The following is a 115,343-nucleotide window of genomic DNA, read 5'->3' as shown; positions in this document are numbered from 1 at the left end:
TTGAATATCCGCAATTTCGTCTTCAACTTCCTGCTTATTTTGTCTAAGTTTTGACAATATTTCTTTCGCCCGGTCCGCCTGTCCTTGGACAAACAGCCAGCGAGGACTTTCTGGCATAAACAAAATACCACATAACAAGAGAGCAGAAGGAACAACGGCAATTCCAAGCATCAGACGCCATGCCTCTGCATCTGCTAAAACGTAGTTCACAATATAGGCAAGAAGAATACCAAATGTGATCATGAGTTGGTTTAATGAGGAAAGTGCCCCTCTTGAATCCTTTGGCGCAAGTTCAGATAAATATAATGGAACAATCGTCGTCGAGCATCCGACAGCAAGTCCTAGCACGATTCGGAATAAAACCATGACCTCCGTATTCGGTGCAAGGGCTGTTCCAAATCCGCCGATAATAAATAAAATGGCTGCGGCGATTATCGCTTTTTTCCGTCCGAATTGATCTGTCAGTTTTCCAGAAAGAGAAGACCCGAGCATCGCCCCAATTAAAATCGAGCTGACCACAAGTCCCTCTGTAAATGCATTTAAACCTAAATCCTCTTTCATAAATAAGATAGCGCCAGAAATGACACCTGTATCGTAACCATATAAGGCGCCGCCAAGTGCGCCGAAGAAATAAAGCCACCCATTCCGATTTTTCATGATCATAACCCCTCTTTTATCTATGTAATGACTAGATGTTTCTCTATGAAAAATCATTTTCCTCACTTCCTGTCATTTCAAACATTTCGATGTTTTATGACAAATATATTTCATTTGCGTATCATTGAAACTTTTTTAGATAAGGAAACGTCAATTAAGCGTTAGTGAAAAAAATGTCGCACTATATCCCGTTTTAAGGTATATTTGTTTTAGTTTGTAAGCAGGAAGAAGGACATCTTTACTATAAAATCATAGCGAGGGTTTAAATATATGGATCAAACAAGAAGTAAACGCAAAGGCAAAAAGCGTTTAAAACCATGGGTGAAAGTCACTCTTTTTATTTTTGGTATTCTTTTACTGACAACCGCTTCTGTCACCGGCTATGCCTACTATAAAGTGACATCGGCTGCCAAAAAAGCACAAGTCTCTCTAGACCGCGGTGCACAATCTGTCAAACGGATTGAAGCATTTGATCCTGGGAAAGATAGCTTTTCTGTCTTGCTGCTTGGCATTGACAGCAGACCAGGCGAAACCGTCAAACAAGCACGAAGCGATGCAATGGTATTAGCGACAGTAAATCGTACGAATAAAACCGTGAAATTATTAAGTATTCCAAGGGACTCATATGTTAATATTCCAGGTCATGGTTATGACAAAATTACACATGCACACGCATTTGGTGATGCAGACCTCACGGTGAGTACAGTTGAGAATTTACTAGATATCCCTGTCGACTTTGTGATTGAAAGTAATTTCAAAGCATTTAAGGAAATTGTGAACGAATTGAATGGTGTTTCCGTTAACATTAAAGATGAATATGTTGTGAAACAGATTCTTAAAGATACAAAGGGCAAAGTTCAGCTGCAAACGGGTACTCACACACTAGATGGTAATCAAGCTCTCGCTTATGTGAGAACAAGAAAAGCAGACAGTGATCTCATGCGTGGACAGCGTCAAATGGAAGTTTTAAAAGCCATTTTCGATAAATCAAAATCAGTAACGTCTATTCCGTCTTATGACAATATCATAGATACTCTAGGTGATAACGTCTCAACTAACCTGTCAATGAAAGAACTAGTCGGTCTTTTCCCACTACTCACTTCATTGAAATCTGTTGATACGATTCAACTAAAAGGATCTGATTACCAGCCAAATGGCGTTTATTATTACCAATTGGATCAAAACCAACTGAACGAAGTCAAAACGGAATTGAAGAAACAGCTTGAATTATCATAAAAACAGAAAGCGTCCTTTTGGGCGCTTTTTATGTGTTGAAAAAGGTGTTTGCCCTTTTTCTTCTTTTCAGCGTGATAGAAAACCTTTGCAGTCTAGGAAGGACGAGCACCGGAGCGCAGGACTGACAAAGAATGCGAGGGTTTGTCTACACGCTAAAGGCGTCCTTTTGGGCGCTTTTTCTTATATCCTTGATCAATTGACCATTTTTGTTTAGCCTTAAAGAGAGGAATCCACGATCCGACTCTTTCATGAGAATGAAGGAAATCGTACATACTTTGAAGAGGCTATTGCATGAATGAAGGAGGATATAACAGCAATGAAAAAAATGATTGCGATTGATTTAGACGGTACACTCTTAAATACGAAAAGTGAAATATCCACTCAAAACCGGCAAGCATTGATTCGTGCGAAGGAAGCTGGATATATTGTGACCATTTGTACAGGGCGCGCGACTTTTGATGTAAAAGAGCTTCTTGGGGATTTGGATATTCCCATTATTGCGGCAAACGGAGGAACTGTCCATACAGAAGGGTACAAGCTCTTCAGCAGAATCACCCTTGATCAAGAAGCTGGAAGACGTGCTGCAAAGGAATTAGTGGAACGGAACATTTATTTCGAGGTCTATACAGACGATGCCCTCCTTTCCCCATTTGATGGAAAAGAAAAGCTCAAAGCTGAATTTGATATGATCAAAAGCGCCAATCCTCATGAGGATGTAGCTGATTTATGGGAAGGGGCGATGACTCAATTTAAACAGTTTGGTATCAAACCTGTCGATGACATCCGTCAAATTTTTGAGTCGAATGAACCAACCTATAAATTACTATGCTTCTCCTTTGATATGAATAAGCTGCAAGAAGCACGAGATCTTCTTTCTAAGATGCCTGAGCTCTCCTTGACCTCATCTGGAGAACATATCATTGAGGTACTGCCAAAAGAGTCAGGTAAAGGACATGCCCTCAAAAAACTTGCAGCCCATTATGGCGTAGACCCATCCGATATTTATGCGATCGGTGACAGCCCTAATGATCTATCCATGTTCGATGAAGCAGGACACAGGATAGCGATGGGGAATGCGGTGGATGTCATTAAAGAAAAAAGCACCTATATCACAAAAGGCAACCATGAAGATGGCGTCGCCTATTTTATTGATCTGCTTTTGCAGAATCAATTTCAAGAAAAAAAGACGCTTGTCTGATCAGCGCCTAGTGAGAAGTCGAGAAGTCCGATCGGAGCATTGATCGGGCTTTTTCTTTATTTTTTGATTCTAACGGCCGTCTCATATTTATCCTTCCAATACGTACTTGTTTTCATATTGGTAATGACGACGCCATTTGAAACCGTCACATGAATGACTTGATTTGAACCAGCATAAATGGCTGGCATCAACGAAGTCCCTTTAAAAAAGACAAGATCTCCTGGCTTTAGTTCCGATCGTTTTACAGGTGTACCTGCTTTAACTTGTCCAAATGCATAGCGAGGCATCTCAATTCCAAGCACTTCTTGATAGATATACTGCGTGAATCCTGCTGTATCAAAGCCTTGCTTTGGGCTCGCACCACCTTTTACATAAGGTACTTCTCCAATATACGTAGCGGCTTTTGATACGACTGGGGCTTCTTTCGCTAGTTTCAGCTCAGTTAATCGTTTCGCACCTGTCCATTTCTCACGCCAATACGATTCAGACAAATAAGAAATCGTCACACTTTCCGAACGGCTCGCATGAATAAAGCGGTCTCCTCCGATGTACATTCCTACATGTGAAATTCCTTTTTTATACGTGTTGCTAAAAAAAACAAAGTCTCCAGGCCGAATATCGTCTCGTGCTACTTTCTCTCCAACCATCCATTGCTGCTCAGCACTTCTTGGTAAATAAATCCCAAGTGATTTTTCAAATAAATATTGTAAAAAACCTGAACAATCGAATCCTACTTTTGGATCTGATGCCCCGAATACATAAGGGATTCCTAGATATTTCATCGCATCTTTCACCAGTTGATCATCCGACATCTCTTGGGAGACAGGCAGCCGTTTGACCGCATAGAACCGATCGGTCCAATATTTACTTTTGCTGACATCTGTTTTCACCACCCCTTGACTGAGTGTGATGTGGATCACTTGATCATTTCCAGCGTACAAAGCAACGTGTGTCGGGATGTCTTTTGTTTCTTCAAGACTGCGAAAATAGACAAGGTCTCCGGGCTTCGCTTTTCCCCATGATACGTTTTCACCGATTTGGTATTGATCGATCACCTTTCGCGGCAAATCAAATGCACCTGTTGTTTTGTATACATATTGTATAAAGCCAGACGCATCAAAGCCCGTTTTCGGATCGATTCCTCCTTTATGATAAGGCGTACCTATCAGCGTTTCCGCTTGTTTTAAAGGAGATGTTGTTTGAGCAGACACCTCTGTTTGAGACATAAACATGAGTCCTACAATGGCACATCCTCCAAGCAGTATTCCTTTCCATTTCATCCTCTCTTCCTCCTTTCTTTTATAGTTTCGACATGACCTCTTTCATTTTACACCTTTTTCCGTCAAAAAAGAGCACGCCTCGCGTGCTCTTTTCATCATCATTTCTTTATTTACTCGCTTCCGCTTTTGACTGCTTTTGCTGTTCAATTTTCTGCATTTCAACCGAGATCTTTTGTTTCTCATGATCTGTGAGGCTATCACTAAATTTAAAAGCAGACATAAAGACAAAGACTAAAATTAACGCAACAAACGGCCAGCTTGCTTTAAGGAATTTCATTTTTTATCCTTCCCCTCGTTTTCTTTTAATGTTTGAACTTTATCAGAATGATCGACTTCAAAGAAAATATGTCCGTCTTTTTCTTTCCAATCCGCATTCGTGCCATTTGTCAGCATACGGATAATCGATTTTGATTCAAGAGATCCTGCTTTGACTGGAGCAGGTGTCGCTTCTTTGATGTACATTGGAACCACTTCAAATGTCGCTTTTCCATCTTCATTCAGATGATACTGAACAATGGCAGAATCACGTGTTCTTGACCAGCCTTGGTCAAAAATAAAGTTCCCCAAGCTATAGAAAATCGCTGTTCCGTTATAGACTTCCATCGGCTCAAGAACGTGCGGGTGTGCACCGATAATGATATCAGCACCAGCCTTTGACATCGCTCTTGCCAGCTCTCTTTGTCTGTCGTTTACTTCATTGTTATATTCCTGTCCCCAGTGCGCATGAACAACAACGATATCTGCCTTTTCAGCAGCTTGTGAAATCATCGGAATAAAGATAGATGGATCAGCTGGCAGAATACCTGCCTTGCGATTTGTTGCTTTAAAATCTTTTCCATATACATCTGTAAAACCAAGGGTAGCGATTTTAACGCCATTCACTTCTTTGTATGAAATGTTCTGCTTCGCATCTTTGACGTTGCGCCCTGCCCCTGTATAATCCATGTCAGCTTTTTCAAAGGCATCAATCGTGTTATTTAAGCCTTTTTCACCGTAGTCTGCTGCATGGTTATTCGCAAAGTTTAGTACAGAGAAATTCAAATCCTTTAACGCTTGTACAGAATCTTCATCTGTTTTCAAATGAATATTCTTTTGTGCTGCCTGTTCCTTATCTGAAGCCACTGGATGCTCAAAATTCCCAGTTACATAATCTGATACATCAAAATACGGCTTCGCATAGCGGAACAGGTGCTGCTTTCCATAGCGGTCTGTTACTTTCTCTACATTTCTTCCAAACATAATATCTCCGACAAACGAAGCGGTCAGGATGTTTTCTGGATTCTTTTCTACAGTTGGCACTTGTGCTTTCCCGATAAATGTAAATAGAAATGTACAAGCAATGACAATCGGTAAAGCAATCAGTACGTGTTTATTCGTCTTTTTCTTTTGGTTCTTTGTGATTTTCAGCAGCTTTTCCTGAAAGCTCAATTTTTTATTCATCATTGGACACACCTTATCTTAAAATAGATAGTAAACATACATGATGGCAAATGTTGCACCACTTAGAAGTAATGTGCTTCCAAGGGTAATCGTAAGACCTTGCTTTTGAATCGTATTCGCAATCAATCCAGGCACGATGATTCCGATTCCGCGGAATTCTGCTATTTCAAACGGAACCACTGGATAGAAGAAATCAAATATGAGCTTTAGGGCAATTCCTGTAATCAGCATCGCCGCAAACTTTCTGCGTCCGTACAAAATCATAAATTTCGATAGACCAAAACGAACGATCACATATGTCAGCAAGCTGACAGATAAAACAACTAAAATGAAGACTGGCTGGTTAAAGACGAGCGCCAGATAACCTGGAACAACCAACCCAGCTGGTACGATTCCTGTTTTTTCTGCAAAGATTAAACTGAGTAGAACACCTAAAATTAACGAGATATAAAGATCTGATCCGAACATTTTCTATATTTCCTCCTAGCTGACAAGCTGCTTAATTTTGTATTCTTGAATTTTTTCGATTAAAGGTTCAGCGGCGCCGTGAATATTGCCGACTCCATAAACCACTCGATTATGAAGCTTTTTCTCAAGCATGTTCATAATTTGTTCTGTAGATTGATATTCAAGGTTGTGTAAGTGGTCAGCCGGAATTTTTCCATCCTCAAATGCCTTCACAATTGGATCTGTCGTTTCACCAATTAAGACAAGATCACTTGCTTCAATATAAGGAAGTACATCCTCCGCAAACTGGATCGTTCTATCTACGCGATCCGCACGACAGTTCATGATAATAATCGGTTCATCTGTTGGATACCCAATTTCCTTCACACGCTTCCAAATGTTCAATGTAGATGCTGCGTCATTAGCCGCAAATCCATTTACAAAATGTCCAGGTGTTTTTGCGTCCATTAATGGGAGAATTCTCATCGCTCCTGGATCAGGCGGCGCATTTAACATGCCTCTGAATGCCGTATCTTCATCAATTCCCAATGCTTGTGCGACACCAAGTGCAAGTGAAGCATTATCCGGGAACACCATGTACTCGAATTTCCGTAAATACTCATCGGTAATCTTGGAATTATCTGCAACAATCACTTCAGTATTGCGTTTTTTCGCAATCTCTTTAAAGAAATCTGTATATTCACTATCCGTAATAACCAAGTGCCCATTGTAAGGAATTGTCGCTGTAAAGGCTTCAGCTATTTCATCAAGAGTTGGCCCCATCACATCCATATGATCTTCAAGAACGTTTACGATCACGCCAATATTCGCTTGAAGCAGCTCTTCCTGAAAGATAATTTGGTAATCTGGATTCACCGCCATACATTCACTGACGATGGCATTTGCTCCTCTTTCAACGGTTTCTCTCATAACTTCTTTCTGCTCTCCGATATTCGGTCCTTGCGGTTTCCTTTTAATCGGTTTCTCTTCTGGCGTATCCCAATAAATCATTCTTGCATCCGTTCCTGTTGTTTTGCCGACAGTTTTATAACCTGCCTCCATTAAGATACCGGTTGTCAATCTTGTAACGGTAGACTTTCCGCGTATACCATTAATATTGACGCGTACCGGCAGGGCATCGATATTTTTCTGATGACGCTTCTTTTCAATAAAGCCAATCCCTAACATGATGACACAGGCTATAACGATTAACCACATCGCTTATCTACATCTCCTTTTTTTATGAGTGTGATATGTAAATTCAATCAACAGTATATAGGTTCAGCATAAAATCACAATCGGTATTATGTAACATAATCTTTCACTTCCTCGTATGCCAAATTCCTCTAATCAGAAGGCGTATTTGCCTATCTCACGTTCAAATGAAAAGGCCAAAAGACGGACAAAATGACGACTGAATTTCTGCTTCAAACAAGAGAAAGCGTTACCATCAAACAGTGAAAAATCTTTTGTCCTTTTCTCCCTAAATTTTTCGACAATTATTAAGATGTATTTTGAATCAATGTTTTAAAGCCCTTTCATCTCTACGAAATCAGTCATATCAGCGCTTTAAATGAATAGTGCGTGTTTTAGAATATTTTATATTTTTAAATGAACAGGTTAGAAAGTCATCCTCATCGGTCAGAACGCTATGTGTTGACCTATGACAAAGGTCACCTGTCAAAAAATCAAGTCATCTGCTTATTTTCAGGTCACAAAAAATTGGGATAAGATGTCAAAGATTAATCATTTTGTTATAGCCTCTCTTTACGATATTCACTCCTTATGACCTAAACAATGAAACATTATTCATTTCTTTTTATCAAGATTCATCATTTCTTAACATTTTTAATGTGATTTTAGTTGAAAGTTGTCGGTTCGTGTCATGCTTTCCCCAAAGATGACGCATAAAATCATCTTCTCGGCTTACACTATGGTTAAAAAATCTGTGAGAGGAGGCTAAAGATGCCAAATACGAATGAGCAAACACGCTTACACTTTTTATCAGGCGGTTTTGAGGAAAAGATTCGGATTCTGAACAAAGCATTTCAACAAAGCGCTGATTTTGAATACCGGGAATTGATGGTGAATGAAACGAAATCAGTGCTGTTTTTTATTAAAACAAGAGTGGATGAAAGTAAATTAAACAACTTCATTATTGGCAACTTGCTTGGCCCTCCTGGAAAGCAGGACTATGCAAAATCTCTTAGTACACTCGAAACAGGTGACTTGACGCTGATTGTCGACAGCATTATTGCCGGAAGTATTGCCTTCCTTGATGAAAAATCCGCACAGATTAAAATATTTGCTGTTGGGCAGCCGCCGCTGCGTTCCATTTCTGAACCTTCTTCTGAAAGTATTATTGCAGGCGCACATGATGGATTTGTTGAGAGTTTAGATACCAATTTATATTTGCTGCGTTCACACTTAAATGATCGAAAACTTGCAATCCAGTATCATAAGGTCGGTACAAAATCTGAAACAAAGGTTGCGACGGTTTATATTTCTGATATTGCCAATCAAGAAAAGATAGATGAGGTTAACAAACGAATTTCTTCTATTAAAGTAGACACGCTGCTTAGCCCCGGTTCTATTGTAGAGGCGATTGAGGATGATTCGTATTCCATCTTCCCGCAGCTTATTGACACAGAACGACCTGACAAAGTGAGATCTGCCATTCTTGAAGGAAGAATTGTTGTGCTGATGGATGGCAGTCCAATGGCTATCATTCTGCCTATTACGTTCTTTAGTTTCTTTCAATCACCAGATGACTACAATAGTCGCTGGATTCCAGCTACGTTTATTCGTATTCTTCGTTATATTGCCTGTATCATCGCTGTGATTTTGCCTTCTTTTTATATTGCAGTCATCGGCTTTCATTATGAGGTAGTCCCGGATGAATTAGCGATTACGATGAAAAATTCCATTATCGGCATTCCTTTTCCGCCGTTAATTGAAGCAATGCTGATGGAGATTACAATTGAGCTCATACGCGAAGCTGGGGTGCGTCTGCCAAAACCAATTGGACAGACCATTGGGATCGTAGGCGGTTTGGTCATTGGAGATGCGGTAGTAAAAGCTGGGCTCATTTCCAATGTTCTTATCGTTGTGGTCGCCGTGACCGCTGTTGCTTCCTTTGTTCTTCCTTCGTTTGAAATGACGTCTACCATCAGGATGCTGCGTTTTCCGCTCATGTTCATGGCATCGATGTTTGGGTTTATTGGCATTTCATTTGGCCTGTCGATCGTATTGATGAATTTATGCCGCCTCGAATCACTAGGTGTTCCGTACTTATCACCAGTGGCTCCATTTAACTGGCAGGACTTAAAAGACACTGTGATTCGATTACCGATGTGGATGTACAAAAAGCGCCCTGTTTACTTAAATCCAAAAAAGAAAGAGCAAATTGAAAATTTGAGAGGATGGACAAATAAGGATGAAAAATAAAATATCTCCACCTCAAGCTGTTTTTTTTATCATTCAATCTCAAATTGGTGTTGGTATTTTAGCCCTGCCTCATTTGCTCATGAAAGATATGGGGCATGATGGCTGGATGGCTATCATTTTGGCCTGTTTTTTTATCCAAATCATCAATACCATTTTTATATATATCATTCACAAATATCCTGAGACATCATTTTTCGAGGCATTAATTGAGGTTTTTGGAAAATGGGTTGGGCGAATCTTAGTGGCTCTTTATACAATTTATTTCGCCTCAGTCTGTATTGTCGTTCTATCTATTTTCACGAGAATTCTGGGTATATGGGTTTTACCACTTACACCCAATTGGGTCATCAACCTACTACTCATGATATCCATCCTTTACATCGCCAAGGAACAGATTACAGCGATTGTCAGATTCAACTTTATTCTGACTCCTTTTTTACTCTTGTTGTCTCTCATCATGCTGTATTCATTAAAAGGAACCAATATCGACTACCTTATGCCCTTTTTCCAAACGGACTTCTCTCAATTTCAGCTTGGATTGAAGGATGTTGTATTATCTATGAATGGATTTGAGATGATTCTGATCATCTCTCCACTGATGAAAGGCACCATTAAAGCGCGATACAAGGTCATGACCATTGCCAATATATGCACGACTCTTTACTACCTATTTATCACAGTGATTTGTTTTATGTTTTTCAGCCCGATTGAGCTTAAAATCATTCCAAATCCTGTTCTTTATCTGTTAAAAACCATTTCGTTCGGTGTGATTGAGCGGACGGATTTAATTTTTCTTAGTTTCTGGGTATTTGTCATTTTAGCCACACTTAGTAACTATCTCTACTTCTGTGCAAATGGCGTAGCAAGTATTCTCAAGAAAAAAGACCACAAAAAATACGTCTTTTATTTTGCCATTTTGATCTATGCGGCTAGCTGCTATCTTGCAACCGATAATTTTAGAATTCAACGTTTTAATGACTTTACCACCATTGCGCAATATTCATTTATTTACACACTCCCGATCTTTATGGCCATTATCATCTTTTTCAAACATCGTAAAGGGAAGGTGAAATCACATGCGTCATAAGTACATACTGACTTTGCTCATGTGTGTGTCTCTCATATTCATGCCTGGCTGCTGGGATCAAAACTTATTAAAGAATATCTCTCTTGTGTTAACCTCCGCTGTTGATCAAGGAGAGGATGACAATGCCAAGTACTCGATTACTTATCGAAAGGTGCAGCAGTCTCAAAGTATGGAGCAAGGAAATACAGGCAGCTTTTTAACCACTCTTCTCACAACGGAAGCACCTACTTTAAGGAAAGCAAGAACCAACTTCAGCCGGATTGTGGATCAAAAAATAGACATGTCGAAAATGCGGGTGATGCTGATCGGTGATGAATTTGCCCAAAATCGTCTTCTGCCCTACTTAGATATGTTTTATCGTGATCCGAAAAGCCCCCTCCTCGCAAATCTCGCCGTTGTTCAAGGAGGGACCTGTGAAGAAGTGATTAACTCGCTGCTGAAGGAAAAGCTCATTGTGAGTGACTATTTAAATAACTTGATCACAACCGCATCACGCTCATCCCAAGTAGCACCTAAAAACATTCAAAGTATTCGATCTAAAATGCTCCAAACTGGAGAGGACTTCACATTGCCCTTAATCCATTTTGATCAATCGAAGAAATTAATCAGTGTAAAAGGTGTTGCCCTATTTGATAATGAGAAAAAGAAAGGCGAGTTGTACGGTCAAGATGCGATCTTGCTCACCATCATGGACGGAAAAATGGGCAAGTATGCCAACTTCACAAAAAAAGTGCGAAGCGACATGAAGTCAAAAGAAAACAATTACATTACGATTCAAGTCACTGATGTAAAGAGAGACATCGAGATTCTAAATCCTGATCATCGAAACTTAACATACTCACTCAAATTTGAATTTAATACTTCTGTCATTGAGTATCCGAAAGATAACCTTGATACTGACAAAAAAATTGAAATCCTCAACAAAAGACTTTCAACCATCTTGACAAAAGAAGCAGAAAAAATTGTTGCTACATTACAAGAAGCAAATTCTGACGTCTTAAGCCTCGGCAGAAAATACCGGGTCAGACATTATGATGAGTATATGAAAATGAATTGGGTCACCGATTATCCAAAAGTGAAAATCATCCCAAAAATCAAAGTGAACATTACCCAAACAGGCATTATTAGTTAAGAAAAGGAAGACGTCCTCTTTCTTTTCTTTTTTTATTTTTTTAAGATTGTTTTTTCAATGCTTTCATGATAATCTATCTGTGTAAACGGTTACACATCAAAGAAGGGAGGCACTCCATTGGCTACAATTAAAGATGTTGCAAAAGCTGCTCAAGTGTCTGTTGCAACTGTTTCACGCGTGCTCAATGATACTGGATACGTCCATATTGATACGAAAACCCGTGTGACACAAGCGATGCAGGAGCTAAACTACTTCCCCAATGAAGTGGCACGATCCCTTTTTAAAAGAGAATCAAGATTAGTTGGTCTCATCTTACCTGATATCACAAACCCCTTCTTCCCTCAGCTGGCTAGAGGCGTTGAGGATGAGATTCATGCAAACGGATTTCGCTTATTATTCGGAAACAGTGATGAAGATCGGGAGAAGGAAATGGCCTATTTACAAACCTTTAAGCAAAACCAGGTGGTCGGTGTCATCGCTGTCACAAACGAACCTGAATCGGATTTGTACAATGATGATGAACTGCCTGTTGTCTTCTTAGATCGTACCGTTCCAAATGCACCTTCTGTGTTTGCAGATGCTACGGCAGGTGGGAAAATGGCTGCAATGGAATTAATCAAACGCGGCAGTCAGCAAATCACATTGCTAAAAGGGCCCGCTCATCTTCAAACGGCGCGGCAAAGATTCAAAGGCGCACTTGATGTTCTGACTGAAGAAGGTGCTAACTTTCATGTGATGTCTAACGCTTCTTTTTCTTTTCAGGAAGCCCGAAAAAGCGCCAAGGCTCTTTTCAAGCTGTACCCTGAAACAGATGGCATCATTGCCAGCAATGACATCGTCGCAGCAGCCGTCGTACACGAAGCGCTTCGTATTGGAAAAGCCATTCCAGAAGACGTCCAAATCATTGGATTTGATGATATTCCGCAAAGCGAACTGCTCTTCCCTTCTTTATCAACGATCCGGCAGCCTGCCTATGATATGGGGAAAGAAGCCGCAAAGCTGATCATTAAAGCCATTCAAAAACAGCCAATAGATCAAGCAGTTATTCAAATGCCCGTCTCTTTTATTGAACGAGAGACCACAAGAAAGGTGGATTCACAATGAGTCAAATAGTTGTCGTAGGAAGTTGTTCCATGGATCTAGTTGTCACATCGAATAAGCGTCCCAATGCAGGAGAAACCGTCCTAGGCGAATCATTTAAAACGGTTCCTGGGGGAAAAGGAGCCAATCAAGCAGTAGCAAGCGCAAGGCTCGGTGCAGATGTATATATGATCGGCCGAGTTGGTGATGACGCGTATGGTCAGGAGATTATGAGCAATTTGCAAGCACAAGGTGTTCGCACCACCTATATGAAACCGGTTACCGAAATGGAAAGCGGAACAGCTCATATCATTTTAGCTGAAGGGGATAACAGCATTGTTGTCGTCAAAGGAGCAAACAATGAGGTAACACCTCATTATGTAAAAGATGCGCTTTCTTCTATTGAAAATATCGGAATCGTCCTCATTCAGCAGGAAATTCCTGAAGAAACAGTCGAAGCCGTCTGCGCCATTTGCAGCGAAAAAGGGATTCCAGTCATCTTAAATCCCGCACCAGCTCGCAAAGTCTCTCAGCAAATATTAGATCAAGCTGCCTACATCACGCCAAACGAACACGAAGCAGCTCTTATGTTTGATGGACTCACCATAGCAGAGGCTTTGCGCCAATATCCAAACAAATTACTCATTACAGAAGGAAAAAATGGTGTTCGTTACTTTGATGGATCAAAAGAAGTGTTGGTACCGGGCTATCCTGTGAAAGCCGTCGACACTACAGGCGCTGGTGATACTTTTAACGGCGCTCTAGCTGTAGCACTGACAGAAGGAAAATCCCTATACGACGCACTTGCTTTTGCCAACTTAGCTGCGTCTATCTCAGTCACAAAATTTGGTGCCCAAGGCGGCATGCCAGCAAGAGAAGAATTGGAGAATAAGAAATGAAGAAAAATGGTATTTTAAATAGTCATATCGCCAAGGTGCTTGCTGACCTTGGTCATACAGATACGATTGTCATCGCAGACTGTGGCCTGCCCATTCCAGAAGGCCCGGTCAAGATCGACCTTGCATTATCCATCGGCACACCATCCTTTCAGGAGGTTACTTCCCTCCTTCTTGAGGAAATGGCCGTTGAACACATCACAATCGCCAGTGAAATCAAACAAGCCAATGAGAGAGATCATTTATTTCTAAAGAAAGCGTTCTCACATCCGTTAAATGAAGTCGATCACGAGACGTTCAAAGACATGACCAAACAGGCAAAAGCAGTGATTCGCACGGGTGAAGCCACCCCATACGCAAACTGCATTCTTCATGCCGGTGTCATCTTTTAAAAGGAGGAGCCACTTATGAACATTGAAATGCATAACATCCATAAGGCCTTTGGAAAAAACACCGTTCTCGCCGGGGTCTCCTTTGACCTCGTCACAGGTGAAGTCCATGCACTTATGGGTGAAAACGGGGCAGGAAAATCAACGTTAATGAATCTGCTGACAGGACTCTATTCCCTGGATCAAGGAACGATTCAAATCGACGGAAAAGAAACCGCTTTTAAAAATCCGAAAGAAGCCGAGCAGAACGGGATTGCCTTCATTCATCAAGAACTGAATATATGGCCTGATATGACGGTACTAGAGAATTTATTTATCGGGAAAGAAATCTATACAAAACTTGGTCTCCTAGACACCAAGAAAATGAAAGCCCTCGCCCAAGCACAGCTCGACCGATTGTCTGTCAACCTCTCGCTCGATCAAGAGGCAGGAAGCTGTTCTGTCGGACAAAAGCAGATGATTGAGATTGCGAAAGCGTTAATGACCGATGCGAAGGTCATCATTATGGATGAACCAACGGCCGCTCTCACAGACCGTGAGATTGAAAAGCTATTTCAGGTCATTGAATCACTCAAAAAAGAAGGCGTTTCCATCGTCTACATTTCTCACCGGATGGAAGAAATCTTCGCCATCTGTGACCGGATTACGATCATGCGTGACGGAAAAACGGTCGATACGAAAGCGATACCGGACACGAATTTCCATGAAGTCGTCAAAAAAATGGTCGGCCGCGAATTAACCGATCGTTACCCTGAACGCACACCTTCTACTGGTGATACCGTCCTAGAAGTGAAGCAAGCAACGAGGAAAGGCCGCTTTCAAGATGTCAGTTTTTCCGTCAAAGCTGGGGAAATTGTCGGTGTTGCAGGCTTAATGGGCGCTGGCCGAACGGAAATGATGCGGTCGCTCTTTGGACTCGATCCCCTGGATCAAGGAGAAATTTGGGTTCATGGGAAAAAGGCTGTTATTAAAAAACCAAGTGATGCAGTCAAACTTGGCATCGGTTTTATCACGGAGGATCGTAAAGATGAAGGACTGATGCTAGATGCATCCATCCGGGAAAACATCGGCTTGCCTAACTTAGATAGCTTCTCTCCAAAGGGGCTGATTGATAAGAAAAACGAACAGGACTTTGTTGACCTTCTCATCAAACGACTCACGATCAAAACCGCTTCATCTGAAATCTCTGCACGCAGCCTGTCCGGTGGAAATCAGCAAAAGGTCGTCATCGCCAAATGGATCGGCATTCAACCGAAGGTACTCATTCTAGATGAACCGACAAGAGGTGTCGACGTCGGGGCGAAACGAGAAATTTATCAGCTTATGAACGAGCTGACGGATCGAGGCGTTGCGATTTTGATGGTCTCCTCTGAACTCCCAGAAGTTCTTGGGATGAGCGATCGAGTGCTTGTCATCCATGAAGGAACCATCAGCGGCGAATTAAGTAAAACAGAAGCTACACAAGAACGAATTATGACATTAGCTACAGGAGGGAAGTAACATGAAACCACTTACTTCAAATGGACGATTTGATCACATCATGCAAAAGCTTGGGCCATTCTTAGGACTCATCATCCTTGTTGCCATTGTTTCTATTTTAAATCCGGCCTTTTTAGAACCATTAAACATTTTAAACTTACTCAGACAAATCTCCATTAACGCCCTCATTGCCTTTGGCATGACGTTTGTTATTTTAACCGGAGGAATTGATTTGTCTGTCGGTGCCATTCTAGCGCTGTCTAGTGCTCTGACTGCCGGCTTTATTGTATCTGGTTTGGACCCGATTCTTGCCATCATCGTTGGATGTATCATCGGTGCCATCCTTGGAATGATCAACGGTCTTTTAATCACAAAAGGAAAAATGGCTCCTTTTATCGCAACACTTGCGACGATGACGATTTTCAGAGGATTGACGCTTGTTTATACAGACGGAAACCCAATTACAGGGCTTGGCTCTAACTATGCATTTCAGCTATTTGGCCGTGGATATTTCTTAGGCATTCCTGTTCCAGCGATCACCATGCTTCTCACCTTTATCGTACTTTGGGTCTTGCTTCATAAAACACCTTTTGGCAGAAGAACGTATGCCATTGGCGGAAATGAAAAAGCAGCCCTCATCTCAGGCATTAAAGTACCACGCGTCAAAATCATGATTTACTCATTAGCAGGCTTTATGTCTGCTTTAGCAGGTGCGATCTTAACATCTCGTCTCAACTCAGCCCAGCCAACAGCTGGTACGTCGTATGAACTTGATGCAATTGCTGCCGTTGTACTTGGCGGGACAAGCCTATCCGGCGGAAGAGGACGAATTGTCGGCACACTCATCGGGGTACTCATTATCGGGGTCTTGAACAATGGTATGAACTTACTTGGTGTTTCATCATTCTATCAGTCTGTTGTGAAAGGGATTGTCATCTTGATTGCAGTCCTACTCGACAGAAAGAAATCTGCTTAAGGAGGCAGCTGCTATGAAAAAATATGTAATCTTGATCGTGACTCTCTCACTATTCATGCTTTCTGCCTGCTCGCTTGAACCGCCAGAGTGGGCCAAATCAACAAAGGATGGCAAGAAAAAAGACATAAAAATCGGACTATCGATCTCGACTTTAAATAACCCATTCTTCGTTTCTCTTAAAAACGGTGTGACAAAAGAAGCGAAAAAGCTTGGCATTGAAGTTGTCATTGCCGATGCACAAAATGATTCAGCCAAACAAACGAGTGATGTAGAAGATTTAATTCAACAAGGGGTTGATGCATTACTCATTAACCCAGCCGATTCCTCTGCCATATCAACGGCTGTCGAATCTGCGAATGCTTCAGACATACCGGTCATCACATTAGACCGCTCGGCAGAAAGCGGAAAGGTTGAAGCGCTCGTTGCTTCCGATAACATCAAAGGCGGCGAAATGGCCGCTAACTTTATCATCGACAAGGTTGGTAAAGGCGCAAAAGTGGCTGAACTAGAAGGTGTACCAGGTGCTTCTGCGACACGTGAACGAGGAAAAGGTTTCCACCAAATCGCAGACAAAAAGTTAGATGTCACAGCAAAACAAGCCGCTGACTTCGACCGGACAAAAGGGCTCAACGTAATGGAAAACCTTCTTCAAGGAAACCCTGACATCAAAGCCGTTTTTGCCCACAATGATGAAATGGCACTTGGCGCACTAGAGGCCATCCAAAGCTCTGGAAAAGACATTCTTGTCGTCGGTTTCGACGGTAACGAAGATGCACTCAACTCGATCAAAGCAGGAAAACTATCTGCAACAGTCGCGCAGCAGCCAGAGCTGATCGGTCAACTGGCAGTCGGCGCTGCTGACGATGTATTAAAAGGAAAAAAGGTAGAAAAAAATATCGCCGCACCATTGAAACTAGAACAAAAGAAATAAACACTAAACCCCCGATAGCCTCGGGGGTTTAGATTGTAGACAAAGTGCTGAAATGAACTTTATTTTAGCCCTTTGTCTTCTTTTCAGCGTGATAGAAAACCTTTGCAGTCTAGGAAGGACGAGCACCGGAGCAGAGCGAATTGACATTCGTGAGCACCGAAGCGCAGGACTGACAAGGAATGCGAGGGTTTGTCTACACGCTGGACCCCCGATAGCCTCGGGGGTTTAGATGTTATTCCGGCCTCTTCAGTACAAATGGCGTGCCTAAATGGGCATAATCATTCCCCGCTAAACGTGCAACTGGCTTTAATTCATTCGTAAAAATATATCCTTTTTCCGCATCATAGACGGATTCATCTAAATGCGCACACACCACCCGGCCAATGATATGATCGACTGTGATCTCCCCTTCATCATTTTGAAAGGTCAGATGTTTTTCCAGCTGACATTCAAAGCGAATGCGTGCTTCCTTGATTCCTGGCACTGACACCACGCTGCTCTTCACTTGATGAAGACCGGTACGAGTCAGCTCACTCTCTTCCTCTGGCAAAGTAGCAGCTGTTTCATTAATATCTTCAATCATCGCTTCATCACTCACATGGACAACAAATTCTTCCCTGTCGATGATATGTTTTGCTGTATCTTTCATCTCTCCTTGACGACGTCCAATAGAAACAGCGATCAGCGGAGGATGGCCGCTGATGACATTAAAGAAACTAAATGGTGCAGCATTGACGACTTCTTCTTTAGAAAGGCTTGTAATAAATGCAATGGGTCTTGGAACGACGGAACCAGATAATACTTTATATGCTTCTTTTCGTGACAACTGATCCATTTGTAATGTAATCACTTCAGACATGCCTCCTCTTGTATGTAACGACATCATACCATACCCAGTTCTCTCTTCCCTTACTCCGGCTCAGCGCGATGGAGAATATGATGGACAAGATGAAACAATGCCGGATTATGATTTTCTCGCCTATAAGAAATGGTCCATTCCGCGAGTAGCTGCTCACCTTCAATTGACCGATACACCACATCTAAATTAAATAAACGCCGGGCCGATGTTGGAATGATAGCAATTCCGATTCCCGCTGTGACAAGCCCAATGACCATTTGATATTCTGCTGCTTCCTGCACGATATTGGGTGAAAATCCGTACTTTTCACAAAGTAGGACAAAATGCTGATAAAGGGACGGCCATGATTCCTTTGATAAAGAAATAATCGGCTCATCACGAATATCTTCAATCGTGACCGCTTCTTTTTCCGCCAGCGGATGGTTTTTCGGAATCGCAAAAATACATTCACTTTGCTTCATTAAACGACTGACCAATTCTTCTTGCGGTGATGTAGGATGCAAAAAACCAATATCAATCTCACCATTCAAAAGCGCCACAAGCTGCTGCGGGACAGAGAGCTGTTGCAGCTCAATACTGACAGAGGGGTACCGCTCTCTGAATTCACGGACAACTGGCGGCAGAATATCATATGTCGCAGTTCCAACAAAACCTATGATGATTTTGCCCAGCTCTCCTCTTGCTGTATGACGGGCATGATCAACGGCTTTATCAAGCTGATGCAGCACCCCCCGGACCTCATGTAAAAAAACCTTTCCAGCAGCTGTTAACTCCACCACCCTTTTAGACCGGTGAAACAAAGGAAATCCCAATTCTTCCTCAAACTGCTTAATTTGCTGACTAAGTGGAGGCTGTGTCATGTTCAATCGTGCGGCCGCTCTGCCGAAATGCAGCTCCTCCGCGACTGTGACAAAATACTGCAAATGTCTCAGTTCCATCCTTTCACTCCTCAAACACTTATTCGTGAAACATATTAAAACCACGTTAAACATATATTGGAAAATTTATTTTATGAAATGTATAGTAAATCATATCATGAAAATATATTTTCATAAAAAATTTTACTTGCCGAAAGGAGTGCGGGGTAAATGAATTCTCAAACACAACCCCTAACAAAACGAGGAGCAGAGTTGATTGTCGATACGCTCATTGCCCAAGGTGTGACCCATGTTTTTGCGATTCCAGGTGCAAAAATTGATGCAGTATTTGATGTATTAAAAGACAGAGGTCCAGAGCTTGTGCTATGCAGACACGAACAAAATGCGGCATTCATGGCAGCAGCTGTCGGTCGTTTAACTGGCAAACCAGGCGTTTGTCTCGTCACATCAGGTCCTGGCGCATCCAATTTAGCGACAGGTCTATTAACAGCCAATACAGAAGGTGACCCTGTTGTTGCAATCGCTGGAAACGTCATCCGTGCGGATCGGCTCAAACGAACACATCAATCACTCGACAATGCGGCATTATTCAAACCAGTGACAAAATATAGCGTTGAAGTACAAGACGTAAACAATATACCAGAAGCCTTAACAAATGCTTTTCGCGCGGCACAAAGAGGTCAAGCTGGGGCAGCATTTATCAGCTTTCCACAAGATGTCGTGACCGAACACACCACACAAACACCAGTGTCTGCTCACCCTTCTCCAGAACTAGGTCCTGCACCGGATGCTCTCATCAGTTCGGCCATCGCCAAAATTCAAAATGCGCACTTACCTGTTGCAATTGTGGGAATGAAAGCTAGCCGTCCAGCTGCGGCAAATGCGACAAGAACATTATTAAAAACACTTGGTATCCCATTTGTCGAAACGTACCAAGGAGCCGGTGTTCTCTCAAGAGAGCTTGAGGCTCAATATGTGGGCAGAATCGGCTTATTCCGTAATCAGCCAGGCGACCTTCTCATTGAGAAAGCGGATGTGATTTTAACTATTGGCTTTGATCCAATCGAATACGATCCGAAGCATTGGAATTTGAAACCGCAGCAGCGTCAAATCATCCATGTGGATGACATGCAGGCAGATATTGACCATTTCTATGAACCGACGCTTGAGCTTGTGGGCAATATATCTGAAACGGTGCAACATCTAGCCCATGACAGCGTTCCACTTTCATTATGCAAAAAGAACGTAGATCTCGTCACAGAATTACAAGAGCTGTTAAGTGATATCGAAAAAACACCAGAAAGAGAAAGTCATTTATCACACCCGCTGGATGTCATTCATACGTTGAGACGTATCATCCCAGATGACACGAAAGTGACATGTGATATCGGATCGCACGCCATTTGGATGTCTCGCCACTTCCGTGTTTATGAACCGAACACGTTCCTAGTGAGTAACGGAATGCAAACACTTGGCGTGGCATTACCATGGGCGATTGCAGCCTCCATATTGAATCCAGATGAAAAAATCATTTCAGTCTCAGGTGATGGCGGTTTTCTCTTCTCCGCCATGGAATTAGAAACAGCCGTGCGCATGAAAACAAATCTCGTTCATCTCGTTTGGAACGACAGCACATACGATATGGTGGCATTCCAGCAGGAAATGAAGTATGACCGTACGTCTTGTGTTGAGTTCGGTCAGATCGACTTAGTGAAATATGCAGAAAGCTTTGGAGCAACTGGATTACGTGTCAACTCACCTGAAGAGCTTTCAACTGTCCTTCAAAAGGGTATAAACATAGAAGGGCCCGTTATTATTGATATACCGATAGACTATCAAGACAACCCAGACCTCGCCAGTCAAAAATGGCCAGAAGTCTTTCGTGAAAAACACACAACGAACGTCAGATAAGACTTCGATACATTACGTTAAAGGAGTGAGCGGACATGGGTATGATGCACCCAATGAATCAACAAAACAACACAATACCGCAGGACAAAAAGCAAGAGGTCTATCAAGTATCAACCATGACCTCCTTGCTGGAAGCCGTATACGATGGAGATTTCTCCCTATCACATATTCCCGAGCACGGTGATTTTGGCATTGGCACATTCAATCAATTAGATGGGGAACTAATCGGCTTTGACGGCGCTTTTTATCGACTGCGCTCTGATGGAACAGCCACACCAGTAACCGATCAAGATTATTCACCATTCTGTTCTCTAGCATTCTTTGAAACGGACATCGTTCATCGAATTGATGCACCGATGACGTCCAAAGAGCTAGAGGAAGAAATCGACCGAATCTTACCGAGCAAGAATGTCTTTTATGCGATCCGCATCGATGGGTCATTCAAAAAGGTTCAAACCCGTACGGTTGAAAAACAGGAAAAACCTTACGTTCCGATGGTGGAAGCAGTCAAGTCACAGCCTATTTTCGATTTTGAAAATATTCGCGGAACGATTGCAGGCTTCCGTACACCACAGTACGCACATGGCATTGCGGTAAGTGGATATCATCTCCACTTTATTGATGATGATCGAAGCGTAGGCGGGCATGTATTTGATTACACTGTGGATCAAGTGACCATCCGAATTTCCCAAAAACGTCACATGAACTTACACCTTCCAAATACGCAGGAGTTCTTCCAAGCAGACATTGATCGTGCTGACCTTGCACAGCAAATTGCCAGTGCGGAAAGCAGCCCAGAAAAATAAAATGAACACACCCCGGTGATGTCGGGGTGTTTTTTTATGCAAAAAGATATGTTATCTTCTTTTATTATTTCATTTCGTTACTCAATTAAAAATCAAACATTCTATTCGTAATAAAATATGATAGAATATCAACAGAAGAAAGGTGGTTATACGGTGGCACATGAATATCGCATTCCAAACTTAACATTAGATGAAAGAGATAAACAAATTCTTTCCTTATTACACGAGGACGGGCGTATGTCCTACACGGATCTAGGGAAACAAGTCGGCCTTTCCCGTGTTGCTGTACAAGCCCGTATTCAGCAACTCATTGAAGCAGGTGTCATTGAACGATTCACCGCTGTCATTAATCCAGCAAAGATCGGCATTCATGTCTCTGTCTTTTTTAACGTAGAGGTTGAGCCGAAATGTTTAGAAACAGTCGCCCTTCAGCTTGAGCAGGAAACAGCCGTCACAAGCCTTTATCATATGACAGGACCAAGCAAGCTGCATATGCATGGCATTTTTCAAAATGAACAGGAAATGGAGACGTTCCTGACAAAGAAGCTGTACCCGCTTGAAGGCGTCGTCAGTGTTGACTGTCAAATGCTCATTAAACGATACAAAAGCCGAATGGGCATGAAATTGTAGATAGGAGTTGAACCACTTGCAATCATATCTTGAACTCATGATCGCCATGGTGCGAACCGGTATTCTGGGATTTGGCGGAGGACCTTCTGTGATCCCGCTCATTCGCCATGAAGCGGTCGTCAAATACAAATGGATCAATGATGACGAATTTGGAGAAACACTCGCCATCGCCAACGCATTACCCGGACCGATTGCTACGAAAATGTCGGCATACCTCGGCTATCGATTAAAAGGTGTATCTGGCGCCATTGTTGCAACAGCTGCACATATTTTACCGACATGTCTCGCTATGGTGGCACTTGTTACACTTGTCAGCGTCTTAAGCTCTTCAGTCATCATTCAAAATATGATCGGTGCTGTGACACCAGTGATTGCCGTTCTGTTAGGAATCATGGCATATGAATTTGGACAAAAAGCGTTGAAGGGCTTCGGCATGATCTTCGGAATCGTCCTATTCCTTTTGGCATTTGTCGGTCTTCAAGTACTCTCGATTCATCCAGGAATCATTGTCATCATCTTTTTATGTTATGGTGCCTTTCATTTTAAACTGAAAGATCGCTGGACTCGAACAAATAAAGAGAAAGGAGTGTCTTCGTGATGCTGATTCTCTTTTTATTCTGGGCATTCTTCTTATCCAATCTGTTAGGGTATGGCGGAGGACCTGCCTCCATTCCGCTCAATTATGAAGAAATCGTCAATCATTTTCATTGGATGACGAACGAAGGGTTCTCCAATATGCTCGCATTAGCCAACGCACTTCCAGGTCCAATCGCTACGAAAATTGCGGCTTATGTAGGCTATGATGTCATGGGATGGCCAGGCTTTATCGTTGCACTTCTTGCGACGATCCTGCCGTCTGCGATCGGATTGATCTTACTGCTAAAACTCATTGACCGTTTTCGCCAATCTTCTGTCGTCAAAGGCATGACCTTATCTGTGCAGCCTGTCATTGCGATGATGATGCTTTTATTAACATGGGAAATTGGCGGAGATGCCGTGAAAGCCATTGGCTGGACACAATCACTTGCCATTGCCGCCATTTCATTTTTCTTTATGACCAAATTCAAATTGCACCCTGCCTTTCTGATTGTGGCTGCATTTTTATATGGCGGATTCATTCTTCCGCATTAATGCAAAAACCGATAACACATGAAGTTATCGGTTTTTCTCATTACATATAAATAGGAGAGACAGGCCTGCGCCCAATAGAATGATACTCGACACCAGCTACTTCTGCCGCTTCAAGCGTATGACAATTCCGGCCATCAAAAATGATCGGCTGCCTCATGAAATCTTTATAAGCTGAAAGTGGAAATGACTGAATATCGGCCCACTCAGTTAATATACAGACAGCATCAGCATCCTTGATCGCCTCTTCAATCGTTTGAGCAAAAAGGACTTGATCAGGCAGTTCTTGAGCTGCATTGCGAGCGGCAGCAGGATCATAGGCTACGATCTCCGCTCCTAATTGATGGAGCTGATGAGCGATTGGGATTGACGGCGCCTCTCTCATATCATCTGTATTCGGCTTAAAGGAAAGGCCAAGAAGAGCCATTCTCTTCCCTTCCAAGTTTTCTCCCATCCGCTCCTTCACACTTCGAATAAAACTTGCTCGCTGCTCATTGTTGACTTTGATGACAGCCTTCAATAGCTCAAAATCATGGGACACATGCCCTGCAATTTGGACAAGGGCATTAGTATCCTTCGGAAAACAGGAACCTCCGTAACCAATGCCTGCCCTAAGAAACGAAGCACCAATCCGCTGATCGAGTCCCATCCCCTCTGCAACTCTCTCAACATCAGCTCCCGTTTTTCCACAAATCGAAGCAATTTCATTCATGAAGCTGATTTTTGTGGCAAGAAATGCATTTGATGCGTATTTGATCATCTCTGCGCTTTTCCGATCTGTTCTCACGAATGGAATGTGGAATTCCGCATACATAGACTCTAGCTGATCTAATCCGTTCTTCGTTTCGGCTCCAATCACCAGCCGATCCGCTCGCAGCGTATCTGAGATGGCAGACCCTTCTCGTAAAAATTCTGGATTCGATGCAATAGATAATGGCTCCTTACGACCTAACACGTGATGAATCAAATGATCAATTTGATCGCCCGTTCCGACAGGCACTGTACTTTTCACGACAAGCACTGCGCCTGGCTTTGCTTGTAAGCCCATCTCCTTTGCCGCTTGAAAGACATACTGCAAATCTGCTTGACCGTCTGCCTGCTGCGGGGTACCGACAGCAATCATTAACACGTCAGCCTGCGAATAGGCTGACACTCCATTAATATGAAAACGAATGCGTCCTTGCTCCATATTCCGTTTGAGCAGTTCTTTTAATCCCGGCTCGTACATCGGAGGATTCCCTTGCTTCAGCTGCATGACCTTCCGCCGGTCAATATCCATACATGTCACATCATGTCCTGCCTCTGCTAAACACACCCCTGTGACAAGCCCTACATATCCACAGCCTGCAATCGCAACCTTCATGACACATCAGCTCCCCATACTCCTTATGCTTGTAATGTCATCGTATGCCGGGGATTTTCGTTCCATTCATAAAAGCATACAAAAACCCCCTGCTGAGAGAGCAGGGGGCTACTTTTATGAAACAAGGCCATTTCGAATATGAGCAATCAGATTTTCAAGCATTTCTTTTGTTGTGACATCATTGGAATTTTCACCAATATCATGAGCGTACATCAAAATCTTTAAAAACTCTTCTTGATTTAAACCCTTATTATCCATGTCTGTATCCTTTCGATTCCACTAATTTCATTATTATATGCTGTATGGTTGGTTTATGCAATACTCTATTACATCATTCGACAGCTTTTGAAATTTATGACCATTTTCATGAAAAACTTTTTTATAAATCACCATTGAGCTATAATAAAAGAATTGGAATCTTTTACTTGGTTAGGAGCGGATCAAATGCTTCAGCACAACATCAACGAAGAAGAAATCAAACAAACAGCCGAACAGATCAAAGAACTTCTTCCTGCAACAGATGAAAACAAGCAACTCATCAAAAAAGCATTGATTACTTATAGACAGGACAGCGTATATCGGCTCAAGCAAGAGTCTGATACCGAATGGTCAGCTTATGTACATGATGTCGTGGCAGCAAGAGTCCACCTTCATGTGCTGTTTCCAGTGAGAAGCAGCTGCTCATGTCCAGCTGATGGACTATGTAAACATATCCTCGCTGTCTTCTTTTCGCTATACGCTCAAGTAGAGAGTGTGACCGGCTTTACAGAAAATTGGTCAGAGAAGGATGAATTACAGCGCAGCAAAGAACTCATTCGCCAGCACTTCCAAGTGAAGCGCCCAGATGAACAATCACTTCAGAGCTGGCTGAATTTTTTCCAGGAGGAATTTCACCTCTGGCTGAAACGGACACCGAAACACCAGCAAACGCCACAGCATTTGTATTATGGCTATTTATCGATCCTGAAAAAACACGCACCCACTTCACCTGAATTCAAGAGTTTGTATGCGATTCATACGTCCATCGATGTGTGGTTAAGGCTCCATGAGCTAATCGACCTCGGCCGCCTTGATGCCGAAAAAGACTTTTATTCGATGAATCCATATGTAGAACAGCTCATGAACACCATTTTTGATTCAGTGGATCATTTGAGGACATACGCCCTTTCCTTTTCCCTCGATCCGTTTCTTGAAAACACACCAACTGCCGTTCGGACACTTCTTCAAATCAGCGGACCTTTCCAGCATGAACGAGTTGCGGTCTTTATGGAAATGTGGGGAACTATATTAAATAGAGGGAAATGGGTCAAAAAAGAAACAGAATTACTCAAGAGCGCCCAACAGCAGGAGCAAACGGTTGAGCGCACCATTGGGCTGATGCATATGGATTATTTGCTAAAAGAAGACGAAAGACTCTTCCAGCAATTAAAATTGCTCAATGCAGATATGCTGCCAAATGTGCTCAATTGGCTAAAGGATCTCACAAACCGCAAGGACTGGAAGCGTCTCAAACTTTGGTATCGAGAGATCACATATGTATTAGAAGAATATTGCCAGCTTGACCTATCTTATAGAGAACTGCGTGGAGCCGTCAGCGATTTCTTCTTTTATTTAGACGCGTACTTTAAACAGACGAAAGATCATTTCTTGTATGAACGCTATCTCCAAATCTGTATGCCTTATGCCTTTACTGAATATAGTCAGCTCTTATATGCACAAGAACGCTATGCAGAATGGATTGAAATACACAGCCTTGTTGGTTTCTCTATCAGTGAATTGGAGAAAGAACTGATCAAACAGATTGCAAAGGAAGAGCCTGAAGCACTCATTCCTTCATACCACCGGGAAATCTCACTGCTTCTCGATCAAAAGAATCGAAGTGCTTACCGGGAATCTGTGAAAATGCTCAAAAAACTGCGTACGCTTTATCATAAAACGAAAAAAAACGCGGTGTGGGAAAGATATGTACAGCAGCTGCAAGATTCAACAAAACGGCTGCGTGCGTTCCAAGAGGAAATGAAGAAAGGAAAATTAATTGATGACACGCCATAAACAAATTGTCATTCATGCAGAACAAACCGAAGATTTCTCTTTCACCATTTCAGCGCAAGCAGAGGACGGACAGCCTGTACCGCTAAATGAAATGAAGAGGCAGCTTTTCCAATGGCACGAATCATCTTTTTACGGAACATTCTTAGAAGATGTGAGCTTTATTGGCACACCTGCCTTCCTGTTAAGTCCTTGGATGACCGTTGAATTGCTAGGGAAAAATTCATTCAATACTTTCAGCCATGTGACGTTAACGGATGAAACAGAGCCGCTTATGAAAACAGCCTCAACCATTTACGAATTCATCGAGGATGAAGATTTTGTCCCAGATTTCGAGGCATGGACAAAAGGCATGCTTCGCTTTAAAGACAAAGAAGGCCTGTTAGATGGCTACACAGCTGATTGGTTCTCCTTTGCCGTAAAGGATTACATTCAATATGATGATGCCTTGCAGCACAAATGGAACCGAATGACTGTACAATCGCCTGCTCTTTCCTCCTTCCAAGGACATTTTTTAGATGAACAGGATTTCTTGGAAACGATCGGCTGGATTGATGATGAGACGCCTTTCACTGTCGGCTTGCGTTTAAATGAGCCTGATTTCGACGGGGATGATTGGAAAATTGAATTGTTTTTGCGTGATAAGAAAAACAGTGATCTGCATTTCTTTGAAGGCATCCGTTCTTTAAAAAAATCATGGCGTCCGTTTCAAGAAAAAATCACCAGAGAGCTGGAGCGGTTCGGTCAGATTGTCCCTTGGCTCTCATTTACATCTGGTACCACCCTCATGTCAGAAGAAGAAGCGTGGCTCTTCCTATCTGAAGCGAGTGAAACACTTGTGAACATGGGGATTGAGATCCTGCTCCCATCATGGTGGCAGATCGTCAAAGAAAGCACCATGATGCTAAAAGCACGGATTTCCTCCACACCACGAGGCGAATCGCATGTTGGAATGGATGCCCTTATGGACTTTAATTGGCGCTTTGCCACAAACGGGATTGAGCTGACAGAAGATGAGTTCAACGAGCTTGTTCAAAGTAAACGTCGTCTTGTCAACATTCGTGGACAATGGATTAAAATCGATCCGACCTTTATCCAGCAAATGAAGAAATGGATGGAGCGCGCTGAGAACGAAGGACTTCATATGTCGGATATTTTATCACGTGAACTCGCAGACCAAGAGGCCTCCTCTGAGTCGATTCCTGAGCTGCTAGACAGTTCGGCCTTTGCCCATATTCAATTTGAACTTTCGTCTCAACTACGAGGACTTGTTCATCAGTTAAATGATACACAAGAGCTGCCATCCTATGAGATGAGTGAGTCCTTTAAGGGCACACTGCGCCCGTATCAGCAGCACGGTGTCAACTGGCTTCTGTTCTTAAGGTCTCATGGATTCGGGGCTTGTTTAGCAGATGATATGGGACTTGGAAAAACGATTCAAATGATCGCTTATTTCACCTATTTGAAGGAGCATCAACAAGACGCCGCTCCATCTCTCATCATTGCACCGACTTCCGTATTAGGGAACTGGCAAAGAGAGCTTGAAACATTCGCACCACATTTGAATGTCGCTCTGCATTATGGACCGTCACGTCCACAAGGTGAGAACTTTACAAAAGCGTACGAATCAACAGATATCGTCCTCACTTCGTATGGTCTCTCACATTCTGACCGTGATGAATTAACAGCAGCCAAATGGAATACCATTTGCTTAGATGAAGCCCAGAACATTAAAAATGCCCATACGAAACAATCGAGAGCCATTAGGCAATTAAAAGGACAGCACCACATTGCCCTCAGCGGGACACCGATGGAGAACCGCTTGACAGAGCTTTGGTCTATTTTCGACTTCGTGAACAAAGGATATCTCGGCAGCCTGACCAGTTTTCATAAAAAGTTCGTCCTTCCGATTGAAAAAGACCGTGAAGAAAAAAGAATCCAACAGCTACAGCAGCTGATCAAGCCATTCTTATTAAGACGAACAAAACAAGATGAAGAAGTCGCACTCAATCTGCCAGAGAAACTAGAAGAAAAAGAATTCATCCCGTTATCTGCAGAGCAGGCATCTTTATATGAACAGCTGGTCAAAGATACATTCGAACATATGGCCTCATTAACAGGGATGCAGCGGAAAGCCATCATTTTAAGTATGCTTGGCAGACTCAAACAAATTTGCGATCACCCTGCTCTTTATTTAAAAGAGAGCGGAACAGATGTGAAATTGTTGAAGCGTTCATTAAAAATGGATAAATTAGCAGAGCTGTTAAAAGCCATACACGAACAAGGAGAAAGCTGTCTCATTTTTACGCAGTATATTGAAATGGGCAACATGATCAAACAGCTCGCCGAAAAGATGTTTGGAGAACCAGTTCAATTTTTAAATGGGAGCTTATCAAAACATGATCGGGACAAAATGGTGGAACGCTTCCAGAAAAAAGAGTTCAACATCTTAATTCTTTCTTTAAAAGCAGGAGGAACCGGACTAAACTTAACCGCCGCCAATCATGTCATTCACTACGATAGATGGTGGAATCCTGCTGTAGAAAACCAAGCAACAGACCGTGCTTACCGCATCGGGCAAAAGCGGTTTGTGCACGTCCATAAGATGATCACAACCGGCACGATAGAGGAAAAAATTGATCAAATGCTCGAAACAAAACAAACGTTAAATGATCAAATTATCCAAAGTGAAAGCTGGATTACAGAGCTGTCAACGAACGAACTAGAAGATTTATTCACGTTAAGTGCAGCCGCTCAATCATCGTAATGACAGCAAAAAGAGGACTTTTCTCAAACTTGATGAAAAGTCCTCTTTTTTTAATCTCAGCTAAAGGAATGCTTAAATTTGCAGCTTTTTCAATGCAGATTTCACATTCATATACGTATTCAACTCGCGGAAGTCCTCTCTCATTTCTCCCATTTTCATCGCAAGATTTGGTTTAATACCTGTCACGATCAGTTCAGTGCCAGTCATTAAAATCAAATCATTCAGCTTAAAGATCGCATCTGCCACAAATGAATCCACCTCTAATAAACCAGACAGATCCACAATAAAGTAATCGTCTTTGGATTGAGAGATATAAGTGGAGACTGTTGAGATGATTTTATCAAATCTTGGTGCTGTTAACGTACCAATGATCGGCAGGACAGAAATACCATCCTTCACCGGAACAATTGGGACAGAAATATTCAATACTTCATCAATGGATTGCTCAAGAAGCTCTTGCTGTTCCTTCTCTTTCGTAACATCCTTTTGCAGACCAACGAAATAAAGGCGTTTCCCTTCATTTTCATCAATCCATAGAGGCGCCACACTTAACTCGTTCCAAAACATTTGACCAGATTTTTTATAGTTTTTCAACTGAACAGTGACAGCCTCTTTGTTTTCAATGGCTGTCCTAATTTGTTTGAGAGCAATCTGTTCAGTTTCATCTCCTTGAAGGAAACGACAGTTCTTTCCTAATACTTCGGTTTCTTGATAGCCTGTCATATCTAAAAAGCCCTTGTTCACATATATTAAAGGATTATCAGGTAAAGACGGGTCCGTCACCGTCAGGCCAACCTGAGTATAGTCTAAGGCTTCCTTGATTAAATGCAGATTGTCGGACTTATAAGATTCCAGCGCCATTCGTTTACTCTCCTTAACTTCCTTACAAGCGGGTTATATTCATAATTAAATTATATGATGTTCCATAGCAGGTGTAAATAGAAGTAGTTCTGAATTCCTCTTTTGTAGAATGCGCTTCATCCTATGTCATTTATACAAATACATACGATTCAATTATTTCAAAAGATGTTGAATCATATGTGCCACACCATGTTCATCATTTGTTAACGTGACGTGATCAGCTAATTCTTTTATATCCTTTCTCGCATTCCCCATTGCAATTCCAACCCCAGCTGCCCGAATCATTGATTCATCATTTAAACTGTCTCCTACAGCCGCTGTTCGGCTTAATGGAATACCGAGCTTTTCTGCCAGCCTGGTTAACGCCTGCCCTTTCGACGCTTCCTTTGCTCCAATTTCAAAGTTATGATCAGCCGAACTAACCAATGTTAATTCAGAATCATGTCCAAACGCATCCCATCCGGCTTTCAATCTGTCTTGAAAAAATGAGAAACCTAAGATGTTATAAAACGAAAGATTCTGATCCTCACGAAACAATTCTTGATATGTATCAATATAAGCAAAACCAGACTGGCTGTATTGAACTTCAGCCGCTTGCTCAAGAACACGCTGATCCGTTTCTGGATTTGCACTCTTTAAGCGGTCCATTTCTATCGCCAGAAGCTCCCTGCCGCGGTTTGGTGTGTAAATGGCTTCATTCGTAAACACTTCATAGTAATAATCACGCTCCTCAAGCCATGATAAGATGTGTTTTGCTTTTTCTTCTTCTAGAACAGCCGAATGATATACCTGACCTTCTGGATCATGAATCACAGCTCCATTAGCACTGATGACCCACGTATTCATCCCAAGCTGATCAAAAATAGATTTCACATCAAAATACGCTCTTCCTGTTGAAACGACAACCTCAATCCCACTCGCCGCTGCTTCCTTTAACGCCTGCTCGTTTTCCTGACTCACTTTGTGCTCACTGTTCAATAAAGTTCCGTCTAAATCCGTTGCGATTAATTGAATGTTTGTCATCGGTCTCTCCTTTTTTGCCTGCATTTTCAGTTGACCTTCCGTTTATCAAATCCATCATCATTATGAAATGAGTATCCACTATTTGCAAGGGATGATCGGCTTATCAATGAATATAAGAGTACCCGGTCACGCTACATGACCGGATACGCACAAGGGGATTCACAGGGGACACATGACTGATACAAAGAAACCTTGGTTCTACTATTACGCAGTGAATATGTGTACAAGGCAAAGTCTATCAGCTATAGCTAGAGGAGGGCCGCGAGATGCTAGACCTTTGCCTTTTGCCTCCTTTCCTTTCAGCTAACCCTAGTCTACTGAGAAATAGCACAAGAGACAAAAAACGAAAATGATAAAATCGTTCTTCAAATTCTTTATTTCCTCAATCATTTTTACTTTTTACCGCTTGCGTATAAAACATCATCTTATTTTGTTTGACGAAATACTTATTTTTCATAAATTGATAAAAAACATCTGAATGAATCCAATTACTAGAAGGCATGTGAATATAGTCAGACCCGTCCCACGCAAACCAATAAAAACAAAGCCTTCCATCATGAATTGACAATTGAAATTCGAAACAGTCCATTTGATCGTCTGTCACGTATTGAAAAGTGAGGGACTCCCCTTCTTCCATATACACATCACAAAATGAGAGAATGTCTCCCCATGTATAGATCCTCACATTGCTTTCCTTTTCCTCACCAATATGTATGTTTCGAAGTTGATAGGACTCCATAAAACATCTCCTTTCACTTATATGCAGCTAGTTCTGAGTAGGTAGCGGTTTCATTTATACAGATGTTGTATGCTATAATGATACTTACGAATAATGAACGCTTGTGAGGTGATAAATATGAAAACCTTTAGGCTGATTGATTTAAAAATCGAACTTGATCCAAAGCAAGATAAAATGTCCAGCATTCCCCTTCGTGACGGCTTAATCATTAATAAAGAAGATGGCGAAAATCACTGGATGATCGAGGCACTGATCCCAAAGAAGCATAGACAAGTGTTTGAAGTGCTCTTTCAGCAGCATACAGAAGTAAAGATTCTCGTGACGATTACAAAAGAAAACAACCGCCCTGTTCATCTATCGGTCCAAGTCAAAAACATCGTTGCCTTAGAAGAAAACATATCTGTATTACTCGACGGTAAAATGATCACAAATCGTTACAGAACAGAAACCGAAGAAGTATTAAAAGACCTCGTCAAAGAGGGGCTATCAGGAGAAAAACTGCTGGATGCTTTTAAACAGAACACATAAAAAAGAGCGGGATGAGCCGCTCTTTTTCTATTGCACATCTTTCGATTGGCTTTGATTTTTCAATAAATCTCTAATTTCGGTTAACAACACTTCCGTTTGATCTGGCGTTTCAACCACTTCCTCTTCCTCTACCTTTTTCCGTTTTAATTTATTTAAATAACGAATAAAGATAAAAATGGAAAAGGAGATAATCAAGAAGTCGACCACTGTTTGAATGAAACTTCCATACAAAATTTGAGCAGAACCGATTTTAATAGACAATCCACTAAAATCATGCCCCCCAACAATAATACCAACAAGCGGCATAATTAAATCATTCACAAGAGAAGTGACAATTTTGCCAAATGCTCCCCCGATGATGACACCGACAGCAAGGTCAATCACATTCCCCTTGACGGCAAACTCTCTAAATTCTTTCAGCATTCTTTATCACCTTCATCTTTTTTTGTCTAATATGACGTTTTTTTGTCAAAAAAGCAAGTCCTCATCCGCTCTTGCTGAATGTTTCCATATAAAAAACGGTTCATACAAGATGAACCGTCAGACACATTACGATACTTTCGGACCGATAGAAAATGTCAGTTCTGCTTCACATGCCACTTCGCCATCTACTGTTGCAACTGCTTTTCCTTTGGCAACTGGACCGCGAAGACGTGTGATTTCAACCTCTAAACGTAGCTGATCGCCTGGCTTGACCTGTCTTTTGAATCGGCAGCTGTCAATCCCTGCAAACAAACCAATTTTCCCTTTGTTCTCTTCTTTACCTAACATGATGACCCCAAAAACTTGAGCAAGCGCTTCTACAATAAGCACACCCGGCATGACGGGGTATCCAGGGAAATGGCCATTAAAAAATTCTTCATTTACTGTGACATTTTTGATTCCAACCGCTCTTTTCTCACCATCAACTTCTAAAATACGGTCAACCAATAAAAATGGATAACGGTGTGGAATAATGTCTTGAATTTGCTGAGCATCAAGCATGTCTTGATCTCTCCTTCTTTTCTATATCGCTAATCTTCATTTGATTCCTATTGAAGTATATTATGAATGCAGTCATTTTTCAATGTTCAGCCAACATTTATGGTAAAAAATAGAATCTATCATTACCTATTGTCATGAAATATAATCCACTCTACACTCATCGTTTTTTCACAAATATGGTAATATATATTACATCATTGATTGAATAAGAGGGTAAAAATGAATTTTATAAGCGATAAATCCATTAAAAAACTTCTCCATTCGTGGTATACAATGCTAAAACATCGACATTTTTCGAAGGCTGAAGAGATCAAAACGTCCTTAACCAAATATAAACGTAGATTGTCAAAGAAACAGGAGCTTCATTTACATTATCAGCTTATGCTTTTTCGGCACCAGCTCTGGATGAACCAAACAGAAGACTTAGAAAAACTGAAGCATGAACTCACGCTCCACAAAGATCAAATGAATGATCAACTGCAATATTATTTTTACTTTTTTCTCGGTTTATACGAATCTTTAAAGAGCGATCAAAATGATGCCATTCATTATCTTGAAAAAGCAGAAGAAAAACTGCCCCTGCTAGACGATGAGCTAGAGGAAGCGGAGTTTCATTTCCGTACAAGTGGTGTTTATTATAACAACCGCTATTCACTGTTATCCATTCGACATGTTAAAAAAGCCATGGATATCTTTGCAAAGCACGGGGATATCCACAGCATTTATCGGTGCAAAATTGTGCTCGCACTTAACTTTAGTGATCAAAAAAAATATGAAGAAGCAGAAGCTATTTTTATTGAAATTATCGAATACGTGAAAATGATTGATGACCAAGAACTGCTTGGTATCGTTTATTATGACGCTGGTTTTATCAAGTCGAGACAGAATCGTCATAAGGAAGCACTAGAATACTTTAAAAAAGCGCTTCGGCTCCCAGCATACCGGAAATCTGCCCACTCCTATGTATCTTGTCTCTATGAAACTGTGCGTTCCTGTTTTAAAGAGAATTTAACTGATGAAGGAATGAAGTATATTCAAAAAGGGCTAAAAGAAGCCGTTGATGCCCAATTTGATCTATTAAGAATCAAGTTCCAAATTTTATTCCTTCTCTACAGCCAAACGCCCAAGGCAGATGAACAGATTGCTACACTCGTCACATGTCTTGAACGAAAAGAAGCCTGGATTGATCTTGAAGATCTGCTTGCAGATGTCTCAGATTTTTATAAAAAAAAGGGCGACTTTGAGCGAGCCGCCTTTTTTATCATGAGAGGCTGACATCCGCCTGCTCATTATCGAATGGTATTAATGAGTCCTAGCATTTGATCGCCCATCGTAATGGTTCTTGAGTTCATCTGATACGAACGCTGTGTTGTCATGAGGTCTGTTAATTCTTTAGACATGTCTACATTCGACGTTTCAAGTGCACCTTGCTGAAGTTGAATGGCCTGACGGTTTGCGCCATTCAGTGCCGTTAAAGCGCCTTGATAGTTGCCGTCGACTGAGAACAAATTTTCTCCTTCAGAGATGAGTGCTGAAGAATTATTCACTTGAACAACCCCAAGGTTCACCTGCTGATTCGGTTGATTGCCTCGAGAGATAGCTGTAAGCCGGCCATTTTTATCGATAGAAATATCACGGAAATTTGCATTTAAGACAATCTCATTCCCGTTTTCGTCAAGAATCGGATGGCCTTCGCTTGTCACCAGCTGGACTTGATTCCGATTATTTCCTGGCTGTAAATAAAGAGAGCCATCTCTTGTATACCGGATGTTACCGCCAGCATTGACCTGCAAATACTGAGATGGCGCACCAAATGCAACATCAAGGTCACGGCCTGTTTCTTTAATAGACCCTTGCAATGAGTTAATGGATGCATTGACCATCGTTCCAGTTCCAAGCCTTAAACCAGCAGGTGTCAGACGACTGTTTGCCACCTGCTCATTTTTTTCATCTACCTGATTAAACTGTTGTCTGACCAGCTCTGAAAAACGGGTATTTTTCGCGCGATACCCTGTTGTTTCACTGTTTGCAATGTTATTACTAATGATATCAAGCTGCTTTTGCACCTCGTTCATTGACACAGCTGCATTGATCATCGTTCTAAGCATGAGAATCCTCCTCTCTCTTCATTTCTTCATTAATACACTCTTCCGATTTCGTTTACTGCTTTTTCTAAACTTTTATCATATGCCTGAACCACTTTTTGGTTTGTTTCAAATGCGCGGTAGGCTGTTGTCATTTCTGTATATGATTTCGTCACATCAACGTTCGACAGCTCTGATACACCTTGGCTTAATGTATAGGACATTTGACCGTTATTGACCGCACTTGGAAGAGGCTGGTTATCAGCTGTACGGTATAAATCATTTCCTTCACGCGCAAGGTTTCTTGTATCCATTGCAACACGTACATCAATTTGTCCAAGATTTTGTCCGTTTTCACTCACGGTTCCATCTGCGTTCACTTTGAAATTCTCACTTTGAACGGTAATCGGCTGACCCGTCACGGAAAGAAGGGCACGTCCATTGATCGTCAACTGATTTTGATCATTCAATGTAATGGAACTGCTTTTCGTATAACGAACGCCTTCTGGTGTATTCACAGCATAAAAAAGCGCTGACTTTTGATTTGTCTCCGGGTTGATGGGTACATTATTTTCTACTAATGCGATATCCGTTGTTTGATCCGTTGTTTTTAATGTTCCTTGTGTAAATTGAGGAATCAATTCCTGCATGTATGTTCCCGTATTAATTCCGCCAATCGCCGTTTGCTGAGGGATACTAAAGCCTTTGCCTGAAGATGTTTGGAAACGTCCTGATTCCATTCGGCTTAGCAGCATTTCTGGAAATGCGCGCATGGCCCCTTCATCTGCTTTATAGCCTGGAGTATTCGCATTTGCGATATTATTTGAAAGCATTTCTGTCCGCCGCTCTTGAGCGATCATGGCAGATGTTGCGGTGTATAGTCCTTTTAACACGTGCTCACCTCATTCAAATTCTTTCACATGACCTAAAATCATCAGTACACAATCTTCTATGAAATATATCGGCATATTGGCAGGCTTCTTTAATAAAAATCCCCCATTCTTTCTAAAAAGAATGAGGGAAATCATTAGCTGAGTTTACGCTTTGGCAGCTTGTCCATATTATCAAGCATCACGCCAGTACCAACTGCTACACAATCCATTGGATTTTCTGCAACGAAAACTGGTACTTTCAGCTCTTCTGCAAGCAATTGATCAAGCCCGTTTAGAAGCGCTCCGCCACCAGTAATGATGACGCCGCGGTCAATGATATCAGCTGATAATTCAGGTGGTGTTCTTTCAAGAACTTGTTTCGCAGCCTGAACAATGGCAGATACAGATTCACGTAATGCTTCTTCTACTTCTTTGCTTGTGACGGTAATCGTTCTTGGTAATCCTGTCACCATGTCTCGTCCACGAATCGAGATCTCTTCGTGACGTGCGTCTGGGAATACCGTTGCAACTTGGATCTTAATGTCCTCTGCAGTTCGCTCACCGATCAACAGCTTGTACTCTTTTTTAATGTAGTTTAGAATTTCCAGGTCAAATTTGTCTCCAGCCATTTTAATAGAAGAGGCGGTTACAATGTCACCCATCGAGATGACAGCGATATCTGTCGTTCCGCCTCCAATATCTACGACCATGTTTCCACTTGGCTGAAAAATATCCATACCAGCACCAATTGCTGCTACTTTTGGCTCTTCTTCAAGAAATACATGCTTCCCGCCGCTTTTTTCAGCAGCTTCTTTGATTGCCTTCTGCTCAACAGATGTAATGTTTGTCGGGCAGCAGATGAGCATACGCGGCTTAGAGAACAGCCCTTTCACATTCAATTTGTTAATAAAATGCTTGAGCATCGCTTCAGTTACTTCAAAATCAGCAATTACGCCATCTTTTAATGGACGAATCGCAACAATATTCCCAGGCGTACGTCCAACCATACGTCTCGCTTCTTCTCCAACAGCTAATACTTTCCCGCTGTTTTTATCAAGAGCGACAACAGATGGTTCATTTAACACAATTCCTTTTCCTTTGACATGAATCAGTACATTTGCAGTACCAAGATCAATTCCAATATCCCTAGCAAACATCTATATATATCCTCCTTGAAAATCTGTTTCCATAGCAAATACCACATTCTGCCCTAATTATATATTCTATCATAATTTGAAGAAAAAAAGATATTTCTTTACAAAAGTCTTTACAAAATTTGTGGTTAGAAACTACCGATAAGAGGAAGATATATATATCATGTTTATGAACAAAGAACTAAAGCTTACTGTTTTACAGGCTCACCTTCTAAAATTTCTTCTTTTTTATACTTTAACTTTGTGGCTTCTCCCCCTCGCAGGTGACGGATTGATTTATGATAATCCAGTATCTCCTTCACTTCGTTAGCCAGATCTGGATTAATTTCTGGCAGTCTTTCTGTTAGATCCTTGTGTACAGTACTTTTAGAGACTCCAAATTCTTTCGCAATTACACGAACGGTTTTCTTTGTCTCCACGATATACTTTCCTATCTTGATTGTTCGCTCTTTGATGTAATCGTGCACACCACTCGACCTCCCTAAAATGGATGTGAGAAGTGTGAAATGAGATCCGTATCAATATTATCCATTTTCAGCGGCGCTTGTTCGTCTTAATTTCTCATCCATTAGGTAGTAAATGCCAAACACGATCCCTCACCTCAAACACTCTCTTTGTCAGGTTTGTAACAGTGTATTAGCATTGCATAGGGAATATGCTAAAAATGAAGATGGGACAAGGGATTTATCAGAAAAGACAAAACAAAAAATCATTTCGAGTGGCGAAAATTTTCACTTTACAAGCATCGGTGTAACACGTAAAATAGGAAAGGTGAATTTATTTACCTAGATAAATAATGAATAAAGGTGAGCCTATGGATACGTTAAACAGAGAGTGTTTACATCAAATACATCAAAGCGCGCGGCTGCTGTCTAAAAAAGCGAACGAAGCGCTTGCTGCTTATGACTTGTACATGTCCCAGTGGACTGTACTTTTTTGTTTGGATACATTCGGTCCTAAAACGCAAAAAGACATTTGGACCTATTTGAACGTCGAAGCACCGACGATTACAAGAACCGTGACGCGTCTAGAAGCAAACGGCTGGGTGAAACGAGTCCAAGGAAAAGACAAACGTGAGAATCTCATCGTCATGACAGACGATGCAAAAGCAAAGTTTCAAAAAATCAAACAGACGATGGAACAATTTGAAGAAGAATGTCTTTCAGATTTTACCTACGAAGAAAAACAACTCCTCCATACACTTTTACACAAATTATCAACTGAATAGGAAGTGACTTACACCATGAACGAACGCATTTGGACAAAAGACTTTATCATGATTGTCCTGGTGAATTTATTTACATTCACCTCTTTTTATGCCCTTTTGACACTACTCCCCATTTACACAATGGATGAATTAAATGGAACAGAATCACAGGGCGGCCTCCTTGTGACGGTCTTCTTATTATCAGCAATTGTGACAAGGCCATTTTCAGGGGCCATTATTGAGAAATTCGGCAAGAAACGCATGGCGATTTTTTCTTCAACGGCTTTTGCCCTGCTCACTTATTTATACATTCCAATTGATCAATTCCAAACACTTCTCATGCTGCGTTTCGTGCAAGGAATCTTCTTCAGCATTTTGACAACCGTAGCAAGTGCCATTGCTGCTGATATGATTCCGAAACATAAACGAGGAGAGGGTCTTGGATACTTTGTGATGTCAATGAACCTTGCCGTGGTCATCGGTCCGTTTATCGCACTGAATCAAGTAGGAAAAATCGGATTCCATTCTTTATTTCTGCTCTTTTCGATCATCGTCTCCATCGGTGCAGCTTTCACGATGCTGATTAGACAGCCAGAGCCTGAAAACGGCGGAAGTGTCATCTTTCGATTCACTTTTTCTCACCTGTTTGAAAAAGGTGCTTTAAAAACGGCAGCAGTTGGAATCATTATCTCCTTCTGTTACTCGCCGATCATTTCATTTATTTCAGTCTATGCCAATTCCCTGAACCTAATGGGTGCAAGCAGTTATTTCTTCATTGTATTTGCAGCTGCAATGCTTGGATCACGTCCATTTACAGGCAGACTGTTTGACCGAGTCGGGCCTCATATTGTGATTTATCCATCGATTGCTCTCTTTGCGATTGGTTTATGGATGCTGACCGCTACCCAAACAGCCACCATGCTTCTTTTATCCGGCGCTGTCATCGGCCTGGGCTACGGCTCTTTGGTGCCATGTCTGCAAACACTTGCGATACAGCACTCACCAGCACACCGTACAGGCTACGCCACAGCAACTTTCTTTACCTTGTATGATACGGGGATTGCCGCTGGATCATTTGTCTTCGGACTGCTTGTCAGCTTCACAGATTTTTCAAATGTATATCTCATTGCTGGCGTTGTCGTGTTACTCAGCATGGGCGTTTTTTATTGGAGCGAACGAAAACCGCAAGAAGCAAAAGCACAAAAGGTTTCCCTATCAGAATAGGATACTGTTTTAAACTTCACTGAAAACATGCTAAAATATAGGATATTTCAAATGAACAGATAGGTCTTTTGAAAAATAGTTGGCGTTAAGCGAAAGTATAGGTGATGTTTTGAATTACGAATTGTTTAAAGTCATACACGGGATGGCTCATCATTCTGAGTTTTTAGATCAGGCCATGATTTTCATTACGAAAAAGGCCATTCTCGTATATGCCCTCGTCTTATTGATTTGCTGGTTTTTAGGTAATCACAAATTTAAGAAGCATGTCTTCTTTTCTGGTGTAACAGGCATCGTGGCACTCATCGTCAATTTTGCTATTACGCTGTTTTATTATGAAGAGCGGCCGTTTGTGGCGCACAAAGTCGACACACTCATCCCGCACTCAGCAGACGCTTCCTTCCCAAGTGACCACACAACAGGTGCACTGGCTCTTTCACTAGCCATTCGATCCCGTAATAAAAAACTCGGCAATATTTTGCTTGTTTTTGGATTACTGACAGGGTTCTCCCGCATCTGGGTCGGTCATCATTATCCATTTGATGTATTAGGCAGCTTGATCGTATCGATTGTGGTTGTCTTTATCATGAATAAATTATGGAAGTTCTTTGACTCTCCAATTGACCGTATCGTGACATTTTACGAGACAATTGTAGGGAAAATTTTCAGAAGAAAGACAAAGGATCAGGGATCAGACCTGTCCAACTCTTAAGCGGCTTGCGATAAAGTATGGAAGACCTCTCTTCTACTTTATCCCAGCCGCTTTTTTCATTGTTTGTTTTCCTCTGACCATACTCGAAAAATAAAGGCTGACGCTAATGCCGACAAGAGAAATCATGATCAATGTCCAGCCTAATTGTTCAAAATGAGAACCTGCAATTTCCTCACCAAACAGCATGCCAAGCACGGCAGATGACAGAATGGAACCAAGGTACCTGCATGTTTGAAAAAGCCCAGAGGTCGTGCCAATCATTTGTTGAGGGCTCGCTTTTAACATCGCAGCTTGAAGCGCAACATTTCCAATCCCGTAACTGAGTCCAAGCAAAGCAAGAACCAGTCCTTTCCCCCAGAATGGCGCAGGAATAAAAAAGAAAGTCATGGCGGAAGCGCCGGCCAGCATCAGCACAGCACTTGCCAAAACAGGGTGACGTTCATCGCCGCGATCTACCCACTTGCCAGTCAGCGGCGATACCATTATGCTCATGCCAGACATGCAAAGCATAAAGAGACCCGTCATCTCCACACGCCAGCCCAATTCATCTTGAAAATAACTTGGCAAGCCAAAAAAGAGACAATAGAAGAAAATATTTAAAATGATAAATTGCACATACACAAGTGAAAGCCGTTTCTCCTGCCTGAACATCCGAATTTGGATAAATGGCTCATCCACCTGATATTCCCACCATATAAAAGCACCCGCACTCACAAGACAGAGAATGCCCTGTACATACTGAATACCATCAGATAGTGATAATAAAAAAGAAAGCAAAAGGACAATACAAACTGTAAATAGAAACATCCCTGGCAAATCAAGCTTTCGGACAGTGTCTCCGATACGCAATTTTTTCTTCTTCTCCTTAGGAAATAAGGAAAAGCCTAGAAAAAAACTAATCAATATGAATGGCAGATTCACTAAAAAGATCGCCGGCCAGCTGCCGATCGTCATCAAAAACCCGCCAAGTGTCGGACCAAGTGCTGTCATCGCTGAAGCAAAAATAGACAATACCGCTAAAGCAGAAGCTTGTCGTTCCTTCACATGATCCCGAATCAGTCCAACACCTGAAGGATAGATCGCACTACTTCCAATCGCCTGAAGAAGCCGGATTACAATCAGCACCGCAAAAGTCGGGGCAAACGGCGCACAAATGGCTGAGACTGCCACTAGAACTAGTCCAAATAAAAATAAAGTTCTCCGGCTCATCACATGATCTCCAATTCGTCCACTCATCGGCTGTGTGACCGCGCTGGCCAAATAAAAGGTTGAAATGAGCCAAGATACCGTCGTAAACGACAAACCGAACTCATGCTGAATTTGATGCAAGGCTAAAGAAATCATTGAGGAATTCAGTGGATTTAACATCGTTCCAAAAGCAATCGCCGTTAAAAAGACTTTTCGGTTGTTTTTCCATTTGATCATACACCCGCCCCCTTCTTTTGACATACACGTTCTTTGTCTATCTCCTCGTTATTATGAGATTCATTTCCCTTTTTTACCCTTAGCAATTCAAGTTCTCTCTCCGAAAAGCAAGACATACATTCTAAAAAGGGCAAGTGTTGGAAAAGCGCATATAAAATTGAGAATATGAGGAACAAATGGTAAGATGCTACACATATTTAAAAGCCTACTTTCTCCTTATACGGAGAACGGCTGAAAAGGAGGAGAAGCTTATTATTAAAAAAAGACGGTTTTGGGTCCCAGCCCTTTTCTCGGTTGCAGTATTACTTCTGTCTTCGTGCGGTTCAAATGAAACAAATGGGAACGGAGATAAACGTAATTCTACAGCGAAAGGGTCGCCGATTTTGGAAGATGGGAAATTTATTTTTGCAGCATCAGGTGAATTCCACCCATTCAGTTACATGGATGGAAACCAGATGTCCGGCTTTGATATTGATGTCGGCAATGCGATTAGCGACAAGATGGGCCTCGAGCCTGTACAGAAAAAATATAAATTCGCAGGCATCGTCGAAGGCGTCAAAGCAGGCAAATTTGATGCGGCCGTTGCAAGTCATACCATCAACGAGGAACGAAAAAAACACGTCCTTTTTTCTCAACCGTATTACTACTCCGGTCCGCAAATCTTCACAAGACCCGGCGCAGACATTCACAGTGCAGATGACTTAAAAAACAAAGAAATCGCTGTCTCTAAAGGTTCGTCCTATGCGGATATTGCCAAAGAACATAGCGGGCAGGAACCAAAATATTACGACAGTGATGTTGTCGCTTTAGAAGCACTAGCCAACGGCAAACACGATGCGGTCGTCACTGATTTTGCCACAGGTGCAGAAGCCATGAAGAAAAAACTTAAAATTGAAGCACAAGAAAGACTCGGGCAAAGTGAGCAAGCAATCGCTGTCTCTAAAGACAATAAAGAACTCATGAAAGAGATCAATGATGCGATTGATGCACTCAAAAAAGACGGAACATTAAAACAAATTAGCGAAAAGTATTTTGACGAAGATATTACCGTCAAACAGGATTAAAACCACGATTGTGCGCCTTTCTCTAGGCGCACTTTCTTCAAATGGAGATGATTGTTTTGCCTACCTTATCACACTTTTTTCAAACGCTGATTGATTCTAGAGGCGTTTTCTTAGAAGGAATGCTGCTCACCTTACAACTCACTGTCATCAGCATTTTCATCGGCATGTTCATCGGGCTTTTCTTTGCCTTACTAAAAATATCCCGCGTAGCCGTTTTCGGTTATATCGCAAATGCCTATATCTTCCTTGTACGCGGGACACCACTCATTGTGCAGATTTTTATCCTGTATTTTGGGCTTACAGAATTAAATATACCCGACTTTTGGGCAGCCTCTATTGCGCTTGCCTTCCATAACGGTGCCTATATAGCAGAAATATTTAGAGGTGCGATTCAATCAATCGATCAAGGTCAAAAAGAAGCAGGACGTTCTCTTGGCATGGGGCGATTTCTAACCATGAGACGTATCATTCTCCCGCAAGCGATGCGGCGTGCCCTTCCCCCGCTCGGCAATCAGTTTATTATCGGCTTAAAAGATTCATCACTTGCCGCCTTCATCAGCGTCAATGAACTCTTTAACATCGCCACCACTCAAGGTTCCAACAGTTTTGACAACATGACGTACTTACTTGTCGTGGCTGTCTATTACTTAGTTCTTGTCCTGCTGTTAACATTCGCTGTGCAAACCGTTGAGAAGAAACTTTCAGTCAGTGATCATTAGGAGGAGAAGCATGACAGAATCAAAAGAGATCATTCGTGTTGAAAAACTGAATAAATACTTTGGAGAGCTGCATGTCTTAAAAGATATCGATCTCACTGTATATGAAAATGATGTCGTCGTCTTAATTGGTGCAAGCGGCTCTGGAAAAAGCACCTTGCTCCGTTGTATGAATTTTTTAGAAATAAAAAATGACGGTCAGATCATCATTGATGGCAGTCCCGTTCATCCAAAACGAGATCAATTAAATGAAATGAGGCAGAAAATAGGCATGGTGTTTCAGCATTTTAATCTCTTCCCGCACAAAACCGTGCTTGAAAACATCATCGAAGCACCGGTCATGGTGAAAAAAACAAAGAAAGCACAAGCGATAACTGAAGCCAATGTCTTATTAGAAAAAGTCGGACTAGCGGATAAAGCAAAAGTGTACCCTTCAAAGCTATCAGGCGGTCAAAAACAGCGCGTTGCCATCGCACGAGCTCTCGCCATGAAGCCCGATGTCATGTTATTTGACGAACCCACTTCTGCGCTGGACCCAGAGCTTGTAGGCGAAGTGCTGCAAACTATGAAAAGTCTTGCCAAAGAAGGCATGACAATGGTCATCGTCACTCATGAAATGGGCTTCGCAAAAGAAGTAGCTGACCGAGTTGTTTATATGCATGAAGGACGAATCGTCGAACAAGGTACCCCATCAGAATTATTTGATTCTCCTCAAGAGGAGCGAACCAAATTGTTTCTCAGTTCGATTTTATAGGTCAAACGCCCTTTATTTTTCGTGATTCATGCACGTTTATTCTCATTTTTTACGAACTTTTCATCCATTTATATTGATAATGACCAAAAAACCATGTTAGATAAACTTACATGAATATGTTATATATGACTTTTCTCTCTATAATGAAGAATTAAGAAATCTATTAATTCTGAATGATTCGGGGGAATGCAGCATGCAAATGGGTGATACAGTATTTATGTTCTTCTGCGCACTACTCGTGTGGTTAATGACACCGGGTTTAGCCTTATTCTACGGAGGACTTGTGAGAAGTAAAAACGTGTTAAGTACGACAATGCACAGCTTAACCTCACTAGCCATTGTCTCTATCGTCTGGATCGTGTTTGGCTATTCACTGGCCTTTGCGCCAGGCAATGCATGGATCGGAGGCTTTGACTGGGTTGGACTAAAAGGCGTTGGCTTTGAACCTGGTTCATATAGTGATACAATTCCACATTCATTGTTCATGATGTTCCAAATGACCTTTGCCGTCCTCACAACAGCCATTATCTCTGGTGCCTTCGCTGAACGTATTCGTTACTCAGCGGTGGTCGTGTTTACACTCCTTTGGGTCACATTTGTATACGCTCCAGTCGCACACTGGGTATGGGGCGGCGGCTGGATTGGAGAAATGGGAGCACTTGACTTCGCCGGTGGAAACGTCGTCCACATATCATCCGGTGTGGCTGGTCTAGTCGTAGCCATTGTTCTCGGGAAGCGAAAAGAAGCGGCAAGTTCTTCTCCGCATAACTTGATCTACACACTTCTTGGTGGAGCTGTGATTTGGTTTGGCTGGTTTGGGTTTAACGTAGGAAGTGCCCTCACATTAGATAGTGTCGCCATGTATGCCTTTATTAACACCAATACAGCTGCTGCTGCAGGAATCATCGGCTGGCTGTTGGTCGAATGGATGATCAACAAAAAACCAACGATGCTAGGTGCAATCTCCGGCGCCATTGCAGGCCTAGTAGCGATTACACCTGCCGCAGGTTTTGTCACACCATTTGCTTCGATTATCATCGGGATCATCGGTGGAATCGTTTGTTTCTGGGGCGTCTATTCACTCAAAGCCAAGTTCGGCTATGACGATGCACTGGATGCATTCGGTCTGCACGGAATCGGCGGTACGTGGGGAGGCATTGCTACAGGCCTTTTCGCCACTACATCTGTCAATGATGGCGGAGCCAACGGCTTATTTTACGGCGATCCAAGCTTACTTTGGAAACAAGTTGTCGCCATCGTGGCCACATACGTCTTTGTTGCAGTTGTCACATACGTGATCATCAAAGTCGTCAACATCTTCTTCAAGATTCGCGCAACTGAAGAAGAAGAATCAGTCGGTCTTGATTTAACGATGCACGGCGAAAAAGCATATCAAGATTAAAGAAAAAGGGGTGTCTCTATGAGCAAAATGTATAAAGTGGAGATTGTCACACGTCCAGCTAATTTTGAAACATTAAAGGTGGAGCTTGGAAAGATTGGTGTCACCTCGATTACCTTTTCCAATGTGCACGGCTGCGGATTACAAAAGGGACATACGGAACTATACCGTGGCGTCAAAAAGGAAAGCAATGTGTACGAACGTTTAAAGATTGAAATCGTCTTAAGCAAAGTACCTGTTGAACAGGTCGTGGAAACAGCACAGAAAGTACTGCGTACAGGCGAACCAGGGGATGGGAAGATTTTTATATATGAGATAGAAAATACAATCAACATTCGGACAGGTGAAGAAGGACCTGCCGCCTTATAGCATCCCCTCCGCCATATGGCGGAGGTTTTTTAAAGACAGAAAAAACCTCTGTGCATTTATCTACACAGAGGATCTGACATGACATTAAGATTGTTTTGTTTCTTCTGACTGACTGCGGTCTTTAGAGGAATCTGAAGACTTTTCTTGATCAGAGGATTTCCCCTTCTCATCAGACTTATCTTCAGATTTTTCTTCAGCCGGTTCTTTTGCCTTATCGTCAGCAGCAGGTTCCTTCGTTTTTTCATCAGCCTTTGGTTGAGCAGGTTCTTTTGCTTCTTCCGTCACTTCTTGCGCTGCTTTTTCAATGGAAGAAACAGGCTTATCAATGAAGCTAAGTGGATTAAGCGCTAAACCTTCCATACGAATTTCAAAGTGAACATGGTTGCCGCTTTCAGCACCATATAGATTCTTACCAGAAGCACCGATGACATCATTCTGCTTTACTTCATCGCCTTCTTTTACACTCACTTGAGACAACGATTGATACACAGTAGACAATCCATCTTCATGTTCAATTTCAACAACGTGACCGAGAACTGGATCTTTTTTCGCCTGAACGACTGTTCCACTAAGAGCAGCTGTGACATCAAACACTTTGCCATCTTTATCTGCAAGATCAATACCTTTGCTTAAGGTATAGGTGTTATTATAGTTTACAAGTGCTGCTTCTTTTTCTTTTTGATCAGCATCTGCTTCATAGAACTTTTTCACGACAGAAACATTCTCAGAATTCTGGACCGGCATAGCGACATTTTCAATTGGCTTTCCGACTTCAACGGCATCATCACGCTGTTCTTGTCCTGTTTGATTTCCATCAGATAGTTGGTCTTTCACATCTTTCGATACAGCTTGATACCAAAGAACGGCTGTTAACACGACCGCTGCGCTGACCAAGTAAATAGCAGGGAATACCCAGCGCTTACGGAAAAATTGCTGAACTTTTGTGATTTTGGAAGTACGTTTCTTTTCTTCCTCTCTCATTTTTCATCACCTCAGCAACATTCTGAACACTTTTCAAAAAATATATACACACGAAATCATTTTTCTTTTTATTTTGCGCAATCGCATCAATAATATGTATGATGAATGAAAAAAGATGGGGGTACATATGGTGAAAACTTTCAACCGCATGGCAACAGAAGATGACCTCAAAGAGATCGTCGAAATCTACAATTCAACGATTGCTTCAAGAGAAGTAACGGCCGATACTGAACCTGTTACAGTAGAAGACCGCCGTCAGTGGTTTTTGAATCATTCAGAGAAACGTCCTCTCTATGTGAAAACAGATGAGGAAGGAAATATCTACGGCTGGCTCAGTTTTGAAACGTTTTACGGCAGACCCGCATACAACGGTACTGTTGAAATGAGTATTTACTTGAACCAAAACTATCGAGGAAAAGGTTTAGGGTCACTGTTCTTACAAGAGGCGCTCGAATTGGCACCCTCATTAGGCATCCGAACGTTACTTGCCTTTATTTTTGGCCACAACGAAGCCAGCATCAAATTATTTAAGAAGCACGGCTTTGAGACTTGGGGACATTTGCCACGCATCGCAGAAATGGACGGCAATCGGTACGACTTAGATATTTTAGGAAAAGAATTATAAACGGAGCGTCTCTTGAAGAAAGAGACGCTTTTTTTATGAAGCATGCACCAACTGCTCAAATTGCTTCGCATTTTGAAGCGATTTTCTTTTCAGAATGATACCATGTTCATCAATCAGAAGCGCTTGTGGAACAACTGTTACCCCATACAACTCCATAATTTGTGATGAGCGCATATAAACAGCTTGCTCCGGCAGCAATTGAAGAAGCGAAGCATCATCGGCTTGTTCATCTCCATTAATAACAATCACATGAGCATCATCATGTGAAGTTTGAGGCTGCACATCAGACAAAATACTTTTACAAGTCATACAAGTAGAATTCACAAATAACAGCATCACAGCTCGCCCATTTTGCAAATACTCCTTCAAGATCACCTTTTCACCTACATGCGAATAACTGCGAAATAACGGAGCCGGGTCACCAATATCCGCTTCCTTCAATTCAATTCCATCAAGGGACTTTATTTTATTCATAAATCTCCCGATAAAACGTGCAAGCAAAAAAACGACAGCCAGCTGGGCAATGACAATTAATAACACAATGATTAATAAAATATCTGTCATTTCATTTTATCTCCTTCTATAATTGATCCATCTGCAATCTGGAATGAGTCGATCCACTTTCGCTTCAATAGCACAATTTCTTGGCTGACCGCTATGATCAAACAGACAGCCGCTGCAATGAGAAAACAAATCATTTTCAACCGCAATGAAATCATTTCAACACTAGGATGTACATGTACATAAAATAACCCTGCCACAAGAGTAAGCATCAGCAGATTGCGAATCACAATCCCCCAATGCAGGCGATCGTTTTCCAGTAACCCTCCACAACCGCACGAAATATCACGATGCCCCCTCATTAAATTGAACGTAACCGCTCCAGTATAAATACATAACAGGGCTGTAAGGCCAATTGCAGGCAGGACAGACATGTTCCATATAAACAAATAAACCGTACAAACCAACTCAATCAACAAAAATAAATAAAACATAGGTGCCGCGAAAGAAGGAGGCAGCAGCCGATAAGCATTGATCTGCTGGACATGTGCCTTCTGTTTTCTTGCTTTATCCAGCCATGCACCTGCAAAAATGATTCCTAGTAAATAGACGCCTATGAAATAAAAGACACTCACCTTACACCATCTCCTTTTGTTGAAATAGTTGAGATTGTGCCTCGTATAGCCTTCTGTACTCTCCGTGCAACGCCATCAGTTCATCATGGTTGCCCTCTTCAATGAAAGCACCATCTTTCATGACAATGATACGGTCTGCTAAGCGGGCCGCTCCCATACGATGTGTAATAAACAAAACCCCTTGATCCTGCGTATGATCGAATAACTTTCGGATGAGCGAGATCTCCGACAGCGGATCGAGAGCAGAGGTCGGTTCATCTAAAATAATAAAATCACTTTCTCTAAAGAAGGTTCTCGCCATCGCAAGCTTTTGCCATTGTCCGCCAGACAATTCATGTCCCTCTTCAAAAAAGCGACCTAGCTGCGCATCATATGTGTCTTCCATTTGATTAATTCTTTTCTCTATACCTGCTTGGCGGGCGGCTGAAATCAACCGCTCTTTCTCTTCTATATCATCAATACGGCCAAACCCTATGTTTTCTCTCACAGTGAATTCGTACTTCATAAAATCTTGAAAAAGAACAGCCATTCTCGCATGATAGGTCTTTTTATGGATGGTGGAAATATCCTCTCCATTGACTTTGTGCATATTCTGTTGATCTGGATCGTATAAGCCGGTTAAACATTTGATTAAAGTGGTTTTACCGGATCCATTATCTCCTACTAATGCAATTCGCTCACCTTTATTCATATGAAAATGAATATGCTCAATCGCTGGTTTTTTCATATTCGGATAAGTAAAAGAGAGATTGTCTAATGTAATGGACTGGATATGCTCAATTCCCTCAAGCGACGCTGCCTCTTCCGTCTGTTCATGCATTTCCTCTTCTCTCTTTTGAAAAGCTCTCATTTCATCAACATATAGGCTTGTTTCATATAAACTAGAACATTCCCTTGTTAAATCTTGAAACCCACTTTGAATGTTTTGTACAGCTTGTAGCACTGCAACAAACGTACCCGCTGCTAATTTTTTTTGAAAAATAAGAAAGACAATCAATAAACCACAGCACACATAGGCCAATGTCATGAGCAACCCGCCTGCCATCTCCCAGCGCACTTGGCGTTTCAGCAAATTATATTTTTCATCTGCACTTTTAATGTAGTGACCTCTCCACTTTTGAAGAAGATAATTCCCTATTCCATATAAACGAACTTCCTTTAAAGAATCTCGCTGTGCGACGAGATCAGACACATACATTTCTCTTCGATCATTAGCCGTTAACAAACGATTTAATCGATAACGTGCGCCTCCAAAGAAAAGTTCAATCCATAATACAGGCAAGGTAAACAAGAACAATATGACCGCTAAGCCCCAATGAATACCGATCATATAGATAAGAAGTGATACAACAGTAATCAACGCGCTCATCATTGTAAAAATACTTCTCACCATACTGAGAACATGCTGATGACTGTTCATCACACGTTGACTTTCATTGTAAAAGGACGGGTGCTCAAACGTAATAAACGGTAGTCTTATCGCTTTTTGAAGCAATTCACCTTTCAAATGCAGACCAATCAGATTTGTCGCTTTCTGTTGACTAAGCTGAAGAATGAATTGAAGCCCATATCCTAAAATCACAATGACCATTTGCAGTCCAAATAACCACAAAACCTTTTGAATGTCACCTGAAGACGTCATAAATAAAATAATTTCATTAATCAAAGTTTGAATAATCCAGACACTAGCCAAAGGCATAAAACCAACGATCATTTGAATGAACAAAGTTAAAAGAAGATAAGAACGACTTTTTTTCCAAGTATAGGAGATTGCATATAAACAATGGTTCACTGTACTCATGAGATGCTCCACCTTACACCATTTAGTATAATTGACATATTTTTGATATTTATAATATGATAGCTTTGCGTAACTTCACTTTGAGAGGACGATATACGATGAATTCAATTTTTCTTTTACAGCTCGCTCTTATGATTTGCAGCCTTCTATTAACGGCTGGAATTATCATCTATTTAAAACAACAGATGCAGCTTATCATCTTACCTATAGAACACGTGGGGCAGAAACTTGCGCATCCACTTCTCGAACAGCCATCACCCATTCACATGAATGATCTGCTGCAAACAAATCGTACACAACAATTACTGATCTTCACTGACACAGCATGTCCGCACTGCATTCCATCACTCGAACAATTCCTAGAAACAAAAAAGCAGCGTAAACTAAACGTTTCATTGAGTATTTTGTTGAAAAACGGGCAAAAAAAGGACCAAGAATTATATCGTGATAACGAAACAAACTTGCGAATTATTCCGGTAGACGAACAATTGATAAACGCATTCCAAATTCAGGAGTTTCCGTTCTACATCATGGTAGAAGACAATGATACCATCTCATATGCAGCACCTTTTCCAGACGGTCTTTATTCAAGACTAGCTGCAAACTAAAGATAAATGAGGCATGTGAAGAGCATCAAACACATGCCTCATTTTTTATTATTGTGAATTTGGCTGAACATCCTTCCCTTTTTCCTCTGCAGCGATATCATTAGCTTCGCTTGAAGCGGATGTTTGTTCCTCAGCTTGTTCAAACTCACTGCGAGCTTCATTTGAAATGTCAACTTGATCACCGTGCTGATTCACAGTAACAGAAGAAGACCCCTCTTTTTGAACCTCTTTCTCTAGTTCCTTTAATTTAGAAACATGAAGCTCTAAATCTTTTCCTTGCTGAACTAAAGTCAGTTGTTGAAATAACGCCTTTCTCTCTTCTGGAGAATGGTCGCCTTGAACAATTTGCGCTGCTTGGGTCAAAAAAGAATTTGATGTATGGCCAGCTTGACGCTTATTTGACGTCTGCATAGCATTTGTTACTAATGAAATTGGAGTTATGCTCATGCGTTCACACCCTAATAAATAAGATACTTAAATTTAGCAGCCACATTTAACGCGTTCTTGGCTAGTACAAATCTCACCTGTGTCACGATCCACATAGTAACGGAAAGTTCCAACGCCTTGAAGGAAACAAGTTGGTGCTGATTGGCAAGAGGTTACCAATCTTTGCAAAATACATCTAGCAGCTGCAGGTTGAACATTGGTCATTTTGTTTAAAATTCGATCTAACATATGAATTCCACCTTCCAATTTTTATGGTAATACAATACAATAATAACCAATTGATAGACAACTAACAACATATTTTGATAAATTTTCTAATTACTTTAAACTACTTTTCTTATTTATGACAAAATCTGCAGATTACATTTGTAGTAATTGTTACTTTTTTCTTATTCAAAAATAATTTATTTATCCATAAAAAGTAAATGGAAGATAGAAAAAAGGTCAATTCACTCTTCCTAAAGTACTACTTGCTCAAGTATGATAGAGAGTGAATACATAAAGGAGTGAACACAATTGCAACAAACTGAGAAAATCATTCAATCTCTTCATTCAATAACAAAGTGGGGAAAGGTTGGGAGCATCTTTCTCTATATTTCAGGTGGTCTATCCATCCTCAGTGGGTTTTGGCTTGTTCTTCCTGCTGCCATTGGCGTTTTTCTGATTATGATGGGAATTCATGTCCAAAAATCCGTGAAAGCAGCTGAACAATTGATTCAAGCGCCTGATACTTCTTACGAAGAATTATTGGAACAATATGCTAAAATGATGAAAATGCAAACACTGTTTGCGATTTCAAGTATTGCCGCCGTTATTCTCTCATTCATCGCGATTGTTTTGATGTTTATACTAGGCGGACTAGCCTTTCTCCAAGAACTCCCTACCGATGTCCAACAGTACGAAGATTATTACGAAGAAGAACTTGGTGACTTTTATTAATAGAAAGGGGTATCAATGAAATACGATACCCCTTTTTTATTTGAGTTGGCATAGACTTGATACTAAACTTGACAATCAGCCTTTATCATTTTAAAATACAAATCGTAATCATTACGAAATAAAGGAGGATTATAGCAATTATGCGCGTGAAAATCACCTTAGCCTGTACTGAAACAGGTGACAGAAACTATATCACTACAAAAAATAAACGAACGAATCCAGACCGATTGGAGTTAAAAAAATATTCTCCACGATTAAAGAAATACACCCTTCATCGGGAAACAAAATAATTTTTAATATTTAAATCGTAATCATTACTATATAAGTGAGGCGGCATACAAAATGAGCATGTTCAAAAGGACTAAATCAAATGGATAAAAGAATACCTGTCACAGTTCTAAGCGGCTTTTTAGGAGCTGGAAAAACCACGATATTAAATCATGTTCTTCAGAATCGTAAAGGGCTAAAAGTAGCTGTTATTGTCAATGACATGAGTGAAATAAACATTGATGCGGAATTAGTTAAGCAAGGTGGCGAACTCTCTCGATCAGATGAGAAACTGGTTGAACTATCTAATGGTTGTATTTGTTGCACATTGAGAGAAGATTTATTAATTGAAGTAGAACGCCTTTGTAAGGCTGGGAATATCGATTATATTGTCATTGAATCTACAGGTATTAGTGAACCAATTCCTGTCGCTCAAACTTTCTCTTACATTGATGAAGAAATGGGCATAGATTTGACACGTTTTTGCAGATTAGACACGATGGTAACGGTGGTAGATGCAAACCGTTTCTGGACAGATTTCCAGTCAGGAGAAAGTTTATTGGATCGTAAAGAAGCAGTTTCAGATGATGATGAACGAGAGATTTCCGATTTACTTATTGATCAAATTGAATTTTGTGATGTGCTCATTATCAACAAATGTGATCTTGTATCAGCATCAGAACTAGATCGGCTTGAGCACGTGTTAACCAAACTTCAACCAGAAGCAACCATTATTAGAACCTCTAAAGGTAATGTACAGCCTAGTGATATTTTGAATACTGGTTTATTCAATTTTGAAAAATCTAGTGCTTCTGCGGGCTGGATCAAAGAAATTAATGCTGGACACTCTCAGCATACGCCTGAAACAGAAGAATACCAAATCTCATCTTTTGTTTATGAAAGAAGGCTTCCTTTTCATACTGGCAGACTGAATGCTTGGTTAGATCAAATGCCAGAGCAAATCGTTCGAGCGAAAGGATTTACATGGCTAGCGACACATCATGATTTAACCATTTTAATTTCACAGGCCGGAAAATCTGTGGCAATTGAACCAATCGCATACTGGATTGCTGCCTTGCCTGAGCAAGAACGATCACGGATCTTAAATCAGGAGCCAGACATTCTAGATGAGTGGGATGCAGAGTTTGGTGATCGACATACAAAACTTGTCTTTATCGGTGTAGATTTACCTAAAGCAGATATTATTCGTACACTAGATCAATGCTTACTTACACCTGAAGAATTTGATCAAGATTGGACAACGTTTGAAGACCCCTTTCAATGGAACATACACACTTAAACCAGGAGGGTTTTAAATGGCAAAGAAATCAAAAATAGCAAAAGAAAAAAAGCGGCAGCAGCTCGTTTTGAAATATGCACAATTAAGGAAAGAGCTAAAAGAAAAAGGTGACTATGAAGCTTTGCAGAAACTACCTAGAGACTCTTCACCCACTCGCTTAAAAAACCGCTGTGAATTAACTGGCCGTCCTAGAGGTTACTTGAGAAAATTTAAAATGTCTCGAATTGCTTTTCGTGAGCTTGCCTATAAAGGACAGATTCCAGGAGTGAAAAAATCGAGTTGGTAAATATTGATTTGATCTTAGCATAGTTCCTGTCAATGTAAAGCAGGACAAAATGAATAAAAACCTCTTTTTCATCCTTACTCCGTCAATTTTGAGGTGCAAAATAGCATTTTAAAAAACAGCAGAATCTCTGCTGTTTTTTTATAGGACCGAGCTTATAGGAAAGATTATCCTGATGTTAAAAGAAGATTTTCAAAAGTGATTATAGCATTTTCTCTTCTTTTCAAAAATCGATGATCATGATACTTTGTTGTCATTACCCGCCGATGTAGGACATCTCAACTTTTTTCTGATCTTTCTTTTGCTCTCTCTCAGCTGAATATTGATCCTGTCTGTTTGACCAAAGTTCCTTCAATATGTTCACTAGATATTCATCATTTTCTGAATTACGGATGAATCGTCTCAGATCAAAGCCCGATGATGCAAAAAGACAGGTGAATAATTCGCCACGTGCAGATAGTCTAGCTCTATTACACGATCCACAAAAAGCATCTGAAACGGAAGAAATAATGCCAATCTCTCCTGACCCATCCTCATAAAAATAACGCTTGGCTACTTCCCCTTGATATCGAGGAGGTTCTGGTTTGATAGGGTATTTTGAATGAATTAGCTCCATAATCTCTTTTTTCGTCAATACATGCTTGAGATTCCATTTGTTCGTATTGCCAACATCCATGAATTCAATAAATCGTAGAATGTGTCCTTCTTTTTTAAAATAGGCTGCCATTGGTAAGATATCTTGATCATTCACACCTTTTTGGACAACCATATTGATCTTAATAGCAAGTCCAGCTTTTTTTGCAGCCTCTATCCCATCAAATACTTTTTGGATAGAAATTTGTCTTCCATTCATCTGCTTAAAACGATCTGGATTTAAAGAATCTAAACTAATGGTGACTCTATTCAGACCTGCTTTCTTTAGCTTATCTGCGTACAAAGGTAACAGCGTTCCATTGGTTGTCATCGCGATGTCTTCAATACCTGGAATTTTTGCGAGTTTTTCTATCAAAACGGGCAAATCTTTACGCATTAAAGGTTCACCGCCCGTAATACGTAATTTCACCACACCTAATTCCTTTGCAAAAAGCGCAGCAAGTCGTTCAATTTCCTCGAAGCTAAGCAGCTCTTCTTTATCTAAAAAAGGATAATCTGGTCCAAAGATTTCAGCAGGCATACAGTACGTACATCTAAAATTACAGCGATCTGTTACGGATATTCTTAAATCGCGCAATGGTCGATGTCTTTTATCCATAATACTGACCATACTTAGCCTCCTATTCTGTAATACGCTGATGATGAGTATAGATATTAAAAGATTCTCCTCTTACGAATCCAACTGTTGTTATATTTAATTCTTCTGCCATTTTAAGTGCTAACTCAGTAGGAGCTGATTTTGATATGACGATTGATACTCCTAATTTTGCTGCCTTCAACAGAACTTCAGACGATATCCGGCCGCTAAATACAAGGATTTTATCTCTCAGTGGGATTTTATGAAGTAAACAATATCCATAGATTTTATCCAACGCATTATGCCGTCCTATATCCGTCCTAGTGATGAATAGCTTTTCTGTATCACACAGTCCAGCATTATGGACACCACCAGTATGTTGAAATAACTGACTTTCCTCCTGTAAACATTTCATTAAATGAATACAAGTTTCAGCAGAAATACTGATTCGGTCAATGGCTGTTTTTGCCGTCTTCACATCTTGGAGAAAATAAAAATGTCTTCCTTTCCCACAGCAAGATCCGATCACTCGTTTTGTAAAATCTGAGGATTGGAACTGAGTTGAGTGATGTAAGTCAACATATGCAAAACCCATACTTTCATCTATTGTAAACCTTTTAATCTCTTTTTCAAATCGAATGACTCCTTCTGAAGCTAAAAAACCGATCACCAATTCTTTCAAATGATCCGGTGAACAAACGAGTGTGACAAACTCTTCACCATTCACCAGCACGGTTAAAGGGAATTCTTCTACAACTTCATCTGTTTTACATGTCATTTGACCACTGCGATATTGGTGTATGCGTCGTTTCGTTTTAACAGAAGGATTCATGATCTGATCTTCCTTTCAACACAAATTTAGTTATATGAACCAGACGAATTGTGATATTATTTTAAAAAGTCATAAAAATGTAACATATTTCTATCTTATCAAACTTTTTGTTTGCTTTATATGGAGGGAACACAATGAATAAAACAAAAAATCGTTGGCTGATTGCTACAAGTGCTGTGGGGATTCATTTATCTATCGGATCTGTTTATGCATGGAGTGTTTTTACGAATCCTTTACATCAAACCTTTCAATGGTCATTAACAGAAATAAGCCTGACATTTAGCATCGCTATTTTATTTTTAGGTTTATCGGCTGCCTTTATGGGGCATTTCGTTGAAAAGTATGGGCCGAGGGCATCAGGGCTCTTCTCAGCTATTTTCTTCGGCATTGGGATGACTGGATCAGGGTTTGCTGTCCACATGTCTTCATTACCTCTCCTCTATTTATTTTATGGTGTACTCGCTGGAATCGGATTAGGTGTAGGCTATATTGCTCCAGTATCAACATTAGTCAAATGGTTTCCAGATCGAAGAGGACTCGCAACGGGTTTAGCCATTATGGGCTTTGGGTTTGCTTCTCTGATTTGCAGTCCCATTATTCAATTTCTCATTGAAAAAGTTGATATTGCAAACACCTTCTATATTCTCGGAATCTCTTATTTTATCATCATGGTCGTTTCATCTCTTTATTTATCACCACCAACACCTGATGATGTCAAACAATTTAACGTGCTAAAAACAAGCCAAAGGAAAATTCCTCAAGATTTATCACAGCTCACCGCAAATGAAGCCATTAAAACACGGCGCTTTTATTATTTGTGGATCATGCTCTTTATCAATATCACATGCGGAATTGCTATTATTTCTGTAGCATCACCGCTTGCTCAAGAAAATGTTGGTTTCACGGCCGGTGCAGCAGCTACTCTTGTTGGAATTTTAGGTGCTTTTAATGGGCTAGGACGGATCGGATGGGCATCCTTCTCTGATTATATCGGAAGGCCAAATACGTATACGATTTTCTTTACTATACAGCTCATTGCTTTTCCCTTACTTCCCAACTTAAAAGAACCGCTCATCTTTTCAATCGTGATGGCAATCATTTATACGTGCTACGGAGGAGGGTTTGCTTCAATTCCAGCCTATATCGGAGATTTATTTGGTACGAAGCAGCTAGGTGCCATACACGGTTATATTCTCACCGCTTGGGCCGCTGCTGGTTTAGCAGGACCTTTATTTTCCTCCTTTATTCGTGACATTACAGGCAATTACACACAAAGTCTCATGGTCTTCTCCGGCCTATTTTTCATTGCGTTTATCATATCTCTTCTCATTCGGAAGGATATTAAACAACTTCGTGAATCAAATCTTACTGCTCCTTCTTCTGTCACGGTCCGCTCTTAATATGAATTTGACAGAATGACAATCTACAGGTAATTTTTAGATATGAAAACGCTTTACAAAATGATAGGAGGGTGACGATATCATGGGAAAAACAAAACACAAGGGGCCTATTAAACTCAACAAAAAACCCTCACCAAAGCTATGGGCCTCTTTTGCTCCTATGGGGCTCGGAAAAGTAAAACCGAAACACATTCGAGACACAATGAAAGTGGCATGGGAGAACAAAGATAATCTTCCTTATGCGTACCGTATATTGACTCAGGGCGTTTGTGACGGCTGTGCTCTTGGTGTATCAGGTTTATACGATCAAACACTAGCAGGACCCCATATATGCACTACAAGACTGAATGTGCTACGGCTTAACACAATGCCAGCTATTGATCCAAAATGGTTCGAAGATATTGAGCGGCTCAAACAAATGGATAGCACGTCTCTTCGAAAACTTGGGCGTATTCCTTATCCACTGATTCGAAAAAAAGGTGAGAATGCCTTTACACGCATTTCTTGGGATAGTGCATTAGATCAAATCGCCGCTAAAATCAAATCGATTGATAAACGTCAACTTGCTTTCTATTTAACGGCTAGAGGGATTACAAATGAAGTGTACTATACTGCGGCGAAAGCTGCGCGATTTATTGGAACAAATCATATCGATAATGCTTCTCGTATTTGCCATTCACCAAGCAAAACCGCTCTTAAACGCTCCCTAGGTATAGGTGCATCCAGCTGTAATTATAGTGATTGGATTGGAACAGATGTATTGATATTTTGGGGCTCTGTTGCAGCAAACAACCAGCCGGTTTCGACTAAATATATGTACGCCGCTAAAAAGAAAGGAACCAAAATCATTGTCATCAATCCATATAAAGAGCCTGCAATGGAAAAATATTGGGTCCCTTCTATTCCAGAAAGTGCTTTATTCGGCACAAAAATAGCGGATGATTTTTATCAAATCAATATAGGCGGCGATATTGCGTTTATGAATGGTGTCATCAAACATTGGTTTGATATGGAGGAGCAAGCGCCCCATTCCGCTCTTGACCATGAATTTATCCAAGCGCATACAACCGGCATAAAAGATGTAAAGCAGCATGTCACTCAGTTAAAATGGTCGGATCTCGAAGCATCGTCAGGATTATCTAAAGAAAGAATGAAGGAATTCGCTGTACTGCTTGCCAATGCCAATTCAGGGGTGTTTATTTGGAGTATGGGTCTCACTCAGCATCGCTTTGCCACTGATAATATATCACAAGTCGCAAACCTTGCCATGTTACGCGGATTTATTGGCAGAAAACATTGTGGCGTTATGCCGATTCGTGGCCATAGCGGTGTCCAAGGTTCAGGCGAAATGGGTGCTGATCCATTCGTATTGCCCGGCAGTGATTTTGATGAAGAGAATATTAAAAGAATCGAGAAGATATGGGGATTTGATATTCCAAAATGGCATGGTGACACGATTGGGCAATCATTTGAAAAAATGGCTCTTCCAAAAGAACACCCGCAAAAGCTGAAGATGCTGTTTACTAGCGGTGGAAACTTTTTAGAAACAATGCCAAATCCTGAAGCGATTGAAAAAGCACTATCCGAGCTTGAACTCCGTGTCCATCAAGATATTATTTTGAACACCTCTACATTGGTAGAAGCAGAAGAGACTGTAATTGTTCTGCCTGCAATGACAAGATATGAACAGCCAGGCGGCGGTACATCAACCAGTACGGAACGCATGGTGTATTTCAGTCCGGAAATTGAAGGACCTCGCATTGAAGAAGCTAGAGCTGAATGGGACATTTATATTGACCTAGCAAAAAGAGTGCGCCCAGAAGACGCGAAGCTGATTCATTTTGACCATGCTGAAGACATTCGCCGTGAGATTGCCATCGCAAATCGGAACTATGATGGGATCCAGCATTTGCGTCATAAAGGGGATGTCTTTCAATGGGGTGGCGCATGGCTTTGCGAAGATGGGGTGTGTCCAACACCGGATGGAAAAGGACACCTGCTCCCAGCACAGCTGCCTCAATATCGAAAAACTGAGGGGCATTTCAATATCACGACAAGACGAGGCAAGCAATTCAACTCTATGATTTACAGTGAAAAGGATGCCTTTAATGGTGGAAAGCGGCATTCTATCTTGATGAATGAAGAAGATGCGAAAGAGCTTTACGTCCAAGAAGGCGATCCTGTTGTCCTTTTCAATCAATATGGATCCTACCAAGGAGTGGCTCAATTCGGAGAGCTGAAACGTGGAAATATTGCAGTTTATTGGCCTGAAGGAAACGTGTTAATACCAAAAGGAGTTTACGAAAGCTATTCCCAGATTCCAGAATACAATACCACCGCAATATTAGAAAAAGCCGAAACCTTTCATGCAAGAAAAGATCAGCACTACGTGGAGAAACGGATTGATGAATTGGAAACGACTTTAAATTGATCCTTTATGAAAAAACAGCTGGGGGTTTCTCCCCAGCTGTCTATTCACATCCTATTGACCAAAAGAGTTCGCTTCTTTTTGAAGAATATGATTCAATTCTTCTGCATTTGCTGCTGGTTGATATTGTCCACCACCAGCTTTGGCAACAGATTTTAGACTTTTTGCTTCTTTTTCATTTACATCGAAGCCAATGATATTGACGATTGTGTCAATACCTTCTTCATGTAATTGCTTTGCTGCTTGTGATGGGCTTCCGCCGCATGTTTCCTCACCATCGCTGACAACATATACAATATTTTTTCCTTTAGCTTGGTGATCTTCAAAATCTTGTTTCGTATCAGTTAATGCTTTGGCAAGTGGTGTCCAGCCTGTTGGACCATACACATTTAGCGCTTGTTGAAAGGTTGCTTGCTCATATGTTCCAAATCCATAAACTGCTTCGGAACTTGCACAAGAAACGGCTTTTCCTGCATTTTTATTCGTTCCTTCATGACCAAAAACACGAAGCAAGACTTGTGTATCTTCTGATAAAATACTTGCGAAACTTTGGATCGAGCGTTTTGCGATATCGATTTTCTTTTCGCCTTCAACCGATTGTGCCATGCTTCCGCTTAAATCAAGTAAAATCACCACATGAGCAGGCTCCTTTTTCGTTACAGCATGAGCTGGTGAAGAAAGAAGCAGAACAAGACTCGCTAAAATGGTTAATATAATATTTCTTTTCATTAAAAAATCTCCCTTTTTTTCATTTGTACAGAAAAAGAGAAACGAAAGCATCAATCAATCGTTTCCCTTTTCTTCAGCAAGTTATTCGTGTAGTTTTAATGATTCTGCTGTAAGGATAGAACCCATTTCTTTCCCAGTGCTTGCTTGGTAGTAATGACCTTTACCAGCTTTAGCTACTTGCTTCAATTGACCTTCATAGCCATCGTTAAAGTCTAATCCAATCACATTGACTACAGTAGATCCCTTTGAGTTATGAAGCTCTTTCGCTACTTTCACTGGATCTCCACCACAAGTTTCTTCACCATCAGTAATTAAGTACACAATGTGTTTTGTTCCCTTATGAAGCTGCTTATCCGCTTGCTTTGCACTTTCAAGAGCACGTGCAATCGGTGTCCAGCCATTTGGTCCAAGACCGTTTAGAGAGTTTTCGAAACTATCCTTTTCATAAGGCTGAACGCCATAAACGCCTCTAATGACTTCACATGATTGAGCTTTACCTGAGTTTTTGTTGTTTCCTTCAGATCCAAACAAGCTCATACGGATTTTAGCATCTTTCGGAAGAGACTGAGCAAATTTAAATACCTCTTGTTTTGCTAAATCGAATTTGCGCTCTCCATCCACTTTTCTTGCCATACTTCCACTTGCATCAAGTAAGATCGTCACTCTTACATCTTTCTTATGTTTTTTGGCTGATGCTGCTTCTGCAAATACTGGTGAAGAGATTGACATTGATAATGTCAATACAGCTAAGGTTACGAGTGTAAATACTTTTTTCAACATGCTTTTCCTTCCTCCTTATGTATTTGATTGAAACATCTTAATCGTAAAATATTCTGTCTTGGAATGGTATAGGACTCGATCCCTTTTTCTCTTTCATCAAAATCACTAAAATTCTGTCAGATGTCTAGATATATTCACCTAACGACTCTTTTGTCACCCACGTTTTCTCATTCTTTCGAGGGGCTTTGTATCGGCCATCGGTTCTTGTCGGGATGTAAATGTTTAAGATTTCCTGAGGTGCGCCTTAAGTCGCAATTTGTCACATTCTGTTCAAACCTCTTCACACATAAAAAAAAGATGCCCCCATTTTGAGGCACCTTTGCTTTTATTTCTTAGCCATATATGTGTTCAGAAAGCGATCAGCTGATTCAATTTTTATCCCTTGATAATAATGTTTCACGATCGCCTCTACTTTTTTGCCTGACTGTGCCATATAATGTGCACCATACTGACTCATGCCCACACCATGGCCATACCCTTTTGTCGTAATCACGATTTGCTGACCCTTTCGTTCCCATGTAAAGTCTGCAGAGTGCAATCCTAATGATTCGCGAATGTCTCTGCCCGTCAATGTTTTTCCGTTAATGACGGCTTTTGCTACTTGATTGCCTGGTGTTCGTTCTACAATTTCTCCCACCTGCTGCTGGCCAAGGGTCACACCCAGTTTTTGCTGAAATTCGCTCACTGTGATGGTTTTCTTGTTTTGGAATTTGGGTGATTTTTCGTCCCATTTGCTTGAGACGCTTTTCAAATAAGGGATTTCATTTTTCCAATAAGCTTCTGCATTTTCGGTTTTCCCATTACTTGTTGAAAAGAAGGAAGCATCAATTGGTTTTTCGTCATACGTCAGTACTTTCCCTTGTGTACTGGCGACAGCTTCTGTGACCTTTTTTAATTTCCAATTGTACGCTTTTCCCCAAATTTTCTTCAGTTCCTGTTTATTTTTGTACACTTGGAACATTTGGGTGTCATCTACAAGAGAACCCTGTGGAGATTTGACGGTTTTATCAATGATCATTTGTCTGACGATATACGTTCTAGCGGCGAGTGCTTGTGCTTTGAGCGCCTCTATTTCAAAATCGGCTGGCATTTCAGAAGCGACGACACCGATCACATACTCTTCTAAGGGGATGTTTTCTACCTGCTGCTGCGCTGAACGGTAGACGGGAATGGAGACGGGTGATTGTTTCAATTTGACTGAACCTTTCACTTCTTTTTTAACTGATGGTTCTGCTGCTACGTGTTGGCTGGCTGCTGGTTTTCCTTGGAACGTCGGCAACACGAGTAAGGTTGGAATCATTAAAATGATGATGCAAATTCCTGCGATTGTCCATATCATTGGTTTCATATTGGCTGCCCCCATTTGTCATTGAATCTCTTTTATCCTATGGGCAAGGACAAGCTAATATGACAGCTTCTTTCATTCATTGGACAAGTCTTTTGGTGATATGTTTGTGCTCTTCATCATTTGATTTACTGTTCGTCTTTATGAATAAAATTTAAAATGATTGGATACACTAATGATAAGCTTTTGAAAATGCAACCAGTCTATGATTCTAAAAAAAATCAGCATGCCCAAATGGACACACTGATTTCTTTTATCATTACGCGTTCAGATCTGATACAACTTGTTCTTGTGTCACATCTGCTGATTCATCATTTACTCTTTCAATGTCTGCACCGATTGCTGCTAGTTTTTGGTGGAAGTTCACATATCCACGGTCAATATGCTTCAATTCAGTGACACGTGTATGACCTTCTGCCACTAATCCAGCAAGTACAAGTGCTGCTCCTGCTCTTAAATCAGTCGCTGCCACTTCAGCACCTTGAAGTTGAACAGGTCCATTGATAATCACAGAGCGACCCTCAATTTTAATATCGCCATTCATGCGGCGGAATTCTTCAGCATGCATAAAACGATTTTCAAACACAGTTTCTGTGATCATGCTTGTTCCGTTCGCACGAAGCAATAGCGCCATCATCTGAGATTGCATATCCGTTGGGAACCCAGGATGCGGCATTGTTTTTAGATCGATTGGCTTGAGCTCAGATGGTCCAATGACTCTTAAACCTTCTTCTTCTTCAATGATCTGAATACCCATTTCTTCCATTTTTGCCACAAGTGAAGTCATGTGCTCAGGCACAGCGCCTTTTACAAGAACATTTCCTTCAGTAATAGCTGCTGCCACCATAAACGTACCAGCTTCAATTCGGTCAGGGATGATGTTGTGTTTTGCACCGTGAAGTGTTTCTACACCTTCGATTTTGATTGTACCAGTTCCAGCCCCGCGAACCTTACCGCCCATGGCATTGATGTAGTTTGCCAAATCAACAATTTCAGGTTCTTTTGCTACGTTTTCTAAAATCGTCGTTCCTTCAGCCAATGCTGCTGCCATGATGATGTTTTCAGTTGCCCCTACACTTGGGAAATCCAAATAGATTTTTGCACCTTTTAAACGGCCATTTACTTCAGCCTCGATGAAACCATTACCTACTTGAATTTTAGCTCCCATTGCTTCAAAGCCTTTTAAATGCTGATCAATTGGTCTTGAACCAATCGCACAGCCACCAGGTAATGCAACTCTTGCATGACCTGTTCTAGCTAAAAGTGGTCCCATGACGAGCACAGATGCTCTCATTTTACGGACGTACTCAAACGGAGCCTCAGTTTCTAGTGCATGAGATGCATCTACTGATACTTCGTTATTTTCAAAATGTACTTCTGCTCCTAAATGACGTAACACTTCATTGATTGTATATACATCGGAGAGCGTAGGTACATCACAAATTACGCTTTTTTCTGTACTTGCTAACAAAGATGCAGCGATAACTGGTAAAACGGCATTTTTTGCGCCTTCTACTTTAACTGTGCCGTTTAACTTTTGACCGCCGCGGACGATGATTTTTTCCAAGGTCTTCCCCTCCGCGTCCCAAATTCTCTATATTAATATTCAGTCGTTACGATTGGTGTGCCAACCGTAATCGTATGATTTTCGTTCATTTCCGAACTTCTGATGGCAATTTGAACATTCATTTTATCATTTGAAGTCATAATGAACTGTTCCCACTTCTCTGTGTAAGCGGAAAGCGACACAAAATTAGACTCAACGAGATACTCAACTGGTTTTGCTTGAAATTCATTTGCTATCATTTCAGCTTTTTTTTGCAAAACAACATCCATCATACCATTTACATGACCATCGAGACAAGTAAAAATCACAAATTTTTCTTGTAATATGCTTTTTGCATGACGTACGAACTGATCATATGTATGCTCCCAGGTATTCAGTGGGCGAGCACCTTTTTGCTCATATAATAAATACGACTTTTGGTTTGATTTTGTGTCGGTCTTCACGAGTAAAATTTTCGATAATGTATCATTTTTTTCATCTTTGTAAATTCCTGTGACTTTGGTGACATGTTTCTCTTTTTTTTCGGTCCACTCATACTGTCGTAGTTCGTCTTTCAAACGTTTCACTTTTTTTGAAAATTGTTCGGATGAAATGTCTATATTTGTTTTGGCATGAAGCGTCCATCCACTTACTTCGATTTGCTGGTTTTTCATACCTTCTGCTATTTGGGCGAGCGTGGATGTTTCTTCCGCCCGAACACCTTGAATCATCAGAACAAAAAAAAGAATAAATGCAAATAATGGCCAACCTTTTAAATACTTTCTCACTTGTCATTCCCCCTTGCTACAAGTGTTGCCGCAAGGAGATCAATGCATACGTGGAAAAGTCATCAAAGGCCATATTTTTGACACTTCTTTTTACGTTCCCGCAGAAGGCAGTGACCAAACCTTTTATGTTAAAACATATAAGGGATTTGTCTGGAGAAATTTAAATAATCAAGGAAGAAATTGCTGACTGCCGATGCAATAGCAATCGTGATCAGCATCATGAGCAATCTAGCTTGAATAATTTTTCCTTTTTTAATCAGTGGATCGATATTCACCGCAAGCAATGCCCACCACGTAATGGCAATAAAAAATAGGTGGATCACAATACTGACAATTGCTTGTTGTCCTATGTCTTCCATACACTTGAATCCTCCTTTTATTGATTTCTGTAAAGGAAAACTCCCTTTCATTATATCCTCCAAAATCGGAAAGATGAATCATTTGGAAAAAAGAGCTACATTTAGAGTGAATCCCCTCTTATTCTGATGCGAAGGAGATGATATACTGCGGTGGAAGGAGCTGATCATATTTGAAAGATTCTTTTCCTGACTTTGTTGATTTGTACGGAGAACTGGTTCCCTCATTTGAACATGAATGGGAAGCCATTGCTTTCTACTTTGATTATAGACAGACACAGCTAGAAGAATTAGCACAATTGTGTCATTTTCATAACATTTCTTTGGATTACTCAGAGGAAAGCCTTTATCAGTTAGAGTCATTATACTTCGATGCCTTCCGTCAGCAGCTTTTTGCTGAGTGGAAAATGCCAATAGATGCATTAGAAGCGATGATGAGTGTGTATTTAGGAGAGGTTATCATCCGTCATCATTCAGATGCTGACTGGGTCGTGCGGCCTTATATGGACTCTTCGCACCAATATACGCTTGGCTTACGCAGAAATAATAAAACATGGCATTGCAGTACGCAATTTTGCGAGCAGTTATATCTAGAAAAGCAAGCATCTCATCCGTATGTGTCGATGTATCAATCTCTCATGTCATCCTAAAAAAAATCCTTCTTATCACTGTGATAAGAAGGATTTTCTGTTTTATTTCCCTGCTACATTTAAACGGTTTAATGCCCGTTTTAATGCGAGTTCCGCCCTGCGTACATCACTTTCATTCGGGTGGTTCAAATGCTCTTCAGCACGCTGTTTCGCTGATTTTGCACGATCTACATCAACTTTGTCTGATGTTTCAGCAGCCTGAGCAAGAATGGTTACTTTTTCGGGGCGAACTTCAACAAATCCACCGCTTACTGCAACCAATTCAGTTGATCCACTATGTTTTAAGCGAACTGCACCGATTTTTAGCGGAGCAACCATTGGAACGTGGCCAGCTAAAATCCCAAGCTCACCGCTTTCTGCTCTTACACTGACCATTTCCACATCCGCTTCATACACTGGGCCGTCGGGAGTAACGATATTGACTTGAACGGTCTTCATGCTTTTACCCTCCTAAGGACCAGATTAGGCCTCTACACCCATCTCTTTGGCTTTTTCAACCACTTCTTCAATGCGGCCGACTAAGCGGAATGCATCTTCTGGAAGGTGATCGTATTTACCAGATAAGATTTCCTTGAAGCCTTTAACAGTTTCTTGCAATGGCACATAAGAACCTTTTTGGCCAGTGAACTGTTCTGCTACGTGGAAGTTTTGAGATAGGAAGAATTGAACACGACGAGCTCTGTGTACCACAAGCTTATCGTCCTCAGATAATTCATCCATACCTAAAATGGCAATGATATCTTGCAATTCTTTATAACGCTGTAATGTTTGCTGAACTTCACGCGCGATCGCATAATGCTCTTCGCCAACAATCTCAGGTGCAAGGGCACGAGATGTTGAAGCAAGTGGATCTACCGCTGGGTAAATCCCCATCTCTGTCAACTTACGCTCAAGGTTTGTCGTTGCATCAAGGTGAGCGAACGTTGTAGCTGGAGCTGGATCTGTATAGTCATCCGCAGGTACATAGATCGCTTGAATCGATGTAACCGATCCTACGTTTGTAGACGTGATACGCTCTTGAAGCTGACCCATTTCTGTTGCAAGAGTTGGCTGATAACCTACCGCTGAAGGCATACGTCCAAGAAGGGCTGATACTTCAGAACCTGCTTGTGTAAAGCGATAGATGTTATCGATAAAGAACAATACGTCTTGACCTTGTTCATCACGGAAATGCTCTGCCATTGTCAAACCAGTTAGAGCTACACGCATACGTGCACCTGGTGGCTCGTTCATTTGGCCGAAGACCATCGCTGTTTTTTCGATAACGCCAGAATCTTTCATTTCGTAGTAAAGGTCATTTCCTTCACGTGTACGCTCTCCAACACCAGCGAATACAGAAATACCGCCGTGTTCTTGTGCGATGTTGTTGATCAATTCTTGAATCAGAACGGTTTTACCAACACCGGCTCCACCGAATAGACCGATCTTTCCACCTTTGATGTAAGGAGCAAGAAGGTCAACAACTTTGATACCTGTTTCAAGAATTTCAACTTCTGTAGAAAGTTGATCAAAAGAAGGCGCTTGTCTGTGGATTGGGTCTCTTTGCGCTTCCACACCAAGTGGCTCATCTAAGTCAATGTTATCTCCCAGTACGTTGAATACACGTCCAAGTGTTACGTTACCAACTGGTACTGAAATTGGTTTTCCAAGGTCTACAGCTTCCATACCGCGCTTCACACCGTCTGTTGATGCCATTGCGATGGTTCTCACTGTATCATCACCTAAATGTAGTGCTACTTCTAAAGTTAAGTCGATATCAACTTCACTTTCGCTTTCCGCTTTATGCGAAACTTTGATCGCATTATAAATCTCAGGCAAGTGACCGTCTTCAAAACGAACGTCTACGACTGGTCCCATGATCTGACTGATGCGTCCTGTTTTCATTGCATTCCCTCCTGACAATTATTTCTATTCTAAGGCAGCTGCTCCGCCGACAATTTCTGTAATCTCTTGTGTAATCGCTGCTTGACGAGCACGGTTGTAAGAGAGTGTCAGGCTGTCGATCAATTCTTTTGCGTTGTCTGTTGCACTCTTCATTGCTGTCATCCTTGCAGCATGTTCACTTGCTTTGCTGTCAAGAAGCGCACCGAAAATCAAACTCTCTGCATATTGAGGAAGGAGAACTTCAAGAATTTCTTCTTCAGAAGGCTCAAACTCATAAGATGCGGAACGTTTATTTGGTGTCGCTGCGGCCGAAAGGTCCGTTAGCGGCAATAATTTTTTCTCTGTTACTTCTTGTGAAATGGCACTGACGAAATGGTTATAGAACATGTAAAGCTCATCAAACGCTTCATCAGAGAACATTTGCACTGTACTGCTTGCTAATTCTTTAATATCAGCAAACGCTACTTCGTCTCCAAGCCCTGTTACTTCAGAAATAACTGGAATACCACGCTTTTTGAAGAAGTCGCGTCCGATTTTACCAATCACAATCACCGCATATTCATCAGCAGATTGATGACGAGATTGAATGGCTTGGTAAGCGGCACGTAAAATCGAGCTGTTAAAAGGTCCTGCAAGTCCTCGATCAGATGTAATGACGAGATACCCTGTTTTCTTAACAGGTCTGGAAAGAAGCATTGGGTGCTTAGCACTTGTTCCAGTTGCGATTGCCGCAACGACTTCTTGGATTTTCTCCATGTAAGGAACAAAGGACTTCGCATTATTTTCAGCACGATTCAGTTTCGCAGCTGATACCATTTGCATCGCTTTTGTGATCTGACTCGATTTTTTTGTTGACGTGATCCTTGACTTAATATCGCGTAATGAGGCCAAAGATTTCACCACCTTTTTTCAGGAATCCGTGTTCATTTACGTGAAAAGAGAGAAAAAGAGAATCTTTTTCTCTCGGAAAGATTACTAATTAGTTGCTTGGTGCAAACGTACGTTTAAAGCCTTCGATCGCTGCTTTCCACTCTTCATCAGCAGGCATGTTTCCTGTTTGAGAGATTGTGTCAAACAAGTCTTTATGGTTTTCTTCAATGTACATGAATAACTCAGCTTCAAAGCGTTTGACATCAGCAATCGCTACATCATCTAAGTATCCTCTTGTCAGTGCATAAAGAATCGCTACTTGTTTTTCAACTTTCAGCGGTTTGTTCAAGTCTTGTTTTAAGACTTCAACTGTTCTAGCACCACGGTTTAATTTAGCTTGAGTCGCTTGGTCTAGATCAGATCCAAACTGAGCGAATGCTTCAAGCTCACGATAAGAAGCAAGATCCAGACGAAGTGTACCTGCTACCTTTTTCATCGCTTTGATTTGTGCAGAACCACCTACACGAGATACAGACAATCCTGCGTTTACCGCTGGACGTACGCCTGAGAAGAAGAGATCAGATTGTAAGAAGATCTGTCCATCTGTGATTGAGATAACGTTTGTTGGGATATATGCAGAGATATCACCAGCTTGCGTTTCTACGAAAGGCAATGCTGTGATAGAACCGCCACCCTTTTCATCACTAAGCTTCGCTGCACGCTCTAATAAACGAGAGTGAAGATAGAAAACATCACCAGGGAATGCTTCACGACCTGGAGGACGACGAAGCAATAATGAAAGCTCACGGTAAGCTGCCGCTTGTTTAGAAAGGTCATCATACACAACAAGCACATGCTTGCCGTTATACATGAATTCCTCACCCATCGTTACACCTGCATAAGGAGCAAGGTAAAGAAGTGGAGCTGGCTGTGATGCAGAAGCTGTGACAACGATTGTGTAGTCAAGCGCACCATGCTTACGAAGTGTTTCAACAACACCACGAACAGTTGATTCTTTTTGTCCGATCGCTACATAGATACAGATCATGTCTTGATCTTTTTGGTTAAGGATCGTATCGATTGCAACAGATGTTTTACCTGTTTGACGGTCCCCAATGATCAATTCACGCTGTCCGCGTCCGATTGGAATCAAGGCATCAATTGCTTTAATTCCCGTTTGAAGCGGCTCATGTACCGATTTACGATCCATAACGCCTGGTGCTTCACTTTCGATTGGACGTGTTTTGCTTGTTAAAATTGGACCTAGTCCATCAACAGGCTGACCAAGTGGGTTCACAATACGTCCGATTAACTCTTCTCCTACTGGAACCTCCATGATACGACCTGTACGTTTTACGTCGTCACCTTCACGGATATCTTTGTAAGGTCCTAAGATTACGATACCTACGTTAGACTCCTCAAGGTTTTGAGCCATACCCATTACACCGTTAGAGAACTCAACAAGCTCTCCTGCCATAATGTTGTCAAGGCCATGTACACGCGCGATACCGTCCCCTACTTGAATGACTGTACCGACATCTTTTACTTCAATTTCAGATTGATAGTTTTGGATTTGCTGCTTTATCAGCGCGCTAATCTCTTCAGCTTTGATACTCACTAAGGTTTCACCCCTTCTAACGATTTTCGCCTGCAAGCTGACGTTCAATGCGGGAAAGCTTTCCGCTGACACTGCCGTCATAAATGCGGTTTCCGATACGGATTTTCACTCCGCCTATTAGATCCTTGTCAATCACGTTTTCTACACGCAGTGATGTGACTCCGGCTTTTTTGGCAAATACTTCAGATAAAGATTGAATTTCAGCTCCGCTGAGCGGTTTCACTGAATACACGATCGCATCGTCTATTTGTTTCGTACGGTTTGCAAGTTTCACAAACTCAGACGCCATTTCAGGAAAAATATTCGTGCGTCCACGGTCAATCAGTAAATACATTGTGTGCAAAACATATGTCGAAACACCTTTGAAAGCTTCTGCAATCAGATGTTTCTTTTTGTCTGCCGTAATCTTCGGATGAACAAGAAAGTCATTTAATTCTTGGTCAGCCTTGAGAACTTTTTTGATCTCATTCAGCTCTTTTTCAGTTTCGTCTACTGCCGAAGAAGCAAGAACGATGTCAAAAAGAGCAGAAGCGTAACGCTTAGAGACAATAGTCACGCTCATCGGCTTTCGCCTGCCTCTTTAAGATACTCTTGGATCAATTTCTCTTGTGCTTGCTCATCAAGTTCTTTTTCAATCACTTTAGAAGCAATTAATACAGAAAGTGATGCAACTTGCTCGCGCAGTGCAGCCACAGCTTGTTCTTTTTCTTTCACGATTTCAGTTCTAGCAGACTCTTTCAAACGCTCTGATTCTTGACGTGCTGCTTGAATGATGTCTTCTTTTTGTTTCTCACCAATCTTTTTCGCATTTTCGATGAGTGTATGTGATTCTTCGCGTGCTTCTTTCAATAAGACACGTTGTTCTTCAAGAAGCTTTTCAGCTTGAACGTGTTTTTCTTCAGCACTTGAAATTTCATTTCCTATATAATCTTCACGCTGTTTCATAATCCCTAATAAAGGCTTAAGCGCAAATTTCTTTAAAAGTGCAAGCAGGATGAGCATAGCGATCAGCTGGAATATGATATCTCCGGTGTTTAGACCTGCTCCTAAAACTACTGGTAACTGAGACATTTAGTACGGCAACTCCCTTCTTTAAATAATATGTTAAGAAACAAAACATAAAGGAATGGCGAAGTTTCGAACTAATCTGATCTTCGCCATTAAAATTCATATTAGAACGCTTCTCACATATTAACCAAAGAATGCCAAGAATGCGATAACGACAGCGATAATTGGAAGTGCCTCAACTAAAGCTACCCCGATGAACATAAGAGTTCTTAGTTCTCTACCAGCTTCTGGCTGACGAGCGATTCCTTCAACTGTTTTAGATACGATTAGACCGTTACCAATACCTGCTCCTAGTGCTCCTAAACCGATTGCAATTGCTGCTGCTATTAAATTCATTAAAAAGCTCCTCCTTTAAAATAACGTCCTTTTTGGACTCTCAATTTTTTAGTGTTCGTCGCTGACTTTATGGGAGATATACACCATTGTCAGCATGGTGAAGATAAATGCCTGGATGGTTCCGACAAACAAACTGAATGCCTGCCATACAATCATCGGCACGATGGCACCTAATGTACCAATGATACCTAATGCAAGGTTTTGCGAATAGAAATTAGTCGCAAGTCCTGCAAGTAAACCAAGAAGAATCTCTCCAGCGAAAATATTTCCATAAAGACGCAAACCAAGTGTTAATGTGTTTGCAAATTCTTCAATAATTTTCAGCGGTACTAAAAGTGGGATTGGTCTAAAGTAGTCTTTTGTATATTCCTTGACTCCTTTTGCTTTAACACCATAGTAGTGTGTCAATCCCATGACCATAACCGCTAGTGTCATTGTGATTGCAGGATCAGCAGTTGGTGATTTCCACCATAAGTTGTGATCGACCGTAATCGAGAATGGCAGTCCAAGCATGTTTGAAACAAATATGTACATGAGTAATGTAACGCCAAGCGCTAGAAATGGGGCTCCTGTTTTCATGTCCATCGAACTACCTATGATATTTCGAACAAAATCAACAATCCATTCCATGAAGTTCTGCGCCTTTGTCGGACGAATAGCCAGAACACGAGTAGTCAGCACCGCTATGAGAAGAACGATGATACTAGCAATCGTAATCATGAGAACATTGGATAAGTTGAACGTTAACCCTAAAAATTCTGTAGTTTTTGAACTGTGACCCAAAGAGTATTCACCTCTCTTCCATAGTAGAACGTTTAAGTTGAATGAAGGAATCTATCATAATGACAGGATATATTGTCATTAATCCTATAACAACACCTGCCAGATGAACTTCGTTAGGGTAACGCCAAGCAATCGCTACTGCGAGAATTGCGTTGGCCCACCTGGCTGTACTTCCCATTGAACGAATAGATTTTCCTTTTTTAACTGCTCGATCAAAAGCATGCATTCTCCGAATAAGCAGGAATAAATTAAAGAAAGCAAAAATTGTGCCGATAATGAAACCAAGAAACAGTGGTTTAAAACCAGGCATGGCATAGCCAAACACAAAAATTGCCAATAAATAGAACATATATTTACTCTGTCTGCGGAAAATGACGTTTGGATCGTTCATTCATCTGACTCCCGATGAAAAATATTGTAAAAAAGGTGATAAATGGTGATGAAAACTGCGTAGAAGACGCTTATGATAAGCCGTCCTATTTGAAAAAAATCAATCACCCATCGGTCTAATTGTGCAATCAGACTTGAAATCTTTAGATCTATGGGATTCTGCTTCATTCGCTGATACAAACCCTGATTATTAAAGGGTTCACAATGAGGATTAGTAGAGTGCTATAGGCTATGAAAACCTTACCATAATACCCTCGTTTAGCATACAATAGCGTCTATGATGTGTCAATCCGTTGAAAGTTAAAAAACTTTTCTATAATGAGAGAGCACACAAAATGTTCACAATTTCATCAAACTTTAGGAGAGTTGTGACATTCATTCAAAAAAACTGCTAATGTTCAGTATACATTGATTTTTCTAAGAACGATATCAACCGTTTGTCATATTTTTCAAAAAAGCCCACATGCACGTTTGCATGTGGGCTTTTCATGAATCTTTCTTATTTTGTTCCATACATACGGTCACCAGCATCACCAAGACCTGGGATGATGTAACCTTTTTCGTTTAACTTCTCATCTAATGCCGCAATGTAGATATCAACATCTGGATGATGTTTTTGCATTTCTTCTACACCTTCTGGCGCAGCAATCAGACACATGAAGCGGATGTTTTTCGCACCGCGTTTTTTCAAGCTGTTTAATGCTTCTACAGCTGATCCGCCCGTTGCAAGCATTGGGTCTACTACGATAAATTCACGCTCTTCCACATCAGATGGAAGCTTCACATAATATTCAACAGGCTTTAATGTCTTCGGATCACGGTATAAACCGACATGTCCCACTTTGGCAGCTGGAATGAGTTTCAAAATCCCGTCTACCATTCCAAGACCTGCTCTTAAAATCGGCACAACTCCGAGTTTTTTACCTGAGATCACGTTTGATTTAGCGACTTGTACAGGTGTTTCTACATCTACCTCTTCAAGCGGTAAGTCTCTTGTGATTTCAAATGCCATTAATGTTGCGACTTCATCCACTAGCTCTCTAAATTCTTTTGTTCCTGTATGAACGTCACGAATATATGTAAGTTTGTGCTGAATAAGCGGGTGATCAAATACATAAACCTTTGCCATTGCTTGCTACAACTCCTTTTCTGTCATCTTCCGGTGAACTTTGCACACTTCCTACAATTCTACATAAAAAGACATCATCTTTCAATATGATTCGCAAATCCTACAAAAAAAACCCACATGCCAAAAATAGGCAAATGGGTCTGCATCTTAATAATCTAATTCTTGATATAGAGGGAAACGAGCTGTCAGATCAGATACACGCTTTTTCGCCTCTTCTAATTTCGCTTCATCTTCATGATGTTTCAGAGCAAGCGCAATAATGGAACCGACTTCTTTCATCGCTTCTTGATCGAAGCCACGGCTTGTCACTGCTGCTGTACCTACACGTACACCACTTGTAACAAATGGTTTCTCTGGATCATATGGAATTGCATTTTTGTTCACCGTGATACCAATTTCATCAAGAACGTTTTCTGCAATTTTTCCTGTAATGCCAAGAGAGCGCAAGTCGATGAGAACAAGATGGTTATCTGTTCCACCAGATACAAGCTGAATATCCTCAGATAAAAGTGTTTCAGCTAGTTGTTTTGCGTTATCAATCACGTTTTGTGCATATGTTTTGAAATCTCCGTTCAATACTTCACCGAAAGAAACAGCTTTTGCAGAGATCACATGCATGAGTGGTCCACCTTGAATACCAGGGAAGATCGATTTGTCGATCTTTTTACCAAACTCTTCACGGCATAGAATCATTCCGCCGCGAGGTCCGCGCAATGTTTTGTGAGTTGTCGTTGTCACAAAATCAGCGTAAGGAACTGGATTTGGATGAAGACCTGCTGCAACAAGACCCGCGATGTGAGCCATGTCCACCATAAAGTAAGCACCGACTTCATCGGCAATTTCACGGAACTTTTTGAAATCAATTTGACGTGGGTAAGCACTTGCCCCCGCTACGATTAGTTTCGGCTTATGCTCACGTGCTTTTTCAAGTACATCTTGGTAGTCGATATGTTGTGTTTCTTTATCTACACCGTATTCTACAAAGTTGTACTGTACGCCGCTAAAGTTTACAGGGCTTCCATGTGTTAAATGCCCGCCATGTGATAAGTTCATGCCTAGCACTGTATCGCCATGCTCAAGGATTGTAAAGTATACGGCCATATTCGCTTGAGCTCCTGAGTGAGGCTGTACGTTCACATACTCAGCGCCAAAAATTTCTTTTGCGCGGTCACGTGCGATATCTTCTACAACGTCTACATGTTCACAGCCGCCATAGTAGCGTTTACCAGGGTAACCTTCTGCATATTTGTTTGTTAAGACAGAGCCCTGTGCTTCCATGACTGCTTCGCTTACGAAGTTTTCTGATGCAATTAATTCGATTTTGTCCTGCTGGCGTTTCCGCTCTAGTTGAATTGCTTTGAATACTTGTGCGTCTTGCTCAGGTAAATGTTTCATCAGCGAAATCCTCTCCAATCTATTTCCATTCGATGTTTTCACCATCTCATTGTACACGGTTTTTGAGTAAAATGTAAAAGTTTTTTTTGGAAAATCGACTTCTTTTTTATGAAAACCCGAATATTCAAGGGGTGGAGCGTCTTCATCATTCAACATTATATTAGAAATATATCCGAACTATGATCTTGTATAAACGGCTCGTTCTCCGCCAATCAGCTTTGGACGAGTTTTTGCAAACGTCACATGTGCTTGTCCTAATTGATGACGACTGAGACGGACCGGTACGGCTACCCGCTTTAAGTGCATGCCGATTAATGTATCACCGATATCAATCCCTGCATGCGCTGAAATGGATTCAACCAGCACAGGGTGTTCCATTTGCTGATACGCATGCGCCGCCATAGAACCACCCGCCTTACGGACAGGTACTGCCGCTACAATTTCTAAGTTAAGCCGGTACGCCACCTCTTCTTCCACAACGAGGGCACGATTCAAATGCTCGCAGCATTGGAAGGCCAATTCGATTCCTGTCTCGCGTCTCAGTTGATCGAGCTCTTGATAAATAGCTTCAGCAATTTGCTCACTTCCCGCTGTCCCAATGTGCTCGCCAGCCACTTCTGATGTACTGCAGCCAATCACTAAAATGTGGCCGGCTCGCAGTTCAACTGTTTGATGAAACTCTTTTAACATTTCAAGCCAATCTTGACCAATGTTCATGTTAAGCGCTCCTTACAGGTGCTTTTCTTCGTAATCAGCGATTTTACCAATCCGCACAGCATGACGTCCTGCAGTAAATTCTGTTGTCAGCCAAATGTGAGCAATCTCTCTTGCCAATCCTGGTCCAATGACTCGTTCTCCCATCGCAAGAACATTTGTATCGTTATGTTCTCTCGTCGCCTTTGCACTGAATGTATCATGCGCCAGTGCACAGCGGATGCCTTTCACTTTGTTTGCTGAAATACTCATACCAATACCTGTCCCGCAAATCAAAATGCCGCGATCGACTTCCCCGTTTGCCACCATATTGGCTACAGGAAAAGCATAGTCAGGGTAGTCTACAGAACCTGATCCACATTCACAACCCATATCAATGTATTCAATCTTTAATTCATCCATTAGTTGTTTGATTTCTTCACGAATATTCGTTCCGCCGTGATCGGATGCAATGGCTACTTTCATCGGGCAATTCCTCCTAAGGGTGAGTTAATCTGTCATGTCTTACATTCATTCTTTATTTACAGTTATATTTTAACCTCTACCTAGTCATTTGCAAACAAAAGCAGAAAAACCGTTTGCGCAACGGTTTTACAGGTTGTCCATTTATGAGGATTTGTGATCCTGTTTAAGCTTTTTAGCAAGTTGATACAATAGCGTTTCTAGTTCATCTCGTGTCTCCTGATAAATGGAGAGACTCCCTCCAAATGGATCCGACACGTCACCTTCTGATCCTGTCGCAAATTCTTTTAGAGTGAAGACCTTGTCTTTCACATGAGCATATTGCTCCACAATCAACTGCTTATGCTGAATCGTCATGGTGAAGACATAATCTGCTTCATGAAGAAGTTCTTCTGTTAGTTTAGACGACGAGTGATTCAGTGGAATGCTTTTCTCAAATAATGCTTCGACTGCTTGAGGAGAAGCCTTCCCTGCATCAGAGGCGAAGATGCCCGCTGATTTTACAGTGACCTGTAAGCCTTTTTCATCTGCAATGGAGGAAAAAAGGGCTTGAGCCATCGGACTTCTGCAAGTATTTCCCGTACAAACAAATAAGATATTCATCTTTCGACCTCCTTTTCTTCTATTATATAGCATTTCATTCTACATGTTATGTAAGGAGACTGGCTAGAGCGGAAATAATAATTTGATTCCAAAGGCTAGTAAAATCAATCCGCCAAGCGCCCCGCTGTATGAACCTACCCATGACCGAACCTGTTTACCGAGTAATAATCCAAGCCACGTGAGCATCATACTAAAGAAGCCAAACAATAAAATGGTCATCAACACCCGAGAACCGTAAATCCCCAGGCTTAAGCCAACGGAAAAACTATCTAAACTCACACTTGTTGCAAAAAGAACGAGACCGGCCCCAACAGGTGCGATAAATGGCTTATCTTCTTTTCGGATAGAAGCGATGATCATTTGCAGACCCAGCACCAAAAGCAGCGCCCCGCCTATATAGGTTGCTAGGAGCCCAAGCCAGCCAGATAAAAGCTGACCTGTTAGCATGCCAAAAAGCGGCATAAACATATGAAATATCCCAATGACAAGTCCAATATAAAGGATCTGGCGGAATCTCAGCTGAATCATCCCCATGCCGAGTCCAACCGAAAAGGCATCCATTCCAAGTGCAAAAGCCATGATACTGAGTGTCAGCAATTCGCCAGCTAGTTCATTCATGTAAATCCCCCTTGGACACGCATTCTCCTTTAACCTATGTTTGTCCAAGAGAGGTTAGAACTATTTGAATGAAGAGAGAGTGCGCCCTCCTGCCGCTTTTTGCAGACGGTTCATGATCGCAGAACCAACTCCCTGCTCTGAGAAGGCTTCTGAAATGATCAAGTCTACATCCGTTTCATCAAATTGTCTCAGCACACGATATAAGTTTGCCGCAACCGTTTCAGGCTTTTCTCTCCATCCACAGCTAAAGATAACATCTGCCGCAAACCATTCCTTCTTTTCTTCTGTTGTCAGCACACCTACTTTTAGCCCTTCAGCTCGGTACTTCTGAATGTGCAGCTGCATGTCTTCATCACTTCCATGAAATATATACATTTGTGCTTCAGGTGCATAATGTGTGTATTTCATTCCCGGCGATACTGGTGCCTCATCCTTTTTCGTCAGCCCTGGATCCATGTTGACCGTTCCTACGACCTCTTCTAACGCTTCTTTTGTAATACCGCCCGGCCTTAAGATCACTGGAATCTCGTCTATACAGGATACAACCGTTGACTCCACGCCAATACCTGTTGAACCACCATCGACAATGCCAGCAATTTTCCCATCAAGATCACTCGCGACATGATCCGCAAGTGTCGGCGACGGTTTTCCCGAACGGTTGGCACTAGGTGCGGCAATTGGTAGACCAGCTGCTCGGATCAGTTCAAGCGCAACAGGATGATCAGGCATTCTTACGCCTACTGTCGTTAAACCTGCCGTCACCTGCTTTGATAATGTGCCCGGCTTACAAGGTAGAACAATGGTGAGAGCGCCTGGCCAAAAGGCATCCATCAGCGCTGTTACTTTTTCATTTTCTATTTGCGCAAATTCATGAAGCTGTTGAACGTCCGCAATGTGAACAATCAACGGATTATCACTTGGGCGTCCTTTCGCTTCATAAATTTTCTTCACAGCCTCTGTCTCTTTTGCATTTGCCCCTAGTCCATACACCGTTTCTGTCGGAAAAGCGACCACTTCATTCTGCCGCAACAACAGAGCTGCTTGTTCAATTTGTGGATAGTATGTGGATAAATCCTTTTTTAAATCCACAGACCATCTTTTTGTATTTAACATCATACAAACTCCTTTTAAAAAAGATAAAACTGTTGATATATCTCAATTATCCTTTTGAAAGTATAAAAGATGATGCTAAATAAAACAAGCGTTGTCCACGATTTGTGGATAACGCTTGTTTTACAGTGGATAAGTATGTGAATAAGTCCGGTGTTTTGTGATTAACTAGCTGTTTTTTGCAGCACAACCGCCTGCTCTTTTCCCAACGACTCTTTTGCATGCGCAGATACCCACACACTTTCTGGGATTTCCTCTATAGGCGTAAAGCCCATCAGCGCTAAAAAATCATGTGAAGAGGAGTGATTGGCTACAACATAAAAGGTGTCCACACCTTGCTTTTCCCCTAGCGTTTGAACACTTTGGAACAAAGAAACGATATGCCCCTGGCCGAGTTTATCTGATATCACAAGTGATCTTAGCAATCCTTCTTGTTCATTTAGTCGTTCAAGACCTAAACAGCCTGCAAGCTCACCGTCTGCATCTTCCATGACCACAAATGACGTACGCTCTGCAATCGTCACCCCGCCTTTTGCTTGGCCTTTTTCAAGAAAAGCATTAATAGCCGGGGCATCTTCTTCTGTCGCTATTCTTAATTGATAATACATGCTTTCACCTCTTTTTGTTCTCTTACTTCAACTCTATGAGGCAAAAACAGATTTAGACCTTTTTTAAGAGAAAAGACTAGAGACCCATTCGAACAGAAAGAATTTCACTTCACCCGTCTCTTCTTCTTTTACCACTTCATTGACAGATTCATTTGATGGCTCTGCGGCTACCTGCTCTTTATCATCTCCTTCTGGTGAGGCGATCGCTTCTCCGTTTGAAAAATCGATAAAGCAGAGAGGCGGGAATAACACACACCACCAATTGGCTCCGTCTCCTTCCCCTAACGTAATCAAAATGGCTTCATATTTCCCAGCAGGATAAACAAAGTTGCCATATAGCTTTGTTGGAAATGAGGCTTTTTGAAAGCTGACCGATACGGATTGATCAATGTGTTGTTCCTTTAATTTTGCTTTGGCGATACGATTGATGTCTGGAAGCTTTGAACGAATCACACGTCTGGCTTCTTCAATGGATGTGAGGTCTTTCACCCACTCCGTTATATTGGCATTGACCTCATCTCGAATACTTCGTTTCACATCTTGATCTGCCGACCGGTCACTGTTGGCTAAAATGCGTAAACGAATGGCTTCATCTGGAATCACAACAGGCTGATTGGCAGAAGCAGCCGCCGTCTCCTCTTTTCCAAGGTTTGCAAAAGCACCACATAATAATAGAAACATATAAAGACAAATCATCATTTTACTTTTGAACATGATGTGTTCCCCCCACTTTTTCTCTTCGCTACAAACATTGTGTCCAGGAAACGCATCTCGTAAACAGCAAAAATGATTTTTTTAATAGATTATGAGTAAAAAGCAACTACATGAGGTGAGCGAATCAATGTTTTTTCTGCATGCAAAAAAGCCATTCAACAACTTATGAACGGCTTTTTAGTGAGGATTGGTAATCGGAAGGGTACAGTCTCCCATCCCAATCTCGGCTGATTTTTAATCCCGCATCTGTTTTGATCACTGTCATTGCGCCTTTTTTCTCAATTTCCTTTTTGACCTTTCCTTTATGGTCAATAAATTGAATGATCATTTCATAGTCAAATTCAATCCTGTCATCGCTTTCATCTGAAGGTGTAAACGTAATTTTTTTCAGTTTAATTTGACAATCTTGATCTTTTGCTGCTTCTAATACACTTGGAAACATGCTGTCTTGTGTATATTCTTGATATTCATGCTCGGTTAAATAATCCTTCAACTTCTCCTTCATGTCAGATAGGTCATCCGTCCGATTCACTGTGTATTGTGCTTTTTTATAGTTTTCCCCAAATGCTGCTGCTTCTTTTTTAAAGCTCGGTTTACCGCAAGCACTCACAATCAATAGTACACTGACGATGACCAACACCATCGCATACCTTCTGTTCACACCATTCGCTCCTTCAAAACAAATTTATGTAAAAAATCATGATCAGAATGTTCATTCTTCTATATATACGTTTCCCTTTTACCATAAGTTTCATCTTTACATAATAAAATAGTCCGACTTTATTCAGCCGGACTTCCGTTTTGAATGTGTGCGCAAACTGCTCGATCCTTTCCGTTGATATCCTTAATGATATGAACATCAGCTGAAGGGAACGCCTGCAAAAGAAGCGCTTTTACATCTTGTGCTTGTGTATGTCCTATTTCAAAGACAACCACTGCTTGCTGATGAAGTACCTTGTGGAGATCACAGGCGATACGCTCATAAAACCACAGGCCATCACGCCCATCTGTCAGCGCATTGACAGGTTCATGCTTTGTGACAACCTCTGATAAACCATCCATTTCTTCTGCCGCAATATAAGGCGGATTGGAAATAAACACATCGACTTTGATACCTTGAGCCATAATCGGTTCAAGTAAATCCCCTTGGACAAAATGAACGTCTGCACCAAGCGCTTCTTGATTTCGCTTTGCTACTTCAAGTGCTTCATGTGAAATATCCGTCGCTGTCACAGTGAGAGATTCTTTTTCAAGAGCTAACGTAATCGCAATTGCACCGCTACCTGTTCCTACATCAACAGCTTTGAGCGCCTGATCATCAGGAAACACACGATTCATCATGTTCAATGCCGCCAGCACCACTTCCTCCGTTTCAGGACGAGGAATCAGAACGTGTTTGTTTACCTCAAAAGGACGCCCATAAAAAAATTCAACACCCGTTAAATGCTGCACAGGCACTCCACGCTTGTGCTGCGCGACGAACTCGCGGAATTGTGAATCTTGCTCCTCTGGCAGTGGATCATGAAAACGGGCAAGAAGTTCACTTCTGCTCCATCCAAGCACATGCATCAACATTAACTCTGCTGCGTTTTGGTCTCTGCCCGCTTCCTTTAACAAAGAAGAAGCCCATTTAAGGGCTTCAAAGATCGTTCGCTCTTTATTTTGCATTTTGAAGTTTTCTTGCTTGGTCTTCCATAATTAATGCATCAATGACCTCGTCAAGTTTTCCTTCTAAAATTTGATCAAGCTTTTGAATCGTCAATCCGATACGGTGGTCCGTCACGCGGTTTTGCGGGAAATTGTACGTACGGATACGCTCTGAACGATCCCCTGTTCCAACAGCAGATTTACGGGTTTGGTCATATTCAGCTTGTGCTTCACGCTGGAATTTATCATAAATTCTCGCACGCAAAACTTTCATCGCTTTTTCTTTGTTTTTGATTTGTGATTTCTCATCCTGACAGGAAACCACTACACCTGTTGGAAGGTGAGTCAAACGAACAGCAGACATTGTGGTATTAACACTTTGTCCCCCTGGTCCGCTTGATGCGAATGTATCCACACGAATATCTTTTTCGTGGATATCAATTTCAACTTCCTCAGCCTCAGGTAATACAGCAACTGTCGCAGTTGATGTATGAATACGGCCGCCTGACTCAGTTTCAGGAACACGCTGCACGCGGTGTGCACCGTTTTCAAACTTTAGTTTAGAATATGCACCTTTACCGCTAATCATAAAGATGATCTCCTTATAACCGCCAGTTCCAGTGACACTCGCTTCCATGACTTCCGTTTTCCAGCCTTGCATTTCAGCATAACGGCTGTACATACGGTACAGGTTTCCTGCAAACAGCGCAGCCTCTTCTCCGCCCGCTGCACCACGAACCTCCACAATAACGTTCTTATCGTCATTTGGATCTTTCGGGATGAGCAAGATTTTCAGCTCGTCTTCTAAACGTTCTGTTTCATCTGTGAGCTCTGAAATTTCTTCTTTGACCATGTCGCGCATGTCGGCATCCAGCTTATCCTCAAGCATGGCTTTCGCATCACTTAGCTGATCGTATGCCGCACGATATTGTCTATATACCTCAACAGTTTCTTGAATATCAGATTGTTCCTTCGAGTATTCGCGAAGCTTCTTAGGGTCGTTCACCACTTCAGGGTCACTTAAATATTCATTTAGCTTTTCATAGCGTTCTTCAATTGATTTTAAACGGTCTAACATGGTCTTCACCTCTGTTTTGTGCGTAACAGTCTAATTATAGTATAGCGGGGTATGACAGTCAAAAAAATTTCCAAAACAATTGATTTTCTGCAATTTTTCACTAGAAAACACGATCTTTGGCGATTGGTTACTTGTTTTGTCTAACGTGAAGGAACGGATGCTCCCGAAAGAGAATGGTACTTATAATTGAAAAAAGGGAGGGCATTTGGTTTGAATACAAATGAGGTTGCAAAGGAAATTGGTGTATCTTCAAAAACAATTCAGCGCTGGGTCAAACAGCTCAACATCCCTGTCGCCCGGAATGAACTTGGACATTACGAATTTCACGATGATATTGTCCAGCTGCTCAAAGAGGTCAAACACCAAATGAACGAAGGTGTGATTCTCCATGACATTAGACTGCCGATCCATGAAGAAACCGCCCAGCAATTATCACCTGCTGTAGAAACTTCTGACTCATCAAAACGGATAGAAGCCTTAGAAGAACAAGTGAAACAGCTCCTTCAAGAGCAATCACACGTCAGTCATATTGAAGCGCGTTTTCAAGAAATGGAACGGAAACTCGCTAAGAAAGCAGATGAAGGTGTCTCCTACCAGCTCCTCCAGCACAGAAGAGAAATTGAAGAATTAACTGCAAAATTAGAACGCCTCACAGCCACATTGACAAAACCAAAACCATCAAAAGAAGAAGAAAAGGAAAAGGCACACCCCGAAATGAAAAAAAAGCGTGTGCTCTTCCCTCTGTTTCATTCATTTCGCTAAGAAAGGCTGCCTATAAGGCAGCCTTTCTACTATATTATACGGTGAGTGCAATAATGATCGGTAATGTAATGAGTGACATGATCGCACTGATCACAAATGCGGATGCTGTTTCTGCTTCCTGTTTCTCGAATCGAGTGGCAATCATGGCCGCAACAGCTGAACCTGGGAAGGCAACAAGCAATACAGCTTTTGTAATTTCATCCGCCGAAAGACCCATAAGAATGGCGATAAAATACATAAGCAACGGTTGGACAGCTACTTTGAGCAATGCGATACTGAAAGCTGGTAAGCTCAGTTTAATTTTGCGGATACCGACTGTGACACCGACTGCAAAGAGCGCAACCCCTGATGTAACACTTCCAATTTCCTCTAGCATTTCATGTCCGATTTCAGGAAGTTTAAATCCTAAAAGAACAAGAATGATACTTGCTAACGGTGCAAGCGCAAGCGGCTCTGATAAACCGTGCAAAATCGCTTTCGTCGTCATTTTTAGGAAACTTTCGCCGTCTTTGGCTTTTCCTTTTGTTTTTTCACCGACAGTTGACACAATAATAGCAATTGGATCAAGCAATGCATTTACAACTATTCCGGTAATAGCAATCGGAATTGCAACTTCTTGAGCCCCAAATAAACTGCCCAAGACCGGAATCCCCATAAATGCAAAGGTCGGTTGTGCTGAGTTTAATGAGAAAACAGATGAATCTGTTAAATCATATTTAAAAGCAAATTTCGTAACTAAAAGGATAATGATATAAAAGCCTACGATTCCGAGAATCAATGCAACGAAAAATGGAATTTGACTATAGAATTTATCTTTTGGTGTTGACAGAATGCTGGCGATAAAGTGCGCTGGCAAAGCATACTTTGTAACAAGTGTACTTACACCTTTTGCAGATTTAGCGTCATAGCTGCCGAAGTTCCCTGCGAACCAACCCAGCGCGATAACGAAAAAAATCGGTGCTAGGAGGATCAAAATATTTAAAAAGTCCATCTTACTATTCCTCCTTGAATCCTTTACATGTTTCTTATTTTATAGCGGCATTGCTTACATTACCCGAAACAATGCCGCGTTACACATTTTATTATGCTCTTACAATTTTTTTATATTCAGGAATCCACATAGCATCTTTCACAGCTTGTTCGATGTTGTCAGGTGTTCTTCTTGCGACACCATCTTTAATTGCTGCTTTTGCTACTTCAACAGCTACCTTGATTGATACTTCTTGCAATTTATCAATGCTTGGAAGCAGTCCAGCGCCTGGTTTTTCATGATCAACCATTTCAGCGATCGCATTTGCAGAAGCAACGAACATGCCTTTTGTGATAATTTTTGATTCCGTTACGATTGAACCAAGACCAAGTCCAGGGAAAACGAACGCATTGTTTGATTGTCCGATTTCATGTTCAATTCCGTTATACTCGACATTTTCGAATGGGCTTCCAGTTGCAACAAGCGCACGACCGTCTGTCCATTTGAATAGATCTTCCGGTACTGCTTCAGCAAGTGGAGTTGGGTTAGACATCGGCATGATCACTGGACGCTCTGTATGAGCTGCGATTTCTTTAATAATTTCTTCAGTGAATGCGCCGCCTTGACCTGATGTACCAATAAGAATGGTTGGCTTCACCTTGCGAACAGCTTCAGCAAATGAGATTTGTCCTTTTTCATCACGAGCCCAGCCTTCTACTTCATCAGAAGAACGAAGGTATGGTTTTTGGAAATCAAGCACTTCATCTTCAAACTGATCTGTTAGCAATCCTCTGTAGTCTAACGTCCAGAATGCATTGTTTGCTTCTTCTTCACTTAGACCTTCAAGAACCATTGTGTCACGCATTTGATCGGCGATTCCGATTCCAGCTGATCCAGCTCCGAAAATCATCACACGGTGATCTTTCAATTGAGTACCAGTTTTCTTGACAGCTGCAAGAACACCCGCTAAAGTAATGGCACCAGTACCTTGGATATCATCATTAAATGTTAAGATGTTGTCGTTGTATTTTTTCATGATGTTACGCGCATTTTTGTTTCCAAGGTCTTCCCAGTGAAGCAATGCTTTCGGGAAGAATTTAAGTGCTGCTTTTACATACGCATCAATGAACTCTTCGTATTTTTCACCTTGTACACGTTTGTGATGGTTCCCAATGTACAATGGATCATTTAATAATTTTTCATTGTTAGTTCCAACATCTAATACAACTGGAATCACGCGGCTTGGATCAATTCCTGCTGCAGCCGTGTAAACAGCTAGTTTACCAATTGCGATGTTGATACCACCAACACCCCAGTCACCAATTCCAAGAATACTCTCAGAGTCAGTTGCTACGATGAGGTCGATGTCGCCTGCTGTTGCATGTAAGTTTTCAAATGCTTTCTCAATGCCGTCAATGTTGTCGATTGAAAGGTAGACACCATGAGGTCTTCTGTATTCATGGCTGTATTCTTGAATCGCTTCACCAACAGTTGGTGTGTAAACAACAGGAAGCATTTCACGAAGCTTGTCCGTTAGAAGCTTATAGAACAATACTTCGTTACGGTTTTGCAAATCACTTAAGTATACGTTTTGACGAAGACGATCTGGCTGAGCTAGAAATTGCTTGTATGCTCTCTCTGCTTGCTGTTCTAAAGTCAGAACAGTTGGAGGAAGTAAGCCTTCTAGTCCAAGCTCTTGTCTTTCTTCTTCAGAGAAAGCAACGCCTTTGTTCAACGTTGGAATCGATAATACATCTTTACCTGTCAAAGTGGTTTCGAGGTACCCTTCTTTTGTTTTCTTCACGTTGTTCATCAAAAACTACCCTCTTTCTAAAATATAAATAAAGTGAACTATTAATACAAAGAACGATCAAGGAGAAAAATCCTTAATCAAAAAATTATGACAAGAAATCGAACTTTTCGTTTAAATGCTTTACACTACAGTTAGTCATTTTATGCCTGCTTATACCAAAACGCAAGCGTTGAAAATTAGATAATTTTTTCGTAGCGTTATTTAATTTATTTAAGTACAAATGATGGGTGTTCAGCCAAAAACTCGAAAAACGAAACACAGCGGCATTTGCTATTTTTTTAATTGTCAAGTGTTGTACCAACATCTAGTTTTGGTACTTCATGGTGATGTCTGCATCGTGCTTCGTATGATTCCTGCGCACCTACTAAAATAATGGGATCATCATAGGATGCGGGTTTACCGTCGATCAAGCGTTGTGTTCTACTCGCTGGGGAGCCGCATACCGAACAAACTGCTTGAAGTTTTGTTACAAGCTCTGCACATGCCATTAAATGCGGAACAACACCAAATGGCTCTCCTCTGAAGTCTTGATCAAGGCCTGCAACAATGACTCGGTAGCCTTTATCAGCCAACTGAGTGACAATATCAATGATTGTCTCATCAAAAAATTGCACCTCATCAATGCCAATGACATCGGTTCGTTCTGATATGTGCGTTATTATGTCTTTTGGTGAGGTTACTGCAATCCCATCGACGGATGAACCGTTATGTGACACAACTGAGCTTGTGCTATACCGGTTATCAATCGCTGGTTTGAATATTTTTACTTCTTGTTTGGCAAAGGTGGCTCTTTTGGCTCTCCGAATCAATTCTTCCGACTTTCCAGAAAACATACTTCCGCAGATGACTTCAAGCCAACCGCTTTGTTTCATCACATACATAAGGTCTTCTCCCCCGTTTTAAAGTTCCATCAATCCACGTAAAAAAACAGGCAAGAACGGATTCCTGCCTGTTTATTGTATCTATTATTACTTAAGACCGTATTTTTTGTTAAAGCGGTCAACACGTCCATCAGCAGAAGCGAATTTTTGACGGCCTGTATAGAAAGGATGGCACTCAGAGCAAATCTCGATGCGTACCTCTTCTTTTACTGATCCAGTTTCAAACTCATTTCCACAAGCGCATTTGACTGTAGCTTTTTTGTAGTTAGGATGAATTCCTGTTTTCATCTACTGTCATCTCCTTCCGCCCTGAATCCAATTCGGAAACAGAGTTAATATCTCAGAATAAATTCTGAAACGCACATGATAAAATTATAACAGTGTGAGTCTATGATTGCAAATGTATTTTTTCAGGAAGCTATCTTCTTGATGCAGACATATTTGCTTGTTTCCACTCTTGCGTTAAAATATCGAAAAATTCTTGGTTTGTCTTTGTTTTTCTCATTTTGCGCATGAATTTCTCAGCGAAATCAGGTGTATCTGACATTGATTTTCTCATCGCCCATAGACGATCAAGATGTTCTTTAGGCACAAGCAGTTCTTCTTTTCTTGTACCGGAACGACGAATGTCGATGGCTGGGAAAATTCTTCTTTCTGCAAGAGAACGATCTAAATGGAGCTCCATGTTTCCTGTTCCTTTAAACTCTTCATAAATCACATCGTCCATACGCGATCCCGTATCAACAAGTGCAGTAGCTAAAATGGTCAAGCTCCCACCTTCTTCGATGTTACGCGCAGCACCAAAGAAGCGTTTTGGACGGTGGAAAGCCGCTGGATCAATACCGCCGGAAAGCGTTCGGCCGCTTGGCGGGATGACAAGGTTGTATGCACGAGCAAGCCTTGTGATGCTGTCCATTAAGATGATGACATCTTTTTTATGTTCAACTAGACGCATCGCACGCTCTAATACAAGCTCTGCTACTTTAATGTGGTTTTCCGGTACTTCGTCAAAGGTTGAACTAACAACATCCCCTGCAACAGAACGTTCGATATCTGTTACTTCCTCTGGACGTTCGTCAATAAGAAGAACAATCAGTTCTGCCTCTGGATGATTTTCAGAGATGCTGTTGGCAATTTCTTTGAGCAAAATGGTTTTCCCAGCCTTAGGCGGTGCAACAATTAAACCACGTTGCCCAAACCCAACTGGCGCCATCATATCCATAATTCTAGTAGACAGGTGATTAGGCTGTGTTTCAAGAATCATTTGACGATCAGGGAATAGCGGCGTGAGTGCAGGAAAGTGAACACGTTCCTTAGCTGATTCTGGGTCGTCCCCATTTACCGCTTCGACATGAAGGAGGCCATAGTAGCGTTCATTCTCTTTTGGAGGTCGTACCTTTCCAGACACCTTATCACCATTTCTTAAATCAAAGCGTCTGATTTGTGAAGCTGAAATATAAATGTCTTCAGAACTTGGGGAGTAGTTAATTGGTCTTAAGAAACCAAATCCCTCTGACTGAATAATTTCTAGAACCCCTTCCATAAATAAGAGATCCTCTTGCTCAGCATTCGCCTTTAAGATGGCAAAAATTAATTCTTTTTTTGTTAGTTTGCTGTAATAAGAGATTTTGTACTTTTTTGCTAACTCATACAGCTCTTTTAATTTCATATTTTCCAAAGATGAAATCGAAACATCTTTCAATATGGACACCACACTTTTCTAGTCAATGTATTTCGTTACAAATGCATGACCATTGTATTTGATTAGCTTTTAATTCCGTTTTTGTTGGAATGACCTCGCTCTCATGGTAACGCTCCCACTCGTTTTATCGTAAAGATAGGAACAATGTGAAATTGAGCTTTGTCAACATAGAGAAGGATAATGAGTATATCGTCATGATGCGGCAGTATTTAAACTTGTTGAAGCTTAAAAGAAGTAAATTCGCAGAAAATTTCGCAGCACTCTTTAGTTTTACCTCATTTGCAGGGAATATTCAACTTTAAAAAGAAAATGATATATATTTGACACCTATATGAAAAGCGGGTAAAGAATACCCGCTTTCAGATTACGGACGAATGACAAGATTCGGTTTTTTCTTTAAACTGTGTCTGCCATCGACGAACCGAACAGTACCTGATTTCGCACGCATGACAACACTATGTGTTGTTCCAACAGAGCCTTTAAATTGAACACCTTTTAATAACTCGCCATCTGTTACACCTGTCGCTGCAAAAATGGCGTCATCGCCTTTCACGAGGTCTTCCATTCTGAGGACTTTTCCAACATCCAGTCCCATTTTCTCACAGCGTCTCAGCTCTTCTTCATTTTGTGGAAGAAGCTTACCGTGGATTTCTCCACCAAGTGCTTTTAACGCAACAGCAGAAAGGACACCTTCAGGCGCTCCACCTGAACCAAATAGAATATCAACACCTGTGTGATCAAATGCTGTATTAATGGCTCCTGCAACGTCACCATCATCGATCAGCTTGATTCTTGCTCCAGCTTCTCTCAGCTCAGCAATGATCTTTTCATGTCGCTCTCTGTTTAAAATTGTCGCAACAACATCTTCAATATCTTTGTTTTTCGCTTTTGCAACAGCACGAAGATTGTCAATGACAGGCGCTTCAATGTCGATGCAGCCTACCGCTTCTGGACCTACTGCGATCTTATCCATGTACATATCAGGTGCATTCAGCAAGTTGCCATGATCTGCAACAGCGATAACAGCTAAAGCATTCCAGCCGCCGCTTGCCACAATATTTGTTCCTTCCAATGGATCAACAGCGACATCCACGCGAGGTCCATATCCGTTTCCAAGCTTTTCCCCAATATAAAGCATTGGCGCTTCGTCCATTTCTCCCTCGCCGATGACCACAGTTCCCTTCATCGGAATCGTATCAAATACATCACGCATGGCACTTGTTGCAGCATCATCCGCTTCGTCTTTTAAACCTCTACCCATCCAACGAGCAGATTTTAATGCAGCTGCTTCTGTCACCCGTACTAGTTCCATCGATAAACTTCTTTCCATTTTTGTCCAAATCTCCTCTCACAGTCAAAGCCTTATGAATTTTGAAGTTCTTCTATTTCTTGGTCATTCAGCTTTTCACGCCAGATGGTTGCACCCAAGCCTTCAAGCTTCTCCTCAAGCATACTATATCCTCTGTCTATATGTTCAAGCCCTGTGATTTCGGTCACACCGTCTGCCATTAACCCTGCAACAACGAGACAAGCACCTGCTCGCAGATCACTTGCTTTGACCTTTGCACCTTGAAGCTGCGTTTGACCTGTAATAATGGCAGATCTTCCTTCCACCTTCATATTAGCACCCATTCGACGCAATTCGTCAATGTGTTTAAAACGGGCAGAGTAAATGGTATCTGTCACGACACTCGTGCCTTTCGCCTTTGTTAACAAAGCCGTCATCGGCTGTTGAAGATCGGTCGGAAAGCCCGGATACACAAGGGTTTTGATATCGACAGGCTTGAGTCCTTCATTTCTGCCAACGATCAGCATTTGATCGTTGCTTGTTTCAATTGTGAATCCCATCTCTCTAAGTTTCGCCGTAATTGATTCTAAATGAGTTGGGATCACATTATCAAGCACAACTTCATCCCCCATCGCTGCACCTGCAATTAAAAATGTACCTGCTTCTATGCGGTCAGGGATGATGGAATGCCTGCAGCCGTGAAGAGATTCCACACCTTCGATCCGAATCACATCCGTCCCCGCACCTTTGATTTTAGCTCCCATGCTTGCAAGCAGTGTCGCTACATCAATAATTTCGGGTTCTTTTGCGGCATTTTCTATCACTGTTTTCCCTTCAGCTAGCACGGCTGCCAGCATGATGTTGATGGTCGCACCTACACTGACAACATCAAGATAAATACGGGCTCCGACTAATTTTTCAGCGCGCAAATAAATCGCACCCTGTTCGTTTGTCACCTCGGCTCCAAGTGCTTCAAAGCCTTTGATATGCTGATCGATCGGTCTAGGTCCTAAGTGACATCCCCCTGGCAATCCAATGACAGCCTGCTTGAATCTACCGAGCATAGCGCCCATTAAATAATAAGATGCCCGTAGTTTCTTCACTTTCCCATTAGGAAGCGGCATACTGATCATGGAGGCAGGATTGACAACCATCTCACCTTTTTCAAACGTGACCTTTCCGCCAATCTCTTCTAACAGATCTCGTAATGTGTCAATATCTGAAATATGCGGAAGGCCTTCAATGGTTACTGGAGAATCAGCGAGAATCGTGGCAGGAATCAGTGCCACAGCACTATTTTTCGCACCACTAATATGTACGGTCCCGCGCAAGGGGTCACCGCCGGCAATGTTTAACTTTTCCATATTTGTCTCCCTTCTTAAAGAAGATCACTGTTGGAGTTATACTGTTTGTGGATGTCGCGCTTTAAAAGGTCTTGTCCAAAATTTAGCCAATATCAAGAGAAAGAATACAGGTTAAACGAAATTTGTCGGAAGAAAAATAATCGAAGCTTTGCGAGGCTGTGATGTTCTCTTCTTTGCACAAAACATTTCTTAGCGTATTTAAGGAAAACTGCGGCAAACGGATGCGTATCCGTCTGCCACAATCACTTATTTATTCCAGTCTGCTAAAAATTGCTCAATGCCTGCATCCGTTAATGGGTGTTTTGTCAGCTGCTTGATGACTTTCAGCGGCATTGTGCCGATATGAGCACCTCTAAGCGCAGCTTCTGTCACATGTTGCGGGTGACGAATGGATGCAGCAATGATTTGTGTATCTAATCCATGAACATCAAAAATGGTTTTCACTTCACTAATGAGATCAAGACCATTTTGGCCAATGTCATCTAAGCGGCCGAGGAATGGAGAGACATACGTCGCACCAGCTCTAGCTGCAAGAAGTGCCTGGTTTGCACTAAAAATCAACGTGACGTTTGTTTTAATCCCAAGGTCTGTTAACGCTTTGACTGCTTTAAGACCGTCTGTTGTCATTGGGATTTTCACTGTGATATTTGGTGCAATAGCAGCAAGCTCTTTTCCTTCTTCGATCATTTCTTCTGCTTTGAGGGAAATGACTTCCGCACTAACTGAACCTGATACCACGTCAGTGATTTCACGAAGGCGGTCGTGGAACGATACGTCCTTTTCTTTCGCTACTAAACTAGGGTTTGTTGTCACGCCTGCTAAAATGCCAAGCTCGTGTGCCTCTTTGATGTCTGCGATATTCGCTGTGTCTACGAAAAATAACATAACTGTGCCACTCTCCTATCAATAAATTGTCTGAAATGTAAATTTGATTGCGCTTTCTCATGATATGGAGAAAACCGCCTGTGACTCAGGCGGCTTTCGGTTCTCATCAAATTATGCTTGGTTAGAAGAACCAAATTCACGCATTTTGCCGATAACAGTCGCTTTAATTGCGTCACGAGCTGGTCCAAGATATTTACGTGGATCATACTCTTCTGTTTTTGCAGCAAGTGTTTCGCGAACTGCTTTCGCAGAAGCAATTTGGTTTTCAGTGTTTACATTGATTTTTGCTGTACCAAGTGAAATCGCACGCTTGATGTCAGCAGTTGGGATACCTGTTCCGCCGTGAAGAACAAGTGGAAGTCCAGTTGTTTTACCGATTTCTTCCATTTCAGCGAAACCAAGGTTTGGTTCACCTTTGTATGGACCATGAACTGAACCTAGTGCAGGCGCAAGGCAGTCAATACCAGTACGTTCTACAAGCTCTTGGCACTCTTTTGGATCAGCATAAATAACGCCCTCAGCGATGACGTCGTCTTCTTGTCCACCAACAGTTCCAAGCTCTGCTTCTACAGATACACCGTGGAAATGTGCAAGCTCAACTACTTTTGCAGTTGTCGCTACGTTCTCATCAAATGGATGGTGAGAAGCATCAATCATCACAGAAGTAAATCCTGCATGAATCGCTTTTGCACAAGATTCAAAGCTTGAACCGTGATCTAAATGAATCGCAACAGGAACTGTTACATTATATTCTTCGATTAACGCTTTTACCATTGCGACAACTGTTTTGAAGCCGCCCATGTAGCGTCCTGCTCCTTCAGATACTCCTAAGATAACTGGAGATTTCTCTTCTTCAGCAGCTTGTAAAATCGCTTGCGTGAATTCTAAGTTATTTAAGTTAAACTGTCCAACAGCGTAACCTTTTTCCTTTGCGTCTTTCAACATTTCTGTCATTGAAACTAAAGGCATGATGAAAAATCCTCCCTATGTAGCTAATTTGCTTACTAAAAAAAGCTCTCCACCCTAGCATGACCAGAATTTCTCGCCATATGTAAACTTTCAAAGTCAGATCGCTTTCTTCTTATCTAGAATACCAATTATTCGACAAATCGGCAACAGAATGACTTGATTCAATCATTTCCATCTAGCCATTTGTTTCGAGCGGCAAGTATTCTTTTACTGCATCACGGATTTCATCAATATCAAATGGTTTAGCAAAATGCGTTAATGCACCGAGCTCTTTAGACTCTTGAATCATATCTAGTTCGCCATAAGCTGTCATAATGATCACGCGAATGTCTTCATCAATTAATTTCATGCGTTTTAAAATCTCAATGCCATCCATTCCGGGAATTTTCATATCAAGCAGGACAAGGTTTGGTCTATGGTTTTTCACAATATCTAATGCCTGTAGTCCGTTAGCGGCTTGAAAGGTTTGATAGCCTTCTTTATGAAACACTTCATTCAGCAATATTCTAATACCGTACTGATCATCGACAATTAAAATTTTCTCATTCATCTGTTACACCCCATTGCTTTCATTTTTCGCCATAAAAAGAGCTGTTGTTAAATAATTCTGTTTGATTTTCACATTTCCTTTAATTATAATAGTTTACTTTACGACATTTTCTGAGCATTTTTCCTAATATTCTCTTTATATTCTATTATAAAATGATCTGACAGAAGGAGGAAATGAGTCTTGTTAAAAATTTTCACTACCCAATTATCAGGTATTTTTTCACGTATTGGAGATAAGCAGGCCGAAGCGATCGAAGACGGTGCACGCCTTCTTGCTCAGGCCGTTGTCAGTGGACATGCCGTGTATTTTCATGGCAAGAATGAACTGGCGGCTGTAGCCTTAGAGGCATCTGAGAGCAAGGAGCCGTTTCCGGGTGCGAAGGTTCTGCCGCTGGATCAAAAGGAGCGCAGCATACTTCATCCAAGTGACAGGGTGCTTTTATTTTATTCAGATCCAGAAGATCAAGAGATTCAATCCCTTGTCAAAGAGCTGCACGAACAAGGCACACCTATTGTCGGTGTCGGCCCTGCACAAAAGGAGACATCATTTATTGAAGAGCATTGTGATGTCCACATTGATTTTCAGCTCAAAAAACCACTTGTGCCTGCTGAAGATGGAACAAGGTTCGGCTATCCTGCACTGATGACCTGCTTATATGTCTACCATGCTCTATCGTTTACTGTGAAAGAAATCGTTGAGGAATATGAATAAAAAAAACTGCCGAGAAGATGATATTCTCGGCAGTTTTTTGTTTTATTTTGATTCAGATGCCTGTAGTGAAGCACCAACGAAATCTCTAAATAACGGCTGTGGTCTTGTTGGTCTTGAAATGAATTCTGGGTGGAACTGAGAAGCAAGGAACCATGGGTGATCCTTCAGTTCAATGATTTCAACAAGGCGTCCGTCTGGGCTTGTACCAGAGAAGACAAAACCTGCTGCTTCCATTTGCTGTCTGAATTCGTTATTAAACTCATAGCGATGACGGTGGCGTTCGTACACGACTTCGTCATTGTATGCAGCAAATGCTTTTGAGTCTTCGTTTAATTTACAAGGGTATAGGCCGAGGCGAAGTGTTCCACCTAAGTCATCAACATCCTTCTGTTCTGGAAGAAGGTCGATGATTGGGAATGCTGTTTCTGGATCAATTTCAGCGGAATGTGCTCCCTCTAAACCTAGTACGTTTCTCGCATATTCGATAGATGCGACTTGCATACCTAAGCAGATTCCAAAGAATGGCACTTTGTTTTCGCGCGCATATTGTGTTGCAATGATTTTCCCTTCTACTCCGCGGTCTCCGAAGCCTCCAGGAACAATAATGCCGTCTACATCTTGAGCGAAATCAGCCATATTTTCTGCTGTGACTTCTTCTGCGTTGATCCATTTGATTTGAACATCCGCATCAAATGCATAGCCCGCATGACGAAGTGATTCAACGACAGAAATGTATGCATCTTGCAGCTCAACATATTTCCCTACAAGACCAATTGTGACTTGTTTTGAAAGGTTTTGCACTTTATCAACAAGCGCCGTCCACTCCGTCATGTCCGCATCTTGACAGTCAAGCTTCATGTGCTCACATACAAGCTTGTCTAATCCTTGTTTTTGTAAATCAAGCGGAATCGAATAAAGGGTATCTGCATCCTGACATTCGATGACTGCTTTCGTATCAATATCACAGAATAGCGCAATTTTGTCCTTCATGTCTTGTGCCAATGGCATTTCAGTTCTGACCACAATGACGTTTGGCTGAATACCTAGACTACGAAGTTCTTTTACACTATGCTGTGTTGGTTTTGTTTTCAGTTCGCCTGCAGCACGGATGTAAGGAACAAGAGTACAATGAATGTACATCACGTTTTCACGGCCGATGTCACTCTTCATTTGACGAATCGCTTCAAGGAATGGAAGGGATTCGATGTCTCCTACTGTTCCACCGATTTCTGTAATGACCACATCTGCACCCGTTTCTTTCCCGGCACGGTACACACGGTCTTTGATTTCATTTGTAATGTGGGGAATAACCTGTACTGTTCCACCTAAGTAGTCGCCGCGGCGCTCTTTCTTCAAAACAGTAGAGTAGATTTTACCTGTTGTAACGTTGCTGTACTTATTTAAGTTAATGTCAATGAAACGCTCGTAGTGACCTAAGTCAAGGTCTGTTTCAGCACCGTCGTCTGTGACAAATACCTCACCGTGCTGGTATGGACTCATTGTCCCTGGGTCTACGTTGATATATGGATCAAATTTTTGAATGGTGACATCCATCCCTCTATTTTTCAGAAGGCGGCCTAACGATGCAGCCGTGATCCCTTTTCCAAGTGAGGAAACAACTCCTCCTGTTACAAAAATATACTTTGTCATTTCGTATGCTCCTCTCTTTTTTACCCTTGCATGACTAGACATGCACAGCTTCATCCTTTTAGAGTGTATCCCTAAATCTCTTGAAAAATAAGAAAGCTCCCTTTCAAATAAATGAAAGGGAGCGTAAATGAACGTATCTTTACGTACTCTTTTTTAGAGAGCCCAAAATACATACTACATAGTTCGCTCTGGAAAGTCAAGACGGTTTTGTCCTGTTTTCAGGACCGGTTTGTGAGGGTTATTTGTCTTCCTCATCATCGTCTAAATCGTCTTCATCAATTTCCGTTAAGCCGTCATCATCTTCATCATCATCTTCGTCGAAGTCTTCTATCTCTTCATCGATTTCTTCATCATCTAGGTCAAGGTCCTCGTCGTCTTCAACAAGATCAAGATCTTCTTCAAGCTCGTCGATTTCTTCTTCCTCTTCAATATCATCGAAGTCTTCTTCAACGACAGCAGCTTTTGTTTTTTTCTTTTTCGCTTTTGTTTTCACAGCTGGCTGAACTTCTTCTTCAATTTGATCAACTGGATACCAGCTGCGAAGTCCCCATCTCTGATCACCTAACGAAATAAAGCGGCCATCTATATTTAAGTCTGTATAAAATTGAGCAAGTCGATCATCAAGATCAGATTTTTGTATCCCTTGTAAACGGACCATTTCATCTATTAACTCGGAAAACGTAATCGGCGTTTTGCTGTCTCTGAAAATTTCATAAGCAAGTTCAACTAAAGACATTTGTTTGAGCTGTTCCTGTGAGTATTCTTTCAAACTCAAGGTCAGACACTCCCTTTCTATTACATGTATGTATCCATTTATCAGTGAAATAATAAGTATTTATACCTTATTCTTACGACAAACCATACCTCTCATTATAAACAAATTAGGGGAGTTTATGCCACCTTTATTGATGTTAATTTTTGATTTTTTCACAAGAGGAGCCTCTAGCGGTCAATCATTTGCGCCGAATTGGCATAATTCATGTGTGGAGCACACGTTTTGCATGCTTTTTTGTCTTCTCTTTTGATGAATACAAAGCCATTTACTCTTCTTAAAAAAGGGGATTTATTCCTTCACAAAATGTTCACTTACGACGAATTGAAACAGAAATCTATAATAAAAAGACTAATTTTGAGAGGTTGATCGAATTGCCAATGACAAAAAAAGAAGATATACAATTTGGTGTCTTGATGTGTTTTTGTATGTTTTCAGTGATGTTCTTTTATAACCTATTTCTAAATGGACGGCTTGGACATATGACATGGTTAGAAGGTGTACTCACCTATGTGATCGGTTTTGCCATCACGTTGTTGATTGAGATGTGTATTGTTGGGCCTTCAGCAAAAAAAGCAGCCAACCGTTTTGCCCCAAAAGGCAAGAAAATCTATTTTATTCTCACTCTTTCTATCTTTATCGTGTTTGGGATGGTGTGTCTCATGTCATTATGCGGATATGTCGTTCAAAGCATCAGCACAGGATTTCAAACACAATCGATTCTATCTGATTACTTAACGATTTTCGGTCATAATGTCATGTTGGCGTTCCCTTTGCAAATGTTGATTATGGGACCGCTTGTCCGTTTTGTTTTTTTCAAATGGGTGAAATTAAAACAGACAGCAGCGGTTTAGTCGAATGGATATGTTACAGCTGGATATTCTGAATGAGTGAAAAAACCAAAGGTACGGTGAATAAAGTGCCCGCAGACACGAGTACAATGAGTTTTCTGCGGCTGTTTTCTTTTTCTTCCTTCCTTTTTGGAGACTTTGAAAGCTCTGTGGAGACCATAATCCATATGATCATCGTGACGATTCCTAAAATGCCAATAAATGTTGTGTTCATCATGATAACCTCCATTTTGGTTCTTTTCCCAATTTTACCATAGTGATCAGGTGATATGAGATCATATTGGAGAGATTTCACATTTGATACAAAAACAGACCACCTCATATCAGGTGGTCTTTACTTGGTTTCTACATATCTAGCAGTTTCCGTGAGATGACCAGCCGCTGGATTTCTTGTGTACCTTCATAGATTTGAGTGATTTTCGCATCACGCATGTATCGTTCAACTGGGTAATCCTTTGTATAGCCGTATCCGCCGAAGATTTGTACAGCTTCTGTCGTCACCTTCATGGCTGTATCACCGGCAAAGAGCTTGGACATAGCTGATTCTTTCCCATACGGAAGCCCTTTCGTTTCAAGCCATGCTGCCTGATAGGTGAGCAGTCTTGAGGCCTCAATTGCCGTTGCCATATCCGCTAACTTAAAAGCAATGCCTTGCTGCTGAATGATTGGTTTGCCGAATTGTTTACGCTCCTTTGCATAATTGACTGCTGCATCCAGAGCACCTTGAGCAATGCCAACAGCTTGTGCGGCAATACCGTTTCTGCCGCCGTCAAGTGTCATCATCGCTATCTTAAAACCTTCGCCTTCTTGACCAAGCCGGTTCCTTTCGGGTATACGACAGTCTTCAAAGATGATTTCTGTCGTTGGCGATGAGCGGATGCCCAGTTTGCTTTCTTTTTTGCCGATTGAGAAGCCTTGCGTCTCTTTTTCTACAATAAAAGCGGTTGTATTGCGCGATGAAGCATCCTGGTCAGTAACAGCAAACACAATATAATAATCCGCAATGCCTCCATTGGTAATAAAAATCTTTGCCCCGTTCAAGACGTATTCATTCCCTGCTTTTACTGCTGTTGTTTTCATTCCGCCGGCATCTGAGCCCGAGCCGCTCTCGGTCAGTGCGTATGCGCCGATCTTCTGTCCCTCTGCAAGCGGCTTTAAATACGTCTCCTTTTGCTCATCTGTTCCGAATGTATAGATTGGCCATGAGGCGAGTGATGTGTGAGCAGATAGGGTGACGCCTGTTGAGGCGCACACTCGTGAGAGCTCTTCAACCGCTATGACATAGGCCAAATAATCACTACCAATCCCCCCATTTTCTTCTGGCCAAGGGATTCCCGTTAAACCAAGCTCCGCCATTTGACGAAAAATAGCGGGATCATACGATTCTGTTTCATCTCGCTCTGCTGCTGTTGGCTCCACTTCATTTTTCGCAAAATCTCTCACCATTTTTTGTATCATTTCGTGTTCGTCACTTAATTGGAACTGCATCATGAGCCACCTCACTTCATATTAGCTGTTTACAAATAACCAGCCTTTGTATTTCACTTGTTCCTTCATAAATCTCACAAATTTTCGCATCACGAAAGTACTGCTCTGCTCGGTATTGCTTCGTGTAACCGGCTAGACCAAGCAAATGGATGACTTCAGTACTAATATCAACCGCTGTTTTAGATGCAAATAACTTCGCCATCGACGCTTCCTTCGTGACAGGGCGATTGGCCTCTTTATAAGAAGCCGCTTGATAGACAAGAAGTTTTGCCGCTTCCAGCTTGGTGCCCAGATCGCCCAACCGAATGGTCGTTTCAAGGCCAGCTGGATGCTGCTTTAAATACGTGACCGCCTCAGCTAATGCGGCTTCTGCAATACCAAGGCTTTGAGCCGCAATGCCAATTCTCCCCGCATTTAAGCTAGACATGGCAATCCGAAAGCCTTCTCCTTCTGCACCGAGCAGCTGTTTTTTTGGAATTCGAACACCGTCAAAATGAAGTGTGACTGTTTTTGATCCATGCAGGCCCATTTTCTTCTCATCTTTTCCGATCGTAAATCCTGGTGTCCCCTTCTCCACAATGAACGCTGATATATTTTTCTTAGCAGAAGCAGGGTCTGTCACGGCAAATACAAGATAGACTTCCGCTTCACCGCCGCTTGTGATAAAAATTTTCGTTCCATTTAACACATAGTGATCGTCTGCCCGCTCTGCTTTCAACTGAATACTAGAGGCATCTGATCCTGCCTTCGGTTCAGTTAGACAAAAGGCGCCCAGCTTCTGCCCGGACGCAAGCTTGGGAACGTAGGATTCTTTTTGTTCAGTCGTTCCAAACGCCAAAATCGGCATCGTCACAACGGATGTATGAACGGATACAATGACACCGATGGTTGCACTTACTTTGGAAAATTCATGAATCGCCATGATATAGGTTGTGAAATCTGCCCCTAATCCATGATACTTATCTGGGATCGGAATGCCTAAAAAGCCTTGCCGACCCATTTCAGCTAAAAGCGTTTTCGGGAACACGCCCTGTTCCATCGCTTCTATTTCAGGGAATACATGCTGGCGTGCAAATTCTGCTACTCGTTTTCTCCAAAGACGTTGTTTTTCTGTCAGCAACACATCCATCTTGACTCCCCCTATGAGTGGTCGTGGTAAGTGTAAAAACCTCTCTTTGTCTTTTTTCCCAGCCAGCCTGCGTTCACGTATTTTTTCAAAAGAGGACAAGGTCGATATTTGCTATCTCCAAGACCCTCGTGAAGGGTATTCATAATAAATAAACAAGTATCGAGCCCGATGAGGTCGGCGAGACGAAGCGGGCCCATTGGATGGTTCATTCCAAGCGTCATGATGCCGTCAATACTTTCTACATCTGCCACGCCTTCATAAAGGGTGTAAATGGCTTCATTGATCATCGGCATCAAAATACGGTTTGACACAAACCCAGGGAAGTCTTCCACTTCAATTGGCGTTTTGTCTAATGTCTTTGCGGTGTCAAAAACAAATTGGTACGTGGCATCATCCGTTTGTAGCGCACGGATTACTTCCACAAGTTTCATCACGGGAACTGGATTCATAAAATGCATGCCAATCACTTTCTCAGGCCGTTTCGTCACGGCTGCTAATTCTGTGATCGACAAGGAAGACGTATTTGTCGCAAATATCGTGTCATCAGGTGCAAATTGATCGAGGGTTTCAAAGATTTGTTTTTTGATCTTCATTTGTTCAGATGCGGCTTCAATCACTAAATGCGTCTGCTGTACATCCTTTAAATCTGTTGAAACAGCCAGTCGCTGTGTAATATCACGGACTGCCTGATGTGCCAGCTTTCCTTTTTCTGCTCGTTTCGTCAATTGTTTGGTCATAGAGGAAATGGCTCGATGAATCTGCTCCTCTTCCGTATCATGGAGCAGGACGGTATAACCTGACTGTGCAAATACTTGGGCAATACCCGAGCCCATTTGCCCAGCCCCAACGACCATGACGGTCTCTTCTATACTCATGACAATGAACGCCTCCCTTTTAATCCACCTTGATCATGATCGCATCACCTTGACCCCCGCCGCTGCAAATTGCCGCAATGCCGATCCCGCCGCCTCTTTGTCTGAGTGCATGGATCAAGGTCAATATAATACGTGTTCCGCTTGCTCCAATCGGGTGACCAATCGCGACTGCCCCTCCGTTCACATTCATTTTCCGCCGATCCAGTCCAAGAATTTTTTCGCATGCCAATGCAACCGCTGAAAAAGCCTCATTGATTTCGAACAAATCGATATCCTCTACTCGCTTCCCTGTTTTCTTTAACACTTTTTCGATGGCATAGGCTGGTGTTTTCGGAAAGTCCTTTGCCTCTACTGCTACTTGCGCATGCCCAAGCACAACTGCCATAGGTTTTTCACCTTGCTGCATGGCGTATGTGTCTTTCATTAATAGAAGCGCACTTGCACCATCATTGACACCCGGTGCATTGCCAGCGGTGATCGTACCTGCCTGATCGAAAACAGGCATCAGTTTTGACAAACGTTCATATGACGTATCACGCCGCGGGGCTTCATCTTCTGAAATCAGCTGATCTCCTTTTTTATTCTTGACAGTAACGGGGATGATCTCATTTTTAAAAAAGCCATTTTTTTGCGCCTCAACGGCTCGTTCATGACTTCTTAACGCCCAAAGGTCTTGTTCTTCTCGTGTAATGCCAAGCTCTTTCGCCGCCATGCTTCCATACTCACCCATATGAACACCTGTAAACGAACAGGTTAATCCATCTAAAATCATGGCATCTTGTACTGCACCATCTCCCATTTTGTAACCCCATCGTGCTTTTTTCAGAAGATAAGGAGCATGGGACATGGATTCCATGCCGCCTGCCACGATCACCTTAGCATCTCCCGCTCGAATGATTTGATCGGCTGTCGTGACACTGCGCATTCCTGAAGCACAGACTTTGTTGATGGTTTGCGTCGGAACCGACCAAGGAAGATCTGCATGTCTAGCTGCCTGTCTTGAAGGAATTTGACCTTGTCCTCCTTGAAGGACACTGCCCATGATGACTTCATCCACTTCATGAACATTTGAGGCTCTTTCCAGCGCAGCTTTTATCGTCATCCCGCCTAATTCTGCAGCAGTCAAACGACTTAAAGTTCCACCTAGTTTTCCAAATGGTGTTCTCGCCCCAGATACAATGACCGTCGTGCTCATTTCTTTCCCCTCCTATTTGTTACCGCTTACATAAATGCTAGACAGTTCATAAAATATCGGTGTCCACTGGCCGATGGACAGTCGATCCATCGGCCTGACACCTTTATGAAGCCTGCGTTCTCGTTTCGCCAAACACTGATTTTTCAAGAAGTTCTGCGACATCAAATGTGCCGACCTGCTCTTCTACTTCCTTCGCTTTCGTCCCATCCCCAAGCATGGTTAAACAATATGGGCACCCTGAGCTGATGATGGACGGCTGTACCTGTAAGGCCTGCTCCGTCCTCGCTGTGTTAATTCGAGTACCTGTCTCTTCTTCCATCCACATTAAGCCGCCGCCGGCACCACAGCACATCCCCGATTCACGATTCCGTTCCATTTCTTTCAGTGTCACACCAGGAATGGCTTTTAAAATATCTCTTGGCGGATCATAGACCTCGTTATATCTGCCTAGGTAGCAAGAATCGTGGAAAGTAATGACCTCATTCACTTCATGAATAGGTGTTAATTTCCCCTCTTTTACTAGCTCTGCCAGTAATTCTGTATGATGATACACCTCTGCCTCAAGTCCAAAGTCTGGGTATTCGTTTTTAAATAAATTGTAAGCATGCGGATCGATCGTGACGATTTTGGTTACGTCATTTTTTTGGAATTCTTCGATGTTTTTTGCAGCAAGCTCTTGGAACAAAAATTCATTCCCAAGTCTTCTCGGTGTATCACCTGAGTTTTTCTCTTTATTGCCTAGGATGGCAAAAGAAACCCCTGCTTCATTGAGCAGTTTTGCAAAGGCAAGAGCAATCTTTTGGCTTCTATTGTCATATGCACCCATCGATCCAACCCAGAATAAATAGTCGAAGGTCTGATCTGCTTTTTTCAGTTCTTTCACTGTCGGTACGTGCACATCTTCTCTTAGATCACGCCAGTTTTCTCTTTCTTTTCGGTTCAATCCCCATGGGTTCCCTTGGCGCTCGATGCTTGTCATCGCACGCTGTGCATCTGCGTCCATTTTTCCTTCAGTCAGCACTAAGTATCTGCGCATATCAATGATTTTGTCGACGTGTTCGTTCATGACAGGACACTGATCTTCACAGTTTCGGCAGGTCGTGCATGCCCAGATTTCTTCTTCTGTAATGACCTCACCAATGAGAGAAGGATGATACATTGCGCTCGCCGCAGATTCTTCCGCTCCAGCTCCCCTTGCCTGTAATGCCAGTTGATTTCCTGTCGTCTGTTTGAAAGCAAGCTGCGGAACCCACGGTGTCTTTGAAGTAATGGCAGCCCCTTTATTTGTTAAATGATCTCTTAATCGTAAAATTAAATCCATTGGAGACAGCATTTTCCCCGTCCCTGTCGCCGGACACATATTCGTACAGCGCCCACATTCCACACAAGCGTAAAGATCAATCAGCTGAGATTGACGGAAGTCTTCAATTTTCCCAACGCCGAACGTTTCTTGTGTCTCATCTTCAAAATCAATTTTTTGCAGTTTGCCTGGCGGGTCCAATCTGCTGACAAATACGTTGACCGGACCAGCGATGAGATGGGCATGCTTAGACTGCGGGACGTACACTAAGAACGTCAGTAAAATGAGAAGATGCACCCACCATGCGACATAGAACACAATTGTTGCCGCAAGTGGTGAAAGCCAGCCCAGCAAGAAAGCAATGCCGGAAGCAATTGGCTCAGTTGCTGATAGTGAGTGCCCATGCCAAATGATGTTCATTCCGTTTCCCAGTAATACAGTCAGCATCAATCCGCCAATAAACAAAAGGACAAGCCCTGACTTAAAGCCCCTTTTTAAACGGACTAACTTCTCGACATATCTTCTATGGAATGCCCAAACCACCGCCACTAAAATGAGAAGTGTGACTACCTCTTGGAAGAACGTAAAGACACCGTAAAGCGGACCTAATGGTAGCCCGCTGTCTGGAACAAGTCCCTTCATAATAAAATCAAGGGCTCCGAACTGCACTAAAATAAATCCATAGAAAAACAGCACATGAATGATGCCGCTCTTCTTGTCCTTCAGCAGTTTCTTTTGCCCAAACACATTCACCCAAACACGTTCTAAGCGTTTTTTCATGTCTTTCTGAAATTCTTCTTTTTTGCCAAGACGAATATACGCGGCTCGTGTTCGAATGAGATAAATAAACAAATACACAGCGTAAGCGGTCACTGCCGCAAATGCAATCAAGTTAACAATTAAAAGGCTATTCATCTTGCTCCCCCTTTCATTCCCCAAGACCCACTTTGTTCCGTTTCCATGTTGTACCTCTATCATAAATAATGAATGAGTATTCAGTCAATATTTTTTGCCCATTTGGGTACACTATCGTCATATGTAAAAAAGGAGGAACCTTCATGATCGCATGGATCATTCTACTCGTCGTCTTCGTCATTGTTCTACTCGTCAGGCTAGATCTTTATATAGGGAGAAAATATTTTTCTACCCATGCTTTTGAACGGTCTTTTGACCAAACAAGCGGCGATGCAGTTTTTTATCATGATGGCGAACCACTGTTTGATCAGCTGCTTACGGATATACAGCAAGCCTCTTCTTCTATTCATATGATGTTCTTTATTGTAAAGAACGACAAGATTGGGCAAAGGATTCTGCAAGCACTTAAAGCGAAAGCAGAGCAAGGTGTTTCGGTTTTTTTGCTCACTGATCGGTTAGGCTCCTATCCATTTGATCAAACATCCATTCAGATGCTCGAGAAAAGTGGCATTCAATTTTACTTTTTAAACAAACCACGTTTTCCTTTTTTCATTTATCGCTTGAACATGAGAAATCACCGGAAGATCACGGTGATCGATGGGAAGGTCGGCTACATTGGCGGGTTTAATATCGGCGATGAATATGTAGGGAAAAACGGCAGGTTTGGCATTTGGAAAGACTATCACCTGCGCATGACAGGACAGGTTGTCGCAGACCTCCAGCACGTGTTTCTGAATGATTTGTACCGGTCATCTGGTATTCACCAGCTGCAATACGAGGTTTTTCCTACACTGGAACCGGGAACATTACAGTGCACTACACGTGCGACGGCAGGTTTTTCTTTAGAAGCCTTATTTCTTCACGATATTCAACAGGCGAAAAAGCAAATCACCATCTGCACGCCCTATTTTATTCCATCTGCTCCTCTTCTAAGCGCCCTTCTTGACGCACGGAAGCGAGGCGTGACTGTCGACATCATCATCCCAATGAAGGCAGATCACCCGCTTGTGAAAGAAGCTGGATTTCATTATTTGAAAGATCTGATTGCTGCTGGATGTCTTGTGTATCGTTTTTATAAAGGGTTTTATCATGCGAAAGCCATTCTCATCGATCATAGCCGTTGTATGATCAGTACAGCGAACTTTGATAAACGAAGTTTGTTTTTCAACGAAGAAGTGGATGTGGCCATTGATGATTCCACCTTCACCGCACATGTAGAGGAAAAGATTCGTGAACACATGGAAGTGTCAGAACTGATGACTGAAGAAAAATACAAACAACGCCCACTTCTCACGCGTCCAATTGAGTGGATAGGCGCCCTGTTCTCGTATTTTTTATAAAGGAGTTGACCTATGCGTTATCGATTTGGTTATGTATCCAACGCCGTCACTTTATGGGAAGCTTCACCTGCCAAGTCGCTGACCTTTGCAAGATACAGTAAGCTCTCAAAGGAAGAGAGGACAGAGGCTCTATTACGAACGACGAAAGCCAACCTCGTCAATACATTAAGAACGCTTTATTTTGCGATTGCCCATGATATTCCGCTTTACCGTTTTTCAAGCTCGATTGTCCCGCTCGCCACCCATCCTGAGGTGCGGTGGGACTTTGTGACACCCTTTCGCAAAGAATTTCTAGAGATTGGTCAACTCGTAAAGCGGCACGGATTACGAGTGAGCTTTCACCCCAATCAATTTACTTTGTTCACAAGTCCAAAGCCATCCATTACAGAAAATGCCGTCATCGATATGACCTATCATTATGAAATGCTTGAGGCCATGAAGCTTGAAAAGGAAGGCTATATGAACATTCATGTCGGAGGTGCATATGGCGACAAGGCATCTGCTTTACAGCGTTTTGATGAAAATATAAAGCAGCTTCCTGCACATATCAAGGCGAGAATGACGCTTGAAAATGATGACAAAACCTATACGTCATTAGAAACGCTTGATGTTTGTGAAAAGCATGGCATCCCGTTTGTATTTGATTACCACCATCACATTGCAAACAAAGATGATGATGCGGCACTTGATGACATTTTGCCAAGAGTGTTTGACACGTGGGCAAATACTGGCATACCGCCTAAAATCCACTTATCCTCACCAAAATCAGAAAAGGCGATACGAAGCCATGCGGATGGAGTGGAGATGTCCTTTGTATTGCCACTTTTTCAAGCTTTAAAGCCGTATGGTCGTGATGTGGATTTTATGATTGAGGCAAAGAAAAAGGATCAGGCCTTGCTCCGTCTTGTTGAGGAGCTGTCAGCGATCAGAGGCAATCGGCGGACGGGCGGGGGCACCATTGAGTGGAAATCGTAGAGAAAGGTTTACCTCTATCACAACGGGGGTAACAAAGCTATTGTGAGAAAGTATTTAACAGGAGGATATGAAGATGTCACAAATCTATTCAATCCGAATTGCTGCGAAAGCATTGAATTTACATAAGCTTATTTCTCTATACGAAAAGTGCCAACACGCTCAGCATCGTTTATATGTATATTCTAAAAAAACAATGTGCAACATTAAGAACATCGTAGAGCTAGAAACCTTTAGGCTTACTCATTTAGAATCAGACTATTTAATCGTGGTAGAAGGAAAAGAGGCACAAGACCTTCTTCAACCATTTGAAAAAGAGAATGCTTCATAAAGAAAGGCAGCCTTAGGGCTGCTCTCTTTTTCTTATATCCATGCTTCTGTCAGCCAAACCTCACCTGACGATGCATTCATTTTTACCTGTGTACCGATTGGCATCGTGAGCATCGGGTGCGTATGAGCACAGTCAAATTCCGCAATGAGCGGCCTCTTTGTATCTCCCAGTACTTCAAGTAAAAGATCGTGCGGCCTTTTGCCCGTTCCTTCATCATCAAACAGCTCATGTTTCCCTAAGAGGATACCAGATACACGTTCAAACACACCATTTATCTTTAACAGAGAGAAGTTCTTTTCGACGATGGAGGCGGTTTTCATACAATCTTCAATGAGAAGAATATCGCCCTTTTGGATTTGAGGCATGAATTCACTTCCCCATATGCCATACATGGCATTTAGGTTCCCGCCGATCAGTCTGCCTTCTGCCTGCCCTTCAATGACGCACATCCAATCGTTTGGACGTTTTTCTTTTTCTCGTATTTTCTCTTCCCAGTTGATCCGTTCTTCCGTCCAGAAGGGCGGTTTTTTCACCTGATATGGGATGGGCTGCGGATGAATGAGAATATCCTCGAAAGATTGATATGTATGATTGACAAATGGTTCAAACTCTCCAAAAGACGGCACAAGTGCAGGTCCGTAAAAAACAGGAAGACCCGTTTTTTCATAAGCCGCTAAAAGAATCGCCGTCGCATCTGAATAACCAATCATGATTTTCGGATGCTTCTTCAGCAGCTCAAAATCGAGATAAGGCAGCAAACTATTCGAGTTCGTCCCTCCAATCATCGACATGATACAGGACAAATCTGCTCTCGCCATCAGCTCATTCAGCTCAGCTGCTCGTTCTTGAATCGTTCCCGAACGATAGTGATCCTCTTTCCCTGTTAATGATCCTGGTACCACAATGAATCCTTTTTGTTCAAGCCATTCCTTCGCCCGCTCATACCTAAGAGGCGAGGTAGCAGATGCTGGACTTGAGGGAGAATAAATACCTATTTTATCGCCCTTCTGTAAACGCCGAAGCCCCTTCATTCCATCAGATCCTTCCTACACGAGTTTTTACTATCCTAGCAAAAAAAGCCCTTTTTCAAAAGGGCTAAGATTTAAAAATAAAGTACACTTCAATTTAACAGCTTAAACAGGCCAAATATGATGACAGTAAAACTGATGGCCAGCGTTGCAAATATCTCAATATGAAAAAGAGCCCAGCTTAATAGCTGGACTCATTCAATCACTTCTCTTCAATGACCAAACTGCGCTTCGTGCAGTCTGCTGTATACACCGCCCATTTGAATTAAATCTTGGTGACGGCCTTGTTCTTCAATGCCTTCCTCTGTCACGACGATGATTCGGTCTGCATGTTTAATTGTCGCAAGGCGGTGAGCAATGACGAGTGTCGTCCGGCCGACTGCCAGTTCGCTTAGTGCGTCTTGGATCGCTTTTTCTGTTTCTGTATCAAGTGCTGACGTCGCTTCATCCAAAATAAGAATAGACGGGTTTTTCAAAAACATCCGTGCAATTGACAGGCGTTGCTTTTGACCGCCGGATAGCTTAACGCCGCGTTCACCAATGACCGTATTCAACCCTTCTGGAAAACGCTGAACGAGCTCCTCTAAATGAGCACGTCGCACCGCCTCCCAAATGTCTGCATCACTCGCTTCTAGGTTGCCGTACGCAATGTTTTCACGAATGGTGCCTGAGAATAAAAAGACATCCTGCTGCACAATGCCAATCTGCTGTCTTAAAGAGGACAAGGTCATCGATTTTGTGCTCACACCATCAATGGTGATGTCTCCTTCGTCCACATCATAAAAACGAGGCAGCAGACTACAAATGGTCGATTTCCCCGCTCCTGATGGCCCGACAAACGCAACAGTTTCCCCTTGTTTGATCTTTAAGTTGATATCCTTCAATACATGACTGTGCTCATCGTAGCCAAATGTCACGTTTCGATACTCAATTTCACCTTTCAATCCGTAAATATCACGTGCTCCTTCTGTATCCTTCACATCTGGCTCTGTTTCAAGCAAATCAACATAGCTTTTAAAACCGGCAATGCCTTTTGGATACATTTCAATCACCGTGTTGATCTTATCAATTGGTCTGAATAACACATTTGTGATCAAGACAAAGGCAATAAATCCGCCTGCCGTTAATTGACCTTGAAGGACAAACCATGTACCTGCCAGAAGGACAAACAGCGTCACAAGCCTTGTGAGAATATAGCTGATTGATCCGTTAACTGACATAATTTTATAGGAAAGAAGTTTCGCTTTTCGAAAGCGGTTGTTATTTTCAGCAAAGCGCTTTTTCTCGAAATGTTCGTTCGCAAAGGCTTGAACAAGACGAATACCGCCAATATTGTTTTCAACCCTTGCATGAAAGTCTCCAATGTCATTGTTCAGCTGTGTAATCGCCTGTGTCATTTTTTTATTAAAATGAAGGGCTAACCAGATGATGACTGGCATAATCAAGAAGGTTAAAATGGCAAGCTGCCAATTAATCATGAGCATGACGGCAAAGGCGCCAAGAATGGTCATAATCGCAATAAACAAATCCTCAGGTCCGTGATGAGCCACCTCACCAATGTACATGAGGTCATTTGTCATCCGTGACATGAGTTTGCCTGTTTTGTTGTTATCGAAAAATTTGAAGGACAGACGCTGAAAATGATCAAACAGCTTCTTCCTCATATCTGTTTCAATATTGATGCCAAGCATGTGCCCCCAATACGACACAATAAATTGCATCACTGAGCTGAGTGCGTAAATGACAAACAGCGCAAGTGCGGTCCAGGCAATGACCGTCCAGTTCCCTGTTGGTAATAATGTATCAATGAAGTAGTTCACGATCAGCGGGAAACCTAGTTCCATGAGTCCGACGGCCACAGCACAAAAGAAATCTAAAAAGAACAGACCACGATAGGGCCTGTAATAGGCAAAAAAGCGTTTTAGCATATGTAAAAGAACCTCACTTCCTCTATAATTGATAATCATTTTCAATTATAGAGGAATCATTATCGAATTACTAGATCAGGAAATGATTTCTTTCCCTGGAAGCCCTCACAATACACCTGAAAACAATCGCGCAAACGATTCCTTTAAACGTTCCTTTAAGCCCCTTTTATAAAAATGAACCGGCCCCATTTGCTCACATTCTTTCATATCTTCCTCATAATGAGCCATCAATTGCTCGATCGGTTTCTTTGCCGCTGTAAAGACATTGACCTCAAAATTGAGTTGGAAGCTTCTCATATCAACATTGGCCGTTCCGACAGAGGCAAGCTCTCCATCTGCAATCATGACCTTTTGATGCATGAATCCTTTTTGATAGTGATACACCTTGATGCCCTCTTTCAAAAGTTCAGAAAAATAAGATCGTGTGGCGTATTGCGTGAGAAATCCATCATTAATCTCAGGCACCATCACACGCACATCCACCCCTCTTGTCGCCGCAATTTTTAACGCTGTGCGAATGGATTCATTTGGGACAAAATAAGGCGTCGCAATCCAAACAAATTGCTGTGCATTCGAAATGAGTGCGTCATATAAATCACTCATACTTTCCTTCATATCAGGTCCAGTCGGCACGACCTGAATGACATCTTCTCCTGTCACAGGATGCGGGGTGTGATACTTCGGATCATCAATTAACACTTCATCTGATACATACTCCCAGTCCAGCATAAATATGGAGTGAAGTGTCTGAACGGCTTCACCCTTTAACATCGTATGCGTGTCACGCCAAAAGCCGATGTTTTCATCGCGTCCTACATATTCCTTCCCGACATTGAGCCCGCCAACAAATCCTGTTTCTCCATCAATAATCACGATTTTTCGGTGATTTCGGAAATTGAATTTTTGATTAAAGAATCCGTATTTTAATGGTAGAAAAGGAGCGACCTTTATTCCCGCCTGCTTCAATCGTTTAATATCTTTTCGTGAGAAGCGAATGCTGCCAGCCGCATCATAGATGAATCGAACCTCTACTCCTTCTTTCACTTTTTCAATCAGGATCTCCATCATCCGGTGTCCGAGGAAATCAGATTTGAACATGTAATATTCTATATGGATGAACGTTTTTGCCTTTTTTAATTCTTCAAAAATACGTGGAAAGGTTTCCTCTCCATTCTTTAAAATCTCCATATCACTATTTGTATTTACATGCATCCCTGTCGCTTTTTCTGTGTAATGAAAAAAAGCACGCTGATTATCGGTTAAACGCGTCTCATCCGGCTTACTCTCAAGCTCTGATATTCTGCGTAATTTTTCTCGGTTATACATTCTCTTTGATTTAAACAAATGTCCTTTGACATAAAGCTGCCCCGAGAACAAATAAAACATATAGCCGATGATCGGGAAAAAGATCAGTACATACATCCATAACAGCGTGTGCTGTGATGTCCGGTTCTCTAGCATAAGCGAAATAATACTAAATAAAATGATGGCGATGTAACTAGCTGCGTAAAGCTGAAAACCCCACGCCGGCACTGGCCACCAAAACACCACATATGCCCCAAATATCATGAAATATAAAAATAGAAATTCCAGTCTCCTCTTTTTCACATTCTCCGCCTCATTCTGTCTTTTTCTTTTCCATACCCTTTGCACAGCTCGTCTGAAACGCACGGTCTGCTGCTTTCTTTTAGCTTTTACAGACTGGAGCGTTTTGATCCGATATAATGGAAAATATGTGAAGGAAAGGATGAATGATTTATGCGTACACCATCTGCTTTAAAAAAGGGAAGCCACATTCGGGTAATTGCTCCAAGTCGAAGTGCCAGCATTTTATCAAAAGAAGGAATGGCTCAGGCGAAAAAACGTTTAGAGGCATTAGGGTTCACTGTTTCTTTTGGACAACACGTGTTTGAATGTGATCTGCATTCCTCTTCTTCTATTGAACACCGTTTATCTGATCTACATGAGGCATTCTCAAATGATGAAGTCGACGGCATTTTGACAGCAATCGGCGGCTTTAACTGCAATGAGCTTTTGCCTTATATAGATTATGATTTGATTCGTCAGCACCCAAAAGTTCTTTGCGGCTACAGTGATATTACCGCACTTGCAAACGCCATTACCGCCAAATGTGACATGGTGACGTACTCAGGCCCTCATTTCTCCAGTTTCCAAATGGAACAAGGACAAGAGGAGCAGACAGCCATGTTTCAAGCGTGCGTGATGAGTAGCGAGCCATTTGATTTCACCCCTTCTACAAAGTGGAGTGATGATGCGTGGTATCTTGATCAAGTAAATAGGCAGTTTCATCCGACAACATGGGGGATTTATCAGGAAGGAACAGCTGAAGGCACCTTGTATGGCGGAAATCTTTGTACACTGAACTTACTGCAAGGGACACCCTTTATGCCTCGCATCAAGGATGCCATCTTATTTGTAGAAGATGATGACTTGGTCTTTCCTGAAACATTCGCCAGAGACCTTGCCTCGCTCTTGCAGCATGCCGAATCCATTAAAGGGTTAATCATCGGACGTTTTCAAAAGAAATCCAAAATGACAGAGGAACATTTGAGGTTCATCCTAGATAAGCACCCAATGCTTCAACACATTCCAGTGATTTACGATGTCGATATCGGACATACACAGCCGGTCTTCACCTTGCCGATTGGCGGGAGTTCCGAGCTCTCCTGCGACGGCGGACAAATCCAATGGCGTGTTCATGCATAAATAAAAACCTAAAAAGCACCCTCATATGCGGGTGCTTTTTCTATGCCATCATTTCTTTTTAAAATTTTTTTTAAAAAAGTGATCCAACCCTTCATCCCCTTCGTTAAGTAGATGTAAAAAGAAAAGAGAGGAGGCAAAAACATGTTCTCTGATGTACTTAGCCAATTATTCGATTCTATCTCTAACATTATCAATACACTTGGATAATCCCATTAACGCACACATACTACATGCTTGCCGAAGGGAGGATACAAACTATGTTTTCTGATG

119 protein-coding genes (1 of these 119 running past the window's edge) are annotated in these 115,343 nt (G+C 41.7%); 44 read left to right on the top strand and 75 right to left on the bottom strand.

Annotated elements, in window-relative coordinates:
* A protein-coding gene (locus tag ACTJJQ_RS12280) for a sugar porter family MFS transporter (RefSeq protein WP_281201195.1) crosses the window boundary here: on the bottom strand, positions 1–657 show its start. 708 nt of this gene lie to the left of the window's left edge; 657 of the gene's 1,365 nt are visible here — the first part of the coding sequence; it begins with the start codon at positions 655–657; its stop codon lies off the left edge, out of view.
* 270 nt (positions 658–927) lie between these two features.
* Between ACTJJQ_RS12280 and ACTJJQ_RS12275 the strand changes: the two genes are divergently transcribed.
* Entirely contained in the window at positions 928–1,893 is a 966-nt protein-coding gene (locus ACTJJQ_RS12275; protein WP_017360001.1) for an LCP family protein, read from the top strand.
* Between the two features lie 316 nt (positions 1,894–2,209).
* Positions 2,210–3,091: a Cof-type HAD-IIB family hydrolase gene (locus ACTJJQ_RS12270; protein ID WP_440600228.1), complete on the top strand. Its 882-nt coding sequence runs from the start codon at positions 2,210–2,212 to the stop codon at positions 3,089–3,091.
* Between the two features lie 56 nt (positions 3,092–3,147).
* On the opposite strand, the gene ACTJJQ_RS12265 is transcribed toward ACTJJQ_RS12270, so the two are convergent.
* From ACTJJQ_RS12265 to pgsB, 5 genes are all read right to left on the bottom strand, one after another.
* On the bottom strand, positions 3,148–4,371 hold the full coding sequence (locus tag ACTJJQ_RS12265) for a C40 family peptidase (RefSeq protein WP_217967765.1): 1,224 nt from the start codon (positions 4,369–4,371) through the stop codon (positions 3,148–3,150).
* A gap of 106 nt (positions 4,372–4,477) precedes the next feature.
* Complete coding sequence (locus ACTJJQ_RS12260) at positions 4,478–4,648, bottom strand: hypothetical protein (protein WP_008343253.1); 171 nt, start codon at positions 4,646–4,648, stop codon at positions 4,478–4,480.
* Positions 4,645–5,811, bottom strand: coding sequence for a CapA family protein (locus ACTJJQ_RS12255; protein WP_024718710.1), 1,167 nt, complete (start codon positions 5,809–5,811; stop codon positions 4,645–4,647). Before ACTJJQ_RS12255 ends, ACTJJQ_RS12260 begins: the two co-directional genes overlap by 4 nt.
* Positions 5,812–5,829: 18 nt before the next feature.
* The gene (gene pgsC, locus ACTJJQ_RS12250; protein WP_007497520.1) at positions 5,830–6,279 is read right to left on the bottom strand and encodes a poly-gamma-glutamate biosynthesis protein PgsC; all 450 of its coding nucleotides are present in this window, start codon (positions 6,277–6,279) and stop codon (positions 5,830–5,832) included.
* 15 nt (positions 6,280–6,294) lie between these two features.
* On the bottom strand, positions 6,295–7,476 hold the full coding sequence (gene pgsB, locus ACTJJQ_RS12245; protein ID WP_007497522.1) for a poly-gamma-glutamate synthase PgsB: 1,182 nt from the start codon (positions 7,474–7,476) through the stop codon (positions 6,295–6,297).
* 747 nt (positions 7,477–8,223) lie between these two features.
* Here pgsB and ACTJJQ_RS12240 point away from each other — a divergent pair.
* The 9 genes from ACTJJQ_RS12240 (at position 8,224) to rbsB (ending at position 17,675) form a co-directional block, all read left to right on the top strand.
* Entirely contained in the window at positions 8,224–9,705 is a 1,482-nt protein-coding gene (locus ACTJJQ_RS12240; protein ID WP_440600227.1) for a spore germination protein, read from the top strand.
* Complete coding sequence (locus ACTJJQ_RS12235) at positions 9,695–10,792, top strand: GerAB/ArcD/ProY family transporter (RefSeq protein ID WP_217967763.1); 1,098 nt, start codon at positions 9,695–9,697, stop codon at positions 10,790–10,792. The genes ACTJJQ_RS12240 and ACTJJQ_RS12235 overlap by 11 nt, the downstream gene beginning before the upstream one ends.
* Positions 10,782–11,924, top strand: a complete 1,143-nt coding sequence (locus ACTJJQ_RS12230) for a Ger(x)C family spore germination protein (protein ID WP_217967762.1) — start codon at positions 10,782–10,784, stop codon at positions 11,922–11,924. The genes ACTJJQ_RS12235 and ACTJJQ_RS12230 overlap by 11 nt, the downstream gene beginning before the upstream one ends.
* 117 nt (positions 11,925–12,041) lie before the next feature.
* On the top strand, positions 12,042–13,028 hold the full coding sequence (locus tag ACTJJQ_RS12225) for a LacI family DNA-binding transcriptional regulator (RefSeq protein WP_008343265.1): 987 nt from the start codon (positions 12,042–12,044) through the stop codon (positions 13,026–13,028).
* Positions 13,025–13,903 (top strand): ribokinase, encoded by an 879-nt coding sequence (rbsK, locus tag ACTJJQ_RS12220; protein ID WP_217967761.1) that lies wholly within the window; start codon positions 13,025–13,027, stop codon positions 13,901–13,903. Before ACTJJQ_RS12225 ends, rbsK begins: the two co-directional genes overlap by 4 nt.
* Positions 13,900–14,292, top strand: coding sequence for a D-ribose pyranase (rbsD, locus tag ACTJJQ_RS12215; RefSeq protein ID WP_007497529.1), 393 nt, complete (start codon positions 13,900–13,902; stop codon positions 14,290–14,292). The genes rbsK and rbsD overlap by 4 nt, the downstream gene beginning before the upstream one ends.
* Positions 14,293–14,307: 15 nt before the next feature.
* The gene (locus ACTJJQ_RS12210; RefSeq protein WP_039165335.1) at positions 14,308–15,789 is read left to right on the top strand and encodes a sugar ABC transporter ATP-binding protein; all 1,482 of its coding nucleotides are present in this window, start codon (positions 14,308–14,310) and stop codon (positions 15,787–15,789) included.
* Position 15,790: 1 nt separating this feature from the next.
* On the top strand, positions 15,791–16,744 hold the full coding sequence (gene rbsC, locus ACTJJQ_RS12205; protein WP_008343271.1) for a ribose ABC transporter permease RbsC: 954 nt from the start codon (positions 15,791–15,793) through the stop codon (positions 16,742–16,744).
* Between the two features lie 13 nt (positions 16,745–16,757).
* Positions 16,758–17,675, top strand: a complete 918-nt coding sequence (gene rbsB / locus ACTJJQ_RS12200) for a ribose ABC transporter substrate-binding protein RbsB (protein ID WP_017368181.1) — start codon at positions 16,758–16,760, stop codon at positions 17,673–17,675.
* Between the two features lie 232 nt (positions 17,676–17,907).
* Here the strand turns inward: rbsB and ACTJJQ_RS12195 are convergent, their stop codons facing one another.
* Entirely contained in the window at positions 17,908–18,525 is a 618-nt protein-coding gene (locus ACTJJQ_RS12195; protein WP_024718717.1) for a flavin reductase family protein, read from the bottom strand.
* Between the two features lie 59 nt (positions 18,526–18,584).
* Complete coding sequence (gene alsR, locus ACTJJQ_RS12190) at positions 18,585–19,472, bottom strand: acetoin biosynthesis transcriptional regulator AlsR (RefSeq protein WP_440600226.1); 888 nt, start codon at positions 19,470–19,472, stop codon at positions 18,585–18,587.
* A gap of 150 nt (positions 19,473–19,622) precedes the next feature.
* Between alsR and alsS the strand changes: the two genes are divergently transcribed.
* The 5 genes from alsS to ACTJJQ_RS12165 all read left to right on the top strand — a co-directional run bounded on the left by alsS (position 19,623) and on the right by ACTJJQ_RS12165 (position 23,890).
* Positions 19,623–21,323 carry an acetolactate synthase AlsS gene (gene alsS, locus ACTJJQ_RS12185; RefSeq protein ID WP_039165330.1) on the top strand — a complete coding sequence of 567 codons (1,701 nt, stop codon included), beginning with the start codon at positions 19,623–19,625 and terminating at the stop codon, positions 21,321–21,323.
* A 44-nt stretch (positions 21,324–21,367) separates the two neighbouring features.
* Positions 21,368–22,129, top strand: a complete 762-nt coding sequence (gene budA / locus ACTJJQ_RS12180) for an acetolactate decarboxylase (protein ID WP_370529243.1) — start codon at positions 21,368–21,370, stop codon at positions 22,127–22,129.
* A gap of 153 nt (positions 22,130–22,282) precedes the next feature.
* Positions 22,283–22,759 carry an Lrp/AsnC family transcriptional regulator gene (locus tag ACTJJQ_RS12175; RefSeq protein ID WP_017360010.1) on the top strand — a complete coding sequence of 159 codons (477 nt, stop codon included), beginning with the start codon at positions 22,283–22,285 and terminating at the stop codon, positions 22,757–22,759.
* A gap of 37 nt (positions 22,760–22,796) precedes the next feature.
* On the top strand, positions 22,797–23,357 hold the full coding sequence (locus tag ACTJJQ_RS12170; RefSeq protein WP_135009809.1) for a chromate transporter: 561 nt from the start codon (positions 22,797–22,799) through the stop codon (positions 23,355–23,357).
* Positions 23,357–23,890 (top strand): chromate transporter, encoded by a 534-nt coding sequence (locus tag ACTJJQ_RS12165; protein WP_440600225.1) that lies wholly within the window; start codon positions 23,357–23,359, stop codon positions 23,888–23,890. The genes ACTJJQ_RS12170 and ACTJJQ_RS12165 overlap by 1 nt, the downstream gene beginning before the upstream one ends.
* 40 nt (positions 23,891–23,930) lie before the next feature.
* Here ACTJJQ_RS12165 and ACTJJQ_RS12160 read toward each other — a convergent pair whose 3' ends face one another.
* Together ACTJJQ_RS12160 and ACTJJQ_RS12155 are read right to left on the bottom strand one after the other, a co-directional pair.
* Positions 23,931–25,250, bottom strand: coding sequence for a UDP-glucose dehydrogenase family protein (locus ACTJJQ_RS12160; RefSeq protein WP_242731171.1), 1,320 nt, complete (start codon positions 25,248–25,250; stop codon positions 23,931–23,933).
* Between the two features lie 114 nt (positions 25,251–25,364).
* Entirely contained in the window at positions 25,365–25,508 is a 144-nt protein-coding gene (locus tag ACTJJQ_RS12155; RefSeq protein WP_003214884.1) for a hypothetical protein, read from the bottom strand.
* Positions 25,509–25,694: 186 nt separating this feature from the next.
* Between ACTJJQ_RS12155 and ACTJJQ_RS12150 the strand changes: the two genes are divergently transcribed.
* Together ACTJJQ_RS12150 and ACTJJQ_RS12145 are read left to right on the top strand one after the other, a co-directional pair.
* Positions 25,695–27,302 (top strand): SWIM zinc finger family protein, encoded by a 1,608-nt coding sequence (locus tag ACTJJQ_RS12150; protein ID WP_440600224.1) that lies wholly within the window; start codon positions 25,695–25,697, stop codon positions 27,300–27,302.
* Complete coding sequence (locus ACTJJQ_RS12145; RefSeq protein WP_440600223.1) at positions 27,289–30,066, top strand: DEAD/DEAH box helicase; 2,778 nt, start codon at positions 27,289–27,291, stop codon at positions 30,064–30,066. Before ACTJJQ_RS12150 ends, ACTJJQ_RS12145 begins: the two co-directional genes overlap by 14 nt.
* Before the next feature lie 72 nt (positions 30,067–30,138).
* On the opposite strand, the gene ACTJJQ_RS12140 is transcribed toward ACTJJQ_RS12145, so the two are convergent.
* The 3 genes from ACTJJQ_RS12140 to ACTJJQ_RS12130 form a co-directional block, all read right to left on the bottom strand.
* Positions 30,139–30,927, bottom strand: a complete 789-nt coding sequence (locus ACTJJQ_RS12140) for an STAS domain-containing protein (protein ID WP_019743575.1) — start codon at positions 30,925–30,927, stop codon at positions 30,139–30,141.
* A 153-nt stretch (positions 30,928–31,080) separates the two neighbouring features.
* Positions 31,081–31,941, bottom strand: coding sequence for a Cof-type HAD-IIB family hydrolase (locus tag ACTJJQ_RS12135; RefSeq protein ID WP_211256834.1), 861 nt, complete (start codon positions 31,939–31,941; stop codon positions 31,081–31,083).
* Between the two features lie 391 nt (positions 31,942–32,332).
* Positions 32,333–32,689: a hypothetical protein gene (locus ACTJJQ_RS12130; protein WP_281201189.1), complete on the bottom strand. Its 357-nt coding sequence runs from the start codon at positions 32,687–32,689 to the stop codon at positions 32,333–32,335.
* A gap of 117 nt (positions 32,690–32,806) precedes the next feature.
* Here ACTJJQ_RS12130 and ACTJJQ_RS12125 point away from each other — a divergent pair, with 117 nt between their 5' ends.
* Positions 32,807–33,217, top strand: a complete 411-nt coding sequence (locus ACTJJQ_RS12125) for a YwpF-like family protein (RefSeq protein WP_003215215.1) — start codon at positions 32,807–32,809, stop codon at positions 33,215–33,217.
* A gap of 27 nt (positions 33,218–33,244) precedes the next feature.
* Here the strand turns inward: ACTJJQ_RS12125 and mscL are convergent, their stop codons facing one another.
* Positions 33,245–33,640, bottom strand: a complete 396-nt coding sequence (mscL, locus tag ACTJJQ_RS12120) for a large conductance mechanosensitive channel protein MscL (protein ID WP_007497563.1) — start codon at positions 33,638–33,640, stop codon at positions 33,245–33,247.
* Between the two features lie 126 nt (positions 33,641–33,766).
* Positions 33,767–34,201, bottom strand: a complete 435-nt coding sequence (gene fabZ / locus ACTJJQ_RS12115; protein ID WP_024718731.1) for a 3-hydroxyacyl-ACP dehydratase FabZ — start codon at positions 34,199–34,201, stop codon at positions 33,767–33,769.
* Between the two features lie 219 nt (positions 34,202–34,420).
* On the opposite strand from fabZ, the gene ACTJJQ_RS12110 reads away from it, so the two are divergent.
* Entirely contained in the window at positions 34,421–35,476 is a 1,056-nt protein-coding gene (locus ACTJJQ_RS12110; protein ID WP_213407043.1) for a tetratricopeptide repeat protein, read from the top strand.
* Between the two features lie 14 nt (positions 35,477–35,490).
* Here the strand turns inward: ACTJJQ_RS12110 and ACTJJQ_RS12105 are convergent, their stop codons facing one another.
* From ACTJJQ_RS12105 to spoIIID, 4 genes are all read right to left on the bottom strand, one after another.
* The gene (locus ACTJJQ_RS12105) at positions 35,491–36,309 is read right to left on the bottom strand and encodes a flagellar hook-basal body protein (RefSeq protein WP_007497568.1); all 819 of its coding nucleotides are present in this window, start codon (positions 36,307–36,309) and stop codon (positions 35,491–35,493) included.
* Positions 36,310–36,338: 29 nt separating this feature from the next.
* The gene (locus ACTJJQ_RS12100; RefSeq protein WP_017360018.1) at positions 36,339–37,178 is read right to left on the bottom strand and encodes a flagellar hook-basal body protein; all 840 of its coding nucleotides are present in this window, start codon (positions 37,176–37,178) and stop codon (positions 36,339–36,341) included.
* Between the two features lie 134 nt (positions 37,179–37,312).
* Positions 37,313–38,314, bottom strand: a complete 1,002-nt coding sequence (mbl, locus tag ACTJJQ_RS12095; RefSeq protein ID WP_007497573.1) for a cell shape-determining protein Mbl — start codon at positions 38,312–38,314, stop codon at positions 37,313–37,315.
* Between the two features lie 185 nt (positions 38,315–38,499).
* Positions 38,500–38,778, bottom strand: a complete 279-nt coding sequence (gene spoIIID / locus ACTJJQ_RS12090; protein WP_008343327.1) for a sporulation transcriptional regulator SpoIIID — start codon at positions 38,776–38,778, stop codon at positions 38,500–38,502.
* Positions 38,779–39,125: 347 nt separating this feature from the next.
* Between spoIIID and ACTJJQ_RS12085 the strand changes: the two genes are divergently transcribed.
* From ACTJJQ_RS12085 to ACTJJQ_RS12075, 3 genes are all read left to right on the top strand, one after another.
* Positions 39,126–39,539 carry a MarR family winged helix-turn-helix transcriptional regulator gene (locus tag ACTJJQ_RS12085; protein WP_008343328.1) on the top strand — a complete coding sequence of 138 codons (414 nt, stop codon included), beginning with the start codon at positions 39,126–39,128 and terminating at the stop codon, positions 39,537–39,539.
* A gap of 15 nt (positions 39,540–39,554) precedes the next feature.
* Complete coding sequence (locus ACTJJQ_RS12080) at positions 39,555–40,742, top strand: MFS transporter (protein ID WP_350384932.1); 1,188 nt, start codon at positions 39,555–39,557, stop codon at positions 40,740–40,742.
* Between the two features lie 109 nt (positions 40,743–40,851).
* Entirely contained in the window at positions 40,852–41,451 is a 600-nt protein-coding gene (locus ACTJJQ_RS12075) for an undecaprenyl-diphosphatase (protein WP_217816083.1), read from the top strand.
* Positions 41,452–41,484: 33 nt separating this feature from the next.
* Here ACTJJQ_RS12075 and ACTJJQ_RS12070 read toward each other — a convergent pair whose 3' ends face one another.
* A complete protein-coding gene (locus ACTJJQ_RS12070; RefSeq protein WP_440600222.1) occupies positions 41,485–42,876 on the bottom strand; it encodes an MFS transporter in 1,392 nt (463 codons plus the stop codon).
* A gap of 176 nt (positions 42,877–43,052) precedes the next feature.
* On the opposite strand from ACTJJQ_RS12070, the gene ACTJJQ_RS12065 reads away from it, so the two are divergent.
* The 5 genes from ACTJJQ_RS12065 (at position 43,053) to ACTJJQ_RS12045 (ending at position 47,178) form a co-directional block, all read left to right on the top strand.
* Positions 43,053–43,940, top strand: a complete 888-nt coding sequence (locus ACTJJQ_RS12065) for a transporter substrate-binding domain-containing protein (protein WP_317328160.1) — start codon at positions 43,053–43,055, stop codon at positions 43,938–43,940.
* A gap of 41 nt (positions 43,941–43,981) precedes the next feature.
* Positions 43,982–44,659 carry an amino acid ABC transporter permease gene (locus tag ACTJJQ_RS12060; protein ID WP_007497584.1) on the top strand — a complete coding sequence of 226 codons (678 nt, stop codon included), beginning with the start codon at positions 43,982–43,984 and terminating at the stop codon, positions 44,657–44,659.
* Between the two features lie 10 nt (positions 44,660–44,669).
* Entirely contained in the window at positions 44,670–45,410 is a 741-nt protein-coding gene (locus tag ACTJJQ_RS12055; RefSeq protein WP_008343342.1) for an amino acid ABC transporter ATP-binding protein, read from the top strand.
* 193 nt (positions 45,411–45,603) lie between these two features.
* Positions 45,604–46,812: an ammonium transporter gene (locus tag ACTJJQ_RS12050; protein WP_008343343.1), complete on the top strand. Its 1,209-nt coding sequence runs from the start codon at positions 45,604–45,606 to the stop codon at positions 46,810–46,812.
* Positions 46,813–46,830: 18 nt separating this feature from the next.
* Positions 46,831–47,178 carry a P-II family nitrogen regulator gene (locus ACTJJQ_RS12045; protein ID WP_007497589.1) on the top strand — a complete coding sequence of 116 codons (348 nt, stop codon included), beginning with the start codon at positions 46,831–46,833 and terminating at the stop codon, positions 47,176–47,178.
* Positions 47,179–47,262: 84 nt separating this feature from the next.
* Here the strand turns inward: ACTJJQ_RS12045 and ACTJJQ_RS12040 are convergent, their stop codons facing one another.
* A complete protein-coding gene (locus ACTJJQ_RS12040) occupies positions 47,263–48,159 on the bottom strand; it encodes a peptidoglycan DD-metalloendopeptidase family protein (protein ID WP_007497590.1) in 897 nt (298 codons plus the stop codon).
* A 127-nt stretch (positions 48,160–48,286) separates the two neighbouring features.
* Here ACTJJQ_RS12040 and ACTJJQ_RS12035 point away from each other — a divergent pair, with 127 nt between their 5' ends.
* Positions 48,287–48,784 (top strand): GNAT family N-acetyltransferase, encoded by a 498-nt coding sequence (locus tag ACTJJQ_RS12035; protein WP_242731183.1) that lies wholly within the window; start codon positions 48,287–48,289, stop codon positions 48,782–48,784.
* A 33-nt stretch (positions 48,785–48,817) separates the two neighbouring features.
* On the opposite strand, the gene ACTJJQ_RS12030 is transcribed toward ACTJJQ_RS12035, so the two are convergent.
* The 3 genes from ACTJJQ_RS12030 to ACTJJQ_RS12020 are packed head-to-tail and all read right to left on the bottom strand — an operon-like array spanning position 48,818 to position 51,721.
* The gene (locus ACTJJQ_RS12030) at positions 48,818–49,348 is read right to left on the bottom strand and encodes a TlpA family protein disulfide reductase (RefSeq protein WP_007497592.1); all 531 of its coding nucleotides are present in this window, start codon (positions 49,346–49,348) and stop codon (positions 48,818–48,820) included.
* Positions 49,345–49,920: a MauE/DoxX family redox-associated membrane protein gene (locus tag ACTJJQ_RS12025; protein WP_217816079.1), complete on the bottom strand. Its 576-nt coding sequence runs from the start codon at positions 49,918–49,920 to the stop codon at positions 49,345–49,347. The genes ACTJJQ_RS12030 and ACTJJQ_RS12025 overlap by 4 nt, the downstream gene beginning before the upstream one ends.
* 1 nt (position 49,921) lies before the next feature.
* A complete protein-coding gene (locus ACTJJQ_RS12020; protein ID WP_017368197.1) occupies positions 49,922–51,721 on the bottom strand; it encodes an ABC transporter ATP-binding protein in 1,800 nt (599 codons plus the stop codon).
* A gap of 98 nt (positions 51,722–51,819) precedes the next feature.
* Here ACTJJQ_RS12020 and ACTJJQ_RS12015 point away from each other — a divergent pair, with 98 nt between their 5' ends.
* Positions 51,820–52,329, top strand: a complete 510-nt coding sequence (locus ACTJJQ_RS12015; protein WP_017368198.1) for a hypothetical protein — start codon at positions 51,820–51,822, stop codon at positions 52,327–52,329.
* Between the two features lie 48 nt (positions 52,330–52,377).
* On the opposite strand, the gene ACTJJQ_RS12010 is transcribed toward ACTJJQ_RS12015, so the two are convergent.
* Positions 52,378–52,776, bottom strand: coding sequence for a hypothetical protein (locus ACTJJQ_RS12010; protein ID WP_039165303.1), 399 nt, complete (start codon positions 52,774–52,776; stop codon positions 52,378–52,380).
* A 516-nt stretch (positions 52,777–53,292) separates the two neighbouring features.
* Between ACTJJQ_RS12010 and ACTJJQ_RS12005 the strand changes: the two genes are divergently transcribed.
* The 4 genes from ACTJJQ_RS12005 (at position 53,293) to rpsN (ending at position 55,568) form a co-directional block, all read left to right on the top strand.
* On the top strand, positions 53,293–53,715 hold the full coding sequence (locus ACTJJQ_RS12005; protein WP_007497598.1) for a DUF5362 family protein: 423 nt from the start codon (positions 53,293–53,295) through the stop codon (positions 53,713–53,715).
* A 140-nt stretch (positions 53,716–53,855) separates the two neighbouring features.
* Complete coding sequence (gene rpmG, locus ACTJJQ_RS12000) at positions 53,856–54,005, top strand: 50S ribosomal protein L33 (protein WP_003214771.1); 150 nt, start codon at positions 53,856–53,858, stop codon at positions 54,003–54,005.
* Between the two features lie 80 nt (positions 54,006–54,085).
* Positions 54,086–55,282: a GTP-binding protein gene (locus ACTJJQ_RS11995; RefSeq protein WP_241511571.1), complete on the top strand. Its 1,197-nt coding sequence runs from the start codon at positions 54,086–54,088 to the stop codon at positions 55,280–55,282.
* Positions 55,283–55,298: 16 nt separating this feature from the next.
* Positions 55,299–55,568, top strand: a complete 270-nt coding sequence (rpsN, locus tag ACTJJQ_RS11990; protein WP_008343369.1) for a 30S ribosomal protein S14 — start codon at positions 55,299–55,301, stop codon at positions 55,566–55,568.
* Positions 55,569–55,821: 253 nt separating this feature from the next.
* Here the strand turns inward: rpsN and moaA are convergent, their stop codons facing one another.
* Together moaA and fdhD are read right to left on the bottom strand one after the other, a co-directional pair.
* Positions 55,822–56,829, bottom strand: coding sequence for a GTP 3',8-cyclase MoaA (moaA, locus tag ACTJJQ_RS11985; RefSeq protein WP_041091416.1), 1,008 nt, complete (start codon positions 56,827–56,829; stop codon positions 55,822–55,824).
* 10 nt (positions 56,830–56,839) lie between these two features.
* Entirely contained in the window at positions 56,840–57,628 is a 789-nt protein-coding gene (fdhD, locus tag ACTJJQ_RS11980) for a formate dehydrogenase accessory sulfurtransferase FdhD (protein ID WP_017360031.1), read from the bottom strand.
* Positions 57,629–57,762: 134 nt separating this feature from the next.
* On the opposite strand from fdhD, the gene ACTJJQ_RS11975 reads away from it, so the two are divergent.
* Both ACTJJQ_RS11975 and ACTJJQ_RS11970 read left to right on the top strand, forming a co-directional pair.
* Positions 57,763–59,028: an L-lactate MFS transporter gene (locus ACTJJQ_RS11975; protein WP_048002965.1), complete on the top strand. Its 1,266-nt coding sequence runs from the start codon at positions 57,763–57,765 to the stop codon at positions 59,026–59,028.
* Positions 59,029–59,110: 82 nt separating this feature from the next.
* Positions 59,111–61,459, top strand: coding sequence for an FdhF/YdeP family oxidoreductase (locus ACTJJQ_RS11970; RefSeq protein WP_375805866.1), 2,349 nt, complete (start codon positions 59,111–59,113; stop codon positions 61,457–61,459).
* 51 nt (positions 61,460–61,510) lie between these two features.
* Here ACTJJQ_RS11970 and ACTJJQ_RS11965 read toward each other — a convergent pair whose 3' ends face one another.
* From ACTJJQ_RS11965 to ACTJJQ_RS11940, 6 genes are all read right to left on the bottom strand, one after another.
* A complete protein-coding gene (locus ACTJJQ_RS11965) occupies positions 61,511–62,185 on the bottom strand; it encodes a VWA domain-containing protein (RefSeq protein WP_025208129.1) in 675 nt (224 codons plus the stop codon).
* Between the two features lie 81 nt (positions 62,186–62,266).
* Positions 62,267–62,965 (bottom strand): VWA domain-containing protein, encoded by a 699-nt coding sequence (locus tag ACTJJQ_RS11960; protein ID WP_008343379.1) that lies wholly within the window; start codon positions 62,963–62,965, stop codon positions 62,267–62,269.
* A 325-nt stretch (positions 62,966–63,290) separates the two neighbouring features.
* Positions 63,291–64,313 carry a stage II sporulation protein D gene (spoIID, locus tag ACTJJQ_RS11955; protein WP_146270884.1) on the bottom strand — a complete coding sequence of 341 codons (1,023 nt, stop codon included), beginning with the start codon at positions 64,311–64,313 and terminating at the stop codon, positions 63,291–63,293.
* Between the two features lie 256 nt (positions 64,314–64,569).
* Complete coding sequence (gene murA, locus ACTJJQ_RS11950) at positions 64,570–65,877, bottom strand: UDP-N-acetylglucosamine 1-carboxyvinyltransferase (protein ID WP_007497616.1); 1,308 nt, start codon at positions 65,875–65,877, stop codon at positions 64,570–64,572.
* A gap of 32 nt (positions 65,878–65,909) precedes the next feature.
* The gene (locus ACTJJQ_RS11945) at positions 65,910–66,644 is read right to left on the bottom strand and encodes a YwmB family TATA-box binding protein (RefSeq protein ID WP_008343385.1); all 735 of its coding nucleotides are present in this window, start codon (positions 66,642–66,644) and stop codon (positions 65,910–65,912) included.
* 128 nt (positions 66,645–66,772) lie between these two features.
* Positions 66,773–67,003, bottom strand: coding sequence for a DUF1146 family protein (locus ACTJJQ_RS11940; RefSeq protein WP_242731191.1), 231 nt, complete (start codon positions 67,001–67,003; stop codon positions 66,773–66,775).
* Positions 67,004–67,173: 170 nt separating this feature from the next.
* On the opposite strand from ACTJJQ_RS11940, the gene ACTJJQ_RS11935 reads away from it, so the two are divergent.
* Complete coding sequence (locus tag ACTJJQ_RS11935; protein WP_035389791.1) at positions 67,174–67,650, top strand: hypothetical protein; 477 nt, start codon at positions 67,174–67,176, stop codon at positions 67,648–67,650.
* A 42-nt stretch (positions 67,651–67,692) separates the two neighbouring features.
* On the opposite strand, the gene ACTJJQ_RS11930 is transcribed toward ACTJJQ_RS11935, so the two are convergent.
* The 21 genes from ACTJJQ_RS11930 to prfA form a co-directional block, all read right to left on the bottom strand.
* On the bottom strand, positions 67,693–68,088 hold the full coding sequence (locus ACTJJQ_RS11930) for a F0F1 ATP synthase subunit epsilon (protein WP_008343393.1): 396 nt from the start codon (positions 68,086–68,088) through the stop codon (positions 67,693–67,695).
* Between the two features lie 24 nt (positions 68,089–68,112).
* Positions 68,113–69,534, bottom strand: a complete 1,422-nt coding sequence (gene atpD / locus ACTJJQ_RS11925) for a F0F1 ATP synthase subunit beta (protein WP_008343395.1) — start codon at positions 69,532–69,534, stop codon at positions 68,113–68,115.
* Positions 69,535–69,558: 24 nt separating this feature from the next.
* Complete coding sequence (locus ACTJJQ_RS11920) at positions 69,559–70,425, bottom strand: F0F1 ATP synthase subunit gamma (RefSeq protein WP_007497628.1); 867 nt, start codon at positions 70,423–70,425, stop codon at positions 69,559–69,561.
* 88 nt (positions 70,426–70,513) lie between these two features.
* On the bottom strand, positions 70,514–72,022 hold the full coding sequence (gene atpA, locus ACTJJQ_RS11915; RefSeq protein ID WP_008343398.1) for a F0F1 ATP synthase subunit alpha: 1,509 nt from the start codon (positions 72,020–72,022) through the stop codon (positions 70,514–70,516).
* 16 nt (positions 72,023–72,038) lie between these two features.
* On the bottom strand, positions 72,039–72,584 hold the full coding sequence (locus ACTJJQ_RS11910) for a F0F1 ATP synthase subunit delta (protein ID WP_007497632.1): 546 nt from the start codon (positions 72,582–72,584) through the stop codon (positions 72,039–72,041).
* Positions 72,581–73,093 (bottom strand): F0F1 ATP synthase subunit B, encoded by a 513-nt coding sequence (gene atpF / locus ACTJJQ_RS11905; RefSeq protein ID WP_007497634.1) that lies wholly within the window; start codon positions 73,091–73,093, stop codon positions 72,581–72,583. Before atpF ends, ACTJJQ_RS11910 begins: the two co-directional genes overlap by 4 nt.
* A 120-nt stretch (positions 73,094–73,213) precedes the next feature.
* Entirely contained in the window at positions 73,214–73,426 is a 213-nt protein-coding gene (atpE, locus tag ACTJJQ_RS11900) for a F0F1 ATP synthase subunit C (RefSeq protein ID WP_003214968.1), read from the bottom strand.
* Between the two features lie 48 nt (positions 73,427–73,474).
* The gene (gene atpB, locus ACTJJQ_RS11895) at positions 73,475–74,209 is read right to left on the bottom strand and encodes a F0F1 ATP synthase subunit A (RefSeq protein ID WP_007497637.1); all 735 of its coding nucleotides are present in this window, start codon (positions 74,207–74,209) and stop codon (positions 73,475–73,477) included.
* Positions 74,210–74,216: 7 nt separating this feature from the next.
* Positions 74,217–74,600, bottom strand: a complete 384-nt coding sequence (locus tag ACTJJQ_RS11890; protein WP_007497639.1) for an ATP synthase subunit I — start codon at positions 74,598–74,600, stop codon at positions 74,217–74,219.
* Between the two features lie 498 nt (positions 74,601–75,098).
* Complete coding sequence (gene upp / locus ACTJJQ_RS11885) at positions 75,099–75,728, bottom strand: uracil phosphoribosyltransferase (RefSeq protein ID WP_003214553.1); 630 nt, start codon at positions 75,726–75,728, stop codon at positions 75,099–75,101.
* A 147-nt stretch (positions 75,729–75,875) separates the two neighbouring features.
* Positions 75,876–77,123 (bottom strand): serine hydroxymethyltransferase, encoded by a 1,248-nt coding sequence (glyA, locus tag ACTJJQ_RS11880; RefSeq protein WP_024718755.1) that lies wholly within the window; start codon positions 77,121–77,123, stop codon positions 75,876–75,878.
* Positions 77,124–77,300: 177 nt separating this feature from the next.
* The gene (locus ACTJJQ_RS11875; protein WP_135009591.1) at positions 77,301–77,840 is read right to left on the bottom strand and encodes a TIGR01440 family protein; all 540 of its coding nucleotides are present in this window, start codon (positions 77,838–77,840) and stop codon (positions 77,301–77,303) included.
* A 12-nt stretch (positions 77,841–77,852) separates the two neighbouring features.
* Entirely contained in the window at positions 77,853–78,302 is a 450-nt protein-coding gene (rpiB, locus tag ACTJJQ_RS11870) for a ribose 5-phosphate isomerase B (protein ID WP_003214714.1), read from the bottom strand.
* A gap of 141 nt (positions 78,303–78,443) precedes the next feature.
* Positions 78,444–78,902: a low molecular weight protein arginine phosphatase gene (locus ACTJJQ_RS11865; protein ID WP_017360042.1), complete on the bottom strand. Its 459-nt coding sequence runs from the start codon at positions 78,900–78,902 to the stop codon at positions 78,444–78,446.
* 63 nt (positions 78,903–78,965) lie between these two features.
* Positions 78,966–79,520 (bottom strand): manganese efflux pump MntP, encoded by a 555-nt coding sequence (locus ACTJJQ_RS11860; RefSeq protein WP_025208133.1) that lies wholly within the window; start codon positions 79,518–79,520, stop codon positions 78,966–78,968.
* A 60-nt stretch (positions 79,521–79,580) separates the two neighbouring features.
* On the bottom strand, positions 79,581–80,633 hold the full coding sequence (locus ACTJJQ_RS11855) for an L-threonylcarbamoyladenylate synthase (protein WP_081105462.1): 1,053 nt from the start codon (positions 80,631–80,633) through the stop codon (positions 79,581–79,583).
* Between the two features lie 161 nt (positions 80,634–80,794).
* On the bottom strand, positions 80,795–81,238 hold the full coding sequence (locus ACTJJQ_RS11850) for a GNAT family N-acetyltransferase (RefSeq protein ID WP_007497650.1): 444 nt from the start codon (positions 81,236–81,238) through the stop codon (positions 80,795–80,797).
* A 63-nt stretch (positions 81,239–81,301) separates the two neighbouring features.
* A complete protein-coding gene (gene spoIIR, locus ACTJJQ_RS11845; RefSeq protein WP_007497652.1) occupies positions 81,302–81,952 on the bottom strand; it encodes a stage II sporulation protein R in 651 nt (216 codons plus the stop codon).
* A gap of 163 nt (positions 81,953–82,115) precedes the next feature.
* Positions 82,116–82,595 (bottom strand): hypothetical protein, encoded by a 480-nt coding sequence (locus ACTJJQ_RS11840; protein ID WP_048001105.1) that lies wholly within the window; start codon positions 82,593–82,595, stop codon positions 82,116–82,118.
* A 137-nt stretch (positions 82,596–82,732) separates the two neighbouring features.
* A complete protein-coding gene (gene prmC, locus ACTJJQ_RS11835; RefSeq protein WP_440600221.1) occupies positions 82,733–83,620 on the bottom strand; it encodes a peptide chain release factor N(5)-glutamine methyltransferase in 888 nt (295 codons plus the stop codon).
* Positions 83,610–84,677: a peptide chain release factor 1 gene (prfA, locus tag ACTJJQ_RS11830; protein WP_017360048.1), complete on the bottom strand. Its 1,068-nt coding sequence runs from the start codon at positions 84,675–84,677 to the stop codon at positions 83,610–83,612. The genes prmC and prfA overlap by 11 nt, the downstream gene beginning before the upstream one ends.
* Positions 84,678–84,887: 210 nt before the next feature.
* Between prfA and racA the strand changes: the two genes are divergently transcribed.
* Positions 84,888–85,439, top strand: a complete 552-nt coding sequence (racA, locus tag ACTJJQ_RS11825) for a chromosome-anchoring protein RacA (RefSeq protein WP_017360049.1) — start codon at positions 84,888–84,890, stop codon at positions 85,437–85,439.
* A 34-nt stretch (positions 85,440–85,473) separates the two neighbouring features.
* Here racA and ACTJJQ_RS11820 read toward each other — a convergent pair whose 3' ends face one another.
* The 10 genes from ACTJJQ_RS11820 to ACTJJQ_RS11775 all read right to left on the bottom strand — a co-directional run bounded on the left by ACTJJQ_RS11820 (position 85,474) and on the right by ACTJJQ_RS11775 (position 95,861).
* Positions 85,474–86,430, bottom strand: a complete 957-nt coding sequence (locus ACTJJQ_RS11820; protein WP_007497662.1) for an AEC family transporter — start codon at positions 86,428–86,430, stop codon at positions 85,474–85,476.
* 91 nt (positions 86,431–86,521) lie between these two features.
* Positions 86,522–88,222: an oxaloacetate-decarboxylating malate dehydrogenase gene (gene malS / locus ACTJJQ_RS11815; protein ID WP_024718762.1), complete on the bottom strand. Its 1,701-nt coding sequence runs from the start codon at positions 88,220–88,222 to the stop codon at positions 86,522–86,524.
* A gap of 278 nt (positions 88,223–88,500) precedes the next feature.
* Complete coding sequence (locus ACTJJQ_RS11810; protein WP_007497666.1) at positions 88,501–89,103, bottom strand: thymidine kinase; 603 nt, start codon at positions 89,101–89,103, stop codon at positions 88,501–88,503.
* Positions 89,104–89,190: 87 nt separating this feature from the next.
* A complete protein-coding gene (gene rpmE / locus ACTJJQ_RS11805) occupies positions 89,191–89,391 on the bottom strand; it encodes a 50S ribosomal protein L31 (RefSeq protein WP_003215407.1) in 201 nt (66 codons plus the stop codon).
* Between the two features lie 130 nt (positions 89,392–89,521).
* Positions 89,522–90,805 (bottom strand): transcription termination factor Rho, encoded by a 1,284-nt coding sequence (gene rho / locus ACTJJQ_RS11800; RefSeq protein ID WP_007497667.1) that lies wholly within the window; start codon positions 90,803–90,805, stop codon positions 89,522–89,524.
* A 364-nt stretch (positions 90,806–91,169) separates the two neighbouring features.
* Entirely contained in the window at positions 91,170–92,135 is a 966-nt protein-coding gene (glpX, locus tag ACTJJQ_RS11795) for a class II fructose-bisphosphatase (RefSeq protein WP_024718763.1), read from the bottom strand.
* Between the two features lie 32 nt (positions 92,136–92,167).
* Entirely contained in the window at positions 92,168–93,457 is a 1,290-nt protein-coding gene (locus tag ACTJJQ_RS11790) for a UDP-N-acetylglucosamine 1-carboxyvinyltransferase (protein ID WP_007497673.1), read from the bottom strand.
* A 246-nt stretch (positions 93,458–93,703) separates the two neighbouring features.
* Positions 93,704–94,342, bottom strand: coding sequence for a fructose-6-phosphate aldolase (gene fsa / locus ACTJJQ_RS11785; RefSeq protein WP_003215343.1), 639 nt, complete (start codon positions 94,340–94,342; stop codon positions 93,704–93,706).
* A 111-nt stretch (positions 94,343–94,453) separates the two neighbouring features.
* Positions 94,454–95,311 (bottom strand): class II fructose-bisphosphate aldolase, encoded by an 858-nt coding sequence (locus tag ACTJJQ_RS11780; RefSeq protein ID WP_007497678.1) that lies wholly within the window; start codon positions 95,309–95,311, stop codon positions 94,454–94,456.
* Between the two features lie 175 nt (positions 95,312–95,486).
* Entirely contained in the window at positions 95,487–95,861 is a 375-nt protein-coding gene (locus ACTJJQ_RS11775) for a response regulator (RefSeq protein WP_003214681.1), read from the bottom strand.
* Positions 95,862–96,041: 180 nt separating this feature from the next.
* Between ACTJJQ_RS11775 and ACTJJQ_RS11770 the strand changes: the two genes are divergently transcribed.
* The gene (locus ACTJJQ_RS11770) at positions 96,042–96,572 is read left to right on the top strand and encodes a DUF2529 domain-containing protein (protein ID WP_035389805.1); all 531 of its coding nucleotides are present in this window, start codon (positions 96,042–96,044) and stop codon (positions 96,570–96,572) included.
* Positions 96,573–96,614: 42 nt separating this feature from the next.
* Here ACTJJQ_RS11770 and pyrG read toward each other — a convergent pair whose 3' ends face one another.
* Both pyrG and rpoE read right to left on the bottom strand, forming a co-directional pair.
* Positions 96,615–98,222: a glutamine hydrolyzing CTP synthase gene (gene pyrG, locus ACTJJQ_RS11765; protein WP_017360053.1), complete on the bottom strand. Its 1,608-nt coding sequence runs from the start codon at positions 98,220–98,222 to the stop codon at positions 96,615–96,617.
* Between the two features lie 238 nt (positions 98,223–98,460).
* Complete coding sequence (rpoE, locus tag ACTJJQ_RS11760) at positions 98,461–98,997, bottom strand: DNA-directed RNA polymerase subunit delta (protein ID WP_035389808.1); 537 nt, start codon at positions 98,995–98,997, stop codon at positions 98,461–98,463.
* Between the two features lie 377 nt (positions 98,998–99,374).
* Here rpoE and ACTJJQ_RS11755 point away from each other — a divergent pair, with 377 nt between their 5' ends.
* Positions 99,375–99,848, top strand: coding sequence for a DUF2798 domain-containing protein (locus tag ACTJJQ_RS11755; RefSeq protein ID WP_370539276.1), 474 nt, complete (start codon positions 99,375–99,377; stop codon positions 99,846–99,848).
* Between the two features lie 13 nt (positions 99,849–99,861).
* Here ACTJJQ_RS11755 and ACTJJQ_RS11750 read toward each other — a convergent pair whose 3' ends face one another.
* The 6 genes from ACTJJQ_RS11750 to ACTJJQ_RS11725 form a co-directional block, all read right to left on the bottom strand.
* A complete protein-coding gene (locus ACTJJQ_RS11750) occupies positions 99,862–100,062 on the bottom strand; it encodes a hypothetical protein (RefSeq protein WP_226650561.1) in 201 nt (66 codons plus the stop codon).
* A 128-nt stretch (positions 100,063–100,190) separates the two neighbouring features.
* Entirely contained in the window at positions 100,191–101,333 is a 1,143-nt protein-coding gene (locus ACTJJQ_RS11745; RefSeq protein ID WP_017360057.1) for an acyl-CoA dehydrogenase, read from the bottom strand.
* 16 nt (positions 101,334–101,349) lie between these two features.
* Positions 101,350–102,462, bottom strand: a complete 1,113-nt coding sequence (locus ACTJJQ_RS11740; RefSeq protein ID WP_048002972.1) for an acyl-CoA dehydrogenase family protein — start codon at positions 102,460–102,462, stop codon at positions 101,350–101,352.
* 11 nt (positions 102,463–102,473) lie between these two features.
* Positions 102,474–103,337, bottom strand: a complete 864-nt coding sequence (locus ACTJJQ_RS11735) for a 3-hydroxybutyryl-CoA dehydrogenase (RefSeq protein WP_007497692.1) — start codon at positions 103,335–103,337, stop codon at positions 102,474–102,476.
* A gap of 19 nt (positions 103,338–103,356) precedes the next feature.
* Positions 103,357–104,532 (bottom strand): acetyl-CoA C-acetyltransferase, encoded by a 1,176-nt coding sequence (locus ACTJJQ_RS11730; RefSeq protein WP_440600220.1) that lies wholly within the window; start codon positions 104,530–104,532, stop codon positions 103,357–103,359.
* A 103-nt stretch (positions 104,533–104,635) separates the two neighbouring features.
* The gene (locus tag ACTJJQ_RS11725; RefSeq protein ID WP_024718768.1) at positions 104,636–106,747 is read right to left on the bottom strand and encodes a (Fe-S)-binding protein; all 2,112 of its coding nucleotides are present in this window, start codon (positions 106,745–106,747) and stop codon (positions 104,636–104,638) included.
* A gap of 143 nt (positions 106,748–106,890) precedes the next feature.
* Here ACTJJQ_RS11725 and cls (ACTJJQ_RS11720) point away from each other — a divergent pair, with 143 nt between their 5' ends.
* The 3 genes from cls (ACTJJQ_RS11720) (at position 106,891) to ACTJJQ_RS11710 (ending at position 109,390) form a co-directional block, all read left to right on the top strand.
* Positions 106,891–108,087, top strand: a complete 1,197-nt coding sequence (gene cls, locus ACTJJQ_RS11720) for a cardiolipin synthase (protein ID WP_213407051.1) — start codon at positions 106,891–106,893, stop codon at positions 108,085–108,087.
* 12 nt (positions 108,088–108,099) lie between these two features.
* Positions 108,100–109,062: a UV DNA damage repair endonuclease UvsE gene (uvsE, locus tag ACTJJQ_RS11715; protein ID WP_268372537.1), complete on the top strand. Its 963-nt coding sequence runs from the start codon at positions 108,100–108,102 to the stop codon at positions 109,060–109,062.
* A 73-nt stretch (positions 109,063–109,135) separates the two neighbouring features.
* Complete coding sequence (locus tag ACTJJQ_RS11710) at positions 109,136–109,390, top strand: hypothetical protein (RefSeq protein WP_008343494.1); 255 nt, start codon at positions 109,136–109,138, stop codon at positions 109,388–109,390.
* A 32-nt stretch (positions 109,391–109,422) separates the two neighbouring features.
* Here the strand turns inward: ACTJJQ_RS11710 and ACTJJQ_RS11705 are convergent, their stop codons facing one another.
* The 3 genes from ACTJJQ_RS11705 to cls (ACTJJQ_RS11695) all read right to left on the bottom strand — a co-directional run bounded on the left by ACTJJQ_RS11705 (position 109,423) and on the right by cls (ACTJJQ_RS11695) (position 113,954).
* Positions 109,423–110,421 carry a S66 family peptidase gene (locus ACTJJQ_RS11705; protein WP_440600219.1) on the bottom strand — a complete coding sequence of 333 codons (999 nt, stop codon included), beginning with the start codon at positions 110,419–110,421 and terminating at the stop codon, positions 109,423–109,425.
* 209 nt (positions 110,422–110,630) lie between these two features.
* Positions 110,631–112,346 (bottom strand): ABC transporter ATP-binding protein, encoded by a 1,716-nt coding sequence (locus ACTJJQ_RS11700; protein ID WP_041091393.1) that lies wholly within the window; start codon positions 112,344–112,346, stop codon positions 110,631–110,633.
* Positions 112,347–112,451: 105 nt separating this feature from the next.
* Entirely contained in the window at positions 112,452–113,954 is a 1,503-nt protein-coding gene (gene cls / locus ACTJJQ_RS11695; protein ID WP_025208143.1) for a cardiolipin synthase, read from the bottom strand.
* A 150-nt stretch (positions 113,955–114,104) separates the two neighbouring features.
* Between cls (ACTJJQ_RS11695) and ACTJJQ_RS11690 the strand changes: the two genes are divergently transcribed.
* Complete coding sequence (locus ACTJJQ_RS11690; protein ID WP_274660503.1) at positions 114,105–115,073, top strand: S66 family peptidase; 969 nt, start codon at positions 114,105–114,107, stop codon at positions 115,071–115,073.
* Positions 115,074–115,343: the final 270 nt, after the last annotated feature.

Source organism: Bacillus sp. 22483, assembly GCF_052044605.1.
GTDB classification, from domain to species: domain Bacteria; phylum Bacillota; class Bacilli; order Bacillales; family Bacillaceae; genus Bacillus; species Bacillus altitudinis.
Note: the sequence above shows the minus strand (reverse complement) of the source record. Positions and strands in the feature narration are given on the sequence as shown.

Excerpts from the sequence above, each read along its gene's own strand:
- ACTJJQ_RS12275 (WP_017360001.1), top strand. The coding sequence starts at position 928 with ATGGATCAAACAAGAAGTAAACGCAAAGGCAAAAAGCGTTTAAAACCA.
- ACTJJQ_RS12270 (WP_440600228.1), top strand. The coding sequence starts at position 2,210 with ATGAAAAAAATGATTGCGATTGATTTAGACGGTACACTCTTAAATACG.
- ACTJJQ_RS12265 (WP_217967765.1), bottom strand. The coding sequence starts at position 4,371 with ATGAAATGGAAAGGAATACTGCTTGGAGGATGTGCCATTGTAGGACTC.
- ACTJJQ_RS12260 (WP_008343253.1), bottom strand. The coding sequence starts at position 4,648 with ATGAAATTCCTTAAAGCAAGCTGGCCGTTTGTTGCGTTAATTTTAGTC.
- ACTJJQ_RS12255 (WP_024718710.1), bottom strand. The coding sequence starts at position 5,811 with ATGAATAAAAAATTGAGCTTTCAGGAAAAGCTGCTGAAAATCACAAAG.
- pgsC (WP_007497520.1), bottom strand. The coding sequence starts at position 6,279 with ATGTTCGGATCAGATCTTTATATCTCGTTAATTTTAGGTGTTCTACTC.
- pgsB (WP_007497522.1), bottom strand. The coding sequence starts at position 7,476 with ATGTGGTTAATCGTTATAGCCTGTGTCATCATGTTAGGGATTGGCTTT.
- ACTJJQ_RS12240 (WP_440600227.1), top strand. The coding sequence starts at position 8,224 with ATGCCAAATACGAATGAGCAAACACGCTTACACTTTTTATCAGGCGGT.
- ACTJJQ_RS12235 (WP_217967763.1), top strand. The coding sequence starts at position 9,695 with ATGAAAAATAAAATATCTCCACCTCAAGCTGTTTTTTTTATCATTCAA.
- ACTJJQ_RS12230 (WP_217967762.1), top strand. The coding sequence starts at position 10,782 with ATGCGTCATAAGTACATACTGACTTTGCTCATGTGTGTGTCTCTCATA.
- rbsK (WP_217967761.1), top strand. The coding sequence starts at position 13,025 with ATGAGTCAAATAGTTGTCGTAGGAAGTTGTTCCATGGATCTAGTTGTC.
- rbsD (WP_007497529.1), top strand. The coding sequence starts at position 13,900 with ATGAAGAAAAATGGTATTTTAAATAGTCATATCGCCAAGGTGCTTGCT.
- ACTJJQ_RS12210 (WP_039165335.1), top strand. The coding sequence starts at position 14,308 with ATGAACATTGAAATGCATAACATCCATAAGGCCTTTGGAAAAAACACC.
- rbsC (WP_008343271.1), top strand. The coding sequence starts at position 15,791 with ATGAAACCACTTACTTCAAATGGACGATTTGATCACATCATGCAAAAG.
- rbsB (WP_017368181.1), top strand. The coding sequence starts at position 16,758 with ATGAAAAAATATGTAATCTTGATCGTGACTCTCTCACTATTCATGCTT.
- alsR (WP_440600226.1), bottom strand. The coding sequence starts at position 19,472 with ATGGAACTGAGACATTTGCAGTATTTTGTCACAGTCGCGGAGGAGCTG.
- alsS (WP_039165330.1), top strand. The coding sequence starts at position 19,623 with ATGAATTCTCAAACACAACCCCTAACAAAACGAGGAGCAGAGTTGATT.
- budA (WP_370529243.1), top strand. The coding sequence starts at position 21,368 with ATGCACCCAATGAATCAACAAAACAACACAATACCGCAGGACAAAAAG.
- ACTJJQ_RS12170 (WP_135009809.1), top strand. The coding sequence starts at position 22,797 with ATGATCGCCATGGTGCGAACCGGTATTCTGGGATTTGGCGGAGGACCT.
- ACTJJQ_RS12165 (WP_440600225.1), top strand. The coding sequence starts at position 23,357 with ATGCTGATTCTCTTTTTATTCTGGGCATTCTTCTTATCCAATCTGTTA.
- ACTJJQ_RS12160 (WP_242731171.1), bottom strand. The coding sequence starts at position 25,250 with ATGAAGGTTGCGATTGCAGGCTGTGGATATGTAGGGCTTGTCACAGGG.
- ACTJJQ_RS12155 (WP_003214884.1), bottom strand. The coding sequence starts at position 25,508 with ATGGATAATAAGGGTTTAAATCAAGAAGAGTTTTTAAAGATTTTGATG.
- ACTJJQ_RS12150 (WP_440600224.1), top strand. The coding sequence starts at position 25,695 with ATGCTTCAGCACAACATCAACGAAGAAGAAATCAAACAAACAGCCGAA.
- ACTJJQ_RS12145 (WP_440600223.1), top strand. The coding sequence starts at position 27,289 with ATGACACGCCATAAACAAATTGTCATTCATGCAGAACAAACCGAAGAT.
- ACTJJQ_RS12140 (WP_019743575.1), bottom strand. The coding sequence starts at position 30,927 with ATGGCGCTGGAATCTTATAAGTCCGACAATCTGCATTTAATCAAGGAA.
- ACTJJQ_RS12130 (WP_281201189.1), bottom strand. The coding sequence starts at position 32,689 with ATGGAGTCCTATCAACTTCGAAACATACATATTGGTGAGGAAAAGGAA.
- ACTJJQ_RS12125 (WP_003215215.1), top strand. The coding sequence starts at position 32,807 with ATGAAAACCTTTAGGCTGATTGATTTAAAAATCGAACTTGATCCAAAG.
- mscL (WP_007497563.1), bottom strand. The coding sequence starts at position 33,640 with ATGCTGAAAGAATTTAGAGAGTTTGCCGTCAAGGGGAATGTGATTGAC.
- fabZ (WP_024718731.1), bottom strand. The coding sequence starts at position 34,201 with ATGCTTGATGCTCAGCAAATTCAAGACATTATTCCACACCGTTATCCA.
- ACTJJQ_RS12110 (WP_213407043.1), top strand. The coding sequence starts at position 34,421 with ATGAATTTTATAAGCGATAAATCCATTAAAAAACTTCTCCATTCGTGG.
- ACTJJQ_RS12105 (WP_007497568.1), bottom strand. The coding sequence starts at position 36,309 with ATGCTTAGAACGATGATCAATGCAGCTGTGTCAATGAACGAGGTGCAA.
- mbl (WP_007497573.1), bottom strand. The coding sequence starts at position 38,314 with ATGTTTGCTAGGGATATTGGAATTGATCTTGGTACTGCAAATGTACTG.
- ACTJJQ_RS12085 (WP_008343328.1), top strand. The coding sequence starts at position 39,126 with ATGGATACGTTAAACAGAGAGTGTTTACATCAAATACATCAAAGCGCG.
- ACTJJQ_RS12080 (WP_350384932.1), top strand. The coding sequence starts at position 39,555 with ATGAACGAACGCATTTGGACAAAAGACTTTATCATGATTGTCCTGGTG.
- ACTJJQ_RS12070 (WP_440600222.1), bottom strand. The coding sequence starts at position 42,876 with ATGATCAAATGGAAAAACAACCGAAAAGTCTTTTTAACGGCGATTGCT.
- ACTJJQ_RS12065 (WP_317328160.1), top strand. The coding sequence starts at position 43,053 with ATGGTAAGATGCTACACATATTTAAAAGCCTACTTTCTCCTTATACGG.
- ACTJJQ_RS12060 (WP_007497584.1), top strand. The coding sequence starts at position 43,982 with ATGGAGATGATTGTTTTGCCTACCTTATCACACTTTTTTCAAACGCTG.
- ACTJJQ_RS12055 (WP_008343342.1), top strand. The coding sequence starts at position 44,670 with ATGACAGAATCAAAAGAGATCATTCGTGTTGAAAAACTGAATAAATAC.
- ACTJJQ_RS12050 (WP_008343343.1), top strand. The coding sequence starts at position 45,604 with ATGCAAATGGGTGATACAGTATTTATGTTCTTCTGCGCACTACTCGTG.
- ACTJJQ_RS12045 (WP_007497589.1), top strand. The coding sequence starts at position 46,831 with ATGAGCAAAATGTATAAAGTGGAGATTGTCACACGTCCAGCTAATTTT.
- ACTJJQ_RS12040 (WP_007497590.1), bottom strand. The coding sequence starts at position 48,159 with ATGAGAGAGGAAGAAAAGAAACGTACTTCCAAAATCACAAAAGTTCAG.
- ACTJJQ_RS12035 (WP_242731183.1), top strand. The coding sequence starts at position 48,287 with ATGGTGAAAACTTTCAACCGCATGGCAACAGAAGATGACCTCAAAGAG.
- ACTJJQ_RS12030 (WP_007497592.1), bottom strand. The coding sequence starts at position 49,348 with ATGACAGATATTTTATTAATCATTGTGTTATTAATTGTCATTGCCCAG.
- ACTJJQ_RS12020 (WP_017368197.1), bottom strand. The coding sequence starts at position 51,721 with ATGAGTACAGTGAACCATTGTTTATATGCAATCTCCTATACTTGGAAA.
- ACTJJQ_RS12015 (WP_017368198.1), top strand. The coding sequence starts at position 51,820 with ATGAATTCAATTTTTCTTTTACAGCTCGCTCTTATGATTTGCAGCCTT.
- ACTJJQ_RS12010 (WP_039165303.1), bottom strand. The coding sequence starts at position 52,776 with ATGAGCATAACTCCAATTTCATTAGTAACAAATGCTATGCAGACGTCA.
- rpmG (WP_003214771.1), top strand. The coding sequence starts at position 53,856 with ATGCGCGTGAAAATCACCTTAGCCTGTACTGAAACAGGTGACAGAAAC.
- ACTJJQ_RS11995 (WP_241511571.1), top strand. The coding sequence starts at position 54,086 with ATGGATAAAAGAATACCTGTCACAGTTCTAAGCGGCTTTTTAGGAGCT.
- rpsN (WP_008343369.1), top strand. The coding sequence starts at position 55,299 with ATGGCAAAGAAATCAAAAATAGCAAAAGAAAAAAAGCGGCAGCAGCTC.
- moaA (WP_041091416.1), bottom strand. The coding sequence starts at position 56,829 with ATGGTCAGTATTATGGATAAAAGACATCGACCATTGCGCGATTTAAGA.
- fdhD (WP_017360031.1), bottom strand. The coding sequence starts at position 57,628 with ATGAATCCTTCTGTTAAAACGAAACGACGCATACACCAATATCGCAGT.
- ACTJJQ_RS11975 (WP_048002965.1), top strand. The coding sequence starts at position 57,763 with ATGAATAAAACAAAAAATCGTTGGCTGATTGCTACAAGTGCTGTGGGG.
- ACTJJQ_RS11970 (WP_375805866.1), top strand. The coding sequence starts at position 59,111 with ATGGGAAAAACAAAACACAAGGGGCCTATTAAACTCAACAAAAAACCC.
- ACTJJQ_RS11965 (WP_025208129.1), bottom strand. The coding sequence starts at position 62,185 with ATGAAAAGAAATATTATATTAACCATTTTAGCGAGTCTTGTTCTGCTT.
- ACTJJQ_RS11960 (WP_008343379.1), bottom strand. The coding sequence starts at position 62,965 with ATGTTGAAAAAAGTATTTACACTCGTAACCTTAGCTGTATTGACATTA.
- spoIID (WP_146270884.1), bottom strand. The coding sequence starts at position 64,313 with ATGAAACCAATGATATGGACAATCGCAGGAATTTGCATCATCATTTTA.
- ACTJJQ_RS11940 (WP_242731191.1), bottom strand. The coding sequence starts at position 67,003 with ATGGAAGACATAGGACAACAAGCAATTGTCAGTATTGTGATCCACCTA.
- ACTJJQ_RS11930 (WP_008343393.1), bottom strand. The coding sequence starts at position 68,088 with ATGAAGACCGTTCAAGTCAATATCGTTACTCCCGACGGCCCAGTGTAT.
- atpD (WP_008343395.1), bottom strand. The coding sequence starts at position 69,534 with ATGAAAACAGGACGCATCAGTCAGATCATGGGACCAGTCGTAGACGTT.
- ACTJJQ_RS11910 (WP_007497632.1), bottom strand. The coding sequence starts at position 72,584 with ATGAGCGTGACTATTGTCTCTAAGCGTTACGCTTCTGCTCTTTTTGAC.
- atpF (WP_007497634.1), bottom strand. The coding sequence starts at position 73,093 with ATGTCTCAGTTACCAGTAGTTTTAGGAGCAGGTCTAAACACCGGAGAT.
- atpE (WP_003214968.1), bottom strand. The coding sequence starts at position 73,426 with ATGAATTTAATAGCAGCAGCAATTGCAATCGGTTTAGGAGCACTAGGA.
- ACTJJQ_RS11890 (WP_007497639.1), bottom strand. The coding sequence starts at position 74,600 with ATGAACGATCCAAACGTCATTTTCCGCAGACAGAGTAAATATATGTTC.
- upp (WP_003214553.1), bottom strand. The coding sequence starts at position 75,728 with ATGGCAAAGGTTTATGTATTTGATCACCCGCTTATTCAGCACAAACTT.
- glyA (WP_024718755.1), bottom strand. The coding sequence starts at position 77,123 with ATGAAACATTTACCTGAGCAAGACGCACAAGTATTCAAAGCAATTCAA.
- ACTJJQ_RS11875 (WP_135009591.1), bottom strand. The coding sequence starts at position 77,840 with ATGAACATTGGTCAAGATTGGCTTGAAATGTTAAAAGAGTTTCATCAA.
- rpiB (WP_003214714.1), bottom strand. The coding sequence starts at position 78,302 with ATGAAAGTAGCCATTGCATCCGATCACGGCGGAACGAATATTCGTGAA.
- ACTJJQ_RS11865 (WP_017360042.1), bottom strand. The coding sequence starts at position 78,902 with ATGAATATCTTATTTGTTTGTACGGGAAATACTTGCAGAAGTCCGATG.
- ACTJJQ_RS11860 (WP_025208133.1), bottom strand. The coding sequence starts at position 79,520 with ATGAATGAACTAGCTGGCGAATTGCTGACACTCAGTATCATGGCTTTT.
- ACTJJQ_RS11855 (WP_081105462.1), bottom strand. The coding sequence starts at position 80,633 with ATGTTAAATACAAAAAGATGGTCTGTGGATTTAAAAAAGGATTTATCC.
- ACTJJQ_RS11850 (WP_007497650.1), bottom strand. The coding sequence starts at position 81,238 with ATGTATTATCAATTAAGAATAGCGACAGAAGAAGATGCCCCGGCTATT.
- spoIIR (WP_007497652.1), bottom strand. The coding sequence starts at position 81,952 with ATGTTCAAAAGTAAAATGATGATTTGTCTTTATATGTTTCTATTATTA.
- ACTJJQ_RS11840 (WP_048001105.1), bottom strand. The coding sequence starts at position 82,595 with ATGGTGTTGGTCATCGTCAGTGTACTATTGATTGTGAGTGCTTGCGGT.
- prmC (WP_440600221.1), bottom strand. The coding sequence starts at position 83,620 with ATGCAAAATAAAGAGCGAACGATCTTTGAAGCCCTTAAATGGGCTTCT.
- prfA (WP_017360048.1), bottom strand. The coding sequence starts at position 84,677 with ATGTTAGACCGTTTAAAATCAATTGAAGAACGCTATGAAAAGCTAAAT.
- ACTJJQ_RS11820 (WP_007497662.1), bottom strand. The coding sequence starts at position 86,430 with ATGGACTTTTTAAATATTTTGATCCTCCTAGCACCGATTTTTTTCGTT.
- malS (WP_024718762.1), bottom strand. The coding sequence starts at position 88,222 with ATGAACAACGTGAAGAAAACAAAAGAAGGGTACCTCGAAACCACTTTG.
- ACTJJQ_RS11810 (WP_007497666.1), bottom strand. The coding sequence starts at position 89,103 with ATGTATGTGATGAAACAAAGCGGTTGGCTTGAAGTCATCTGCGGAAGT.
- rpmE (WP_003215407.1), bottom strand. The coding sequence starts at position 89,391 with ATGAAAACAGGAATTCATCCTAACTACAAAAAAGCTACAGTCAAATGC.
- glpX (WP_024718763.1), bottom strand. The coding sequence starts at position 92,135 with ATGGAAAGAAGTTTATCGATGGAACTAGTACGGGTGACAGAAGCAGCT.
- ACTJJQ_RS11790 (WP_007497673.1), bottom strand. The coding sequence starts at position 93,457 with ATGGAAAAGTTAAACATTGCCGGCGGTGACCCCTTGCGCGGGACCGTA.
- fsa (WP_003215343.1), bottom strand. The coding sequence starts at position 94,342 with ATGTTATTTTTCGTAGACACAGCGAATATCGCAGACATCAAAGAGGCA.
- ACTJJQ_RS11780 (WP_007497678.1), bottom strand. The coding sequence starts at position 95,311 with ATGCCTTTAGTTTCAATGACAGAAATGTTGAAAGACGCAAAGGAAAAA.
- ACTJJQ_RS11775 (WP_003214681.1), bottom strand. The coding sequence starts at position 95,861 with ATGAATGAGAAAATTTTAATTGTCGATGATCAGTACGGTATTAGAATA.
- pyrG (WP_017360053.1), bottom strand. The coding sequence starts at position 98,222 with ATGACAAAGTATATTTTTGTAACAGGAGGAGTTGTTTCCTCACTTGGA.
- ACTJJQ_RS11755 (WP_370539276.1), top strand. The coding sequence starts at position 99,375 with ATGACAAAAAAAGAAGATATACAATTTGGTGTCTTGATGTGTTTTTGT.
- ACTJJQ_RS11750 (WP_226650561.1), bottom strand. The coding sequence starts at position 100,062 with ATGATGAACACAACATTTATTGGCATTTTAGGAATCGTCACGATGATC.
- ACTJJQ_RS11745 (WP_017360057.1), bottom strand. The coding sequence starts at position 101,333 with ATGCAGTTCCAATTAAGTGACGAACACGAAATGATACAAAAAATGGTG.
- ACTJJQ_RS11740 (WP_048002972.1), bottom strand. The coding sequence starts at position 102,462 with ATGGATGTGTTGCTGACAGAAAAACAACGTCTTTGGAGAAAACGAGTA.
- ACTJJQ_RS11735 (WP_007497692.1), bottom strand. The coding sequence starts at position 103,337 with ATGAGTATAGAAGAGACCGTCATGGTCGTTGGGGCTGGGCAAATGGGC.
- ACTJJQ_RS11730 (WP_440600220.1), bottom strand. The coding sequence starts at position 104,532 with ATGAGCACGACGGTCATTGTATCTGGGGCGAGAACACCATTTGGAAAA.
- ACTJJQ_RS11725 (WP_024718768.1), bottom strand. The coding sequence starts at position 106,747 with ATGAATAGCCTTTTAATTGTTAACTTGATTGCATTTGCGGCAGTGACC.
- cls (WP_213407051.1), top strand. The coding sequence starts at position 106,891 with ATGATCGCATGGATCATTCTACTCGTCGTCTTCGTCATTGTTCTACTC.
- uvsE (WP_268372537.1), top strand. The coding sequence starts at position 108,100 with ATGCGTTATCGATTTGGTTATGTATCCAACGCCGTCACTTTATGGGAA.
- ACTJJQ_RS11710 (WP_008343494.1), top strand. The coding sequence starts at position 109,136 with ATGTCACAAATCTATTCAATCCGAATTGCTGCGAAAGCATTGAATTTA.
- ACTJJQ_RS11705 (WP_440600219.1), bottom strand. The coding sequence starts at position 110,421 with ATGAAGGGGCTTCGGCGTTTACAGAAGGGCGATAAAATAGGTATTTAT.
- ACTJJQ_RS11700 (WP_041091393.1), bottom strand. The coding sequence starts at position 112,346 with ATGCTAAAACGCTTTTTTGCCTATTACAGGCCCTATCGTGGTCTGTTC.
- ACTJJQ_RS11690 (WP_274660503.1), top strand. The coding sequence starts at position 114,105 with ATGCGTACACCATCTGCTTTAAAAAAGGGAAGCCACATTCGGGTAATT.